At 46.1% G+C, this 112023-nt stretch carries 125 protein-coding genes, 4 pseudogenes and 2 riboswitches (2 of these 131 only partly in view); of the genes and pseudogenes, 21 read left to right on the top strand and 108 right to left on the bottom strand.

The genetic code is table 11. The features are described 5' to 3' along the window. From ndk to NSQ39_RS07680, 16 genes are all read right to left on the bottom strand, one after another. On the bottom strand, window positions 1-135 hold the 5' portion of the coding sequence (gene ndk, locus NSQ39_RS07755; RefSeq protein ID WP_175077222.1) for a nucleoside-diphosphate kinase. 315 nt of this gene lie to the left of the window's left edge; only the first 135 of its 450 coding nucleotides appear in the window; its start codon is at window positions 133-135; the stop codon falls past the left edge of the window. Between the two features lie 126 nt (window positions 136-261). Continuing rightward, entirely contained in the window at window positions 262-1224 is a 963-nt protein-coding gene (gene hepT / locus NSQ39_RS07750) for a heptaprenyl diphosphate synthase component II (protein ID WP_046129874.1), read from the bottom strand. A gap of 29 nt (window positions 1225-1253) precedes the next feature. Beyond that, a complete protein-coding gene (locus NSQ39_RS07745) occupies window positions 1254-1952 on the bottom strand; it encodes a demethylmenaquinone methyltransferase (RefSeq protein WP_046129873.1) in 699 nt (232 codons plus the stop codon). A 5-nt stretch (window positions 1953-1957) separates the two neighbouring features. Next, complete coding sequence (locus NSQ39_RS07740) at window positions 1958-2734, bottom strand: heptaprenyl diphosphate synthase component 1 (RefSeq protein ID WP_175077190.1); 777 nt, start codon at window positions 2732-2734, stop codon at window positions 1958-1960. A gap of 138 nt (window positions 2735-2872) precedes the next feature. Next, on the bottom strand, window positions 2873-3103 hold the full coding sequence (gene mtrB / locus NSQ39_RS07735) for a trp RNA-binding attenuation protein MtrB (RefSeq protein ID WP_046129871.1): 231 nt from the start codon (window positions 3101-3103) through the stop codon (window positions 2873-2875). A 23-nt stretch (window positions 3104-3126) separates the two neighbouring features. Beyond that, window positions 3127-3699 carry a GTP cyclohydrolase I FolE gene (gene folE, locus NSQ39_RS07730; RefSeq protein ID WP_046129870.1) on the bottom strand — a complete coding sequence of 191 codons (573 nt, stop codon included), beginning with the start codon at window positions 3697-3699 and terminating at the stop codon, window positions 3127-3129. 202 nt (window positions 3700-3901) lie between these two features. Beyond that, window positions 3902-4180 carry a non-specific DNA-binding protein Hbs gene (hbs, locus tag NSQ39_RS07725; RefSeq protein ID WP_003183006.1) on the bottom strand — a complete coding sequence of 93 codons (279 nt, stop codon included), beginning with the start codon at window positions 4178-4180 and terminating at the stop codon, window positions 3902-3904. Window positions 4181-4562: 382 nt separating this feature from the next. Continuing rightward, on the bottom strand, window positions 4563-6041 hold the full coding sequence (gene spoIVA / locus NSQ39_RS07720; RefSeq protein WP_046129869.1) for a stage IV sporulation protein A: 1479 nt from the start codon (window positions 6039-6041) through the stop codon (window positions 4563-4565). Window positions 6042-6226: 185 nt separating this feature from the next. Then, on the bottom strand, window positions 6227-6943 hold the full coding sequence (locus tag NSQ39_RS07715) for a hypothetical protein (protein ID WP_046129868.1): 717 nt from the start codon (window positions 6941-6943) through the stop codon (window positions 6227-6229). Between the two features lie 20 nt (window positions 6944-6963). After that, window positions 6964-7155 carry a DUF2768 domain-containing protein gene (locus NSQ39_RS07710; RefSeq protein WP_202049443.1) on the bottom strand — a complete coding sequence of 64 codons (192 nt, stop codon included), beginning with the start codon at window positions 7153-7155 and terminating at the stop codon, window positions 6964-6966. Between the two features lie 139 nt (window positions 7156-7294). Then, window positions 7295-8850 (bottom strand): IS3 family transposase gene (locus NSQ39_RS07705; RefSeq protein WP_231947364.1). Its coding sequence is split into 2 segments (ribosomal slippage): window positions 7295-8193 and window positions 8193-8850, totalling 1557 coding nucleotides; the frame shifts between segments, so codons are not numbered across the junction. A gap of 313 nt (window positions 8851-9163) precedes the next feature. Then, window positions 9164-10204: an NAD(P)H-dependent glycerol-3-phosphate dehydrogenase gene (locus NSQ39_RS07700; protein ID WP_046129866.1), complete on the bottom strand. Its 1041-nt coding sequence runs from the start codon at window positions 10202-10204 to the stop codon at window positions 9164-9166. A gap of 14 nt (window positions 10205-10218) precedes the next feature. Next, the gene (gene der / locus NSQ39_RS07695; protein WP_046129865.1) at window positions 10219-11529 is read right to left on the bottom strand and encodes a ribosome biogenesis GTPase Der; all 1311 of its coding nucleotides are present in this window, start codon (window positions 11527-11529) and stop codon (window positions 10219-10221) included. Window positions 11530-11661: 132 nt separating this feature from the next. Continuing rightward, window positions 11662-11862: a capping complex subunit for YIEGIA gene (locus NSQ39_RS07690; RefSeq protein WP_046129864.1), complete on the bottom strand. Its 201-nt coding sequence runs from the start codon at window positions 11860-11862 to the stop codon at window positions 11662-11664. Beyond that, window positions 11859-12758, bottom strand: coding sequence for a YIEGIA family protein (locus tag NSQ39_RS07685; protein ID WP_046129863.1), 900 nt, complete (start codon window positions 12756-12758; stop codon window positions 11859-11861). The genes NSQ39_RS07690 and NSQ39_RS07685 overlap by 4 nt, the downstream gene beginning before the upstream one ends. Continuing rightward, window positions 12755-13357, bottom strand: coding sequence for a YphA family membrane protein (locus NSQ39_RS07680; RefSeq protein ID WP_046129862.1), 603 nt, complete (start codon window positions 13355-13357; stop codon window positions 12755-12757). The genes NSQ39_RS07685 and NSQ39_RS07680 overlap by 4 nt, the downstream gene beginning before the upstream one ends. Window positions 13358-13443: 86 nt before the next feature. Here NSQ39_RS07680 and NSQ39_RS07675 point away from each other — a divergent pair. After that, a pseudogene (locus NSQ39_RS07675) lies at window positions 13444-13572 on the top strand (YpzI family protein); the annotation flags it as partial. 166 nt (window positions 13573-13738) lie between these two features. Here NSQ39_RS07675 and fni read toward each other — a convergent pair. The 17 genes from fni to NSQ39_RS07590 form a co-directional block, all read right to left on the bottom strand. Further along, window positions 13739-14788: a type 2 isopentenyl-diphosphate Delta-isomerase gene (fni, locus tag NSQ39_RS07670; protein WP_175077311.1), complete on the bottom strand. Its 1050-nt coding sequence runs from the start codon at window positions 14786-14788 to the stop codon at window positions 13739-13741. 13 nt (window positions 14789-14801) lie between these two features. Continuing rightward, entirely contained in the window at window positions 14802-15947 is a 1146-nt protein-coding gene (gene rpsA, locus NSQ39_RS07665) for a 30S ribosomal protein S1 (RefSeq protein ID WP_046129861.1), read from the bottom strand. Window positions 15948-16166: 219 nt separating this feature from the next. Beyond that, window positions 16167-16847 carry a (d)CMP kinase gene (gene cmk / locus NSQ39_RS07660; protein WP_175077310.1) on the bottom strand — a complete coding sequence of 227 codons (681 nt, stop codon included), beginning with the start codon at window positions 16845-16847 and terminating at the stop codon, window positions 16167-16169. A gap of 79 nt (window positions 16848-16926) precedes the next feature. Further along, on the bottom strand, window positions 16927-17103 hold the full coding sequence (locus NSQ39_RS07655; protein ID WP_096891849.1) for a YpfB family protein: 177 nt from the start codon (window positions 17101-17103) through the stop codon (window positions 16927-16929). Between the two features lie 127 nt (window positions 17104-17230). Further along, the gene (gene ypeB, locus NSQ39_RS07650) at window positions 17231-18583 is read right to left on the bottom strand and encodes a germination protein YpeB (RefSeq protein ID WP_046129859.1); all 1353 of its coding nucleotides are present in this window, start codon (window positions 18581-18583) and stop codon (window positions 17231-17233) included. 16 nt (window positions 18584-18599) lie between these two features. Beyond that, on the bottom strand, window positions 18600-19556 hold the full coding sequence (gene sleB / locus NSQ39_RS07645) for a spore cortex-lytic enzyme (protein WP_048352915.1): 957 nt from the start codon (window positions 19554-19556) through the stop codon (window positions 18600-18602). Between the two features lie 145 nt (window positions 19557-19701). After that, window positions 19702-20370, bottom strand: a complete 669-nt coding sequence (prsW, locus tag NSQ39_RS07640) for a glutamic-type intramembrane protease PrsW (protein WP_175077309.1) — start codon at window positions 20368-20370, stop codon at window positions 19702-19704. Between the two features lie 77 nt (window positions 20371-20447). Next, window positions 20448-21416, bottom strand: coding sequence for an asparaginase (locus NSQ39_RS07635; protein ID WP_175077308.1), 969 nt, complete (start codon window positions 21414-21416; stop codon window positions 20448-20450). 85 nt (window positions 21417-21501) lie between these two features. Further along, on the bottom strand, window positions 21502-22470 hold the full coding sequence (locus tag NSQ39_RS07630) for a YpdA family putative bacillithiol disulfide reductase (protein WP_048352952.1): 969 nt from the start codon (window positions 22468-22470) through the stop codon (window positions 21502-21504). Between the two features lie 90 nt (window positions 22471-22560). Further along, on the bottom strand, window positions 22561-23835 hold the full coding sequence (gene gudB, locus NSQ39_RS07625) for an NAD-specific glutamate dehydrogenase (protein WP_046129855.1): 1275 nt from the start codon (window positions 23833-23835) through the stop codon (window positions 22561-22563). A 192-nt stretch (window positions 23836-24027) separates the two neighbouring features. After that, window positions 24028-24612, bottom strand: a complete 585-nt coding sequence (locus NSQ39_RS07620; protein WP_046129854.1) for a genetic competence negative regulator — start codon at window positions 24610-24612, stop codon at window positions 24028-24030. A gap of 153 nt (window positions 24613-24765) precedes the next feature. Then, window positions 24766-25557, bottom strand: coding sequence for a metallophosphoesterase (locus NSQ39_RS07615; RefSeq protein WP_046129853.1), 792 nt, complete (start codon window positions 25555-25557; stop codon window positions 24766-24768). An 89-nt stretch (window positions 25558-25646) separates the two neighbouring features. Continuing rightward, the gene (locus tag NSQ39_RS07610) at window positions 25647-26036 is read right to left on the bottom strand and encodes a YpbF family protein (RefSeq protein ID WP_046129919.1); all 390 of its coding nucleotides are present in this window, start codon (window positions 26034-26036) and stop codon (window positions 25647-25649) included. Window positions 26037-26160: 124 nt separating this feature from the next. Beyond that, window positions 26161-26916 (bottom strand): LysM peptidoglycan-binding domain-containing protein, encoded by a 756-nt coding sequence (locus NSQ39_RS07605; RefSeq protein ID WP_046129852.1) that lies wholly within the window; start codon window positions 26914-26916, stop codon window positions 26161-26163. Continuing rightward, window positions 26858-27502 (bottom strand): CPBP family intramembrane glutamic endopeptidase, encoded by a 645-nt coding sequence (locus NSQ39_RS07600; protein ID WP_046129851.1) that lies wholly within the window; start codon window positions 27500-27502, stop codon window positions 26858-26860. The genes NSQ39_RS07605 and NSQ39_RS07600 overlap by 59 nt, the downstream gene beginning before the upstream one ends. Then, window positions 27496-28992 (bottom strand): RecQ family ATP-dependent DNA helicase, encoded by a 1497-nt coding sequence (locus NSQ39_RS07595; protein ID WP_046129850.1) that lies wholly within the window; start codon window positions 28990-28992, stop codon window positions 27496-27498. Before NSQ39_RS07595 ends, NSQ39_RS07600 begins: the two co-directional genes overlap by 7 nt. Continuing rightward, window positions 28985-30043: a helix-turn-helix domain-containing protein gene (locus NSQ39_RS07590; protein WP_046129849.1), complete on the bottom strand. Its 1059-nt coding sequence runs from the start codon at window positions 30041-30043 to the stop codon at window positions 28985-28987. Before NSQ39_RS07590 ends, NSQ39_RS07595 begins: the two co-directional genes overlap by 8 nt. Window positions 30044-30309: 266 nt before the next feature. Here NSQ39_RS07590 and NSQ39_RS07585 point away from each other — a divergent pair, with 266 nt between their 5' ends. Beyond that, window positions 30310-30558: a ferredoxin gene (locus tag NSQ39_RS07585; protein WP_046129848.1), complete on the top strand. Its 249-nt coding sequence runs from the start codon at window positions 30310-30312 to the stop codon at window positions 30556-30558. A gap of 83 nt (window positions 30559-30641) precedes the next feature. Here NSQ39_RS07585 and NSQ39_RS07580 read toward each other — a convergent pair whose 3' ends face one another. Next, on the bottom strand, window positions 30642-31226 hold the full coding sequence (locus NSQ39_RS07580) for an ECF transporter S component (RefSeq protein ID WP_046129847.1): 585 nt from the start codon (window positions 31224-31226) through the stop codon (window positions 30642-30644). Window positions 31227-31378: 152 nt separating this feature from the next. After that, window positions 31379-31512, bottom strand: a riboswitch (FMN riboswitch). 235 nt (window positions 31513-31747) lie between these two features. Between NSQ39_RS07580 and serA the strand changes: the two genes are divergently transcribed. Next, on the top strand, window positions 31748-33325 hold the full coding sequence (serA, locus tag NSQ39_RS07575; RefSeq protein ID WP_046129846.1) for a phosphoglycerate dehydrogenase: 1578 nt from the start codon (window positions 31748-31750) through the stop codon (window positions 33323-33325). A gap of 39 nt (window positions 33326-33364) precedes the next feature. Here serA and NSQ39_RS07570 read toward each other — a convergent pair whose 3' ends face one another. From NSQ39_RS07570 to NSQ39_RS07495, 16 genes and pseudogenes are all read right to left on the bottom strand, one after another. After that, window positions 33365-34186: a M23 family metallopeptidase gene (locus NSQ39_RS07570; RefSeq protein ID WP_046129845.1), complete on the bottom strand. Its 822-nt coding sequence runs from the start codon at window positions 34184-34186 to the stop codon at window positions 33365-33367. 131 nt (window positions 34187-34317) lie between these two features. After that, window positions 34318-35442 (bottom strand): hypothetical protein, encoded by a 1125-nt coding sequence (locus NSQ39_RS07565; RefSeq protein WP_046129844.1) that lies wholly within the window; start codon window positions 35440-35442, stop codon window positions 34318-34320. Continuing rightward, the gene (sigX, locus tag NSQ39_RS07560; protein WP_046129843.1) at window positions 35378-35962 is read right to left on the bottom strand and encodes an RNA polymerase sigma factor SigX; all 585 of its coding nucleotides are present in this window, start codon (window positions 35960-35962) and stop codon (window positions 35378-35380) included. The genes NSQ39_RS07565 and sigX overlap by 65 nt, the downstream gene beginning before the upstream one ends. A gap of 279 nt (window positions 35963-36241) precedes the next feature. Continuing rightward, window positions 36242-36483, bottom strand: a pseudogene (locus NSQ39_RS07555) (LytR family transcriptional regulator); the annotation flags it as partial. A gap of 548 nt (window positions 36484-37031) precedes the next feature. Then, entirely contained in the window at window positions 37032-38813 is a 1782-nt protein-coding gene (locus NSQ39_RS07550; protein ID WP_046129842.1) for an ATP-binding protein, read from the bottom strand. Then, on the bottom strand, window positions 38810-39532 hold the full coding sequence (locus NSQ39_RS07545) for a response regulator transcription factor (protein ID WP_046129841.1): 723 nt from the start codon (window positions 39530-39532) through the stop codon (window positions 38810-38812). The genes NSQ39_RS07550 and NSQ39_RS07545 overlap by 4 nt, the downstream gene beginning before the upstream one ends. Window positions 39533-39677: 145 nt before the next feature. After that, the gene (gene ccsB / locus NSQ39_RS07540) at window positions 39678-40853 is read right to left on the bottom strand and encodes a c-type cytochrome biogenesis protein CcsB (RefSeq protein WP_175077303.1); all 1176 of its coding nucleotides are present in this window, start codon (window positions 40851-40853) and stop codon (window positions 39678-39680) included. Window positions 40854-40865: 12 nt separating this feature from the next. After that, entirely contained in the window at window positions 40866-42506 is a 1641-nt protein-coding gene (gene resB, locus NSQ39_RS07535) for a cytochrome c biogenesis protein ResB (RefSeq protein WP_175077302.1), read from the bottom strand. Further along, window positions 42506-43042 (bottom strand): thiol-disulfide oxidoreductase ResA, encoded by a 537-nt coding sequence (gene resA / locus NSQ39_RS07530; RefSeq protein ID WP_175077314.1) that lies wholly within the window; start codon window positions 43040-43042, stop codon window positions 42506-42508. Before resA ends, resB begins: the two co-directional genes overlap by 1 nt. An 85-nt stretch (window positions 43043-43127) precedes the next feature. Further along, on the bottom strand, window positions 43128-43862 hold the full coding sequence (gene rluB, locus NSQ39_RS07525) for a 23S rRNA pseudouridine(2605) synthase RluB (RefSeq protein ID WP_175077301.1): 735 nt from the start codon (window positions 43860-43862) through the stop codon (window positions 43128-43130). A 162-nt stretch (window positions 43863-44024) separates the two neighbouring features. Beyond that, window positions 44025-44561, bottom strand: coding sequence for a spore maturation protein (locus NSQ39_RS07520; protein ID WP_046129836.1), 537 nt, complete (start codon window positions 44559-44561; stop codon window positions 44025-44027). 4 nt (window positions 44562-44565) lie between these two features. After that, window positions 44566-45153 (bottom strand): nucleoside recognition domain-containing protein, encoded by a 588-nt coding sequence (locus tag NSQ39_RS07515; protein ID WP_046129835.1) that lies wholly within the window; start codon window positions 45151-45153, stop codon window positions 44566-44568. Further along, a complete protein-coding gene (locus NSQ39_RS07510; RefSeq protein WP_216899603.1) occupies window positions 45141-46292 on the bottom strand; it encodes a D-alanyl-D-alanine carboxypeptidase family protein in 1152 nt (383 codons plus the stop codon). The genes NSQ39_RS07515 and NSQ39_RS07510 overlap by 13 nt, the downstream gene beginning before the upstream one ends. Window positions 46293-46405: 113 nt before the next feature. Further along, a complete protein-coding gene (locus NSQ39_RS07505; protein WP_341014436.1) occupies window positions 46406-46894 on the bottom strand; it encodes a YpuI family protein in 489 nt (162 codons plus the stop codon). A gap of 102 nt (window positions 46895-46996) precedes the next feature. Continuing rightward, window positions 46997-47590, bottom strand: a complete 594-nt coding sequence (gene scpB, locus NSQ39_RS07500; RefSeq protein ID WP_046129832.1) for an SMC-Scp complex subunit ScpB — start codon at window positions 47588-47590, stop codon at window positions 46997-46999. Beyond that, window positions 47580-48341 carry a segregation/condensation protein A gene (locus tag NSQ39_RS07495; RefSeq protein WP_175077313.1) on the bottom strand — a complete coding sequence of 254 codons (762 nt, stop codon included), beginning with the start codon at window positions 48339-48341 and terminating at the stop codon, window positions 47580-47582. Before NSQ39_RS07495 ends, scpB begins: the two co-directional genes overlap by 11 nt. Before the next feature lie 355 nt (window positions 48342-48696). Between NSQ39_RS07495 and NSQ39_RS07490 the strand changes: the two genes are divergently transcribed. Beyond that, entirely contained in the window at window positions 48697-49221 is a 525-nt protein-coding gene (locus tag NSQ39_RS07490) for a DUF309 domain-containing protein (RefSeq protein ID WP_175077298.1), read from the top strand. A 14-nt stretch (window positions 49222-49235) separates the two neighbouring features. Here the strand turns inward: NSQ39_RS07490 and NSQ39_RS07485 are convergent, their stop codons facing one another. The 6 genes from NSQ39_RS07485 to NSQ39_RS07460 form a co-directional block, all read right to left on the bottom strand. Next, window positions 49236-49610, bottom strand: a complete 375-nt coding sequence (locus NSQ39_RS07485; protein ID WP_046129829.1) for a GNAT family N-acetyltransferase — start codon at window positions 49608-49610, stop codon at window positions 49236-49238. A gap of 102 nt (window positions 49611-49712) precedes the next feature. After that, complete coding sequence (gene ribH, locus NSQ39_RS07480) at window positions 49713-50177, bottom strand: 6,7-dimethyl-8-ribityllumazine synthase (protein ID WP_046129828.1); 465 nt, start codon at window positions 50175-50177, stop codon at window positions 49713-49715. 34 nt (window positions 50178-50211) lie between these two features. Continuing rightward, window positions 50212-51408: a bifunctional 3,4-dihydroxy-2-butanone-4-phosphate synthase/GTP cyclohydrolase II gene (locus NSQ39_RS07475; protein WP_046129827.1), complete on the bottom strand. Its 1197-nt coding sequence runs from the start codon at window positions 51406-51408 to the stop codon at window positions 50212-50214. A 19-nt stretch (window positions 51409-51427) separates the two neighbouring features. Then, complete coding sequence (ribE, locus tag NSQ39_RS07470; RefSeq protein WP_175077297.1) at window positions 51428-52075, bottom strand: riboflavin synthase; 648 nt, start codon at window positions 52073-52075, stop codon at window positions 51428-51430. Window positions 52076-52086: 11 nt separating this feature from the next. Further along, window positions 52087-53175, bottom strand: coding sequence for a bifunctional diaminohydroxyphosphoribosylaminopyrimidine deaminase/5-amino-6-(5-phosphoribosylamino)uracil reductase RibD (gene ribD / locus NSQ39_RS07465; RefSeq protein ID WP_046129825.1), 1089 nt, complete (start codon window positions 53173-53175; stop codon window positions 52087-52089). A gap of 117 nt (window positions 53176-53292) precedes the next feature. Continuing rightward, a riboswitch (FMN riboswitch) is annotated at window positions 53293-53442 on the bottom strand. A 101-nt stretch (window positions 53443-53543) separates the two neighbouring features. Further along, on the bottom strand, window positions 53544-53888 hold the full coding sequence (locus NSQ39_RS07460; protein ID WP_046129824.1) for a hypothetical protein: 345 nt from the start codon (window positions 53886-53888) through the stop codon (window positions 53544-53546). 596 nt (window positions 53889-54484) lie between these two features. Between NSQ39_RS07460 and NSQ39_RS07455 the strand changes: the two genes are divergently transcribed. Together NSQ39_RS07455 and NSQ39_RS07450 are read left to right on the top strand one after the other, a co-directional pair. Further along, the gene (locus NSQ39_RS07455) at window positions 54485-54781 is read left to right on the top strand and encodes a transposase (RefSeq protein WP_046129823.1); all 297 of its coding nucleotides are present in this window, start codon (window positions 54485-54487) and stop codon (window positions 54779-54781) included. 8 nt (window positions 54782-54789) lie between these two features. After that, a complete protein-coding gene (locus NSQ39_RS07450) occupies window positions 54790-55671 on the top strand; it encodes an IS3 family transposase (protein ID WP_341014431.1) in 882 nt (293 codons plus the stop codon). 56 nt (window positions 55672-55727) lie between these two features. Here NSQ39_RS07450 and NSQ39_RS07445 read toward each other — a convergent pair whose 3' ends face one another. The 4 genes and pseudogenes from NSQ39_RS07445 to NSQ39_RS07430 form a co-directional block, all read right to left on the bottom strand. Further along, entirely contained in the window at window positions 55728-56165 is a 438-nt protein-coding gene (locus tag NSQ39_RS07445; protein ID WP_128748174.1) for an Hsp20/alpha crystallin family protein, read from the bottom strand. A 131-nt stretch (window positions 56166-56296) separates the two neighbouring features. Next, on the bottom strand, window positions 56297-56545 hold the full coding sequence (locus NSQ39_RS07440) for a hypothetical protein (RefSeq protein WP_175077071.1): 249 nt from the start codon (window positions 56543-56545) through the stop codon (window positions 56297-56299). Beyond that, a pseudogene (locus NSQ39_RS07435) lies at window positions 56535-57664 on the bottom strand (response regulator aspartate phosphatase). The gene NSQ39_RS07440 and the pseudogene NSQ39_RS07435 overlap by 11 nt, the downstream one beginning before the upstream one ends. A 236-nt stretch (window positions 57665-57900) precedes the next feature. After that, entirely contained in the window at window positions 57901-58338 is a 438-nt protein-coding gene (locus NSQ39_RS07430) for a peptidylprolyl isomerase (protein WP_046129819.1), read from the bottom strand. A gap of 328 nt (window positions 58339-58666) precedes the next feature. On the opposite strand from NSQ39_RS07430, the gene NSQ39_RS07425 reads away from it, so the two are divergent. Next, window positions 58667-59515, top strand: coding sequence for a DUF1002 domain-containing protein (locus NSQ39_RS07425; protein ID WP_373688040.1), 849 nt, complete (start codon window positions 58667-58669; stop codon window positions 59513-59515). A gap of 54 nt (window positions 59516-59569) precedes the next feature. Here the strand turns inward: NSQ39_RS07425 and NSQ39_RS07420 are convergent, their stop codons facing one another. From NSQ39_RS07420 to NSQ39_RS07410, 3 genes are all read right to left on the bottom strand, one after another. After that, window positions 59570-60373: a poly-gamma-glutamate hydrolase family protein gene (locus NSQ39_RS07420; protein WP_175077070.1), complete on the bottom strand. Its 804-nt coding sequence runs from the start codon at window positions 60371-60373 to the stop codon at window positions 59570-59572. Between the two features lie 167 nt (window positions 60374-60540). Then, window positions 60541-61971 (bottom strand): sensor histidine kinase, encoded by a 1431-nt coding sequence (locus NSQ39_RS07415; protein WP_175077069.1) that lies wholly within the window; start codon window positions 61969-61971, stop codon window positions 60541-60543. After that, on the bottom strand, window positions 61971-62651 hold the full coding sequence (locus NSQ39_RS07410) for a response regulator transcription factor (RefSeq protein ID WP_175077068.1): 681 nt from the start codon (window positions 62649-62651) through the stop codon (window positions 61971-61973). The genes NSQ39_RS07415 and NSQ39_RS07410 overlap by 1 nt, the downstream gene beginning before the upstream one ends. A 211-nt stretch (window positions 62652-62862) precedes the next feature. Here NSQ39_RS07410 and NSQ39_RS07405 point away from each other — a divergent pair, with 211 nt between their 5' ends. Beyond that, complete coding sequence (locus tag NSQ39_RS07405) at window positions 62863-63771, top strand: PepSY domain-containing protein (protein ID WP_175077067.1); 909 nt, start codon at window positions 62863-62865, stop codon at window positions 63769-63771. Window positions 63772-63905: 134 nt separating this feature from the next. Here NSQ39_RS07405 and lysA read toward each other — a convergent pair whose 3' ends face one another. Beyond that, window positions 63906-65228, bottom strand: a complete 1323-nt coding sequence (gene lysA / locus NSQ39_RS07400; protein WP_175077066.1) for a diaminopimelate decarboxylase — start codon at window positions 65226-65228, stop codon at window positions 63906-63908. A gap of 362 nt (window positions 65229-65590) precedes the next feature. Between lysA and NSQ39_RS07395 the strand changes: the two genes are divergently transcribed. Then, the gene (locus tag NSQ39_RS07395; protein ID WP_175077065.1) at window positions 65591-65908 is read left to right on the top strand and encodes a hypothetical protein; all 318 of its coding nucleotides are present in this window, start codon (window positions 65591-65593) and stop codon (window positions 65906-65908) included. A 39-nt stretch (window positions 65909-65947) separates the two neighbouring features. Here NSQ39_RS07395 and NSQ39_RS07390 read toward each other — a convergent pair whose 3' ends face one another. The 19 genes from NSQ39_RS07390 to NSQ39_RS07300 form a co-directional block, all read right to left on the bottom strand. Beyond that, window positions 65948-67417, bottom strand: a complete 1470-nt coding sequence (locus NSQ39_RS07390) for a spore germination protein (protein ID WP_046129811.1) — start codon at window positions 67415-67417, stop codon at window positions 65948-65950. Beyond that, complete coding sequence (locus NSQ39_RS07385) at window positions 67377-67979, bottom strand: stage V sporulation protein AE (protein WP_216899498.1); 603 nt, start codon at window positions 67977-67979, stop codon at window positions 67377-67379. The genes NSQ39_RS07390 and NSQ39_RS07385 overlap by 41 nt, the downstream gene beginning before the upstream one ends. Window positions 67980-67985: 6 nt before the next feature. Beyond that, window positions 67986-68336 (bottom strand): stage V sporulation protein AE, encoded by a 351-nt coding sequence (spoVAE, locus tag NSQ39_RS07380; protein WP_175077063.1) that lies wholly within the window; start codon window positions 68334-68336, stop codon window positions 67986-67988. Beyond that, a complete protein-coding gene (gene spoVAD / locus NSQ39_RS07375) occupies window positions 68336-69355 on the bottom strand; it encodes a stage V sporulation protein AD (protein ID WP_046129808.1) in 1020 nt (339 codons plus the stop codon). The genes spoVAE and spoVAD overlap by 1 nt, the downstream gene beginning before the upstream one ends. Before the next feature lie 12 nt (window positions 69356-69367). Further along, the gene (gene spoVAC / locus NSQ39_RS07370) at window positions 69368-69817 is read right to left on the bottom strand and encodes a stage V sporulation protein AC (protein ID WP_046129807.1); all 450 of its coding nucleotides are present in this window, start codon (window positions 69815-69817) and stop codon (window positions 69368-69370) included. Between the two features lie 13 nt (window positions 69818-69830). After that, window positions 69831-70256 carry a stage V sporulation protein AB gene (locus NSQ39_RS07365; protein ID WP_175077062.1) on the bottom strand — a complete coding sequence of 142 codons (426 nt, stop codon included), beginning with the start codon at window positions 70254-70256 and terminating at the stop codon, window positions 69831-69833. Continuing rightward, window positions 70246-70866 (bottom strand): stage V sporulation protein AA, encoded by a 621-nt coding sequence (locus NSQ39_RS07360; RefSeq protein WP_046129805.1) that lies wholly within the window; start codon window positions 70864-70866, stop codon window positions 70246-70248. The genes NSQ39_RS07365 and NSQ39_RS07360 overlap by 11 nt, the downstream gene beginning before the upstream one ends. Window positions 70867-71008: 142 nt before the next feature. Continuing rightward, window positions 71009-71773, bottom strand: coding sequence for an RNA polymerase sporulation sigma factor SigF (sigF, locus tag NSQ39_RS07355; RefSeq protein ID WP_046129804.1), 765 nt, complete (start codon window positions 71771-71773; stop codon window positions 71009-71011). 12 nt (window positions 71774-71785) lie between these two features. Next, the gene (gene spoIIAB, locus NSQ39_RS07350; RefSeq protein ID WP_046129803.1) at window positions 71786-72226 is read right to left on the bottom strand and encodes an anti-sigma F factor; all 441 of its coding nucleotides are present in this window, start codon (window positions 72224-72226) and stop codon (window positions 71786-71788) included. Continuing rightward, a complete protein-coding gene (gene spoIIAA, locus NSQ39_RS07345; RefSeq protein ID WP_046129802.1) occupies window positions 72223-72576 on the bottom strand; it encodes an anti-sigma F factor antagonist in 354 nt (117 codons plus the stop codon). Before spoIIAA ends, spoIIAB begins: the two co-directional genes overlap by 4 nt. A 93-nt stretch (window positions 72577-72669) precedes the next feature. Continuing rightward, complete coding sequence (locus NSQ39_RS07340; RefSeq protein ID WP_175077061.1) at window positions 72670-73842, bottom strand: D-alanyl-D-alanine carboxypeptidase family protein; 1173 nt, start codon at window positions 73840-73842, stop codon at window positions 72670-72672. 148 nt (window positions 73843-73990) lie between these two features. Next, window positions 73991-74806: a purine-nucleoside phosphorylase gene (locus NSQ39_RS07335; protein WP_202049420.1), complete on the bottom strand. Its 816-nt coding sequence runs from the start codon at window positions 74804-74806 to the stop codon at window positions 73991-73993. Window positions 74807-74826: 20 nt separating this feature from the next. Beyond that, window positions 74827-76011: a phosphopentomutase gene (gene deoB, locus NSQ39_RS07330; protein ID WP_046129800.1), complete on the bottom strand. Its 1185-nt coding sequence runs from the start codon at window positions 76009-76011 to the stop codon at window positions 74827-74829. 188 nt (window positions 76012-76199) lie between these two features. Then, complete coding sequence (xerD, locus tag NSQ39_RS07325) at window positions 76200-77090, bottom strand: site-specific tyrosine recombinase XerD (protein WP_046129799.1); 891 nt, start codon at window positions 77088-77090, stop codon at window positions 76200-76202. Window positions 77091-77096: 6 nt separating this feature from the next. Further along, window positions 77097-77321 carry a YqzK family protein gene (locus tag NSQ39_RS07320; RefSeq protein WP_046129798.1) on the bottom strand — a complete coding sequence of 75 codons (225 nt, stop codon included), beginning with the start codon at window positions 77319-77321 and terminating at the stop codon, window positions 77097-77099. Window positions 77322-77445: 124 nt separating this feature from the next. Next, window positions 77446-77895: a ferric iron uptake transcriptional regulator gene (fur, locus tag NSQ39_RS07315; RefSeq protein WP_048352871.1), complete on the bottom strand. Its 450-nt coding sequence runs from the start codon at window positions 77893-77895 to the stop codon at window positions 77446-77448. Window positions 77896-78013: 118 nt separating this feature from the next. After that, a complete protein-coding gene (spoIIM, locus tag NSQ39_RS07310) occupies window positions 78014-78670 on the bottom strand; it encodes a stage II sporulation protein M (protein ID WP_046129796.1) in 657 nt (218 codons plus the stop codon). A 131-nt stretch (window positions 78671-78801) separates the two neighbouring features. Then, window positions 78802-80112 carry a PTS sugar transporter subunit IIC gene (locus NSQ39_RS07305; RefSeq protein ID WP_236809848.1) on the bottom strand — a complete coding sequence of 437 codons (1311 nt, stop codon included), beginning with the start codon at window positions 80110-80112 and terminating at the stop codon, window positions 78802-78804. A 27-nt stretch (window positions 80113-80139) separates the two neighbouring features. Continuing rightward, window positions 80140-80439, bottom strand: coding sequence for a PTS sugar transporter subunit IIB (locus tag NSQ39_RS07300; protein WP_046129916.1), 300 nt, complete (start codon window positions 80437-80439; stop codon window positions 80140-80142). Window positions 80440-80699: 260 nt separating this feature from the next. On the opposite strand from NSQ39_RS07300, the gene NSQ39_RS07295 reads away from it, so the two are divergent. After that, a complete protein-coding gene (locus tag NSQ39_RS07295) occupies window positions 80700-82145 on the top strand; it encodes an NCS1 family nucleobase:cation symporter-1 (protein ID WP_175077058.1) in 1446 nt (481 codons plus the stop codon). A gap of 92 nt (window positions 82146-82237) precedes the next feature. Then, a complete protein-coding gene (locus NSQ39_RS07290; protein ID WP_175077057.1) occupies window positions 82238-82798 on the top strand; it encodes a GNAT family N-acetyltransferase in 561 nt (186 codons plus the stop codon). Between the two features lie 54 nt (window positions 82799-82852). Here the strand turns inward: NSQ39_RS07290 and NSQ39_RS07285 are convergent, their stop codons facing one another. The 4 genes from NSQ39_RS07285 to NSQ39_RS07270 form a co-directional block, all read right to left on the bottom strand. Continuing rightward, a complete protein-coding gene (locus NSQ39_RS07285; RefSeq protein WP_175077056.1) occupies window positions 82853-83659 on the bottom strand; it encodes a TylF/MycF family methyltransferase in 807 nt (268 codons plus the stop codon). Between the two features lie 93 nt (window positions 83660-83752). Continuing rightward, entirely contained in the window at window positions 83753-84217 is a 465-nt protein-coding gene (locus NSQ39_RS07280; protein WP_175077055.1) for a GNAT family N-acetyltransferase, read from the bottom strand. 4 nt (window positions 84218-84221) lie between these two features. Further along, entirely contained in the window at window positions 84222-85388 is a 1167-nt protein-coding gene (locus NSQ39_RS07275) for a TIGR00375 family protein (RefSeq protein WP_335497548.1), read from the bottom strand. Then, a complete protein-coding gene (locus tag NSQ39_RS07270) occupies window positions 85385-85942 on the bottom strand; it encodes an NUDIX hydrolase (protein ID WP_099047111.1) in 558 nt (185 codons plus the stop codon). Before NSQ39_RS07270 ends, NSQ39_RS07275 begins: the two co-directional genes overlap by 4 nt. A 76-nt stretch (window positions 85943-86018) precedes the next feature. Between NSQ39_RS07270 and mciZ the strand changes: the two genes are divergently transcribed. The 4 genes from mciZ to NSQ39_RS07250 all read left to right on the top strand — a co-directional run bounded on the left by mciZ (window position 86019) and on the right by NSQ39_RS07250 (window position 88190). Further along, window positions 86019-86141, top strand: a complete 123-nt coding sequence (gene mciZ / locus NSQ39_RS07265; protein WP_046129790.1) for a Z-ring formation inhibitor MciZ — start codon at window positions 86019-86021, stop codon at window positions 86139-86141. Between the two features lie 89 nt (window positions 86142-86230). Beyond that, the gene (locus NSQ39_RS07260; RefSeq protein WP_046129789.1) at window positions 86231-86827 is read left to right on the top strand and encodes a TetR/AcrR family transcriptional regulator; all 597 of its coding nucleotides are present in this window, start codon (window positions 86231-86233) and stop codon (window positions 86825-86827) included. Window positions 86828-86833: 6 nt separating this feature from the next. After that, the gene (locus tag NSQ39_RS07255; protein ID WP_099047057.1) at window positions 86834-87187 is read left to right on the top strand and encodes a DoxX family protein; all 354 of its coding nucleotides are present in this window, start codon (window positions 86834-86836) and stop codon (window positions 87185-87187) included. An 82-nt stretch (window positions 87188-87269) separates the two neighbouring features. Next, window positions 87270-88190 carry an aldo/keto reductase gene (locus tag NSQ39_RS07250; protein WP_046129788.1) on the top strand — a complete coding sequence of 307 codons (921 nt, stop codon included), beginning with the start codon at window positions 87270-87272 and terminating at the stop codon, window positions 88188-88190. A 399-nt stretch (window positions 88191-88589) separates the two neighbouring features. Here the strand turns inward: NSQ39_RS07250 and NSQ39_RS07245 are convergent, their stop codons facing one another. Then, window positions 88590-89882 (bottom strand): MFS transporter, encoded by a 1293-nt coding sequence (locus NSQ39_RS07245; RefSeq protein WP_341014430.1) that lies wholly within the window; start codon window positions 89880-89882, stop codon window positions 88590-88592. Window positions 89883-89996: 114 nt separating this feature from the next. Next, window positions 89997-91385, bottom strand: a complete 1389-nt coding sequence (locus NSQ39_RS07240; RefSeq protein WP_046129786.1) for an aminotransferase-like domain-containing protein — start codon at window positions 91383-91385, stop codon at window positions 89997-89999. Between the two features lie 342 nt (window positions 91386-91727). Here NSQ39_RS07240 and NSQ39_RS07235 point away from each other — a divergent pair, with 342 nt between their 5' ends. After that, a complete protein-coding gene (locus NSQ39_RS07235) occupies window positions 91728-93134 on the top strand; it encodes a right-handed parallel beta-helix repeat-containing protein (protein WP_065894573.1) in 1407 nt (468 codons plus the stop codon). A 111-nt stretch (window positions 93135-93245) separates the two neighbouring features. Here the strand turns inward: NSQ39_RS07235 and NSQ39_RS07230 are convergent, their stop codons facing one another. Next, window positions 93246-93494, bottom strand: coding sequence for a YqkE family protein (locus NSQ39_RS07230; RefSeq protein ID WP_046129784.1), 249 nt, complete (start codon window positions 93492-93494; stop codon window positions 93246-93248). A gap of 149 nt (window positions 93495-93643) precedes the next feature. Here NSQ39_RS07230 and NSQ39_RS07225 point away from each other — a divergent pair, with 149 nt between their 5' ends. Further along, window positions 93644-94573 carry an alpha/beta hydrolase gene (locus NSQ39_RS07225; RefSeq protein ID WP_046129783.1) on the top strand — a complete coding sequence of 310 codons (930 nt, stop codon included), beginning with the start codon at window positions 93644-93646 and terminating at the stop codon, window positions 94571-94573. Between the two features lie 23 nt (window positions 94574-94596). Here NSQ39_RS07225 and NSQ39_RS07220 read toward each other — a convergent pair whose 3' ends face one another. Together NSQ39_RS07220 and NSQ39_RS07215 are read right to left on the bottom strand one after the other, a co-directional pair. Further along, window positions 94597-94836 (bottom strand): DUF2552 family protein, encoded by a 240-nt coding sequence (locus NSQ39_RS07220; RefSeq protein WP_046129782.1) that lies wholly within the window; start codon window positions 94834-94836, stop codon window positions 94597-94599. A 13-nt stretch (window positions 94837-94849) separates the two neighbouring features. Then, window positions 94850-95173 carry an iron-sulfur cluster biosynthesis family protein gene (locus NSQ39_RS07215; RefSeq protein WP_046129913.1) on the bottom strand — a complete coding sequence of 108 codons (324 nt, stop codon included), beginning with the start codon at window positions 95171-95173 and terminating at the stop codon, window positions 94850-94852. Between the two features lie 113 nt (window positions 95174-95286). On the opposite strand from NSQ39_RS07215, the gene NSQ39_RS07210 reads away from it, so the two are divergent. Further along, window positions 95287-95484 carry a CDGSH iron-sulfur domain-containing protein gene (locus tag NSQ39_RS07210; protein WP_046129781.1) on the top strand — a complete coding sequence of 66 codons (198 nt, stop codon included), beginning with the start codon at window positions 95287-95289 and terminating at the stop codon, window positions 95482-95484. A gap of 15 nt (window positions 95485-95499) precedes the next feature. On the opposite strand, the pseudogene NSQ39_RS07205 reads toward NSQ39_RS07210, so the two are convergent. From NSQ39_RS07205 to bla, 3 genes and pseudogenes are all read right to left on the bottom strand, one after another. After that, a pseudogene (locus tag NSQ39_RS07205) lies at window positions 95500-96457 on the bottom strand (GNAT family N-acetyltransferase). A 21-nt stretch (window positions 96458-96478) separates the two neighbouring features. Next, complete coding sequence (locus NSQ39_RS07200) at window positions 96479-96949, bottom strand: GNAT family N-acetyltransferase (RefSeq protein WP_046129780.1); 471 nt, start codon at window positions 96947-96949, stop codon at window positions 96479-96481. Window positions 96950-96997: 48 nt separating this feature from the next. Continuing rightward, entirely contained in the window at window positions 96998-97888 is an 891-nt protein-coding gene (gene bla, locus NSQ39_RS07195) for a class A beta-lactamase (protein WP_341014429.1), read from the bottom strand. 433 nt (window positions 97889-98321) lie between these two features. Here bla and NSQ39_RS07190 point away from each other — a divergent pair, with 433 nt between their 5' ends. Next, window positions 98322-98921 (top strand): esterase/lipase family protein, encoded by a 600-nt coding sequence (locus NSQ39_RS07190; RefSeq protein ID WP_341014428.1) that lies wholly within the window; start codon window positions 98322-98324, stop codon window positions 98919-98921. A gap of 195 nt (window positions 98922-99116) precedes the next feature. On the opposite strand, the gene NSQ39_RS07185 is transcribed toward NSQ39_RS07190, so the two are convergent. The 5 genes from NSQ39_RS07185 to NSQ39_RS07165 form a co-directional block, all read right to left on the bottom strand. Continuing rightward, window positions 99117-99329: a hypothetical protein gene (locus NSQ39_RS07185; protein ID WP_046129778.1), complete on the bottom strand. Its 213-nt coding sequence runs from the start codon at window positions 99327-99329 to the stop codon at window positions 99117-99119. A 539-nt stretch (window positions 99330-99868) separates the two neighbouring features. Then, the gene (locus NSQ39_RS07180; protein WP_175077050.1) at window positions 99869-100507 is read right to left on the bottom strand and encodes a FusB/FusC family EF-G-binding protein; all 639 of its coding nucleotides are present in this window, start codon (window positions 100505-100507) and stop codon (window positions 99869-99871) included. A gap of 204 nt (window positions 100508-100711) precedes the next feature. Next, window positions 100712-101050 (bottom strand): YolD-like family protein, encoded by a 339-nt coding sequence (locus NSQ39_RS07175; protein ID WP_175077049.1) that lies wholly within the window; start codon window positions 101048-101050, stop codon window positions 100712-100714. 15 nt (window positions 101051-101065) lie between these two features. Then, window positions 101066-102328 (bottom strand): Y-family DNA polymerase, encoded by a 1263-nt coding sequence (locus NSQ39_RS07170; protein WP_175077048.1) that lies wholly within the window; start codon window positions 102326-102328, stop codon window positions 101066-101068. Window positions 102329-102691: 363 nt separating this feature from the next. Beyond that, on the bottom strand, window positions 102692-103519 hold the full coding sequence (locus tag NSQ39_RS07165) for an alpha/beta hydrolase (protein ID WP_046132407.1): 828 nt from the start codon (window positions 103517-103519) through the stop codon (window positions 102692-102694). A gap of 369 nt (window positions 103520-103888) precedes the next feature. Between NSQ39_RS07165 and NSQ39_RS07160 the strand changes: the two genes are divergently transcribed. Both NSQ39_RS07160 and NSQ39_RS07155 read left to right on the top strand, forming a co-directional pair. Continuing rightward, window positions 103889-104098, top strand: coding sequence for a YqzH family protein (locus NSQ39_RS07160; protein WP_046132408.1), 210 nt, complete (start codon window positions 103889-103891; stop codon window positions 104096-104098). A gap of 130 nt (window positions 104099-104228) precedes the next feature. Beyond that, the gene (locus NSQ39_RS07155) at window positions 104229-105461 is read left to right on the top strand and encodes an MDR family MFS transporter (protein ID WP_175077047.1); all 1233 of its coding nucleotides are present in this window, start codon (window positions 104229-104231) and stop codon (window positions 105459-105461) included. Between the two features lie 23 nt (window positions 105462-105484). On the opposite strand, the gene NSQ39_RS07150 is transcribed toward NSQ39_RS07155, so the two are convergent. The 8 genes from NSQ39_RS07150 to bcrA form a co-directional block, all read right to left on the bottom strand. After that, entirely contained in the window at window positions 105485-105871 is a 387-nt protein-coding gene (locus NSQ39_RS07150) for a VOC family protein (RefSeq protein ID WP_175077046.1), read from the bottom strand. A 29-nt stretch (window positions 105872-105900) separates the two neighbouring features. After that, complete coding sequence (gene coaA, locus NSQ39_RS07145; RefSeq protein ID WP_216899503.1) at window positions 105901-106860, bottom strand: type I pantothenate kinase; 960 nt, start codon at window positions 106858-106860, stop codon at window positions 105901-105903. Window positions 106861-107037: 177 nt separating this feature from the next. After that, on the bottom strand, window positions 107038-108003 hold the full coding sequence (locus NSQ39_RS07140) for an ABC transporter permease (protein WP_175077044.1): 966 nt from the start codon (window positions 108001-108003) through the stop codon (window positions 107038-107040). Next, complete coding sequence (locus NSQ39_RS07135; RefSeq protein ID WP_175077043.1) at window positions 107981-108643, bottom strand: ATP-binding cassette domain-containing protein; 663 nt, start codon at window positions 108641-108643, stop codon at window positions 107981-107983. The genes NSQ39_RS07140 and NSQ39_RS07135 overlap by 23 nt, the downstream gene beginning before the upstream one ends. Window positions 108644-108752: 109 nt before the next feature. Beyond that, window positions 108753-109241: a hypothetical protein gene (locus tag NSQ39_RS07130; RefSeq protein ID WP_046132413.1), complete on the bottom strand. Its 489-nt coding sequence runs from the start codon at window positions 109239-109241 to the stop codon at window positions 108753-108755. A gap of 559 nt (window positions 109242-109800) precedes the next feature. Continuing rightward, window positions 109801-110412, bottom strand: a complete 612-nt coding sequence (locus NSQ39_RS07125) for an undecaprenyl-diphosphatase (RefSeq protein WP_175077042.1) — start codon at window positions 110410-110412, stop codon at window positions 109801-109803. A gap of 161 nt (window positions 110413-110573) precedes the next feature. Continuing rightward, window positions 110574-111308, bottom strand: coding sequence for an ABC transporter permease (locus tag NSQ39_RS07120; protein ID WP_046132415.1), 735 nt, complete (start codon window positions 111306-111308; stop codon window positions 110574-110576). After that, window positions 111301-112023: the 3' portion of a bacitracin resistance ABC transporter ATP-binding subunit BcrA gene (gene bcrA / locus NSQ39_RS07115; protein WP_175077041.1), read on the bottom strand. 198 nt of this gene lie beyond the right edge of the window; only the last 723 of its 921 coding nucleotides appear in the window; its start codon lies beyond the right edge, outside the window; the stop codon is at window positions 111301-111303. The genes NSQ39_RS07120 and bcrA overlap by 8 nt, the downstream gene beginning before the upstream one ends.

Below are 112023 nucleotides of genomic sequence, written 5' to 3'. Positions count from 1 at the left end.
CGTCTCTTCTGAGACTTTCATCAGTTTGGCTCCGATCAATTGTAAGCCCTTTCGTTCAAATCTAGACAAAATGTCGCCGATCAGTTGGCGCTGAACGCCATCGGGTTTAACCATCACAAAGGTTTTTTCCATAATCGATTCTCCACCCCACTGTTATGTATAGGCTTTCAATACTACAACGGAAATATAACATTTTTCAAAAAATTAATCAATAAAGGGCGGAGAATATTCATACTTTTTACTTATTTTTCAGATCGGCGTTTAGAATTTTCGCTTTCCGATATATTTCGCAATTTGGCCGAGCGCCGTCCTTGCGCGGTTTTTCGGAAGCGTTTCGAGCAGGCGGAACGCTTTGTTCAAATACATTTCGCTGACTTTGAACGATTGTTCAATGGCATCGGTTTTTTTCAGCTCCTTGATCAGCGGCTTGATTTGTTCAGGCGTCGTTTCGCTGTTGACCAGCATGAGGCGCGCTTTCAGTTCGGGGGATTTCAGCGCATACAGCACGGGAAGCGTCACGTTCCCCTGCAGCAGATCCCCTCCGACCGGCTTGCCGAGCTCTTTTTCGCTTGACGTAAAATCGAGGATGTCGTCGATGATCTGGTACGACATTCCGACGTAATAGCCAAACCAGTAAAGCGTTTTGTGAATGTGTTCACCCGCTCCGGCGGCGATGGCTCCGAGCTGGCAGCTCGCCGCGATCAAAAGCGCGGTTTTCCGCTTAATCCGTCTTAAATACGTTCTCAGGTTTTGCTCCATATTATATTTATCTTTAATTTGTTCGATTTCTCCAAGACAAACTTCAACAAGCGCCTTCGACAAAATTTCGTGGGCTTTCGGCTCGTTTATTCTGGTCATCGATTCAAGCGAACGGGCAAATAAATAATCGCCTGTATACATCGCAATTCGATTGTCCCATTTTGCCTTAATCGTCGGCTTTCCCCTTCTGAGTTCGGCATCGTCGATGACATCATCATGGACGAGCGATGCCATGTGCATTAATTCCAATGAAACTGCGACATTTTTAATTTTGTTGATGTCGTATTCCCCGAACATGCCGCTCAGCAGGACAAAAACCGGCCTGATCCGTTTCCCCCCGGCCTGCAGCAAATGCAGGCTCGCTTCACTCAGCAAAGGGTAGTCGGAGTGTACGGTCTTTTCCAGCTCTTTTTCTATTAAATCAATATCCTCATTCAAAAAAGAATATAACGTTGTCAATTTCATATCGATTCACCCGAGTATTCCTGTAGTCATCATCGCTTCCAACCGACATGTGTAGCTGCTACACCGCCTGTGAACGGATGATATTGAACATTTTCTAACCCAGCCTTTTCAAATAAAGCGGCAAGCTCTTTCATGCCCGGAAATTCCCTGGCGGATTCCTGCAGCCAGGAATACTCTTTGAAACTTTTGGCAAAGAGCTTTCCGAATGCAGGCATGATAAACCGGAAATATAAATAGTAAAGCTGCTTGAAACCGATCATTTCCGGCTGGGATGTTTCAAGGCACACAACCTGGCCTCCGGGTTTCACCACGCGCGTCATCTCTTTTAATACGGTTAAATAGTCAGGGACATTGCGGAGCCCGAATCCGATGGTGACATAGTCGAACGTATTGTCTGCAAAAGGCAGCTCCATTGCATTGCCGTGGATCAATTCGATCTGGCTGTAGCTCTCTGTCTTTTGCTCTGCAATCGTCAGCATATTTTTGCTGAAGTCAAGGCCTTTGACCTCGCCCGACTTTCCGGCGGCCTCCGCGAGGGCGATCGTCCAGTCCCCGGTTCCGCAGCACACATCCAGCGCCTTTGCCCCTTCATGGACATTCATGATCTGCATCGTTTTGTCGCGCCATTTTTTATGCTGCCTAAAGCTGATCACGGAATTCATCCGGTCATAGTTTTTGTAGATTTTTTCAAAAACGCTGTGCACGCGCTGTTCTTTTGACTGCTCCATGAATGTTACCCTTCTTCCACTTTCTGATGATAGGCCGGTTTTCCGGATTTAATGGCTTCAAGCCGCTCCAAGAGCCATTTTTGAACGTCGGGCCGTTTGATGGGGCACCGGCTGATTTGAAGCTTTGCCTTTTCATAAGCTGCGACAGTCAATTGTTCGCATGAAGCCTGATCTTCCGGAAATTCCTCTTTTAAAATCGTCTCCAGCAAACGCGAATCCGTCCCTTTTTCTTCGGCGGCAAGCCGCTTATATACAAGAAAATCATTGGCTGCGGTCTTCCAGTGAGGCAAATAAAAGTGGTCGGCAAGATGATGAAAAAGTGCAGCTTCCACAATGCTGACGCTTTTTTCCAGGCTGGCTAAATCTTTTGCGGAATGATCATACAGCCTGATTTTGTGTTCGTTGATTTCTTTGATGGCCGCTGCCAGCGTCCGGATCATATAAATGTCCTTCATACCCGAAAGGAGGGAATAGTACATCCCGCTGAAATAATCCCCGGCCAAAACCGTCAGCTGACGGTTTTTATAGTCGTCCTGCTTTATCGAAGCTGCGGTCGTGACTTCATCATGGGTATCAAGGGCTGTTTGAACAAGCATCGCCGTTAAAATGTAATTTTCCTTGTCAACCTCTTTTACATCTGTTTCATCAAACAGAGCATAAAAAAGAAGCAGCTTATCCTCATCAACCTTTGGAGCGGTTAAATGCTTGGCTAAGTAAGGATGTGAAAGCTTTTTATTCAGCTCGATTTTCAAATGAGATAAACGTCCGTAGATGTCTTGCAAAGATATCACCCTTGTCCCAAAATTCGCAGTTTTTCTCTTGATTGCTTATGTAACTTTTTTAAGCGGAGAAAATTTAATTATATCATAATATGATGAAAATGAACGGCATATGCCTATCGGGAGCGGATAACGGCCGAACTATTTTCTGGATTCGCTCTTCATTTCGCCGTAAGCCGATTGAATGACGGCTTCCCCGCGGACTTTTATGGCTGAGGTATGCTCTGTAAACTGGCAGATCATCACTTCACCCTTGTCAAGTTTTTCGGAATGATGAAACCTCGTATCCGTGCCTCTTGTCAGACCGATCACGTTTACGCCGTCCTCGACGGCTTTTATCACGACAAAATCATTCGTTTGATTATTGATCATGTTCATCGCACACCTTTTCATTTTTAATCATGATGCTTAATAAGCTCCAGCACTTCGGAGCGGGCGGCTACGTCTTCCCTGAACGTTCCTCTTACAGCTGAAGTGACCGTTTTAGACCCCGGCTTTTTAACACCGCGCATCGTCATGCACATATGCTCCGCTTCTACGACCACCATCACGCCGTGCGGTGACAGCGATTCGACAATGCTGTCCGCAATCGTCGACGTAATCCGTTCCTGCAGCTGCGGACGCTTGGCAACCGCTTCGACGGCTCTCGCCAGCTTGCTGAGGCCCGTCACCTTTCCGCCCTTCGGAATATATGCGACATGCGCTTTTCCGTAAAAAGGGACGAGGTGATGCTCACACATTGAATAAAAAGGAATGTCTTTGACGAGAACAAGCTCTTCATGGTCTTCGCCAAACACCGTTTTGAAATGCTCTTTCGGGTCTTCGTTCAGGCCTGCGAACACTTCCGCGTACATTTTTGCGACCCGTTTCGGGGTGTCAAGAAGACCTTCGCGGTTTGGATCTTCTCCGATAGCTTCCAATATTTGACGAACAGCTTGTTCGATCTTTTCTTTGTTGATTTCGCTCATGTTTATATCCTCCAGAAACGCATACATTTAATTCAGATTCTAGCACACATCAGCTTAGAAAAGCAAAATGAAAGGCTTTAACCGCCGAAATGAGTACCGCCTGAAATATGCTTTTAAATATGAAAAGCCCCTTCTAAAAGGGGCTTTCCTGTGAAGAAATAATACGGTATGTATAACGCGCAAAACACGACCTATACATACATTATTTTCCTGCTACAGCGTCTTTAAGCGCTTTACCTGGTTTGAAAGCAGGTACTTTGCTTGCAGGGATTTCGATTTCTTCACCAGTTTGAGGGTTGCGACCTTTACGAGCTGAGCGCTCACGCACCTCAAAGTTACCAAAACCGATCAATTGAATTTTTTCACCGTTTTTAAGTGCATCTAAAATTGTATCAAAAACAGAATCAACTGCTTTAGTAGCATCTTTTTTAGATAGTTCGCTTGCTTCTGCAACCGCATTGATTAGTTCTGTCTTGTTCATGCCTTTCACCTCCTCCCAAAAGGTATCAATCAATAGATTATCATCATTTCTTCACAGTTCAACCTGTTTCTATACCTGTTTGAACAGAAATTTCAAATAAATATAGAAAAGGCGATTTACGGCTTTCGGCGAAAATCTTACGTTCAGAGGAACGATTGTCCAATAAAGTGAAGATTTTCTGTATGTAGATTAACACATATGATAAGCCATATCAAGCATTTTAAAGCTATGATCCCTTATTCGTCAAGGTTTAAGCACAATCATACGAACAAATATTCCTATTTTTCCTTTTTTCATCATTTTCTTGACTAAATTTCCAGCCGCCTATCCGTCCTTTTTCAAGCCAAAAAAAGACCTCCCGTATGATAAGAGGCCTTCCTGTTTATAAGATGATCGCAATCAAGCCGCCCGAGCCTTCATTGATGATTCGTTCGAGCGTCTCCTTCAGCTTGTATCTTGCGTTTTCCGGCATGAGGGACAGCTTCGCCTGAATGCCTTCTCTGACGATGGAGCTCAAGCTTCTTCCGAAAATGTCAGAATTCCAGATCGACAGCGGATCGTCTTCAAAGTCCTGCATTAAATACCTGACGAGCTCTTCGCTTTGCTTCTCCGTTCCGATGATCGGCGCGAATTCGCTTTCGACATCGACTTTAATCATATGAATCGAAGGCGCTACCGCTTTGAGCCTTACTCCGAATCTCGATCCCTGCCTGATGATTTCCGGCTCGTCAAGGCTCATGTCGGTCAATGCCGGTGCAGCGATTCCATAGCCGGTTTGCTTCACCATTTTCAAAGCATCGGACACCTGGTCATATTCCGTCTTCGCATGGGCGAAATCCTGCATCAGCTGCAAAAGATGGTCTTTCCCCCTGATTTCGACGCCGACGACTTCCCTTAAAATTTCATCGTACAAATAGTCCGGAGCGTATAAATCGATCTCTGCGATCCCCTGCCCCATCTCAATGCCGGCGAGGCTCGCCCGCTCGATAAAATCGAATTCGCTGAAGTGGCCGACGACGCGGTCGACGTCTCTTAATCTTTTAATATCTTTGACGGTTTCTTTCACGGAATCCTGATAGTTTTCGCGCAGCCAGTGATTTTCCTTCAGCACCATAACCCAGCTCGGCAGATTGACATTGACTTCGAGAACCGGGAATTCGTAAAGGGCTTCTCTCAGAACGCTTAAAACATCCGCTTCTCTCATGCTTTCCACGCTCATCGCAAGGACGGGGATGTCATACTTTTCCGTCAGTTCGCGTCTGAGCGCTTCGGTTTCCGGATGATACGGGCGGACCGAATTGATAACCATGATAAACGGTTTTCCGACTTCTTTTAGCTCATCGATCACCCTTTCTTCAGCTTCGATGTAATCCTGCCTCGGAATCTCTCCGATGGTGCCGTCGGTCGTAATGACCACACCGATTGTCGAATGCTCCTGAATTACTTTTCTCGTGCCGATTTCGGCCGCTTCGTGGAACGGAATCGGCTCCTCGTACCAAGGCGTGTTGATCATCCTCGGTCCGTTCTCGTCTTCATATCCTTTTGCGCCAGGGACCGTGTAGCCGACACAGTCAACAAGTCTTATATTCACATCGAGTCCGTCACTGACATGAACTGACATCGCCTGATTGGGAACAAACTTCGGTTCTGTTGTCATGATGGTTTTGCCAGCGGCGCTTTGGGGGAGCTCATCTTGCGCGCGCGCCCGGTCTGCTTCATTGTTGATATTCGGGAGCACCACTAGCTCCATAAATTTTTTAATAAACGTAGATTTTCCTGTGCGGACAGCTCCTACGACACCTAAGTATATATCGCCTCCTGTTCGTTCAGCGATATCCTTGAAAATATCGACCTTTTCCAAGTGATCCCCTCCCGGACTTCCAATCCTTTTCAATTTTTCACTTCTTCATCATTCAAAAACAGGACACTACATTGTATGACGTTGTCCTATTTCAATATGACAGCTCAGGGAAATTTTTTCGGCAGGCATGAAAAAACCTTTCTCCTTATTGTATGCAATGGAGAAAGGTTCATGACTAATTCATTCTACTGCAAAAAAACCGGCTCATTCTTGTCATTTACTGTATATTTCACTGAAAACGCAGGTACAAAGGGGCTTTCTTTCCAGATCAGGTCCTGGATCTCCTCGCCCGGCTTGACGGTCTTCCCTGATTTTTCGATCAGTTTGGCTAAATCCACTCGGTAATCCACTTGGATGTCGCCATTTTGATCGACGAGAAGAGGAAGGGAGGTGCCCGTTAATGGACTGGTGACCGAAGGCGCGTCCTTCAGCCCCAGTTTTTTATAATCAAGCATAAATAAATGTTCGGCTACGACTTTTTGATAGGGAGGATACCGGTGCTGTTCTTTGTACATGTCGACCCGGAGCTTCAGGTCGCGGATTGCTTCGGACATTTTGACGTCTATGAGCTTCACAGTCGGGTTGTGTTCCACGTCTACGAGAACATACAAATATTCCCCTCCGTTTTCGTAGGAAGTGCCCGGCGGTTCAGCCAAATAGCGCGGAGACAGCCTGTTAAAATCGATAGGGTATTTTTGATAGATTGGAACTGACATATCTCTCGTTTTAATCGGGAGAAGCCCTCCTGTCGCCTTTCTGAACTCATCTACCGCCGCCTGCACCTCGCTCAGCTGCTGTTCATAGGGGACGCTGTTTTGCGCCTTTCTTTCTTCAGGGTATAAACACCCGCTTAACAATATTGCTGTGAATATAAATGCGAGCAATGCGTTTATTTTTTTCATATGGATCTTCCTTTTAAGCATTAGTCATTGACAGGGCCGCTGAAGACAACGATAAAGACGATGACGCCGGATATGAGCATGCAGGTATACGCCAGGAACGAAGCGGCGATTTTCAAAAAACGGTTTTTAAATTTATACCTGCTGATGTAAATGGCGATCACCGCTAAGAACATCAGGCCCATCGATCCCAGGGCAAACCACATTTTTAACATGCCGACACTCACGCGAATAGCCCTCCTTCTCTATCATTCTCTTGCGATGTAAGCGTTATATTTCATTTTATATAAGAAAAACCAGAAGTTCAACTGATCTGCACCCTGTCAAGTAGACAGTGGAAATAACTAAAACACACTAGACGGCTTTAGCCCTGTATTCCACTGGGCTGAGGCCGTTTAGTTTTTCTTGTAGACGATCGTGGTTGTAAAAGTGGATATATTCATCAATTGCGCTTTGAAGTGCCTCAAATGTCTCGTACGAATTCCGTCTGTATTTCTCGCATTTTAATTTCCCCCAAAACGACTCAATGGGGCCGTTATCAATACAGCGGCCGACGCGGGACATACTCTGTGTCATATTTGCGTTTTCAATCATCCTTCTAAACTGGTGGGACGTGTATTGAAAACCTCTGTCGCTGTGAAGGAGAGGACGTGCGTTTGGGGCTGCCTCAAGCGCTTGGTTCAAGGTTTTAAACACAAGGGCGTTATTATTGGATTTCCCCAGCACATAAGACACGACCATTCCCTCATGAAGATCTAAAATGGCACTGAGGTACGCTTTCCGATGGCCGTATTTTAGCTCTGTCACATCAGTCACCCATTTTTGATTTGGTTTGTCCGCTTTAAACTCTCGATTCAGGATATTTTCGGACACATGTTGAGGCGTCGCTTTGCCGTAACGTTTTTTCTTCCGCCGAATGACACACTCCAGCTTGGCAATTTTCATCAGCCGATAGATGCGCTTATGATTGAGGCGCTCTTTAAAGCGGCGGTTCATGTTTAAGGTCATTCTGCGGTATCCGTAGATACCGCCAATTTGTTCGTGAAGTAGCGCCATTTTGGCGATAATCTTTTCATTCTGTTTTTCTCTCGCTGAAGGTACTCGGCTCCTCCATTTGTAATACCCCTGGCGCGAAACTTCGGCAATCTCACATAACATTTGGACAGAAAAGCCTTCTTTTCGATTCAGCTCTAAAATGGCGAGATATCGATCTTCGTACCGAACCTGACTTAGAACCGCCTCCTTTTGATCTCTTCCAACTTTTTTAAGAACGCATTCTCTGCGCGCAAACGCTCATTTTCCTGTTCCAGCCGTTTGTTTTCCCGTTGAATTTTTTCTTCAGGTGTCAGTTCTTCTTCGGTTTTGCGTTTCCCTCGGTTGTCTTTTAAGGCCTCTTCTCCGCCTTCTTGATACTTTTTCACCCATTGATACACCTGTTGGTAGGAGACTTGATGAATCTCCATTGATCTGGCGTAGTCCTTTCCATGAGCTAGACAATCCTTCGCAATCTCAATCCGTTCTTCCAATGAAACGTTCTTCCGTTTGGTCATCAAACGATTCCTTCCTCTCCCGCTGTCTTTTAACGTTTTATGACCATTATAAAGCTCAACCCACTTCATGAGTACGGATTTACTGGAAATCTTATATTTTCTCGAGATTTCTCTTTGAGAGTAGCGTCCGGATAAGAAGTCTTTCACGGCATTGTATTTTAATTCTGCGGGATAGAACTTATGGCGCTTTGAACGTTCCAAACTCTCCACACCCGCCATATCATGCGATGTTCTCCATTCACGAATCGTTTCGGCATGAATGCCATATTTTTCTGCGATCTCCTTCACCGAATTATTGCCCTGATCACATTCTGATAGAATATTCAATTTTTCTTCTTTTGAAAACCATTTTCCAGCCATGAAAAAACTCCCCCAAGGCAAACAGATTTTTTTATTTCATCTGTCTACCTTTAGGGGAGCATATCAAACAGCTTTTCCAATTTTTGAAGCGCAACAAAAACCGCAAAAAAAAAAAGCCTGAAGCAAAGAGGGGGACTTTGCTTCAGGCTTGATAATGATGACTATATAACCCAAATGATAAGATACAGCTCTTCCAGACTTCGATTCTATTTTATGCAAGCCTTCGGACAAATGTATCCTCTCTTGCCCAGGTCTCCAAAATGTTTCAGTTTTTAAAACAAACTGCAGGAGAGCGGAAAATATGGTGTGCCGGTCATTTCATTTGGTTTTCGAATGTATTCACAAGATCTTCCATCTCGTGGGTTTTGACTCTTGCCATTAATGATTCGACAGCAGTCTCAACTTTTTTGCCGTCAAACAAAACCTTATGCAAGGCTTCTGTAATCGGCATATTGACATGATACTTCTTTGCAAGCTGATATGCCGCCTTTGTTGTGCGTACCCCCTCAACGACCATCCCCATTTCATTCAGAACTTCTTCAAGTTTGAAGCCTTTACCCAGCATATTACCGGCGCGCCAATTTCGTGAATGGACACTCGTGCAGGTGACGATCAGGTCTCCGATTCCCGTAAGTCCGGAAAACGTTAGCGGATTTCCGCCCATTTTCGTGCCTAAACGGGCAATTTCGGCCAGTCCTCTCGTAATCAACGCGGCTTTCGCATTATCACCGTACCCGAGGCCGTCTGCGATTCCCGCGGCAAGGGCAATGACGTTTTTTAATGCGCCGCCGATCTCAACGCCGATGATATCCGGATTTGTATAAACGCGAAAATTCTGATTCATAAACATATCCTGTACCGCCTGGGCAGATTCAAGGCATTTCTTCGCCGAAACGGTTACAGTTGTCGGGTGTCTCAATCCGACTTCTTCGGCATGGCTCGGGCCGGAAAGGACGACGATATCCTCCCTCATGTCCTCAGGGATTTCCTCTTCCATCATCTCCGAAATTCTCAGCAGCGTATCAGGCTCGATGCCTTTTGATACATGGACGAAAATTGCCTTTTGTTTGATAAAAGGAATCGCCTTTTTTAGAACTTCGCGGATCGCTTTCGTCGGAACGGCGACGATGATCGTTTTCACATCGGTCAATGCCGTTTGCAAGTCCGTCGTTCCGCAAACCTTTTCAGGCAGTTTGACGCCTGGCAGGTAGTCTTTGTTTTCATGCTGTTCATTGATTTGCCGTATCAGTTCTTCGCGATGCCCCCATACGCACACATCGTACTGGTTGTCCGCCAAAACGAGCGCCAATGCTGTTCCCCAGCTTCCGGCCCCTAGCATTGCTACTTTAGTCATTTCATTACACCTCTTTATTTTCTTGCTCTTGCAAAAATCTTGATGGGTGTTCCTTCAAAACCGAATGCGTCCCGTATCCGGTTTTCCAAAAACCGTTCATAAGAAAAGTGCATAAGCTCCGGATCATTGACAAAAACGACAAAAGTCGGAGGCTTGACCGACACTTGGGTCGCATAATAAATCTTTAGGCGCTGCCCGTTGTGGGTCGGCGTCGGATTCATGGCGACCGCATCCATAATAATATCATTAAGGATGTTGGTTTGCACCCTCATCGCGTGGTTTTCGCTTGCCGTGACGATGGCGGGCATCAATGTATGGATCCGCTTTTTGGTCAATGCGGACATGAACAAAACAGGCGCATAGTCTAAAAATTGAAAATGTTCCCTTACATTTTGTTCAAATTCCTTCATCGTACGCTCGTCTTTTTCCACAGCGTCCCATTTGTTTACAACGATAACGACGGCTTTCCCGGCTTCGTGGGCATAGCCGGCAATCCGCTTATCCTGCTCAATAATGCCTTCCTCGCCATCCAAGACGACAGCTACGACGTCTGAACGGTCGATCGCCTTTAACGCCCTGAGAACGCTGTATTTTTCTGTTGACTCATATACCTTTCCTTTTTTCCTCATTCCGGCGGTGTCCACGATGACGAATTCGCGCTGATTGTACGTAAATTTCGTGTCAACGGCGTCCCGCGTCGTTCCGGCAATATTGCTTACGATGACGCGCTCTTCCCCAAGCATGGCGTTGACAAGCGACGATTTGCCGACGTTCGGCCGTCCGATCAGGCAAAATTGAATCACTTCATCATCGTATTTCGTCTCAGGCAAGTTTTTAAAATGCTCGCTGACAGCGTCAAGCAAATCGCCGAGACCGAGACCGTGCGTACCGGAAATCGGATACGGCTCGCCAAAGCCGAGCGAGTAAAAATCGTAAATGTTCGCTCTCATTTCCGGGTTATCGACTTTATTGACCGCCAGAACGACCGGTTTTTTTGTCCGGTATAAAATCTTGGCCACCTCCTCATCGGCCGCCGTGACACCCTCGCGTCCGTTTGTCATAAAAATAATCACATCGGCTTCCTCGATGGCGATTTCAGCCTGGTGGCGAATCTGCGCCAAAAACGGCTCATCTCCGACTTCGATTCCGCCGGTATCAATCAGATTAAAGTCATGGTTCAGCCATTCGGCCGAGCTGTATATCCGATCCCGGGTCACACCGGGTGTATCTTCCACAATCGAAATTCTTTCACCCGCAATCCTGTTAAAGATTGTGGACTTCCCAACATTGGGCCTTCCAACTATGGCTACGACAGGTTTTCCCATAGTACCCTTCCTTTCAAGTCTCTTCAAAGCATTCTTTTCAATATTCATCGTGAAGAAAGAAACCCTTCTTTTCTTATACAGAAGGGCTTAACTCATATATTATATCAATTTCTAAAGAGATCACAACTCTAATTAAAAATGTTTCACAATCAAAAAGAGGTCATCTCCTATCCCGTGAGCGATTCCGTCTAGAATGGCTTCGAGATTTTTGGCATACTTGTTCATTTCTTCGGCATCATCGCAATAAAACACGGCTGTTCCGCCAATGACGCGGTCCTTCCTTGTCGTGACGACCGCCAAAATATAGTTTTGAAGTGAAATCGAATCGCTCATCGGATCACCTTACCATGCTTTTCTTTTATAAACTCCATCGGGAGGCGTATCGCGTTTTCCAGCGTCGGAACGTCCCCGATCACCCTGATGGCCGTCTTTTTATCCTTAATGGCAGGAAGAACGAAAATCGCAACCCGTCCGTCATTTAAATCCCTTTTTGCCAAAGGCGTAAGGGACGGCTCGCCTGAATCGCGGTACACCCCGAGCACATTTGACACATCAAACAAGATAGCCTGCCGCTGTCCGAGATTTGCGAGGGTGACGGCTGAATTAAAATTTTTCGGTTTCAGGACAAAGCCCATTCCGTGCTCCAAAATGAGCTTTTGCTTTTCGGGAATCCCGATGTTCATAATGTAAATATCGTCTACATAAAGCCCCTGGCCGTCAAAGTGCAACGGTTTATGTTCAATGTCTGCAATATGCTTAATAAAACTTCCTGACATCAAGATTCGGCCGATGATAATACAGATGAGCGCCGTCCCAAGCCCGGCCCATACGGATTTAAAAAGGATGTATGCCAAAGTCGTCAGAAGCGATGTAAAAATGACGATGTAATTCCTGCTTTCAAAAGCGATCGCAATCCCTTCTATGTACGTGCTCCCTCTTGATACAAGCTCATAGCCGTCGAGCTGTGTCAAGGTTTCCCTTTCCATATTGCGGACATCCCGGAATTGGGTCGCAGCCAGCGTCAAAAACGTAATGGCTGTATAATCCGATTTTAAAATGGACGGAATGATGACCGCTCCGATTGCAGCAGCGATCATCGCCTGGGCAATATGTATCGTTTTCCCGTGAAGATAAGTCGGATATTGGCGGTAATCCGTCCTCAGCATATACACTCTGACGACAATCCCGGCGATAATACCGAGGATGATCGGATAGGTAAATTGACTCATGACATTTTTGTTGCTCCTTTGTTCAATCGCTTCCATTTTTGGTGAATCTGATGGACGAGACGTTCGTACTGGGAGACGCCGTAAAGCAAAACAATGCCCGCCGAACACATTGAAAGCCACGAATATCCTCCGACAACCATGCCATCATAAAGCTTCCTGATGATGAGCGAATACAGCAGCTCTCCCTGGCACATTCCGAGCACAAACAGCGCCAGGCGGTTCACGAAGCTTTTTTCAAATGCCGCGGTCATGATCACAAACAGGATGATGATCAGCCACTCAGGCTTTAGGATAAACCAAACAGGATCATATAATGCAAAAAGAAACAAAAATCCGTAAGCAAACACCATTGAAAGATGCAAAAGCAAGCACCTCATGTTTTTATGGATCGCCGCATACCCGCCGAGCATATAAGCACCGGCGTAAAACAGCAAATAGGCGGCATTAAAAAACAAGACGAGTCGCACCTGATACATACTTAAAATGATGTTGAGCAAAATAAATGCCGAGGTAAAAAAACGGGTTTTGTTTTTCTCAAGAATAAAAGTGGTCAAAACCCACAAAAACCACATCGACCAATAATAATAGAATTCTTCCATCATTTCATCCTCCATGTTTAGTATGGGGGGATGAAAGACATTTTAAACATCGATAAGGAGGGTCATACGTTGGGAAAAGACAGGCAGGAAAAGACAGGCAGGAAAAGAAATTGAAGAAACAAAGGCGCACCGAATCTGACCGCGATCAGTCCATCAGCCATAATGGGGCTACCTCCCTTGAAAGTGCAGAAGAAGCGCGCAGGCGAAATCCATAAACGGCCGACGTCCTAAAGATAAACCGCCTGGGCAAAAAGGTTTGATCCGCCCGTGATGACGGGCAGATTCCTTATGGGGTTCCGATAAACAAAAAAACTCCTCCGTACGCTGCTTTGCCTCTTGTCAGCGCATGGAGGAGTTTTACAATGTCTCACGGTACACGGCTTAACGCATGCTGTAGGTTGAAGGGTCGACTCCCCTTGCTTTCAGCCAATGATACGTATCCCCTTTTAAAACGAGAGGGGATTTTTTTAGCTCTTCTATCGTTCGGCAGCCCAATACCGTCATGATTCTTTTGAGATCCTTTATGAGGCCGGCGATTTCTTTAACTAAAGCATCCTCGCCGGACGATGTCAGCACTTTAAGGAAATATCCGGCCATTCCGGCCGCCGAAGCTCCTAAGGCGATCGATTTTGCAAGGTCAAGGGCGTTTTGGATTCCTCCTGAGGCGATCACCGCCCGGTTCTGAAAAGCGGAACTCACCTCTGCAATGCTGGCAGCCGTTGATATGCCCCATTGGTTAAAAAAATCAACCGCTTTATCCCTGCGCAAATTTTCGATTTCAGAAAAATTCGTTCCGCCGTAGCCGCCGACATCAACCGCAGCAGCCCCCGCCTCAAACAGCTTGGCAGCTGTTTCCCTGCTCATCCCGAATCCGACTTCCTTTACAGAAACGGGGACGCCGACAGTGCTGCAAATCTCCTCAATTCGGCGCAGTCGTCCGGAAAAGCTGCGGTCACCTTCCGGCATCACGATTTCCTGAATGACATTGAGATGAATCTGAAGCATGTCTGCTTCGATCATATCTACTGCTCTTTGCGCCTGTTCTACCGTCGCTTCGCTTCCTAAATTAGCGAAAACGAGGCCCTTCTGGTTTTCCTTTCTGACAACCTCATAAGAAGGCCGTTCGCCGGGGTCTTTCAAAGCGGACATTTGCGATCCGACAGCAACCGGTATGTTCGTTTCTGCAGCGGCTCTAGCCAGCGCTCTGTTGATCTCAAGCGTAGTCTGTCCTCCTCCGCCTGTCATCGCATTGATAAAAATAGGCGAACTTAAGAACAGTTCGCCTATTTTTGTTGCAGTATCAATTTGTGACAATGCCGTTTCCGGAAGGCTGACGTGAACAAACGTGATATCATCGAACCCTGTCAGGCGCTTTTGTCCCGTGGACAGGGCGTGTTCAATGTGTGCTTTTTTTCTCTCTGCTCGCGTCACCATCATCACCAATTTATTTTAGTTTATTCAGCTTATCTCCGAAAATTTCTCCGAGCTGGAAGCCTGAAGACTCTTCCTTCGCCTGGTATTGGCGGTAGTCTTCCTGCTCTGTCTTATCGTTTTCTTCGAGCTCTTTCATGCTTAAAGAAATCCGCTCTTCTGCTTCATTGACGTCAAGAACTTTGACTTTCACGTCTTGACCCTCTTCAAGCACTTCGTGAGGCGTTCCGATGTGTTTATTTGAAATTTGGGAAATATGAACGAGTCCTTCAACGCCAGGAAGCACTTCTACGAATGCCCCGAAGCTTACCAAGCGCTGAACTTTTCCGTCAAGAATGTCTCCCGGCTTCACTTTTTCACCGATATTGGCCCATGGTCCGGGAAGCGTTTCTTTAATGGACAGCGAAATCCGTTCGTTGTCGCGGTCGACGGAGAGCACTTTCACTTTTACTTCCTGTCCTTCTTCAACGACGTCTGACGGCTTTTCAACATGGGAATGTGAAAGCTGGGAAATATGAACAAGTCCGTCAATGCCGCCGATGTCAACGAAAGCACCGAAGTCTGTCAGGCGCTGAACCTTTCCTTCAAGAACCTGCCCTGCTTCAAGCGTTTGCAGGAATTCCTGTTTCTTTTCTGACTGTTCTTTTTCAACAACCGCACGGTGTGACAAAATCACGCGGTTTTTATCTCTGTCAAGCTCAACGACGATCAGCGAAAGGGTCTTTCCTTTATAATCCGTAAAGTCTTCCACAAAATGCGCTTCGACAAGTGATGCAGGAATAAACCCGCGCACGCCTATATCAACGACAAGACCGCCTTTGACGACGTCTTTTACTTCGGCTTCAAAAACTTCTTTTGACTCAAACTTTTTCTCTAGGTCTTCCCAAGCGCGGTCTGCATCAACAGCACGTTTAGATAAAATCAAAGCGTCGTCTTCCACTTTTGTTACCTTTAATTCAAGCTCATCGTCTACCTTGACGACATCTGATGCTTTTTCAACATGAAGACTTGATAATTCACTGATTGGAATAATGCCGGTTTGTTTGCAGTTGGGAATGTCAACGTCAACATGCTTGTCCTCAACTTTTGTCACAATTCCCTTCACCACATCTCCAACCTCTGGTACTTGAACATCAATTTGATTCATTTCCTCTGTCATTTCAATAACCTCCTTGGTCCAAACCTGCACAGCTTTTGTAAAACGGTTATACCGAACTGAATGTCACATCAATCCGGACAGCCGAATATGTATTAAAGAACCATTCAAAAATGGATATTTTGAATGTTCTATAAAATGATTTATTATTACTAACTTCTAATAAAAGCATGTGTTTGTCAAGTCAAAACATGCGGACAAAAAATAATTTGCCCGATTTTTTTATTTTTGAGCCTTTTTGTCTACAATTTGCAGGATTTTCCCGGCCACTTCATCGATGGACAATGAAGTCGTGTCGATTTCGAGCGCGTCATCCGCTTTTTTCAGCGGGGAAATCTCCCGCTCGGAATCAAGTTTATCGCGCCGCCGGATCTCCTCTGCAAGCGTTTCATAATTCACATTGTACCCCTTTTTGACGTTTTCTTCAAAGCGGCGTTTTGCCCGTTCTTCGACTGATGCCAGCAGGAAAATTTTCACCTCTGCATCAGGGAGGACGTGGGTTCCGATATCACGGCCGTCCATGACGACTCCGCCTTTTTCGGCAAGCTGCTGCTGCCTTTTCGTCATCTCTTCGCGGATTCCTCTGTGCTTGGCGACAATGGAAACCTGGTTGCTGACTTCGTCCATCCGGATCGCTTCAGTTACATCCTCGCCCGCAATATATACCTTCTGCGCCCCATCTTCGGAAACCGTAAGATCGATTGCCGATTTTTGGAGCAGCTCTGTCAAGGCTGCCTCATCATTCAGATCCACGCCTTTTTGCAGCGCCAAATACGTAATGGCCCGGTACATGGCGCCGGTGTCGATGTAAACATAAGACTTTTTGCGGGCCACGATTTTTGCCACGGTGCTTTTTCCGGCTGCGGCTGGACCGTCGATTGCGATACATAATTTCTTTTCCATAATTCCTCTCCTTGCTCTCTGGTACTCCTTATAGGATTGTATCATGTTCTAAGCGAAAAAGGGGAGATTTTCATACGATTTACGGCTTAAATGTCTCGATCCATTCGCCGATATTCGTTTTATTTACGCCTTCATACTGCACAACCTTCGACAAATACGGTTCAGCCTGTGAAAAATGAAAAAGAAGCTGTACGGATAATAGAACAACGCCTTGAACGATGAGCAGTTTTAATAATAAACGCTCAAATGTTTTCATAGAATTCCTCCATCGAATATCGCAGGGCCGTTAACGGGCCTCCATACCTTCAGTATGGAAATGTTCAGGGCTAATTATTCCGAATGCCAAAAAGGAAAAGGCACCTGACCGCCTTTTCCTTTCGTTTTTACAAACTTTTATATATCGGTTCTACATTTTTCATCTTTTCGATTTTTTCTTCAGTGCCGTCATTCGCATTGAGGAACATGCGGAATGTGTCGTTTTCGATCGTCCCGAGAAATTCGTAGCACAGGACTTCCTGGGAAGCTTCATTTGTAATCAGGGCAAGGCGCGTTTCCTGAACCTTTACATTCGAATTCAGCTTCGCTTTCGCTTTTTCCGGCGTTAATTTCGGTTTCGGAAGATTCCTTTTTCTGTGGGCAGTCAGAAAATCCTTCGCGGAAAAACCGACGATTTCCCCGTCGTCGAGTGCGACCTTCATGCGGATGCTGTCAGGATAGAGCCACACGCCGTTTTGAACGGGAACGAATGAAAAAACGCCGACACCGTCGTATTGCGAGCTTTCATCCATTTTGAGATCGCGTGTCTCATAGCCGTTCTTTTTCAAAAATTGAAGCGCGCGGTTTGATGCATCGTTCAAACTGATTTTTTGATCTTTGATTTTTTTGTTTTGAATCAGGTAAACAGGATATCCGCCTTTTGCGGTGATGTCCATATAAATATCGGATTTTTGGTCGGGATCCTGCATGCTGACCGTGTAGACGTCCTTGTTCGTCCTCTTGCCGCTTTTCGCTACTTTAATGTTATAGTTTTTATCCGGTGCAAACTTTTGCGCAATCTTTTTCGCCTCGGCTTGGGTTATTTTATTCCCTTTTAAATGGTTGTACCCTTGTTCTTCTTTTTTCACGTTTGTCATCGTTGCCGGGCCAAAATCGGATTCTGAGAACCCGTTTGCGGTTTTTTCCACCGTTTTGAAGCCGTCAATAATCGTGTTGTCGCTTTGTTTTTGGCCTGATGCAAGCGCAAGCTCAACGTCCATCCACCTCAAATTATTGCCCATGATCTTATGCTGGACACTGCGCAGTTCGTCCTGGATATCTTTCGATTTTTCATAAAGCTTGTTTAAAGATGCGTATTCTTTTTTATTCAGCGGCTCTTTATCAAGGTCGCGTACCGCTGTTTTATAGCTGAAATCCCCTACGCTCGCCAAAAAATCTTCCGTTTTGTTAAACGGCATTAATGTAAGGGGAAGCTGGCTGACGTTGTTGTGCGCTTCAGACGTCGTTCTCCAGACTTCCGCCAATGCAGGGGAAAGGGTTTTTTTGCTGTTCATGGCAAGCGTGCTGCCGATTTGATCGTGGAGCTTGTCCACCTGATACGTTAAATCGTGGAATGCCCGCTGATAATTGTTTTCGGCATGTAACAGAACAGCGTCTTTCTCCTGGTGTTCTTTATAGCCCCAGTAGCTCGTTCCGACGATGGCGACTCCTAAAATGGCGATTAAAATTCCTCTGATCATTTATAACACCTCGCTTTTATTCACAGAAAATGTGTTTGCCTATCCGTTTAATTTGCGGTCTTCCCCATATCCACGGACTTGTGGCCGTGTCAGGGTTGAAATAGTATAAGGCATTTTCTGAAGGGTCCCATCCATTGATGGCATCCAACACGGCTTTTTTCGCGGTTTTATCCGGCGTCATATAGATCTGTCCGTCGGCTACGGAAGTGAAGGCAAGCGGCTCGAAAATAACGCCCGCAACCGAATCCGGGAAAATCGGACTGTTGATCCTGTTTAAAATAACAGCCGCAACCGCAACCTGGCCGTCGTACGGCTCACCGCGGGCCTCGCCGTAAACCGCCTTTGCCAACAGGTTGATGTCATTGCTTGAAAAACCCCCCGGCATATTGGCCGCAGCGGCATCGTATTTTTTCGGAGCCGCCTGTTTTTTCTGCTGCTTTGGCGCTGCCTGCTTCGGCGCCGGTGCCGCCTGCTTCTGCTGCTGTTTTTGCGCCGCATACTGCTTCGGCGCCGCCTGCTGGCGCTGTCTGGCCTCCGCTCTTTTTCTCGCCTGCTGCTGCACCTCTTTCGAAGGCTTCGTCTGGTATTTCAGCGGAATGCTACCGTAATGCGTAAACTTATTCCCTTTTCTAATCTGTTCATGCACATAAGCGCTGTAGTATTTTGTCGTATTGACTAAATGTTGTTTTGTTTTCGGTCCGACAAGACCGTCTGTTTCCTTTAATCCAAACCGGTCCTGAAAATTCCGGACAGCCCAGTAAGTCGCCCATCCGTACACACCGTCGATTTTGCCATTATAATAGCCGTTATATTGAAGCCTTGCCTGAAGTTCGATCACATCATCCCCTGTCGCCCCCCGCTGTATAACCTGTTCAGTAAAGGCGGAGCTTTTTTGACTGAATGGAAGTGAAAGACTTACTGCCATCATCGTACAAAAAATGACATTCAAACAAAAAGAACCTTTCGACTTCATGTTTAAGCCTCCTCCAGCATTTTTGTATCCATATCTTTTGTAGAGAGGCAGATTTTATACACGCTTTCCTTTCTGTTTCAGCACCATTAAAATCTGGTGATACTGTTTGTTTTGCAAAATAAAAAAGCCGCCTCTATCAGGCGGCTTAGAGATCGAGCGGACGCTCTCCGACATTGACGGAACGTGCTTTTTTTGCTTTTCTGAGGCCGAACCACCAGAGAAACGCCATAAAGGGAAGCATAAAATAAATCCAATTTCTGAGGGCCAGCAGGATGTAGTCATAGAGACCGTGAAGCGCGGCAGGTATAAAAAGCGACAGACAAAGCCACTCGGCCTGCTTCTTCCTTTTTGAAAAACGGGCTTTGCCGATATAAAAGCCCATAATAACGCCGAATAAGGCATGGCTTGATACAGGAAGCAGCGCTCGCATGAACGCGTGTTCGACGCCGTTTCCGATTAAGTACAGAATGTTTTCCAATGTGGCAAACCCGAGCGAAAGGCTTGTCCCGTACATGATTCCATCATAATGTTCATCAAAATTGGCATGCTGGTAGACGCTGAACATGAGCAAAAACCATTTTAAAAATTCTTCCAAAAATCCGGAAGATAAAAATGAAATAACAAAATTGCTCTCAGAAATGTTTTCTTTTTCCAAAACATACTGGATAAACATCGTCGGAAAGACGAGCAAAACCCCTACTATAAAAAGGCGTACGACCATATGAATAGGCTCTGTTTCGTACTTTTCCTTTAAGTAGAAATACATCAGCAATGCGATTCCGGGAGCGACGCCTGCGGAGATAATTCCGAACATGAGAAACCTCTTTCCTTTTCTTCTCATTCTATCCTACCATGATTCACAATGTTTTGAAATCGATAAGGATTCAGCGGCTAATAACAAAACCTGTCTTTAATGCCGCTGTCATAGCTGGCCAAAAGAACCGCCAATTTTATTCTCGCTTTTTTGCTATCGTAATCTTTTCCGAGAATGACGCCTTTTTTCACCAGATCATAGCTGCTGCCGACATAGTCGTATGTCGTATAGACTTCTCCTTCCTCCGCGCTCGTCGTGATCACGATATGAATGCCCTTGTTTAAAGCAGCCTCTATATCAGCCACCATTTCCGGGGTGACCTGTCCCCTTCCGACGCCTTCAAGGACGATTCCGGCAGCACCTTCTTGAGCGGCAGCGCGTATGAATTTCCCGTCCGCGTCAAGATAGCTTTTCACGATGTCGACGACAGGGAGAGGTTTTTTTAGACGATGGACGTCCCGCCTTAGCGGTTTCTGATAGACGTACACTTTGTCATTGTCAATGATCCCAAAGTATCCGAATCCGAATACGTCGAAGCCTTGAAGGTTTGACGCATGAACCTTTTTGACATAGCGCGCATTGAAAATCCGTTCATTGAAAACGACAATCGTTCCGGCTCCTTTTATATCCTGACTGCATGCCGTATAAACAGCATGCCTGATATTCGTATATGCGTCGCTGCCCTGCTCTTCCGGCGGGCGCTGCGAGCCGGTGACGACGACCGGACGGTCATCGCTGATCGTTAAATCGAGAAAGTAGGCGGTTTCTTCAAGCGAGTCCGTTCCGTGCGTGACGACGGCTCCGTCATACGTTTCGTCTTCGAAAGCCTTTTCTATCGTGCTTTTCAGCTTCAGCAGGTCGTGAAATGTAATGTGCATGCTCGGAAGCTGCAATGCCGGATATACGTCAACTTGTACATCTTCCGGAAGCTTGCAGATCCGGGCCAGCTCCGTCCCGCTTATGGCGCCTGCCGCAAGCCTCCCGCTTTCGGTTTTCCGGCTTGCGATCGTTCCGCCTGTCGTAATAAGAGCGACTTTATGTTTCATCTTCGGATGCCCCTTTGCGTCAAAATCTGTGCTGCTGCAAAAAAAGAGAGAGCACATCTAAATATAGAATATGCTCTCTTCCTTTTTATATCCGTTTGGCGATTTCTGCGGCGATCAGACCGCCGTGGAAGCGCCCGTTTTCGATAAAAATTTCGTTTGCATTGTTTCCGGCAGCGATGACGCCGGCGATGAAAATGCCTTTTTCATTCGTTTCCATCGTTTCTTCGTTGAAAAACGGACGGCCTGATTCCGCATCAATCTGAATCCCCATTTTCTTTAGAAAACTGTGATCCGGATGATAGCCCGTCATCGCAAACACAAAATCGTTTTTAATGGTGATTTCTTCTTTTGAATCAATGGTAAAAGTCAGCTGATCCTCTGTAATTTCCTTGACGGCCGCGCGAAACTCCATCCGTATTTTCCCGTGATTGACAAGGGATACGAATTCGGGAAGAATCCACGGCTTTATGCTTGAGGAGTATTCCGTTCCCCTGTATAAAACGGTCACGCGCGCACCGGCTTTGACCAGCTCCATTGCCGCGTCAACGCTTGAATTTTTTCCGCCGATGACTGCAACGTCTTTATCAAAATAAGGATGAGCTTCTTTAAAATAATGAAAAACCTTAGGCAGATCTTCACCCGGCACGTTCATATAGTTCGGGTTATCGTAGTATCCCGTCGCCACGATGCAAAACGAGGCCAAATACGCATCCTTCGACGTCTCGACTAAAAACCGGTTATCTTCCGTTTTTGTTACGGAATGAACTTTTTCGAAAGCATTGACTCTTATATTTTTCCGTTTGGCAACTTCCCTGTAATAGGACAGGGCCTGATTTCTGACCGGTTTGCGGTTTTCGGTAATAAATGCAACATCTCCGATCTCCAGCTTTTCGCTGGAGCTGAAAAAGGTTTGATGCGTAGGATAACGGTAAATGCTGTCCACAATATTTCCCTTTTCAATAACGAGGGGCTCTATTCCGATTTGCTGCATCGCGATGGCCGCTGAAAGCCCGCAGGGGCCCCCGCCGATAATGATCACTTTTTCTTCTTTCATGTTCCGTTCAACTCCTGTCATGTCCGGCAAATCAAAAAAATCTCCTATTTTATGATAGGAGATTTTTTGCGTTGTTGCAAATGGTTGGGCTTAGATCCAGCCTCTGAATCGGGATGCCTCCGCCATTTTGCGGACGCCCACCATGTAGGCGGCAAGCCTCATGTCGATTCTGCGGTTTTGCGCCATTTCGTAAATGTTGTTAAACGATTTGACCATCATTTTTTCCAGTCTTTCTTCGACTTCTTCCTCAGTCCAGTAGAAGCCCTGATTGTTCTGTACCCATTCGAAGTAGGATACCGTTACACCGCCGGCGCTTGCCAGCACATCCGGAACGAGGAGAATACCGCGGTCAGAAAGAATTTGCGTCGCTTCAAGAGTCGTCGGGCCGTTGGCGGCTTCCACGACGATTTTCGCTTTTATGTTATGCGCGTTTTCTTCTGTAATCTGGTTTTCGATCGCGGCCGGCACCAAAATGTCACAATCAAGTTCAAGCAGCTCCTGATTTGTAATCGTGTCATTGAAGAGCTTTGTGACGGTTCCGAAGCTGTCGCGGCGGTCCAACAAATAATCGATGTCAAGACCCTCAGGGTCATATAAGCCGCCGTATGCATCAGAAATGCCGACAACTTTTGCACCTGCGTCATGCATGAATTTCGCAAGATAGCTTCCCGCATTTCCGAACCCCTGCACAACGACAGAAGCCCCTTTAATATCGATGTTTTTCTTTTTCGCCGCTTCTTTAATACAAATCGTAACCCCTTTTGCTGTCGCAGATTCTCTGCCGTGAGAACCACCTAAAACGAGCGGTTTTCCGGTAATGAAACCCGGAGAATTGAATTCGTCGATTCTTGAATATTCGTCCATCATCCATGCCATAATTTGAGAATTGGTAAATACATCGGGAGCCGGCACGTCTTTTGTCGGTCCGACAATTTGGCTGATCGCCCTGACGTAGCCTCTGCTTAAACGTTCAAGTTCAGGAAAGGACATATCCCGCGGATCACAGATGATCCCGCCCTTTCCGCCTCCATATGGAAGGTCAATGATCCCGCATTTCAGACTCATCCAAATAGAAAGCGCTTTAACTTCTTTTTCAGTGACTCCCGGATGAAAGCGGATGCCTCCTTTTGTCGGTCCTACTGCATCATTGTGCTGCGCACGGTACCCCGTAAAAATTTTCACTGATCCATCATCCATGCGAACCGGAATTTTAACCGTTAAAAAACGAATCGGTTCTTTTAATAATTCATACACTTCTTCTGGATACCCCAATTTTTCAAGCGCCTTATGTATCACCGTTTGCGTTGATTTTAAAACATCGTGTGCATTTTCCTCAGTATGACCGGTGTTTTGATCGGCTACCATGATAAGTTAACCTCCTAAAGTCTTTCTGGCATGTTGTCCTTTCAGAGAATAGTATACACCCTTGCACTAATCATGCAAAGGACAAACAGCCCGTTTTCATAAAAAATATTCGAGAAAAATCATTTTTGTACATTCTTATTTTCGACAAAAAAAACTGCTGTTTAACACAGCAGCACATCTTTTGACATCCAATTATTTAAAGTACGTCTGAATGGTCTGAACGGCGTTGTTGTCCATGATTTTCTTCCCGTACTCCTGAAGTCTGTAGATCGTTAAGGTCGTCGGATTACCGTACTCGGCCAAAATCGAGATCACGCCGTCAACGGAATGGGAATCGAAATCATCGAGGCTCAAAAAATACCGGCCTTCATAATGATAGACCGTCCCGCCCTGGATTCCGATCCTGTCGAGATTTTTGGACAGCTCAATCAGATGTTCAAACGTTTGAAATTCATATATAATGTCAACACTTTCGCCAAGCTTGACCTGCATTTCTATATAATCCTCATCATACTCATTATCGTCTTCATCCGCTTCCTGGTTTTTCGTGACAATGATGACCATTCCTTGTGCTTGAAGAGAATACACTTCAACAGCAATTGGGCCATTTGCTTCAAACCCGAGCTCTGTATTCGCTTCGTTCATCATGTCTTTAAACAGCTGCTGAACTTTAAATGAGTCTTTCCAAAGGTCTTCTTTAGTCAGCCCCCGGTCTGTCAGATCGTCAAGTGTCAGAAAGATTTTAATCTTATTATAATTTAGACGCTCAAGCCGCATAACGTTCCCTCCTGCCTCTTCTTGCACACATCATTTATCTTATTATATGGAGATGATGAGTTATAGGTTCTTAATTTTGATACCAGTTTACACCGTGTTTCAGCGGAAGACAAGCACTATGCCGTCTTTTCGGAAAAAAAGCCGATCAGGCGCCTATCCGCAACCGTCTGTCTGCACTGGAGCCAGTTTGATAAGATGTGTTTCCGGCCTAGCTCCGAGCCTCAAAGGAAGCCTTGTCGTTCCATAGCCGTTGCTGATCAGATAGCGGGTCCTATGAATCGTTCCCGTCCCGCCTTCTTTATATAGTCCGAATCGGCCGATGCGAATCTGGCCTCCGTGCGTATGGCCGCTGAGTATGATGTCAATCCGGTCCTCCTCATGTATTTGATGGTGTATTCCAGGATTGTGTGACACTAAAAGAGTCGGAGCGCCGGGATGAATATTCCGCACCGCCTCCGGCAAGTCGGCAAATCCGATCCTGAGGTCATCCACGCCGCAAACATTCACGATCTGCCCGCGGTGGTTGAAAACAGCCGATTCATTGCGCAAAGCGGTCACACCGTATGTTTTGAACAGGCGAACAAGCCTTGCCTGATTGATCTCGTAATCGTTGTTTCCCCACACAAAAAACGTTTTTCCCAAACTTGTCAGCCTTTTGATATTTTCTTCAATCCTCGCGAACGGAACGCCCCGCTCTGCCAGATCTCCTCCAATCACGACGAGATGAACGCCGTGCTCCTTCACCTTTTGAATGATTTCCCTGCTGACCGTGCGTCTGTGGATGTCAGAAATAAAAAAGACGTTAAGCGGATCTTTTCCGCGCAAGCGCCCGAGCGAAAAACCTGCGTGCATTACACGGTCTTCTTTGGCGATGGCTGACATTTTCCAGATCAAAGCGGATAAGCAGACGAAAACAACGGAAATGAAACTGACGAAAAAGATCATATGAATACCCCATTCTTGTTTTCTTTCTTATATAAGACGCCTGATAAAAAAAGACGTTTCTCTTCACAAAAGAAAACGTCAGCCCTTTTTTATTTGCTTTCAAAATACAAATTGATATCATAGTGCTGTTTCATCACTTTAAAGACCGTTTCCCTCGATTTCCATTCCTCGGGCTGGGGCCATAAATCGGTGCTTTTCTGAATAATCTCACACCTCAGTTTATGAAAATCCCCTTCCGCTTTCTCTTCCTTCTTTTTAAAATAATGTGCCGTACTGTATGCGAAAGCGGCAGCCAATATCCAAAACAGGTAAATGGAATCGTTCAGCAATTCGGCAAGGATGCCGTTTCGGCCAAGCCCTTTTCCAACTGCGAACAGGCAGAACGATACGGCGCAAACCGCGGCTGCCACGAGCCACTTAAGCGATTGCTTTCGATAGTTTTCATACTTTTCTTTTCTTTTGATTAAGCCGCGGAGCATTTGCTTTGTAGGTTCATCGGTAAAACGGTCCAGCTGATCAAGCGCGCTTCCCACATTCCTCACACCTTGTCCGATTTGTTTGTACAATATATATGAACGGGTCGGCGCATTCATGCAGGGGGCCTTAATAAAAAGGAATTTTCAGCACCTGTCCCGCATACACGTTATTGCCGGACAACTGATTATAACTGCGGATTTTTTCCTCGCCCGACCGGTCTTTATAATATTTCATGGAGATTCTGTAAAGGGTCTCCTTTTCTCCAACGGTATGCTGAATCACCTTTTTCGGTTCGGGCGCCTTTTGAACCGGCGCTTTTACGACATTTTTCTTTTCTATTGCGGTCTTCTCCCCGGCTTTTTTCTCTGCTGCAGCAGGTTTATGAACTTTTTTTTCTACTTTTGACGGCTTGTCCTCAGTTTTTTTCTCGTCTTTTGGCCGCTCTTCAGCCGCTTCTTTTTTTGGCTGGTCATCAGCTTTTCCCTCTGTTTGATCAGCCTTTTCCTCCTGAAGAGCGGCGGCTTGATCTGTTGAGTCCGCCAGTTGATCAGCCGCCTGGTCATCTAGAAAGCTTGTATCTTTCGATTTTTCATAAAATACATCGTCATATTGGTCAGGATTCGTATCGCTTTGATTCATCATGTACATGAACACCAGGAAGACGATGATTGGAATGAATAAAAATATGACTGCAAGCGAGGTAAATAAAGGATTCCTTTGTTTATTCTTTTTTTTCCCGTTTTTCTTTTTTTCACGATAAGACTGTCTGGAGGGGAGCTCTTCTTCGGGGAATTGCGGCTCTTCTTGCGCTTTTAGGGCAAGTTCAGCCTGAGCCTTTTCCCGCTCCATCTTCTTTCTCTCTATCCTCGACATCTCCGCCATGTAATCTCCTCCTTACGTGTTGAAAACGAATCTGAAACGCACTTGCAGCATCGATCAGGAAATGCGCCGTGACAGGGACGAATAAATTATCCGTCTTTAAAAAACTGATCCCGAGCAAAAAGCTGATCAGAACAACCATGACAAAGAGCAGCCATTTTCGCAAATAACGAAAATGCAAAAGCGCAAAAATGATGCTTGCCGCCCAAATGCCGAGATGAGTCTGGACGATCCCTCTGAACAATATTTCTTCAGTGAACGCGATGAAAAGGGTGAGCACGACAATATGAAAGTATGAACGGCTTCGAAAAAGCTTTTGATTTATCCCTTCATCGTCATACATATGCTCGGGAACCCATTTCATCACTGCAAGGTCAACGGCAATGACGAAAACAGCAAGCGGCACGCCGAAAGTGAGAATTCTGATGTCGCGTACGTTCCACAGCGAGAAAAAATCATTGATATCATCGAACAAAAAGACGCCCGTCAAGACCGCCGTACAAAGCATCAGAAGCTGGGAAAAATAAAGCTGCCTCAACATTTCCCTGTCTGACAGCCGGCTGATGATTTCTGTCTGCTTTTTCAGCATATCCGATCACGGCTGGCAGCAAATATCGTATCCAATTCCTCTTCCCATGCTGTTAGTTGGTTCATAAATGGATGATCTCCTTTAGTTTCATAATCTTCAAGATTTAATCCGCAGTGCGTGCAGCATGCCGTGTTACCGCTTTTTCCGGCGCTTAAGGTTTCATTAAAATAAGAAAGCAGCCCTTCCCGAAAGCACCCTTTGCTTTCTGTGATCTGCGCGAAGCCTGCCATTTTGTTTAGTTTTTGCTGTCTTCTAAAGTCCATTTCCTGATAAATAAGCTCTCTCGCCTTATTCCCCAAATGGCGAAATTTGAAAAACAAATGGGAGAAATGCCGGGCCTGTGTTTCCGTTAAGCCGGATTGCTCAAGGCTTTCCCTTGCGCCGCGTTCGTCCCGGACATCGGCAAGTTTTTCGTATAAAAAGTCGATTGTCTGTCTGGTGAGAGCTTCTGTCTGAATGAGCTGTTCCTGGATTCCCCTATCTCCCGGAGCCTTCAGCAGGATGCTGACGCTCTGTTTCCCATCCCGGCCCGCGCGCCCGATTTCCTGCATGTATGCTTCGATCGTTTGCGGAAGGTTGACATGGATCACATATCTGACATCAGGCTTATCAACTCCCATGCCAAACGCGTTTGTGCAGCAGACGATGTCAAGCTGATTGCGGATAAACTGCTGCTGAATCAGCATTCTGTCGCCAGCGTCCATTCCGCCGTGGTAAAACTCCGTTCTCATCCTCGTCTCTTCGGCGATCTTTCCGGCCAGTTCTTCGGCCCATTTTCTTGTCGGACAATAGACGAGGCCGGGGCCTTGAAGCTTGCGGACAAGTTCAATCAGCCTTTCGTTTTTTCCGGCGGTATCCTGGACCTCCTCGAGATGAAGGGCGATGTTCGGCCGATCGACCGAATGAATGAGATAGCGGACTTCGTTCAGCCCGAGCATGCGCGAGATGTCCTTTAACGTCTCTTCTGTCGCCGTCGCTGTAAGCGCCAGTGTGACGGGGCTATCAAGCTTTTTTTTGATGTCTCCGAGCTTCGAATAATCAGGCCTGAAATCATGCCCCCACTGCGAGATACAGTGGGCTTCGTCGACGACGAAAAGGCTGATTTTCATCGTTTGCAGCCGCCTTACCATCTGCTCAGACTGGAGAGCTTCCGGCGATATATAAAGAAATTTAAGCCTGTGGAGCTGTTTTAAAATGTATTCTTTTTCCTGATGGGTTAAGGCGCTGTTATAGGCAGCCGCCCTTTTCTCTCCCCGCATTTTCAATTGCTGCACCTGATCTTCCATTAAAGAAAGGAGAGGGGAAACGATCAACACCGTTCCGTCCGTCAATAGCCCGGGAAGCTGGTAGCACAGCGATTTTCCTCCCCCGGTCGGAAGCATCGCAACCGTATCCTGCCCTTCAAGCACGCTTTTCACGATTTCTTCCTGTCCTTTTTTAAAAGAGGTGTAGCCGAAATGGCGGCGGAGAGCCTCATGAAGCTTATCCATGCCGCGTCACCGTTTTCGACAGGGCGAGACGGATTTTAAAATAGCTGTATCTGCCCCCGAGCCCTTCTTTAATTTGCCTGATTTTATTCGTTTGATTGCGTTTTGCATAATCTGCAATGATTCTTTGTTCCTCTTCCGGCACGTATGTTTCAATTGAAAAAGCCGGATCGTGAATCGCGATTTCGACGATGTGATCCTCGATCGTTGCCGTTTTTAATTTTCGGATTTCCGCGATCCGCTCAATCGATTTTCCTTCTTTGATGAGAAACAGCGTTTTCCTTGTCGACTGCGTGAGCCCGTCTTTAAATGGTATGTCTTTGATCAGCGTTTCAAAAAGCGGGCTTTCACCCTTTTGAACGGATTGAATAAAATAGTGCAGAACATCCCAAAACAGAGCATATATGTACCATTCATCCTCACGCATCTTTTCCGCAAGCTGTTTACACGTAAAGCCGATCTTGGCAGCCGATGTCAGGGAATGTACAAAGACGGCGGCCTGCCGGTCGTCATCTAACGCTGACAGCTTTTCCTTCAATTCCGTATGAAAATGCGCTGCCAACTCATCGGCATTCCGGTTTCTTAAGTACCGCCTGACCCAATTTTGAATCTGGTAATCTTTTGTGATCGGCAAATAAAACCGCTCCCGATACCGTCTGTTTGACAGCACTTGAATCAAAAGGGACATCCTTTGCCACATGATATTTGCAGCCGCCTGATAATAGGCGCCGTGAAAATGCCGGGGCCAGGGATGGATGCGGAAGCAGCGTTCCAGTTCCTTTTCTCCTCTTTCAGTGACGGCAAAAGCGCCCGTCTCGTGTTTTTCGGTAATGAAAGATTCCCGCAGCAATTTTTGAAAACTGCCATTCAACCGATCTCGGGAAAGGGACGTACAAAAGCCGAAATACTTTGAGACGGCAAATAAACCGGCGTCCTGAATCGTCTGTGATGACCTTTTCCCTTTTAATAAATGATATACGGCGCTCGGCGACCGTTCTCCCCGCATTGATGTGAGAATGTCCAGCACAACGGCGTCAAAAAAATGAACCGACATAGCATCACCTACATTCTTTTAGGACAACATTCGATATTTTCTTCTTATTATTTTAACAGATTTTGCAGAGAAATCGACGTTTAAAGTCATCTAAAAGGGGCATGTTAGCAGTAGAACCCTTGTGTGATAAGCATTCTCAATATTTTTAAGTTGAAATGTAGGATTAACACCATTACAATAAGGAATGGGAATAGGTTTCATATCGGACCGATAGAGGGTTAAAACCATTTGTTCCAACGAAGAACCATCTGGGAGGTTTTTTATTTATGCCAAAATATACAATTGTAGACAAAGATACGTGTATCGCATGCGGCGCTTGCGGTGCAGCGGCTCCTGATATTTATGACTATGATGATGAAGGAATCGCGTATGTCACGCTCGATGACAACCAAGGCGTCGTAGAAGTGCCTGATGTCCTGGAAGAAGACATGATGGACGCATTTGAAGGCTGTCCTACTGACTCGATTAAAGTTGCGGATGAGCCGTTTGAAGGCGACCCGCTGAAGCACGAATAGAAAAAGCAATATCCGGCGAGAGTGTCTCCGGCCGGATATGTTCATGAAAAAGCCCGGCGAATGCCGGGCTTTTGTTGTATTAATTAATGCTGTCTTGCCACCTGTACATTTTCTTTCAGCCAAGGTCTCAGCTGAAGGAAAATCGGTGTGGACACCAATGTCACGACAAGGCCTTTAATGAGATTAAACGGCAGAATGCCTGCTATAATCGTCGTTTTCAGTGCGCCCCCTGATAATGCTGGAGCATGTAAGAACCAAGTGTATGCAGGGATAAACAGAACATAATTCAAGATGCTCATCAGGGCGGCCATTAAAACCGTACCCAGAACAAGAGCAGCTGCAAACCCTTTGGCAGAGTTCGTTTTTTTCAGCATAAAAGCGGCCGGCAGTATAAACAGCGTTCCGGCGACAAAGTTCGCTGTCTGATCGATCGGTACGCCTGATGCGCTTCCCGCAATGAAGTAGTTCAGCACGTTTTTAATCGCCTCAACGGCAATTCCGGCGCCAGGGCCGTATAATATGACAGCAAGCAATGCCGGGATATCGCTGAAATCGATTTTTAAATACGGATACGCCCCCAAAATCGGAAAGCTCAGCATCATTAATACGAATGCAATACTGCTCAGCATACTGATGGACACTAGACGTCTTACTCTGTTGTGCTTCATTTGTCTCTTTCTCCTTTTCGATCACATCTCACGAAAAGAGGAATGGTTCTAGCCCCCGTCCACAAACAAAAAACCCGCTTTTTGCAAAAGCGGGGCCGTTTACAGACAGGTCAAATAAACGTTTCGAAATATGTATTTCAAAACGCAGGAACCTCCATCTTCTCCCATCCAGACTATACTGTCGGCTTCGGAATCTCACCGAATCCTGCCTCATAAAGGCTCGCGGGCTTAGAGCAAAAAACTCATCACCGCCGGTAGGGAATTTCACCCTGCCCCGAAGATTGATCATATTAAATTTTATTTTCGATATTATTATAGTGTAGTTGTGAAGAAATGTACAGATGAAAGCTCAAGTCTCTTTCATCAGCAGAATGCATTACCCGCACACCGTCTAAAATCCGCACATTCACACTTTTTTCATTTTTAATTTTCGTCTTTTACACTTGAAACTCATTGACACCATTCTCGTAATATGGTAAATTATCAGATATTTATGACGTTTATTTAGGAGGAAATCTTACATGTTTCGAGTATTGGTCTCAGATAAAATGTCAAGCGATGGACTTGCACCATTAATGGAAGCAGATTTTATTGAAATTGTTCAAAAAAATGTCGCGGAAGCGGAAGACGAGCTGCATACTTTTGATGCTCTTCTGGTAAGAAGCGCAACAAAGGTAACGGAAGAGCTGTTTAAAAAGATGACCTCATTGAAAATCGTCGCGAGAGCGGGAGTAGGCGTTGACAACATTGACATTGACGAAGCGACGAAGCACGGCGTAATTGTGGTGAACGCGCCAAACGGAAACACCATCTCAACGGCGGAACATACATTTGCAATGTTCTCTGCACTAATGAGGCATATTCCGCAGGCGAACATCTCCGTCAAATCGCGCGAATGGAACCGTTCAGCTTTTGTCGGGTCAGAGCTTTACGGAAAAACGCTCGGCATCGTCGGAATGGGACGGATCGGAAGCGAAATTGCGAGCCGCGCCAAAGCGTTCGGAATGACGGTCCACGTATATGATCCGTTTCTGACCCAGGAAAGAGCGGACAAACTCGGAGTCAATGCCAACAGCTTTGAAGAGGTGCTCGCCTGCGCGGATATCATCACAGTTCACACACCGCTGACGAAAGAAACGAAAGGCCTCTTAAACAAGGAAACGATCGCAAAAACGAAAAAAGGCGTCCGTCTCGTCAACTGCGCAAGAGGCGGGATCATCGATGAAGCGGCCCTTCTTGAAGCGCTTGAAAGCGGCCATGTCAGAGGGGCGGCGCTTGACGTTTTTGAAGTCGAGCCTCCTGTGGATTCCAAATTGATCGATCACCCGAACGTGATTGCCACTCCGCATCTGGGAGCTTCGACAAAAGAAGCCCAGCTGAATGTAGCGGCGCAAGTATCGGAAGAAGTTCTGCAGTATGCGCAAGGAAACCCTGTAATGTCAGCGATCAACCTTCCGGCCATGACAAAGGACTCTTTCCAAAAGATCCAGCCGTACCATCAATTTGCCAATACGATCGGAAACCTTGTATCCCAATGCATGAATGAGCCTGTGAAAGATGTGGCCATCCATTATGAAGGATCCATTGCAAAGCTAGAAACATCATTTATTACAAAAAGCCTTTTGGCCGGATTCCTGAAACCGCGCGTTGCTGCAACGGTCAATGAGGTCAACGCCGGAACCGTCGCGAAAGAGCGCGGCATCAGCTTCAGCGAAAAGATTTCTTCCAATGAATCCGGTTATGAAAATTGCATTTCAGTGAAAGTAACAGGCGATCGTTCGACGTTTGCTTTAACTGCAACGTACATTCCGCACTTTGGCGGACGCATCGTCGCTTTAAACGGATTTGATATCGATTTCTATCCAAACGGTCACCTTGTCTACATTCATCATCAGGATAAGCCGGGGATGATCGGTCATGTCGGCCGGATTCTCGGCGATCATAACATCAATATTGCGACAATGCAGGTGGGACGGAAAGAAAAAGGCGGCGAAGCGATCATGATGCTTTCATTCGACCGCCATCTTGAAGACGATATTTTAAACGAACTGAAAAACATCGACGATATCGTTTCGGTTAAGGTCATCGACCTGCCGTAGCAGCCGGCGGAGCCCTGAAGCAATCAGGGTTCCGTTTTTTTACGACGAACGGTCCACCCTGATAAGGAGCGGCTGCTGCGGGTAGATGGTCTCCCCTTTCAGTCCGTTCCACTCTTGAATTGCTCCGGCGGTCACGCCCATTTTTTCGGCAATGCGGTAAAGCGTATCACCTTTTTGAACAATATAAGTGCGCTGCTTTTCCCGGCTTTCGTCGAGACGCAACGTCTGACCGGCGTAAATATTCGGGTTTGCAAGGCCGTTCATCTCCATCATTTTCTCGACGGATAACCCGTTTTCCCGGCTGATCTTCCATAGCGTGTCCCCTTTACGAACGGTGATCTCGCTTTTTGTCTCAGCGCTTCCTTTATTTACATGAACCGAACTCGGACGGAACGCCTCCTCGCTGTATACGGTCAGCGGGTTAATCGCGTTTTTCTTATTCTCAGTCCAAGCGCCTTGATGGATTTCAAAGTGAAGATGCGTTCCCGTCGATATTCCGGTATTTCCGATGATTCCGATTTCCTCTCCTTTTTTCACGCGGTCACCTTTTTTCTTTAGCCGTTTGTTCAAATGGGCATAGACGGTTTCATACCCGTTGTCATGTTTGATGAAAATGACTTGGCCGTATGAGTTCGATGCATACGATTTACTTACGGTTCCATCTGCGGCAGCTACCACCATTTCTCCCTCAGGAGCCGCGATGTCGAGTCCCTTGTGTTTGCCGCCCCTTGTGCCGAACTTATCCGTTATTTCCCCTTTAATCGGTTCGGTCCAACTGCTTTTAGTTGCCGATGCAGACGGAACCGCGATGCAAGGCCATGTGATCAGTAATACGCAAAATAGGTATCTGAACGGTTTCAAGTGTTCTGAATCCTCCTCTGATGGTGCCGGCTGTTTTAGCTTTCTTTTACGACAGCTTAGTATAATTCCAAATGACGGTATTTTATACATTTTATTCATCAAAAAAGAGACTCCTCATCAGAGTCTCTTTTTCAGCCTTTTATCGTAATCGGGTTCGGCGCGTACGGAACGGGAATCGATTTTGTCAAATCATAGCTGCCGATCTTATCGGTGTTCGCATTCGTAAATTTTACTTTTGTATAGCCGAAATCTTTTGCCGTCAGGAGCAGGCCTTCCAGCATTAAAATATCATCGGATTGATTTTGAATGTCCGCAGACGGTGAAAAACGAATGATCAGCTCTTTTCCGTTTTCTTCAACAGCCTGAATCGCACGGTCGCCCGATAAAATGGATTTGATATGAGAGCCGCTTTCTCCGTGCTGCATCTGGCTGATCGCTTCATTTATACTTTGATACGATTCGCGTGACGGCACAAGAAACTGCTCACCGTCAGAATCTTCATATAGGAAATAGCCCCTTTTGGTCTTCTGCTCGATTGACAGATCCATAAGAAGTCCGTATGAATCAATAGTAACGCCCGGTTCGCCGTTTGAGACAAACTGAACAGTGTCGCAGGAACCCCATTTAAAGGTTTCATTAATCACTTCTTTCATCAGCTCGAAATCGTCCGTGGAGATTCCGGAAATGTCCTTATTCACTTGCAGGGTGACCGAGTGGCTTTCCGTTTGCTCACTGAATGTCACATGTTGAAAATAAGATGTGTCCAATGGCTCAAACTGATCGGCATCAAGCCGGGCGTATTCGTTGAGCGCGTCTTCAACCGTCTTCATGCCGGCTTTTTTCCTAATGCTGACCGGCACGACGACCGACTTCGAATCATCGGGAAATGCAAAGGTGATATAGTTGTCTTTTTGATCGCTTGGAACGACATATGTATTTGCGGGTTCAGACCGGTCGGCAGCCGTCTTCGTTTCCTTATGCTTAGCTTCCACTTTGCTTTGGCTGCCGGAAGCAATGTCAGGATTTTCACCGTTTTGCTTTGTCTGGTCAACCAATTGAGGAGTTATCAGCATAAGAAGAAAGAGAACGCAAACTGATGCAGCAAATGCCCCGAACCGTTTTTTTGAGGGAGTTTTTTTCGGCTGTGCGTGAAGCAGCTTTTGATAGATTTGATACGGTGAACGATCATCCTTAACCGTTGGAAGTTGGCTTAGTAACATCTTTAGCCGTTCTTCGTTCCATTCTGACTTCTTCATTCCTTTGCTCCTCCTTCAAAAGCTCCATCTGTTTGCGAAGTACCTTCAGACCGCGATGCTGAGTCGTTTTCACCTTGCTTTCAGAAAAATGTAAAGCTTGGGCTGTTTCTGCAATCGAATACCCTTGAATAAACCGAAGCACGATGACAGATCGTTGATCCAATGTACATTTATCAAGCGCTTTAAAGATTTCATTAAGATTTTCATTCTGCATCAAAATGTCCTCAGGCAAGGGTTGCCGGTCTTTTACATCCTGCTTCTCCCAGTCAAACGTCCCCATGATCCGCTGGCGGATCGTCTGCTGTTTTCTGAACCAATCGATGGCGACATGCCTTGCGATTGAAAGAAGCCATGTTTTTTCGCTGCTTCTGCCTTCAAATGTTTCATACGAATGCAGAACGCGGATATAGACTTCCTGGACTAAATCTTCAGCCTGGCTTTTGTCTTTTACCATATAAAATAAAAACTGAAATAAATCTTGGTGATATGTATCATATATTTTCTGAAAGGTTTCTTCCACTTGAAACCCCTCCGTTCAATTTATTGTCGTTTGTCAATCATAAAAAGTTACATTACAACTATTACAACTATATTACGAAAATATGAAAATGGGAAGGGAATTTCCCTAAAGTTAAACTAAAATTTAACTATACCACATTATAAAAGCACCTGCTCTAAATGAACAGGTGCCAACGATTACAACCGCCCTTCAATTAGGCTTTTGTTCTTGCGGACGGCGTTGTTGATCTTGACAGCAAATAAGGTTAATTCTTCCTGAGATTGACTGATTTTCATCGTGCTATGATTTTAAGTTCAATTGCCGGCGAAGCTTTTTCGAGATCTCCTTTCTCTTTTCGTCGGTTACAACATGGAACCATAAGCCATCAATTTTTTTATCTTCACCTTCAATTTCGAATTGTTTAATATCCTTAGCAGCTTCTTTATAAGAGCTTTGATATCGATCATGTTGTCCAGCGTCAAGTTCGTTTTTACGTTTTTTTCTAATGCAGTTAAAATCTCTTAATAGTTTGTTAATCCCTTATGAAGGCAGGGCAATCGGTTCATCATCTTCAATAAGCAGTATTCTGATTTTATCCACAAAAAATCATCATTCCCTGTCTCATGCTTTATATTTATCTAGATATCTCTTATGTATATATTACAGCTCATTACTCAACAATTTAAATTTGTTAGATATTTATTATTTTAGTTTCATGACCGTCTTCACTATGATAAATTCATTAGTGACCCCACCGGCATATGTTTTTGCTTCGTTTATCCGAACAATTCTCCAAGTACTTTCCTATATTCTTTCCGCCGGAAACTGTTGGACATCTACGGTCTCTGCAACAATTCCCCTGCATTCAGTATTGCTAGATTAAATGTTTTTCCGCCCGAGTTAACAAACAGGCATTTATGCTTTTGATGACTAACATGCTGCTTCCTGGTTCTAACTCTCAACCTAGGTTCTATACGTCCATTATGGGGAAGTTACTTTTCCATCAAATTGCATGGTTTGCTTCCGAATGACTGAGCACCTGTTCTGGATGAACAGGTGCTCTCTGTTTCTTATGGAACAATATTCTTCGTCAAATTTGGCCAGCATCTTTCTTTTTTCTTGGAATGTAGAACGTAAATGCCGTGCCTTCGTTCAGCTTGCTGTGGACGGTGATCGAACCGTTATGGGCATCGACAATATTTTTGACGATGGCAAGTCCGAGGCCTGTTCCGCCTTTTCCTCTCGTTCTCGCTTTATCCGCTTTATAAAAACGCTCGAAAATAAACGGCAGATCTTCCTCGGGAATGCCGCTGCCCGAGTCTTTCACGGCGACTTTCAAGCCGCTTTCGACGGATTGGACATCAACGTGGACGTTCCCGTTTGGATTGGTGTGACGGATGGCGTTATCAATTAAATTGGTCAGCACCTGCTCCATTTTATCCGGATCAAACATGAATTTGGCTTCGTGCAAATCCAGGTGATGGGTAAGGCTGATCTCTTTTTCTGCGGCTACGCCGTAAAACTTTCTGAACACCCTTTCGAAAAACTCCCGGAGATCCACGTTTTCAACGTTTAATGAAATATGCCCTGCTTCCATTCTTGCGAGGTCGAGCAGATCGTTGACAAGCCTCCCCATCCTCAGCGATTCGTCATAAATGACCTGGGCAATTTCCTTTTTCTCTTCCTCGGAACTCGCAATATCATCGACGATCGCTTCGCTGTATCCTTGGAGCATTGAGATCGGCGTCCTCAATTCGTGGCTGACGTTGGCGATAAAGTCTTTTCTCAGCTTATCGAGCCGCCTTTCCTCGGTCATGTCCCGCAGAACGGCAACCGCTCCGCGCACATGGGACTGATTGTAGAGCGGGCTCATTAACAGCACCCACGTTCTTCCCTGCAGCGTCATTTCGATCATTTGCTCTTTTTCCGTGCTGACGGTGTTTTGGAACAGCTCCCGCGCTTCAGGAGGAAGTTCATCCCCCTCCTTTACATTCATGTGCTGCTCATAATACCATGCCTGCAAAAACCGTTCGGCAGGAGGGTTTGTAACAAGGATCGTTCCGTCGATGTTGATGGTGATGACCCCGTCAGCCATACTGCTTAAAATATTTGACAATTGTTCTTTTTCCTGATTCAAAGCCGTAATGTGGAATTTAAGCTGACGTCCCATCTGGTTAAAAGCGATGGCCAGTTCCCCGATTTCATCCTGTGTTAAGATCGGGATTTTCGTATCAAATTTTCCTTTTGCCAGGTCCTGAGCGCCTTCCCGCATTTTTCTGAGCGGATAGGTGACCCGGCTTGACAGGAAGAAAGCGAAGAACGTCGTTAACACGATGGCGATCGCAGCGGCAAAGAGAACATATCTTGTCGTATGTTCTGTCGTATCCTTGACCGCGAGAAGCGACTGGGAAAGAAACACCATCCCTTCACCCTTCCCTTTTCCATAAGGCACGCCGACGATCAGCTGGTCGTTCTTCTGGTTTTTCAAGGACAGCCTTTTTTGCACCTTTTCATGATTGGCGAGCGCGCGGCTTAAATCAGGGTCGCCTTTGATCTCCTTCAGCGTAATGGAAGACAGCTTTTTATCCTGATTCGGCGAATACCAATATTCGTTCTCGTTTTTAATGATGGCGATCGCTGTCATCTCGTCAGCAAGCTCCCAGGTGATCGATCTGGCGACTTTCTGATCGTCATGGTTTTCAATAATGACAGCCACTTTGTTGGCGAGCTTCGTCAAATCCGCCTCGGCTTCCTGGACATGATAGTTTTCGATAAATTCAAGCAGAAAAAAGGTTAAAATAATCAGAACTAATGAGACTAAGAGAAGGATGGTAAACCATAGTTTACCAACGACGCTTTTCCAAAACTTCATTCGTTTCCGACCTCAAATTTGTAACCGACACCCCAGACCGTCACGATTTTTTTGGCCGCTTTCGGAGAGACTTTGTTCAGCTTTTCACGTAAACGTTTGACATGAGTATCTACCGTTCTTAAATCCCCGAAAAACTCGTACTGCCAAACTTCCTTCAGCAGCTTTTCCCGATCGTATACTTTGTCAGGCGTTTTCGCCAAAAAGTAGAGAAGCTCGTATTCCTTAGGCGTCAGGCTGACTTCGGTTCCGTCCGCCATGACCCGGTGGGCGTCATGATCAATTGACAGATGGTTAAAAACAAGCACATTTTTTGCCGTCGTATCCGTATTGAGATAAGAGGTTTGCGATGATCTCCTAAGAAGCGCTTTAACCCTCAGCACGACTTCCCGCGGGCTGAACGGTTTCACGATATAGTCATCCGTTCCGACTTCAAAGCCCTGCACCCGGTTGGCTTCTTCCCCTTTCGCCGTCAGCATGATGATCGGCGTTGCTTTTTTATCGCGAATTTGACGGCATACTTCAATGCCGTCCGTACCCGGCATCATCAAATCAAGCAAGATCAAGTCGTAATGCTGGCCAAGAGCTTTATCGATGGCTTCATCTCCGTTCTCGGCTTCTTCAATTTTGTAGTTTTCCCTTTCGAGATACATTTTTAATAGACGTCTGATTCTTGCCTCATCATCTACTACTAATATTTTTGTCTCTTTTGTCTGTTCCATCGGTAAACCTCCCGAAATTGAATCTTCTTACATTCATTTTAGTAGAAAAGCTGCTGTAATCCAAGTGAGATTTGCTTTCCAACGTTTGAACGCCTAAAAATACCGGAGGTTCAAGGATGATCCCGAACCTCCTTAACACGAGGGATCATGCGTAGGAATGCAGACCTGCGATCACCAGGTTTACAAAAATAAGATTAAACATAATGATGGCAAAACCGATGACAGCGAGCCAGGCTGATTTTTCTCCGTGCCATCCTCTTGAAAGCCTGAGATGCAGATAGGCGGCATAAAACAGAAAGGTAATGAGCGCCCATACTTCCTTCGGGTCCCAGCCCCAGAATCTGGTCCAGGCAATCTGCGCCCAAATCATCGCAAAAATGAGCGCGCCCAACGTGAAAACCGGAAAGCCGATCGATACCGACCGATAGCCGATTTCATCGACGAGATCAAGGTTGACGTTTTTCACCAGCGGCTGAAGGAGCGCGCTGATCCGTTTTCTCGCGATCAGTCTGATGGCGCCGTAAAGCAAGATTCCTACAGCAAACGACCAGAGGACGGTATTTAATTTCCTGCCGGAAAATATCGGCGGAACATTGACGATCGGCTCCATTTTCCCCTCTGTCAACAGCTCGCCTTTGTTCGGTCCGATAAGCGGCGGAAGCTCATAGACCATCGTTTCTTCTACATTCTCTTTGTTTATCCACTTAAACTTTGCCTCATAGCCGCCGATTCTGAATGCACTTGTCACAAGGATAAACGCCAGGGTGGCAACAAGCATAAACATTACGAATTCGAGCCAGAACGTTTTTCTGCCGGGATTCGACTGATCCACATGCTTGAGCAGAAAAATGACGCTTGCGACAAAACTGACCGCAAGAATCGCCTGACCAAGCGCTGCCGTCGTTACGTGAATGTACAGCCACCTGCTTTGCAAGGACGGAATCAGCGGTGTAATATCGGTCGGGAACATGCTGGCGTATGCGATTAAAAGCAGCACGACAGGGAGCGTAAACAACCCTAAAGCTGATAACTTGTAAATAAAATAGATGATGATGAACGCCAAAACGAGCATCATGCTGAAAGCTGTTGTAAATTCAAAGAGGTTGCTGACCGGCGCATGACCGGACACGATCCATCTCGCGATAAAATAACCGAGTTGGCATACAAATCCTGAGATCGTAATCAAGACGGCGATCGACGCCCATCGATTCTTTTTTTTCGGCGCGGATGTTTTGCTTCTGATCGAGCCCCCAAAAAAGAAGACCGCAGCCAGATACAAAAGAAATGCCGCGTACAATAAATTCCCGCTGAGCTCTGCCATGAAAACCCCTCCCTATGCTGGCCGTTTATTTTCTTCTTTGAACAGTTCTTTTTGATCAGCCGGTTCGGATATTCCCGTATCGGCCAGTACGGCCTGCAGATCTTTTTTCAGTCCGTACCAGTTTTTGTTCGTGTGGCCGGCGACGAGCACATCCCCGTCTATCGAACGCAGCCAAATCCGCCTGTGGTGCCAGTACATTCCTTGAATGACCCCGATCATAAAGATTGCGCCGCCGACCATCAATACCCACAGCGTCAAATCTTTTCTGACCGTCAGACCCGACAGGTTCTTTGTTTCTACATGGTCAAATTTCATTTTATATTTGTTGTCTTTAGATCCTTCTATCGTCTCCTGAATCGCCACAAAGCTTTTCTCCCCGCCGGGCTTGTCAGGAGCGCTGATCTGGAAAACAAAAGCCGGATTGTTCGGGTTTCTCGTTTTTGTGCTCGGCTCTCCGTCTTTATTGAAATAAAAGTCCGGAAGATAGCTTGCCAGATGCACTTTGTAACCGTTGCCAAGATCATAGTCCTGCTTCGGTTCGAACAGATCGATTGACACCTTCCCGAACGATTTCCCCGTGTCTTTTTCGATCAGCTGAAACACCATTTTGCTAAGCTCGCCTTCTTTGTAGGTGAGCTGATAAAGTGCATAAGAACCGAATTTCAGCGGCTCATTGACTTTGATTTTGCCGTTTTTCACCTTTTTTAACTTTGGCGATTCGCCGGGCAGACTGCTGTCTTTTCTTTCATACAGCTCGACATCGGTTTGATACGATTTGGCGACCATCCCGTCTCCCGCTTTGTTGATAGCCTCTGAAAATACCTTTTTCTCATTTTCGCTGTTGTACATTTCCTTCGTAAACTTGTTGCTTTTCAAATAATACTGCCCGTCTGTTCCAGGGATCGGAGCGGTTTCCCCTTCTCTGATCCAGAGATTTTCGTCGACGTACATGCCCGGAACAAAGCGGAGCATGACGCCGATGAGGAAAATGATCAGCCCGATATGATTGACGTATGGCCCCCATCTCGAAAAGCGGCCTTTTTCGGCAAACAGATTGCCGTTTTCCTCTTTTACCCGGTAGCGCTTTTTTTTCAATTTCTCGATGATGTCCGTTCTGACTTTTTCGGAAAGCTCCGTTTCCGTCCGGCTGAACAGCCTCTGTCTCTCCATAAAGTTCGGGTTTCGGGTGACCCCCTGATTTTTCAGGGCCCTGTATAACGGGACAACCCGGTCAAGGCTGCAGATGACCAATGATACGCCGATTGAGGCGACCAGAATAATAAACCACCAGGAACCGTATAGATTATGAAATCCTAGAGTATAATAGATTTGTCCAATCAGTCCGTATTGTTCCTTATAATATGTATCAGCCTGCGCTCCCGGCGGCAAAAATATCTCCTGCGGAAAAATCGTTCCGAAAGCCGATGCCGTCAAGGTAATGACGATCAGCCAGACGCCTACCTTTACAGAGGAAAAGAAGTTCCAGATTTTATCGACGATCGTTTTGTTATACGTTTGTGAACGTCTCGCGCTCCCGTCATACCGCATGTCCAGCAATTTTGCATCCTGCTTTTGCAGCGGCTTTCCGCACGATTCGCACAAAACGGTCCCAAGCGGATTCACATGCCCGCACTCGCATTTGATTTCTTTCATCATGAAGACCTCTCAGGTTTTATCATATTCATATAATCATGGATCATGCTCTCTGTCATAGTGCCTGTCACAACCTTTAGGATCTTTCCGTCCGGATTGATCAAAAATGTAGTCGGAAGCGGCGTGACATCATAAGCATCCAAAACCTGCCTGTCTTTATCAAGGACGACCGGAAAATTGACCCCGTATTCGTTCATAAAGTTACGGACGGCCAGATTTGATTCCCCGACGTTTACTGCGACGATTTCAACCCCTTGATCTTTGAACTCCTTATATTGGTTCGCCATATATGGAAATTCCTTTTTGCACGGCTCACACCATGTTCCCCAGAAGTTTAAAAACACCCCTTTGCCTTTGAGATCACTCAGTTTCAGACGGTTGCCGTTAACATCCTCAAGCGAAAAGTTGGGAGCCTTCTCTCCTGCCGCTACGCTCTCTTTATCATCGAATACAGCGCTGTATAGCGTATAGCCAAGCGCAGCCAGCAGCACAAGAAGGATGACTGTCCGAATGTAAAAACGCTTTTTTTTCATAATCCGCCCCCTCATTTAGACACTCAGTACTATTATAGCACCTCTAAACTGACACACATTTTTCCTTTTTTGAAGGTTGTGTGAAAATTTAGAAAGCGTGTTTCCCGTGCTCCGCCATTGCTCTGAGCCGTTTCACTTCATGAGGCGTCAGCTCTCTCTTTTCTCCCGTTTTTAAGCCTTGCAGGTTTAAAAAAGCATATTCTTCCCTTTTCAGCTTCAGCACTTCATGGCCGATCGCATCAAACATCCTGCGGACTTGGCGGTTTCGCCCCTCATGAATCGTGATCTGGACGATGCTTGTCTGTTTTTTCTTGTCGATGGACAGCAGCTTGACCTTTGCAGGAGCGGTTTTGCCTTCTTCAAGCCGGATGCCGCGCTCCAGTTTTTTTAAGTGTTCTTTTTCGGGAATTCCTTTTAGTTTTGCCACATACGTTTTATCGATCTCATATTTCGGATGCATGAGCTTGTTGGCGAATTCGCCGTCATTTGTTAAAAGGAGCAGTCCGCTCGTATCATAATCAAGACGCCCGATCGGATAGATGCGCTGCGGGATCTCTTGAAAAAAGTCGGTTACCACTTTCCGGCCTTTATCATCTTTGACCGCTGAAATCACGCCTCTCGGCTTATAAAAGAGAAAATAAACGGGTTCTTCGCTTTCCAGCTGGATTCCGTTCACTTCAATGCGGTCTGAGCTTGTCACTTTGGTGCCGAGCTCTCTGACCGTTTTGCCATTGACGGTCACTCTTCCTTCTTTTATCAGCTCTTCCGCTTTTCTTCTCGACGCAATTCCGGCGTGAGCGATTACTTTTTGAAGTCGTTCCATATCTTTCACCTCATGTATTATCTTACTTTTTTCCAAACGAACAAACAAGCATGCCTTTTGTGCAGGCAGCATGTCTTAAAAAGCACAGCTTCCGCACTTAAATGTATCCTTTCTTACGCAAAAAGTAAAACGGTTTTAACAAAGAAAAAAAAGCGCCCTTTTTCAGGCGCTTCCAAACAGTAGCGTCACGATGATGATGGATGCGATGATCCCCGCTAAATCGGCAAGCAGTCCCACCTTTAAAGCATCCCCCATTTTTTTGATTCCAACCGCTCCGAAATAGACGGTCAGGACGTATAGGGTCGTATCCGTCGATCCCTGCATCACGGAAGCAAGCCGGCCGATAAAAGAGTCCGGTCCGTGGACAGCGATTAAATCGGTCGTCATGCCAAGAGCGGCCGTCCCCGATATCGGCCGGATCAAAGCAAGCGGCACGACCTCCGTCGGAATTCCGATGGCTGAAAAAACGGGCTTTAAGAGATCCATAAAAAAATCGAGCGCTCCGGAAGCCCGGAAGACCGTGATCGCAACAAGCATTCCGACCAGGTACGGGATGATGGAAAACGCGATTTGGATTCCTTCTTTTCCCCCTTCGACAAAGGCCTCATACGTCGGGACTTTTTTCCACGTGCCATATAAAAGAATCGAGGCGATGATAAACGGAATAAGGGCTAAAGAAAGCCAATTGATGAACTCCAAATGCTCACCCCTTTTTGTTTCTTCGATAATAAAAATACCTGTCGATGATGATGGCGAAGATTCCTGAAATGAGCGTGGCTAAAATCGTCGGACCGACGATATCTGTCGGCGCTTTTGCGTCATACGTCATTCTTACGGCGATCACCGTCGTCGGAATGAGGGTGATGCTTGAAGTATTCACCGCTAAAAACGTAATCATCGAGCGGCTTGCCTCAGACCGGTTTTGGTTCAGCGATTTCATCTGTTCCATCGCTTTAATGCCGAGCGGCGTCGCCGCGTTTCCCAACCCGAAAAAATTGGCCATTAAATTCGATAAAATGTACCCCATCGCCGGATGATCCGGGGGAATCTCCGGAAACAGCTTCGAGATGAACGGCCGGCACATGCGGCTGAATTTTTCGAGAAGCCCCGCTTGTTCGGCTATTTTCATCAGCCCCAGCCAAAATACCAAGACGCTCATCAGTCCGATCGCGATCGTGACCGCCTCTTTAGCACCTTTGAAGACGGCCTCATTGACTTCCTGAACCGTTCCGTTTATAAGCGCGAAAACAAGGCCGATAACGGTTAAAGCTACCCAGATTATATTGACCATGACGGACCGCCCGCGACTTTTTTAAATACGGATTGAAAGGTTTCCATAAACGATTTTTTCGGTTTTTTGTTCCGCTCGTTTTCGTAATAAACCGGCAGTTTTGCGATCGTTTCTCCGCCCAGCTTCACATTCATTTCGCCGACGATGTCCGGAATCGCCCGTTTGTCTTTCCGCCACTTCTTTTTCGGCTCAAGAAGCTTTGTCTCGATCTTCACGTCTTCTTTTTCATCATCATTCAACAAATATGTAACATCCCTTTTAATGAATGCTTTCGTTCCGTAAAACGTATCCTTCAGTTCGGGGATGTCGCCTTTTTTGGCGAGTACATAGGTTTTATAATGATCGTGCACATAGTTGAACATCGCGATGTGATCGTTCCAATCGTCCGGTGCGTTTATCGTGACGGCGATCAGATCTGTTCCGTCTTTGGATGAGGTTGATACGAGCGTCCGTTTCGCAAGCTTTGTATAGCCCGTCTTGCCTCCGGTGCTGTACCGGTAAAGACCGGTCAGGAGCTTATTTTTGTTTTTCCAGATGCCTTGCATCGTTTCCGCTTTATACCGTTTCGTGCCTGCGATCTTCCGATACGTCTTATTCGTCATCGCGTATTTCGTTAAAAGCGCCATATCGTAAGCGGTTGAATAATGATCTTTATGGTCATCAAGTCCGTGCGGGTTATGAAAAACGGTGTTTTCCATGCCGAGGTCTGCCGCTTTTTGATTCATCATATAGACGAAACCTTCCAGGCTTCCGCCGATATGCTCGGCGATCGCAACGGCCGCATCGTTTCCGGACCTCAGCATCAAACCGTATACGAGGTCTTTGAGCTTTACCTTTTGCCCGCTTGTTAAATAGATGGAAGACCCTTCAGTCCGGACCGCTCTGTCACTGACCGTTACCGTCTCCTCCATTTTTCCCGACTCTATCGCTAAAATGGCTGTCATGATTTTCGTGATGCTGGCAATGCGCCGTTTTGTATGCTCATCCTTTGCAAATAGCACCCTTCCGGAGTTCCCGTCGATGATAATCGCGCTTTTTGCGCTGACATCGATGAAGGGCTCTGCTTTACTGTTTTGATGCGAAGAGAAAAAAAGAGAAAACGTGATGAACACTGCTGCAGCTCGTTTTAGAAAGCGCATTTTCTCACGTCCTTGCCTGTGGTTTGTACAAGTTTATGCGCTTGTCTTACAGTTATGAACATCAATTGTCCGATTTCCGCAAAAAAACTCCCCCGCAAAGGGAGAGTTTCTTTTTATCTGGATTGAACCATTTTCATCCGATAGTCCGTCCCGTAGTATTCCAATTCTTCTCTCATCGATTGATATCCGGTTTCAAGAGAAGCCATCAAATTCTTTAATGAGACTGGTGCCGGTTCGCGAAAGCGAATGGCGTTTTTCCCCGTATACGCTGCTCTAGAGTCTTCGTACCACGTATCTTTTTTCGGCGTAAAAAATTCTTCTATGCATCGATGATAAATCTGATAGAGCATCCTTTCGGCAGCAGCATCCTGAAAAGGCTCCTGCTGCAGCCTGATGCGGCAGGCCTCAAGCCCTTCTTCACAGTAAACCGAAAGCCTCCTTAAATTGCTGAGGATCTCGCGGTAATAATCACCTCGCCCCGGCTCTTCCTTTTCCAATGATGCGAGCGTTGTATCATTTAAAAATGCGCTCAACGCCTGAACGGCCTGTGATAAAAATTTTTGCGCCTGTTCGGTTTGGGCTCTTGCCATTGAATGTTCCATTGTTGTCGGCAACCTTCCCCTCATTGCTTTGTTACAATCGTATTCAAATAAACATAAAAAATACGATAATATATATTATCATACTTCGGACATAACGTGAATCTATTTTATATCTTCAAACGTTTGATTGAAATTCTCAAAAAACAAATCGGCTTCTTCCTGAACCCCGTCTTCTTCGACGTTTTCAGGCAGAGGTGGAAGCTCCTCGATCGCTTTTAAGCCAAACTGCTCAAGAAACGTCTCGGTCGTTCCGTATAAAATCGCCCGGCCGGGACCATCCGCACGTCCGACTTCGCACAAAAGCGCTTTTGCGACAAGACTTTGAAGAATCCGTTCTGATTTGACTCCTCTGATGTCTTCTATTTCGGCTCGTGTAATCGGCTGTTTGTAGGAAACGATCGCCAGCACCTCGAGGGCTGCCTGGGAAAGTCCTTTTGACGGGGCTTCGATCAATTTTTTTAAATAGACGGCAAAGTCTTTTTTTGTTGAAAGCATGTACGTATCTGCGTATTCGACAAGCTCTATGCCTCTGTCTTCTTTTTCGTAGCTTTCTTTGACGTCCAGCATGATATCCCGAAGTTCGGTTTCATCAACCTCCAACACGGACAGCAGCTGTTTTTTGGTGAGTCCCTCGTCTCCCGCCGCATACAGCAAAGCTTCAACGATAGCCTTCCAATTCACGATATCAAGCGTCATGAATCGCTTCACTCCCTGTTATGTAAATATCGGAAAAATTGCGTTCCTGTTCAATAATGATCAGCTGATTTTTCATCAGCTCCAAAATCGCTAAAAATGTCACCACCAAATGCTGTTTTTGTTCGAAAGGGAACAATTCCATAAAGTGCATTCTTTTCCCCGACGATTTCAAGCATTCGACAATCTGGGTCATCCGTTCTTCGATCGGAATCTCCTGCCTGGAAATTCTCGTTTCCGAAGGACGGCTGATTTTTTTTCGGTTCAGCACCTTTTGAAACGCGCCGAGCATGTCGTATACCGTAACAGAGAGCTTCTGTTCGCTTAATTTGACTTCCTTGGCGTATTCGCTTAAATCGCTCGGAGGTTTGGCAAACGATTTTTGCCTCTCCTCTTCGCGCTCTTTTAAAGTCTGTGCAGCGCTTTTATATTTTCTATACTCTATCAATTTTTCGATTAATTCGTCTCTCGGATCCTCTTCTTCTTCCAGCATCATCTCTTCATCAAACAGTTCCTCCTCCTGTTTCGGGAGAAGCATCCGGCTTTTAATGCTGAGAAGAGTGGCGGCCATCACCAAATACTCGCTTGCCACGTCAAGCTCAAGCTCGCGCATCGTGTGCACATATAATAAATATTGCTCGGTTATCTTCGCAACAGGTATGTCATATATGTCGATTTCGAGCCGGTTGATTAAGTGCAAAAGCAAATCTAAAGGTCCTTCAAACGCCTCGATCTTCACCTGATATTCCATGATCATTTCTCACCATTTTCAAATCGCTTCTAAGCCGGCTTCAAACTGGCTACCCTTAAGTATAAATTACGCGTCTGCATGAAGTCCAATATAATTTAAGAAACGACGGCTTCTGTCTATACAGATTGAGATAAACACACATAGAATAACCGTGTAAAATCGTTGATGGAATAGGAGAAAACAGCACGGGAGCCAACGCCTGCGGCGGAGGATTCGCTTTGATTGTCATTCTGTTGGAGCGTCTGGATCTGTTAATTCCGTTCGCTCATGCTTTTCATCTGCCGGGGTGCAGGCGTGATTTTTCCTCCGTCTCTTCTCTGTGATACACTTGAATGGAAGGGTAAAAGGAGGATGTCAGATGTATCCTGAAAGCTATATCGATTACTTAACCGAGTTTCATGGCGCGAGGGATTATTTTGAGTGCCATGAAATTTTGGAGGAGCATTGGAAAAAGGATCCTCCGGGAAAACGGAAAATATATTGGGTCGGCTTGATTCAGCTTGCCGTCGCCCTCTATCATCAGCGGAGAAACAATTTCACAGGAGCGGAGAGGCTGATGGCAAACAGCCTCCGTATTCTTGAAGCCGAAAAAGCTGCAGTCGAGTCTCTCGGCTTAGATCATGAGCGCTTGGTCAGCCTTCTGCGGGAGACTCTTCAGCATATAGAAGCACGTTCGCCTTACGAAAGCATCATGCTCCCCATCACAGATGAAGCGCTGATCGAAGCCTGCCTGAGAGAGTGCGGGCGGAAATCCTATCATTGGGGGCAAAACAGCCGAATGACGGATGATTTCCTAATTCATAAACACAGGCTGAGAGACCGGACAGAAGTGTTTGCTGAAAGGGAGAAGGAAATCGCACGGCGAAAAAAGAGCAGAGGCTAATGAATCGCCTCTGCTCATTTGTTGTATGTGATGTCTTCATTTTCGTGATCCTGACAGCGTTTAAAGAATCCTTTTGTTAATTCATTCGGAACCAGCGGTTTAGGTTCAAACATTTGTGAAAGGGCGGAAACCATCTTTTTGCCGATTCCTTGGTGACGGTGAGACGGATTGACACTGATATGCTTGATTTCAACTTCTTCATCTTTTTTTTCAACCCCTACACAGCCGACAATGTCCTCGTCTTCCTTCCAGAGGAACAGCTGTCTGTCAGTGTCCGTTTCATAGTCTTTCATTGTCTGCTGAAGCTGCTTGACGTCCTTCTCATTCGGCATGAACGAAAGGAGACCCATCGCAATCTTTTCGAATGACTTTTTATAACGAATTAACATAAATACCCCTCAATATATCAAAATGTGGATCTTAACGAAGGCTGGTCGCTTCACATCACATTATAAACATTTTTATAACCTTTTTAAACTCTTTTTCGGGAATTAATGAAGCGACCGGGTCAGGTTCGCCATCTCAATCGCCGCTGCGGCGGCTTCGGCGCCCTTGTTTCCGGCTTTTGTTCCAGCCCGTTCAACAGCCTGTTCGATCGTATCTGTCGTCAGCACGCCGAAGATCACCGGAACGCCCGTTGACATGCTGCTCTGCGCAATTCCCTTTGCCGCTTCGTTGCACACATAATCATAATGACTTGTCGCACCTCTGATCACCGTTCCAAGCGTGATCACGGCGTCGTACTTTTTCGTTTCAGCCATTTTTTTTGCGATCAATGGAATCTCAAATGCGCCGGGAACCCAAGCAACATCAATGTCCTCTGATTTAACCCCGTGTCTTATCAGCGTATCTTCCGCCCCGCTTAACAGTTTGCTCGTAATAAAATCATTGAATCTTGAAACAACGATACCGATTTTCAAATCTGTTCCAATTACATGGCCTTCAATTTTATTCATATGAATCCCGTCCTTTTTTGTGAATGTTTTTATATTAAAAATGAAGCAAATGCCCTAATTTTGTTTTTTTCGTTTTCAAATAGTTTTCGTTATCTTTCTTCATTTCCATCTGCAACGGTATTCTGTCAGCAATCGTCAAGCCGTATCCTTCAAGCCCTGCGATTTTTCTCGGGTTGTTCGTCAAAAGCTTCATGTTTTTCACGCCGAGATCCCTCAGAATTTGGGCGCCGATTCCGTAATTTCTTAAATCGGGCAGAAAACCGAGCTGTTCGTTCGCCTGGACCGTGTCGTATCCTTCTTCCTGAAGCTTGTACGCCTTCAGCTTATTGATCAGGCCGATGCCTCGCCCTTCCTGTCTTAAGTAAACGAGCACGCCGCGCCCTTCCTTTTCAATTTGCGAAAGCGCTGCGGCAAGCTGCGGACCGCAGTCACAGCGGTGCGAACCGAACACATCGCCTGTCAGGCACTCTGAATGAACGCGGACTGTCACCGGCTCATCGTCAAACGGGACATCGCCTTTTACAAGGGCGATATGCTCTTTTTGATCGATGTCGTTCGTGTAGCCGAACACCTTGAACGTCCCGAAATCGGACGGAAGCGTAATGCTTACTTCGCGGTTGATCAGCGTTCCCCTGCTATAGCGGTACTTGATTAAATCTTTAATCGTAATCATTTTCAAGCCGTGCTGATCGGCGATTTTTTTCAATTCGGGAACCCTTGCCATCGTCCCGTCTTCATTCATGATTTCACAAATGACGCCTGCCGGTACGGAACCGCATGCCTCGGCAAGGTCGACCGCTGCTTCCGTGTGCCCCGCTCTTTTTAATACCCCGCCTTTTTTCGCAATCAGCGGGAAGATATGGCCGGGTCTTTTAAAATCTTCGGGACGCCCGTGTCTGTCGATAAGGGCTTTTACGGTCAATGACCGTTCCTGGGCGCTGATTCCCGTCTTTGTATCGCGGTGATCGACGCTGACCGTAAAAGCGGTGTGGTGGGAGTCGGTATTCTCGTCCACCATCGGATGCAGATCGAGCCTTGAAGCGATCTCTTCATTGAGCGGCGCACAGATCAACCCTCTGCCGCAAGTCGCCATAAAGTTGATTACCTCCGGTGTCGCGTATTCAGCCAGCGCGACGAAATCGCCTTCATTCTCTCTGTCTTCATCATCGACGACGATGATGACTTTACCCTGTTTCAGATCGTGTATGGCCTCATCAATTGTATGAAACATAAGCCGCTCCTCCTTTCGTTTAAAACCCGTTTTCCTTTAAAAACGTTTCGGTGATTGTTTTCGTCTGTTTTTCTTCATTTGTCCGATGGAGAAACCGGTAGATGTATTTGCCGATCATGTCGCACTCAACATTGACGATGCTCCCGACCTTTTTTTCGGAAAAAATCGTTTCGTCGAGCGTATGCGGAATGAGCGAAACCGTAACCTCATCGTCCGTTAATCCGAATATCGTCAAACTTACGCCGTCAACTGCGATTGAGCCTTTCAAAACGAGCATTTTGGCAAGCGCGGGGTCCAGTTTTAAATCATAGTATATGGAGTTTTCCGCTTTTTCTATCCTTACGATGGAAGCTGTGCCGTCAACATGCCCAGACACCATATGCCCGCCGAAGCGGCCGTTTGCCGCCATGGCTCTTTCAAGATTGACGGAGCTTCCGATTTTTAAAGCGCCGAGCGATGTTGCTTTCAGCGTTTCAAGCATGACATCTGCTGTGAACTGATCTTTTTTGTAGCCGGTGACGGTCAGGCAGACTCCGTTGACCGCAATGCTGTCACCAAGCTTGACATCCTCGGTCACCTTCCTCGATGCAATGACTAAAGACATGGCGTTTCCGATCTTTCTCATGTCTTTGATGGTTCCGATTTCTTCAATGATGCCTGTAAACATGGGTCACCACCCTATTCTGTTAAAGGTTTTGCCGAAAGTTTCAAATCCCGGCCGATTTTGGTTATGGATGTGAATCGTAATAAGGGGACATCTTTCATCGATTGAAAGCCTTCACCGGAGATGGCGCTGGGAGAAGAGAGCCCTCCGATTAATTTCGGGGCAAGATAGAAGATGATTTCTTGATAAAGCCTTTCTTTGACAAAGCTTGCGTGAACGGTTGATCCTCCTTCGACATACACCGACGTGATGCCGTTTTCCGCCAGGTGCAAAAGCACATCGCGCACGGAAATCGTCTCCGTGTCCAGCACAGTGACCCGAACGCCTTTGTCTTCCAGAGACCGGACGGTTTCGGGATCGGCATTGGCGCCTGCATAAATCCAAGTAGGCGCTGCTTTGTCATGAATGACTTTCGCTGCAGGCGGGATCGTCAAATTCGTGTCAAGGATTACACGGACCGGCTGATGTGCCGTACCGGGCAGGCGGCATGTCAGACTCGGGTCATCCGCTTTGATGGTGCCTACGCCGACTAAAATGCTTTGATGATTTTTCCGGTACGCGTGTGCATCCAGCCTGGCTTCTTCTGAGGTGATCCATTTGCTGTCACCGGTGGCCGTGGCTGTTTTGCCGTCGAGGCTAACCGCGGCTTTCAGGGTGACATACGGCATTCCCGTCCGCATAAAATGCATGAATTTTTCATTCAACTCTTCCGCCTGTTCTTTGAGAACGCCTGTTGTGACTTCGATCCCCGCTTCTTTAAGCATGCTGATTCCCCTTCCCGATACAAGGGGATTCGGGTCTTCGGCTGCAACAACTGCTCTCTTCAAACCTGAGCGAATAATCAGCTCAGCGCAAGGCGGCGTTTTCCCGTAATGGCTGCACGGTTCAAGCGTGACGTATATCACCGCTCCCTCGGCATGCCGGCCCGCCATTTGAATGGCATGCACCTCGGCATGCGCTTCACCGTATTTTAAATGGGCGCCCATTCCGACGATCTGTCCGTCTTTGACGACGACCGCTCCGACCAGCGGATTTGCGCGCGTCTGGCCCTCGCCCTGCTTTGCAAGCTCTAATGCGAGATTCATATAGTGCTCATCCGTCATCGTATTCCCTCCCTTCTTTTTAGCTTTACACAAAAAACCCCGGAATATTCGTTCCGGGGTCTGATTTTCATGCATGAGAAATAAAACTATGCGGTACAGTTTTTTTACATAGTTTTCTTCATCCTTCTCCCATCCAGACTTTCACTGTCGGCTTCAGCTTTTCACTGAATCCACCGCCTGCATGTAAGCAAAAGCGGGTCACGGGCTCTAAAGCGTCATCGCTTTACTACCGCCGGTCGGGATTTCCACCCAGCCCCGAAGGATACAATCGATATTTTCTTGTCCTTATGCGTATTATAGCCACAGAAAATTCAAATTGCAATGAAAACAGCTCTGCAAAATAAAAACTCCCCTTGCGGCAAGGGGAGTTAATTTGTGACTTTGACGACTCTGATCAACCCGTCGATTCTGTTGGCATTGCTGAAGTAAGCCTTTACTTTGTCTCCTTCTTTAATGTCGGACAGATTTTGATCAAGATTTTTCGAATTGAAGATAATTTTTGTGCCGTTATCCGAAATTCCTTGATACTCCGTTCCATCGATCTTAGTGATTTTATATTCGTAAACGGTATAGTTTTTTTCTTCAGACGAAACCGTTTGGCTGAGCGCCGTCGAAACATCTTTCATGCTTCCGTTTTTTAAATAATAAAAGCCTCCTGCCAGGACAGCCGCCAAAATAAGCAGGATTGTAAGCTTGACTCTTATTTTCCCCATGGTCAAAACCTCCAGAACACGTTCTGAACTATCTATATGTTTTTCCCCTTCAATTGATGAAATCAAAACATATTCGTTTCAGACGGAAAAATACGTAGTTTTTAAGTATAACGCAAAATGAAGCCGAATCGTTTCATTTTCCCTCGAAATACTCCTAATAACCTACGAATATACATTCTGTTTTCAGGGGCGCATGGTGAAACAAGATGAAAATCACGACAAAAAGACGATATAATTTCCAATCAAATAACGAAAATAAACGGCTTAATTCCCGCTGTGTATAGAACAGTTCCTTTTTTGAAGACTGCCGGCAATCTTTTCAAGATCTTTTCTTATTCATCAGAAACGGCCTCCTTTTCCCGGCATCTAAATATGTCAAAAGACCTAGTGATTTAATCGAAACCAAAAACCTGTATCGTTTCTCACTTTTCGTTTTGATCTATACATACACATCATACGGTTTCTTCTAACAATATACGAGTGTTTCGGTTATTTGTTTCAAAAAATAAAAAAGATCCCTGACTTTGATATGATCCCCTCATAGTAGACAGAAAAAAGAAAGGATATTAATCTGTCTACTATGGAGGGGATTTTTTATGGGAGAAATCATGAAAACATACGATGTGACTTTCAAGAAAAAAGCAGTCGATTTACACATGAAAGATGGGATGGGTTTCAAGACGGTTGCTAAAGAATTAGGAATATCTAAATCAATGGTAGCTCGTTGGGTGAAGTATTATGAGGCCGAGGGAATGAAGGGATTGGAAGAAAAACGAGGAAAAGCAACAGGATCTGGCAAGGGCAGACCAAAAAAACGACTTGAAGATCCTGAATCTAAAATCAAACGCCTTGAAGCAGAGGTGGAAATGCTAAAAAAGCTCTTAAAGATGTAAAAGGGGGAATGGATGGGGTACCAACACGCAAGAAGTTTGAAGTTATCAAAGAAATGTCTGCGGGGAATAGTTCTATTCAATTATTATGTCAGATAGCTAGAGTATCTAAAAGTGGTTATTACAAGTGGCTAAAAAGACAAAAAACGCCTTCTGAAAAGCAGTTAAAGGACGAGAGTATGAAAAAAAGAATCATGGAGTGTCATAAAAAACATAGGGGGATTTACGGATACCGGAGAGTACAGATATGGTTGAAAAAAACATATGGATTACATATTAACCACAAACGTATTCAACGCCTTATGAATAAATTGGGGATCCGGGCAGTCATCCGAAAGAAGAAACCATATTACGGAAAGAAGGAAGCATATGTCATGTCAGACAACCATCTGAACAGAGATTTTACGGCTTCCGCGCCTAATCAAAAATGGGTAACGGATATTACCTATTTAATGTTTAACGGTCAAAAACTGTATTTGTCCGCCATTAAAGACTTGTACAATAATGAAATTGTTGCTTACCAAGTCAGTCGAAGGAATGATTTGAAGCTTGTGGTAGACACCCTTAAGAAGGCAAAGAAAAAACGGAATGTAAAGGGAGTTCTCCTGCATAGCGATCAGGGGTTCCAATATACATCCCGCTTATATAACAACCTAATTAAAAAATATCAGATGAAAGCCAGTATGTCCAGAAAAGGTAACTGCTGGGACAATGCATGTATGGAAAATTTCTTTAGCCACTTTAAAACGGAATGCATTTACTTATATTCGTTCAAAACAGCTGAAGCAGTTAAGGACGCTGTATGTAAATACATTCGTTTCTACAACCATCAACGGTTCCAAAAGAAATTAAACAACCTGAGCCCCTGTCAATACAGGACTCAGGCTGCCTAGTACCTTTTTAAAAGCTGTCTACTTGACAGGGGTCACTCCACTTGAGGGACCTCATCTTAATGAAATTCGACATCTATTCTTTTTTTCTGCTCCTTCATGTCTTTCGGCATTCGTACTTCCAGCACCCCGTTTTTATAGGACGCTTTGATTCCTTCAGTCGAAACCGGCCCCGGAAGTGTGACCGACCTGTGAAAACGTCCGACAAACCGTTCTTTCCTGTGGATGTTTTCCTCTTTTACTTCGTTTGATCTGTTTACTGAGCCGCTGATATGCAGCATATTGTTTTCGACATCAATATGAACATCTTCCTTGCTTTCGAGTCCGGGAATGTCGCAGGAAGCTACGATTTCACTTTCGGTTTCGTGCACGTCTACCCGAATTTCTCCAAAGCCGTGTTCCCCTCCGAAAGTCGCCGGAAAATCCGCAAAAACCCGATCAAATTCCCTTCTGACGCTATTCAAATGTTTAAATGGATCATAAGGTACTAATGGCATTTTCTTTCCTCCTTGATCTTATAGTAACTTTATGATGTTCTCATTCTTCATGAATTATTCATGTCATAACTGAAAGCAAAAAAGCAGTGCTCCGCCTGCGAAGCACTGCCGTTTTTTCCTCTCAAATGCCTTTATGTCATATTTCTTTCTGCGGTATGAATCGGTGCAGATGGTTTTGATGTTACGTTTCTTTCCGCTGTTTGAACCGGGGCGGATGGTTTCGATGTTACGTTTCTTTCTGCGATTTGAACCGGGGATGTATTAGATGTCACATTTCTTTCTGCCGTGCTCACATCTTCTGTCTTTGCCGGTAGCGCAAGACTTGTTAAAGACAATCCAATGACTGAAGCAGCGGCGGTTAACAACAGCTTAGACTTCATACGACCAGTCCCCTTTTTTGATTTGTTTGCGGGCGTTGAATACGATTTGATAGAAATAAACCGAATCGCTCAAGAGCCCAATTTCATTATAGTATTCAGCCGCTTCTAAAGCCAGGTCTTCTATGTCTGGATACATTTTTCTTGACTCTAGCAGCTGAAAAGTCTCCGATAGTGAATCCATGCCGTCTTCATTTATATATAAAGCTTGTAAGAAATGATATTTTGATATATATATCGCATCATTTGATTGTTGAGCGATTTTAAAGCCTTCTTTAAAAATATCATGAGCCTGTTCGTTTTGCTTTAGCTTAAAATACGCAAGGGCAAGACTGAAACATGCTTTTGTGAGAGTATCAGAAGTCTCTTCCTTATAAATCACAACAGCCTTGTGAAAGTATTCAGCTGCTTGATCTGCTTTCCCCATCTTGTAATAGCAATTCCCCAAATTGTAAAAGGTATGTCCTTCTAAAATCCGCTGGCTTTCTTCCCGGGCAAGCTTCAGGGCATTTTCAAGATGCGGCAATGCTTTTTCGCTCGACTCCAAATCGTCGTAGTTCCCGGCAATCACAAATTCACACTGAATTCTCCGCACCTTGTAAGTCTCATGCGCCGATACGTTTCAATGGCCTGGAGCGCATAGTTCATTGACACATGGCTTTGCTTCATATGATAAAAGATTTCAGCCATTTTAAAATGAAATTCCGCTCTCTCGATTTCGTCTTCCACATGACGGAGCTTCTTTTCTGCACGCCTGTAAAAAGAGCTCGCTTTAATATAGTCATGATTATTATATTCGTACATCCCTCTGAAAAAGTTAAAATAATATTCAAGCAAGCCATTCAGCTTGCCTTGTTTATCTTCGATATCTTTTAATATTTCAGAAAAATCAGGCGGAACTTTTTCTTCTTCCAGAGGTCTAATATAGTCAAGCATGATTCTATGTCTGAATTCCATTAAGGCGTAATACAATAATAAATCCTGATCTTCTTCCATACGGAATATGTCGCGCTCAATTTCTGCCTTGAGCATTTCCGCGTCCGTTACATTGAATTTGCGTATCGCATTATACCAATCATTGATTTTAACCCCTACTGACGCCGATGGAATTTTTACAGCCAATCCTTCCGCCCCTTTCCTTTAGCAAGTTGACGTTCTTTATGCAGCGCATCGATGAATATATTTTACATAAAGGGACATTTTTTTACAATTGTTTTTTGATAAGAATTGTTTTTATTTGCGTGGCTGATCAAAATCGATTCGGAGAGGGTGGCAGCCTAATTTGTCAAAGCAACTTGAGAATCCGCCGTTCATCAGCAAAAAAAAAACAGCCCGCAACCTGCGGACTGTTTCTTACCTTATGCATCAAATACTTCGACTTTTTCCATTCCTTGCCCCTGCTCCATTGAAGTGACCGCTTCAAAGCCGGAGGTGACTTTTCCGAAAACGGTGTGAACGCCGTTTAAGTGAGGCTGCGGTTCGTGCACGATAAAGAATTGGCTGCCGCCCGTATCTTTTCCGGCATGTGCCATAGAGAGAGAACCGGCTTCGTGTTTATGGGGATTCCCTTCTGTTTCGCATTTGATCGTATAGCCCGGTCCGCCTGTTCCGTTACCGTACGGGCAGCCGCCTTGGCTGACGAAGCCCGGGATGACCCGGTGGAATTTCAGGCCGTCATAGAAGCCCTCGTTCGCAAGTTTTTCAAAGTTGGCGACAGTGCCTGGCGCTGCCTCCGGATATAATTCAAACTCGATTTTTTTGCCGTTTGTTAATTGTATGTATCCTTTTTTAGCCATCATGATTCTCTCCTTTCGTTTTCACAAGGCTCATTATAGCATAGAAGGGAATCACTGAGCCAACTTCAAAAGGAACATAAAGTGCTTATATGATTTTGCGAGCAAAACCAGGACTCTCAATCTATTAAAAAGGCAAATTTTAATTGAAACCTCCCGCTCTTTTCATCCGTCTATATTGACGGAACGAATCGCGAATATAGGTATCGTTCCGGCAGGCTTCTCCCCAAAACGAACAGCAATCTTCTGCCTGAAGCCTGCATTTTTAAGGAGGGCATACAGCTTGAAAAAATCAATACTTGGAATTTGCACAGCATTGTTTCTGCTTATTATGCCGCAGATCAGTTATGCTGACTCCGCAGTTGGAGACGTGATCATTACACTCGGTAAAGACTTGTCAGCTCAAGACAGACAAAAAGTGCTGAACGAAATGAATGCGCCTGAAAATGCGACAATTATTGAGGTGACGAATGCTGAGGAGCATAAATATTTAGGAGATTATATACCAAAAGCAGATATCGGAACGAGAGCGATTTCTTCTTCATCGATTACAGTCGCAAAAGAAGGCAGCGGTTTGGAAGTCAAAACAAACAATATCAGCAAGATTACGGATGAAATGTATTTAAACGCGCTGATGACGGCCGGAGTCAAGGATGCAAAAGTCTACGTGACCGCTCCGTTTAAAGTATCCGGAACGGCTGCGCTGACCGGGTTAATGAAAGCTTATGAGACATCATCTGATCAAAAAATTCCGGACGACGTCAAAAAGGTCGCCAATGAAGAGCTTGTCACCACGTCCAAGCTCGGCCAAAAAATCGGCGATGAAAACGCATCAGCGTTAATGGCTAAAGTCAAAGAAGATATCGCGAAAAACGGCGTCCCGCAATCCCAGGACGAATTGGAGAAAAAGATTGATCAGGCCGCTTCCGAATTAAACGTAACACTGACGAACGACCAAAAGCAGTCGCTTATCTCTTTATTCGACAATATGAAAAACATCAAAATTGACTGGAATCAGGTTGGAGACCAGCTCGACAAAGCGAAAGACAAAATTGCAAACTTCATCAACTCTGATGAAGGCAAAAACTTCATTCAAAAAGTGATCGATTTCTTTGTCTCCCTCTGGAACGCGATCGTTTCCATATTTACCGGAGGCGGAACAACAGAATCAAACGGGTAATGAACACGGAAAACACCTCCTTTCATAAGGGGGTGTTTTCTTCATTGGCGGGCGTCAGGCATGAAGGGGTTCGTAATTGTCCTCGATAAAACGCGACAGAACCTCTGTAAACCGGTAAAAGTCCTCATTTTGCGTCAAGGCTCTGTCCTTTAACGTAAACGTATCAAACAGAGACTTTCGAAAACCTGTGCTCATTTCGAGCTGAATGCTTAAACCTGTTATCGATTTGTTGGCAATATTATCTGGGCTCGTTCCCGCATATTTGTCGCCTGGCTCAAGCATTTCGGCGGCAAAGCCTGCTTGATGCAATTCATCAACCAATTTGCTCATTTTATTGCGGTCTGTGCCGCCCACTTTGATATTGCGGTCTTCAGCATAGTATCCGTGAAGCGACAAAATATACTGATGCCCGGCGGCCATCTCAAGCGCCGCCGGTTCATCAAAATGGGTACTCGTAATATGCAGGCTTGAATTCCCCGATAATTTCAATCCTTCAAACAAATACATGGAATACTTGCGCGAGAGTTCATTTGCAATTTCGCTTGTTCCAGGCTCGATTCCGCCGCCGTGAATGGCCATGATCAGCATTGTGCTGCCTGCTTGCTTTGTCGCGATTCGGTATACTGAAGGATCTTCATTTTGTTTTAATTCCTCGAAATTTGCATATTTATCGTCGGAGAGCACAGTCGGCCCTCCCTCATGAGCCAGTGCAAAAGACGGGATCAAAATCACAGAAGAAATTAAGAAAATATTCACAAAACTGTTTATTGCTGTAAATAGGTTTGCTGTGTTACAATCAACACATTGCTTCAGGCATTGGAGCATGCGGCGGGATAGGGATACTTTGGTCGGTTCCATCTACCCCGCCTCTCCTTCGGAATGCACAGCATTTTGCTTCTTTTGAATCATAAGCTGAACCATCTCCTTTGTTAAATTTTTGTTAAATTCCCAATATTATATACAATTATCCTGTATGCTGTTCTATACAGAACCTGTTCTTTTTTCATAAAAAAACACTTCCTAAGTCAGGAAGTGCTGTTTTCTTTCGGCATACGGATTTGAAAAACCGTTCTCTTTCCCGGTTTGCTCTTCACTTCTATCGATCCTTGATGAGCGTCAACGATCGATTTTGTGATTGCAAGCCCGAGGCCTGCTCCTCCGTATTTTCGCGAACGCGATGCTTCAGCTCTGTAGAACCTTTCAAACAAGTGCGGGAGATGTTTTTCCTCAATTCCCGTTCCGTTATCCTCAACCGCAAGCACCAGGTTTTGATCTTCGCTCTTTAGCGTCAGTTTGATGAAGCCCTTCTCCGGATCCGTATGCTGGACGGCGTTTTGGCAAAGATTAAGGATGACCTGTTTCATTTTATCTTTGTCAAATACAGCTTCACCTTCGGTTTCTATGGAAAATTCCAGTTTTCTGTCTTTTACAAGCAGCCTGAGCTGGGATTCCATGCTGGAAATGACCGAGGCAAGGGATCCTTTCTCCATATGGAAACCCGGAAGCCGGTCGAGTTTGGCGAGGAAGAGCAAATCCTGAACGAGATGATTGGCCCGTTTGGATTCTTCAAACATGCTTTTTAACGCGCGTTCAACTTGCTCAGGCTTTGTCACCGCACCGCGAAGCATAATTTCCAGGAATCCATGTATCGACGTAAGGGGCGTACGCAGTTCGTGTGAAGCATCTGAAACAAAGCGGCGCATCTGTTCTTTCGCCTCTTTTTCGACTCTGAACGACGTTTCGATTCTTTCCAGCATGCCATTGAAAGAATTGGCCAGGTCATGAATTTCGTGCTGGTTTTTGTAAAGTGGCAATCGTCTGTTTAAATTGCCGGCATTGATTTCTCCCATCAGGTCGACAATGGTTGATAAAGGCTTAAGCGTATGCTTAATGATCGGATAAAAAGTGAACACTCCCAATAGAAGAGCGGAAATTGAAATAATCGTAAAAAACACCATTTGCTGAAAAATCCCCTCTTTCATCGGATCCGTTTCTGTGCTCATTTGCACGATGCCTTCGAGCTTTCCTTTTAATATGATCGGCTGAAGCACGACAAGCTCTTCATTTCCGTTACGATTTTCTGCGATTGTAAAATGCGGATTATAGTTTCTATTGATAACCTCTTGATACTCCCGTGTTAAGACAGGGGGCGAGCCTGAGTGCATGTCTTCCGATAGAACGGTCAGTTCTCCGTCCTGTTTGATAAAAGCGATGGTTACACCGGGATAAAACATGCTGAAATCCTTTGGACTTTGGGCGCTCTTAACCCAGAAATCAGCGCTGACAGAGCTGATGAGCCCCTGAATGCTCATCGATTTGTTATCATACGCTGACTTTTTCACAAAAACGTATTGAATCGTCCCGATTAAAATGAGCAGCAGGCTGAGCATGCATAAGGAACGGAACAGCAGCTGAAAACGCAGCGTCTGAAACCGAAAAATCTTCCGCTTTTTCATCAGATGTCCAACCTGTAGCCCGCTCCGCGAATCGTGCGAATTAAAGCGTGTTCTTTATCTTTCAGCTTTTCTCTTAATGAACGGACATAGACTTCAACAATGTTTTCCTCGCCGTAAAAATCGTAGCCCCATACTTTGTCCAATATTCTCGCCTTGCTCAAGACAATCCCATGGTTAAAAATGAGAAATTTCAGCAGTTCGTATTCGGTTGCAGAAAGCTTCAGCACTTCCTCGTGGAAGCGGATTTCCTTGCGGCTGTCGTCAATTCGAAAGGGGCCGATCGCCACCTCTTCCAATAAATGAGGAAAATGATTGCGGATTCTTGCACGGATCCGGGCAAGCAGCTCCTCAAAGCTGAATGGCTTCACCATATAATCATCCGCCCCTTCGGTCAGCGCTTTTACCCGGTTGTCAACCTCCTCTTTTGCCGTCAACATAATAACGGCGGTATTCCCCATTTTTTTTAACATTCTGGATACTTCAAATCCATCCATTCCCGGCATCATGACATCAAGTACTGCCACATGAGGCTGAAACGATTTCGCCAAGTTGATCCCTTTCATGCCGTCTTTTGCCGACATCACTTCGAATCCTTCGTTTTCAAGCCCCAATGTCAAAAATTCAATGATCGCCTGTTCATCATCGACAAGCAAAATCTTGATGCCTTCAAGTTTATTCATTCGTTTTCTCTCCTTCATGGGCATAAATCTATGCTTCATTTTTTGTCTATCTACTTCCTATTATTCGCTCCTATCTTGAAATGAGCTGAATATCTCCTGAAAAATAACTGAATTCAGCAATTTTTCAGCTAATCCTCATGCGGCTTTCAGCTTGAGCCTGTACAATCGGTTTTGTTGGCAGGCCAACAGTACATCTAAAGGAGGAATCACCATGAATCATGTAACAAAAGTTTTATCAGGAGCTGCTTTAGGGACAATCATTTCACTCAGTTCATTAACGTCAGCTCATGCCGCCGTTGTTCAGCAAAGCGATACACATTCAAAAATCGAAGTGAAAGCGGAGCAGGTGTCCGTCTCAAAAGCAACGGCGCAAAAAACGGCTTTGAAAAAGTGCAAAGGAACGGTCACTTCCACTAAACTGCAGAAAGAAGGAACAGTGTACGTCTACACGATCACCATTCTCGGGGAAGACGGCAATGCGCATACTGTCAAAGTAAGCGGCGAAAGCGGCAAAGTCGTCAAACAGCAAATCCAAAAGAAGCAGGTCGCCATTACGAAAACGAAAGCTCATTCTATCGCTTTAAAGAAATATAAAGGGACTGTTACATCTTCTAAGCTGAAAAAAGAAAACGGGGTTTATGTTTACATCGTCAGCATCCACGGACAAGACGGCAATGTGCATACTGTAAAAATAAACAGTGAGAGCGGCAAAGTCGTCAAACAAGAAACACAGAAAAAACAAGTCTCCATTACGAAAGAGAAAGCTCATTCTGTCGCATTAAAGAAATGCAAAGGAATCGTAACATCTTCTAAGCTGAAAAAAGAAAACGGAGTTTATGTTTATATCGTCAACATCCTCGGACAAGACGGCAATGCGCATACTGTAAAAGTAAACTGTAAGAGCGGCAAAGCGGTGAATCATGTCATACAGAAAAAGCAAGCTGCTATTACAAAAGAGAAGGCTCAATCTGTCGCGTTAAAAACGTGTAAAGGCACAGTTACATCATCCGAGCTGAAAAAAGAAAGCGGCCGGTATATTTATATCATTAAGATTGAAGATCATAAGCAAAAAGAACATACAGTAAAAGTGAATGCAACAAGCGGAACAGTTTGTTCATAAATAAAATCCTTGCTGCCCGAGACTACTGATCTCGGCAGCTTTTTTATATGAAAAAAAGAGTTCCAGCACCGCAAAAAACGGCCATCATAAAAAAGCTTGCAGGGAACAGTCCCCTGCAAGCTTTTGTGATCTTACTACGATTGTTTCACTTTGGATTTCAGCGGCAAATCAAGTTTGACCAAATCCTCATATGACTCCCGCTGAATGACAAGCTGCGCTTCGCCGTCTTCGACAAACACGACGGCCGGGCGCGGGATGCGGTTGTAGTTGTTGGCCATGCTGTAGCCGTAAGCGCCTGTACAGAATACGGCCAGAACGTCGCCGTCTTTTGCTCTTGGAATTTGCAAATCCCATATGAGCATATCGCCGCTTTCACAGCATTTCCCCGCTATAGATACCGTATCATCGCAGGCAGCATCCATTCTGTTCGCCAGCGCTGCTTCGTACTTGGCTTCGTAAAGCGCCGGTCTGATATTGTCGCTCATGCCCCCGTCGACCGCCACATATTTGCGAATGCCGGGCACTTGTTTTTGCGAACCGATCGTATAAAGCGTCGTTCCGGCATCCCCGACAAGCGATCTGCCGGGTTCAATCCAGATTTCCGGCATGTCAAAGCCGAAATGCTCGGCGTTTGCTTTGACCGCTTCAATGATTTTTTTGACATAATGATCTGCTGCGAGCGGTTCGTCCTCTTTTGTATAGCGGATGCCGAAGCCGCCCCCGAGGTTCAGCACCTTCGGAGTATAAGAATAGTCGTCTCTCCACTCCGCAAGCTTTTCAAAAATTTTGTCGGCCGCAAGAACAAATCCCGCGGTATCAAAAATTTGCGAACCGATGTGGCAGTGCACGCCGAGCAAATGGAAAGCAGGTGACTGAAGAACCCGCTCAATCGCTTGTTCCACCTGTCCGTTATGCAGGTCAAAGCCGAATTTCGAATCTTCCTGCCCCGTCGTAATATAATCGTGCGTATGCGCCTCGACACCGGGGGTGATTCTGAGCAAAACGTCCACAGTTTGTCCCGCATGCTTACAGAGCTCCTCCGTGATCGAAATCTCATGGAAATTATCCAGCACAATGCAGCCGATTTTATGGTCAAGCGCCATCTGCAGTTCTTCCGGACTTTTGTTGTTTCCATGAAAATGAATCCGTTCTGGAGGGAACCCCGCTTTGATCGCTGTAAAAAGCTCCCCCCCTGATACAACGTCCAATGACAGCCCCTCTTCTTCGGCCAGCTGAATCATCGCAACCGAAGAGAACGCTTTGCTTGCATATGCGACTTGCGCCTTCAAATCGGCATCCCTGAAGGCTTCCTGGAACTTTCTGGCGCGTTCCCGTATTAAAGCGACGTCATATACGTAAAGGGGAGTTCCATATCTTTCTGCCAATGATAGAACATCGACACCTCCGATTTCGAGATGTCCGTTTTCATTTTGTCTGCTTGTACCGTGTAAAAACAATTGTCATTCCCTCTTTCTCTATCTACAAAAGTGGAAGGGACAGTCCGGATCACTGCCCGATACATCTTTTTCGCTTAATGTATTGCAATTTCTTATTGTGTATTATAACATTTCGTCCAAAAATCTAAACCATCATTTTGTTCAAATTTTCTTAATTTACATTTGTCAGTGAATCTGCAGTCAACCTCTATTTTTTATAGCATAACAGAAAACCGCAATTGATAGAAATAGGCATCAGCAACATTCCTGCACATGAAAAAATAAAAGCGGCTTACCTGGGGCTTTGCCTATACGGCTGGGCATTAACCTGCATATATACATAATAATAAAGCCAAGAAAAACGATGAAAAGAGGGTTTTCGCATGTATCAAGATTTTTATCCTTATACACCTTCTGATGTTACGGACCATTCTTATGATGCCGGCGCGTATGACTATAGAATTTATGAGCCGTTCGAAGGGCAAATCATTACGGCTCCGGCGGATACAAGATACTGGCGCAGAGGAACTGAAGTTTTCCTGCATTCATCAGCCATTGACCCGTACGGCCGGGAAATGCTGTATATCGCCTATCCCGTCAGAAGGCCGAACAATGTATGCAGCTTGCGCGCCGTTGCCATATCGGCTAATGAATACAGAGGAATGCAGCCTTACACGCAGAGATACGGTTATCACCCGTAAACAAGAAAAAGAGGCTTGATAAGCCTCGAAAGAGCCGACTCACTGTCTGACCCTGTTTTTCGGATGAACGATGCTCGGTCTGATTTTGGCTCCCGGAACAGAAGTACGCACGAGAACGTTCCAAAACGCTTTGCCGTTAAACGGGAGAAACGGCCAAAGATACGGCGTCTCCAAAGAACGGATCGAGACCATGATAATCGTTAAGATCGTAAAGCCTATGACAAACCCTTCCACTTTAAACAGCGCCACCAATATGAGCATAAAAAGCTTCACCATTTTGTTCGCCAAGCTTAGCTCATAGCTTGGTGTCGTATATGTCCCGATGGCAGACAGCGAGACGTATAAAATGACTTCAGGAGAAAACAGGCCGACATTGATCGCGATATCCCCGATTAAGACGGCGGCGATCAAACCCATGGCTGTCGAAAGCGGCGTCGGCGTATGGATGGCTGCCATTCTTAAAAATTCGACCCCGAGATCAGCTAAAAAAATCTGCATAATAATCGGGATGTGGGAATCCTTATTTAAGCCGATATATTTTAAATTATCGGGCAAAAGCGATTGATCGATGACAAACAGCAGCCACAGCGGCAGCAAAAAAGTCGATACAAATATGCCGAAGAAGCGCACCCATCTTAAAAACGTTCCAACCGCCGGCGTTTGCCTGTATTCCTCAGCATGCTGGACATGGTGAAACAGCGTGGTCGGCGTAATGATGACGCTCGGTGACGTGTCAACAATAATAATGATATGCCCTTCTAAAATGTGGCTTGCAGCGACATCGGCTCTTTCCGTATACCTGACGAGAGGAAAAGGGTTGAAGCCCTGCCCGACGATGAATTCTTCAACCGATTTGTCAGACATCGGCAAACCGTCGACTTGCACATTTTCGATTTCTTTTTTTAATACGTTGACAAGGTCCGGGTCTGCCACATCTTCCAGATAGCAAAGGCAAATATCGGTTTTTGAGCGTTCCCCGATATGGAGCATTTTATACCTGAGCCGTTCGTCCCTGATTCTCCTTCTGATCAAGGCTGTGTTGACGATAATGCTTTCGACGAGTCCGTCTCTTGCTCCGCGTACGACTCTTTCTGTGTCAGGCTCTTCCGGCGTCCTTCCGGGATAGCTTCTGACATCGACGATAAAAGCAAAGCCCGCATCCTCGACGATGATGGCGACCAATCCTGACAGTACTTGATCGACTGCTTCATCAAGCGTTTTCGCTTTTGATACCTGTTGGTTCAGCAGCCTGTTTTCAACGATTTCTTCTGCTTCGCCTGATTCTTTTTCCGAATCGTTCAAATGAACCAGTTCCCTCAGCAGGTGAATGATGTACTGCGTATCACACAATCCGTTTACATAGTAAATCTGGATTTCCCGGTCGAGGACAAACACCTTCCTGACTCCGAGGTCAAAGCTTTCCCCCATCCCGACCCGCTGTTTGAAAAATGACTCATTCTTAGAAGGATCATGGAATACTCTTGTCTTCTCTTTTTCTTGTGCACTCATCATACCCGCTCCTTTCTAAAATGAGCTCGACCGCCTTCATTGTGATCGGCGACCCTTTTTTTACATCGTCTTTCCTGCCCATTTTTCCGATATCGCCGATTCCGACGACGATAGGAACATCAAGCTGGTCAAGGCAGTAGACCGTATCTCCGCTCATCCGTTTGACGTCAAATTCTCTGACTCCGTACTTGTCAACTCCAAACTCTGTCAGCTCCCCTTCAGCATCAATCGACACATCTACTTTTGTCCACTCCGCGTAGTGGGTTTTCGAAGCGACAGCGATGACGCCGAGCACCTCAATATCAGGATGTGCAGCCACATACTTCATCGCCGTCTCTCCAGGCCCCTCCCCTTGGAGGCCGGAATCGTCAAACATTACGAACACGGGATCATGCGGTGTTTCAAGAATCATCGATACGAGCTCGGGACCCGTTTTCACGCTCGGGTTTCCCATCGACTGGGAAATCGAGCGGCCGCCGATCTGCCTTGCCGCATATTCAATCGATTTTGCAGCATAGATATCGCCGTCTGTTACCAAAATGACTTTGCGTTTTGCTGTCATTGTTCCTTATCCTTTCGGTTTAAAAATCACAGCCACGAGAAAAGCGAATAAAATGGCGGCAGATATACCGGCGGACGTCAGCTCAAATATCCCCATTCCGATTCCGATAAAACCGTGCTCTTTAGCCTGGTGCATCGCGCCGTGCAACAGGGAATGCCCGAAGCTGACGATCGGCACGGTCGCCCCCGCCCCGGCAAACTCGATGAGCCGGTCATAAATGCCGAATCCGTCCAGGATCGCTCCTGCTACGACAAAGGTTGACATAACATGCGCCGGTGTCATTTTGCATACATCGAGCAGAAGCTGTCCGACTACGCAAATCAAGCCGCCGACGATAAACGCGATGATGTATTCCATTACGCGTTCCCCCCTTCGGCCCGTTCGAATACGACGCCGTGCGCGATGCACGGAATCGATTCCTTCTGCTGAACAACGGTCGGGCTCAGGAGTGCACCCGTGGCCACGACAAGCACCCTGTTTAATCTTCCCGCTTCAATTTCTTTAAAAATATGGGCGAAGGTGACGACAGCCGAGCAGGCGCATCCGCTTCCTCCTGCAAACACCTGCTGATCGGGCGTATAGATCATCAGCCCGCAGTCATTGTGCTTAGTGCCGACACGAATCCCTTCTTCTTTTAACAGATCCCTTACAATCGGGCTTCCGACACCGGAAAGATCGCCGGTAAGGATCAAATCATAGTCATCCGGCGTACGCCCGAGATCTTCGAGATGCTGTTTGATCGTATCGGCGGCAGCGGGTGCCATCGCTGATCCCATGTCCTGTGAATCTGTGATACCAAAATCGATGACCTTTCCGATGGTCGCGCTCGTGATTTTGATCCCGCCCGGATTTTGGCTGAGCACCACCGCTCCGCTTCCTGTTACGGTAGAGGTTGAAGTGCCGGGCTTTTGCCCGCCGTATTCCGTCGGGTAGCGAAATTGCCGTTCAGCCGTTGCATTGTGGCTGCTCGTCGCGGCAAGGGCCCGTTTTGCAAAGCCGCCGTCAATCAGCGCCGAACCGAGCGCAATCGCTTCCATTGAAGTGGAGCAAGCCCCAAATAAACAAAGAAACGGAAGCTTCAAATGCCTTGCCACAAAGTTGGCGGTCACATTTTGGTTGAGCAGGTCCCCTGCCAAAAAGATGTCGATGTCATCTTTTTTCAGGTTTTGTTTAGTCAATGCTGATTCGATTGCATCCTCCATCAGCTTGCGCTCGGCCATTTCCCAATTTTTTTGATTGCAGTGCATGTCATCGTATGTCTGATCAAATAAATGTCCTAAAGGTCCCTGCTTTTCCTTTGGACCGACCGCTGTGCCGCTTGAATTGACAAACAGCGGGTTTTGGAACACCCATGTTTGTTTTCCCGTTGTTTTCATGACATCTTCCTCCTAAAACAGCTTGTCAAAAGCGTAGCGGATAATTCCGACAATATACGCTGCGACAACGCCGAAGACGATCACGTTTCCGGCGAGTTTAAACATGTTTGTGCCGACGCCGAGGACATATCCTTCGCTTTTATGCTCAAGCGCCGCGCTCGCCATGCTGTTGGCAAATCCCGTCACCGGAACGGCCGAACCGGCGCCGGCGAACTGCCCGATTCTGTCGTAAACCCCGAGCCCTGTTAACAGGGCAGATATTAAAATAAGCGTGGCGACCGTCGGATTTCCCGCTGTTTTTTCATCAAAATGAAAAACGGCCATGTAAAAGTTTTGGAACGCCTGGCCGATCATGCAGATCAGCCCGCCGACGAGAAACGCTTTTAAACAGTTCAGCACATAAGGCGGAGTGGGCTGATACGTTTTCACTTTAGACTGATAATTATCTTTTAAGCTTGACATGAACATCCTCCTTTTATGACAAATGAACAAAGATCAGCCATTGAAATAAAGATCCGATAATCTTTCCGAAGACAATGGCCATCAATAAAATTAAAATCCTGTCCCCCATGCCGATCCGTTTGACCAAAATCGGCAGCACGTTCAGCACTTCCGTAAGAGCGGCCGCAAGCATTCCGATAAACAAGCCCGCGAAGAGGCCGATCGGAATCATGAACCATTTCGATAAAAAAAATCGGTTCATATTAAGCGACTCCCATCCTCCAAAAACGGCGCCGACAATGACGGCCCATTCGTATGCCTGGATATACGCTCTCGTTTTTGTCAGCTGCATCAGCCTCGGAATGATGCCCAGCACCGTGAGAAAAGCGACAAAACCGGAACCTACTGCTACACCTCCCGCAAGACCGAGAAAGATGATCATTATGGCGCTAATGATCATGGATATCCTTTGTCGTTTCTTTATTTTCATGCATGGCCACATATTGGTCCAAATCGAGCTGATATTTGAACATCTCCACTTCAAGGGGGCTGGGCTCTTCGTTGAATCGTTTTTTAAATAAGTGGTTAAAAAACAAAATCATCCCGAGGCCCAGGCCAATGCTGTACGGAACCTGCAAAAGGTAGGGGTAGCGGTTTTCTTTTCCCGTTATCATTTCATAAAGCCGGATGTGCACTTCCCTCATGCTGACATCTTCATGAAAATTCATCACGGTAAGACCCGCACCGACGAACAAAAGCAGCCAGACAGCGATGAAAAGCACGGGAGACAGGCCCCGTTTTGGATATTGAACCTCCACGATGGTTTCGGCACCGCCGACGGTTTGGACATCAAGGTCTGGAAACGATTTATGTATGGCTTCAATCACCTTCATCATGTCCAATACCACCAAGTTTTGATCCGATTTGCTCACCTTGTATATAGGCAGCTGTTCAAGCTTTTTTTTGCAGCGCCGGTCGCCCGCCACCTGTGCGATATCTCCGAGCCTGATCAATTCATCCGGATCGGCCACTAGACGGTGGCGGAGCCTGATAAAAACTTGACGTTCCATCTGGGTCACTTCCTATATGATGGTTATAGTTGTAGTATGAGGTTCATCTCATTTATCATTCAGCACCGAATGAATGACCATAAATTACCACACTAAAAAAGCCGGCCCATCGCGGGGGCCGGCTTGTATCCGGGATGCCTGTTTAGCTGTCGTTGTGATCCATCTGGTTTTTGATTTGCTTTAAGATTTTTTTCTCAAGCCTGGATACCTGAACCTGGGAGATGCCGAGGCGGTCGGCAACTTCTGATTGCGTCTTGTCCTTGTAATACCTTAAGTAGACGATCAGCTTTTCCCTTTCGTCCAGGTCTTTGATCGCTTCTTTCAAAGCGATTTTATCGAACCATTTGTCCTCCGATTGGTCGGCGATCTGGTCGAGAAGCGTAATCGGGTCTCCGTCGTTTTCATATACTGTTTCATGAATGGACGAAGGCGAACGGACGGCTTCCTGGGCCAGTACGACCTCCTCGGAAGAGATTCCGAGATGTTCGGCGATTTCCTGAACGGTCGGAATTCGTCCGTTCGTCTTGGAGAGCTCGTCTTTCGCCCTCCTGATTTTGTTGCCGAGCTCCTTCAGCGAGCGGCTCACCTTAACCGTTCCGTCATCTCTGATGAACCTTTGAATTTCGCCTATGATCATCGGGACGGCATAGGTGGAGAACCGGACATCATAGGAAAGGTCGAATTTGTCAACCGATTTCAAAAGACCGATACAGCCGATTTGAAAGAGGTCATCAGGCTCATACCCTCTGTTCAAAAAACGCTGAACGACGGACCAAACAAGACGCATGTTTTTTTCTATGAGGAGGTCTCTTGCTCTTTGATCGCCGTTCTGGCTGTTTTTAATCAGTTCTTTTACCTCATGGTCTTTAAGCTGGGTATTCAGTTCTTTTTTAACCTCCACATCCATAACAAATCTCCCTTAATTGCAAAGCGCTTTGCTTTTCGATAAGTGCTTTGTTAAGTGTATTGTGGTGCCCATTTCAGGCGAGGAATCGATCGTGATATCGTCCATGAAGTTCTCCATGATCGTAAAGCCCATCCCCGATCTTTCGAGTTCCGGCTTCGTCGTGAACAGCGGCTGGCGAGCTTCTTCAAGATCCGTGATCCCGATTCCTTCATCGCGGATCGTCAAATAGACGATATGGTCTTCCAGCGTGACAGAGATATACACGGTTCCTTCGCCTGAGTTTTCGTATCCGTGGATGATCGCGTTTGTGACCGCTTCTGATACAACCGTTTTAATTTCGGTTAGTTCATCCATCGTCGGATCAAGCTGGGCGATAAAAGCAGCGACCGTTACCCGTGCAAACGATTCATTTTGGCTGAGCGCTGTAAACTGGATGTTCATCTCATTTTTCATGATGCCACCCCCAGTGTTTGAAGCGCATGCTGTTCGGATTGCTCAAGGCGGATGATTTTAAACAGCCCTGACATATCGAATAATCGCTTGACGGCCGGGGAAATCGCGCAGACGATCATTTCTCCGCCCAGCTGCTGAATTTCCTTATACCGGCCCAGCACGACGCCGAGCCCTGAGCTGTCCATAAATGAAAGTTCTTCAAGATTTAAGACGATATGACGAATGTCGTATCGTTCCATATGTTCGCTCACCTGGTTTCGCAAGGTTTCCGCTGTATGGTGGTCGAGTTCACCTGTCAACCGAATACAAAGCACGGATTCTTTGACGTTAAAATCGATTCCGAGGCTCATCCTCATTCCTCCTTGATATAAATCGGATAATGAGTGTTTCGATTCAGGCTTTCTAAATTCCTTCACCATGACAAAACTAGTGACCGTTCGGCATTATTCATCCCACTTCGTCCAGTTTGTCATCGTCCGCTTAAACAATGTCCACATTCCCGCTTTGTCCATGTCTTTTTCAGCGACAAGCGGGCTTTCATGCAGCACCTTTCCATCCTTTTTCAGCACGAGCGTCCCGAGCTCTGTCCCTTTTTTGACAGGAGCCTGGATATCCGTTTTCTTTTTGATTTCCTTCTTGACGGCTTTGATGTTTTCGCCTTTTTTCGTCAAAAGGGAAATCGGTTCTGAAGTAACGAGATTTATTTTCTGCTCGCTGCCCTTATTGACCTTTAATTCGGATATGACTTCATTCCGCTTGTACATTGGATGGGTTTCGTATTGGCTGAACGCATAATCGAGCATTTTGGTGATCTGCGCATTTCGCTCTTTCGGGGTACTGGCGCCGAAGACGACGGCGATCACACGCATATTTCCTTTTTTCGCGGAGGCCGTCAAACAGTACTTCGCTTCATTTGTGAATCCCGTTTTAACTCCGTCGACTCCCGGATAAAATTTGATCAGCCTGTTTGTATTGACAAGCCAAAACTTTTTATCGGTGTTTTTCCTTAAATAATCCTCGTACGTTCCTGTAAATTTCGTGACTTGATCGTATTTCAACAGCTCTTTCGCCATGACGGCCATGTCGTAGGCTGTGCTGTAATGGCCTTCTTTAGGAAGTCCTGTCGTATTTTTAAAAGACGTGTCCTTGAGGCCGAGCTCTGCGGCCTTTTCGTTCATCCTTTTTACAAATTCCTCTTCAGATCCGGCGATATGCTCTGCCATCGCAACAGAGGCATCGTTTCCGGAACCGATGGCGATGCCTTTCAGCATATCTTCGACAGTCATCTCTTCGCCGGGTTCAAGAAAGATCTGCGAACCTCCCATCGATGCGGCATATTCGCTCGTTCTCACCTTATCTTTCATTTTAATTTTTCCTTCATCAAGAGCTTCCATGATCAAAAGCATGGTCATCACCTTTGTCATGCTGGCCGGAGGAAGCTTTTCATGGCTGTTTTTGTCATACATGATCTTTCCGGTGTCCCGCTCGATCAAAACGGCGGATTTCGCTTCATGGGCAAGCTCCGATGTTTTCGTATTGCTTTTTTCCGCAAATGCGGCCGGCGCTGTCATAAGAATTATCGTAAAAATCATCAATGTGGATAAATGACGTTTCATCACCCAGACCTCCATTTCGTAATCCTCTCTATTTTTTCCAATAGAGGTGGATTTATACGGATGATTGGTAAAAATTTCTCCCCATACAAAAAAGCCAATACATGTCCTGGCTTCGGACATGTATTGGCTTTCATACGTGTACCTTATGTTACGCTATCTCGCCGATTTTCGCGACTGCGGCTTTGATGAGGCGCAAAAAGTCTGATTTTACTTTTTCGGTTACTTCCATGACTTCGTCATGAGACAGCGGCTGGTCCAAAATTCCGGCTGCCGCATTTGAAATGCAGGATATGCCGAGCACGCGGAGGCCGGAATGCCTTGCCACGATAACTTCCGGAACGGTTGACATTCCGACGGCATCAGAACCGATCGTTCTGAGGAAACGAACCTCGGCAGGCGTTTCATATGACGGACCGGAAACCGCGGTGTATACGCCTTCCTGAACCGGAATGTTCAGTTCTTCGGCCGTTTGCTTTGCCATGCGGCGAAGCTCTTTGTCATAAGCTTGCGACATATCCGGGAATCTGACGCCGAGCGCTGAATCATTCGGACCGATCAGCGGGTTTGTTCCCATATAGTTGATGTGATCGGAGATGATCATTAAGTCGCCCGGACGGAACGATTCATTGACACCGCCAGCGGCGTTCGTCACGATCAGCGTGCCGATGCCCAGCTCCTTCATGACCCTTACCGGGAACGTGACTTTATCGAGTTGATAGCCTTCATAAAAATGAAAGCGCCCTTGCATCGCAACGACCGGCACACCTTTCAGCGCGCCGATGACGAGCTGCCCTGCGTGTCCTTCAACCGTAGAAACCGGAAAATCCGGAATATCCTCATATTTGATCCGGACGGCATCTTCAATTTCATCGGCAAGCACGCCGAGTCCCGATCCCAATATCAGACCGACTGCCGGTTCGTGTTTTGCCTTGCTTTTAATATATTGAGCAGCGTTTGAAATCATCTGTTTCACGTCGTATCCTCCTATTTAAGCAGGGATAAAAAGCTTTTTCCGTACTTAGGCATTTTCGTTTTGAAATTGTCGGCGATCGTTGCCCCGATATCCGCAAACGTATCAGCGAGCGGAAGCTCTGCCGCGTTTTCGTTCTTTTTGCTGTATACAAGCAGCGGAACATATTCCCTCGTATGGTCCGTGCCATGGTGAATCGGATCGTTCCCATGATCGGCGGTGATAATCAATAGATCGTCTTCACGCATCTTTTCAAATACTTCCGGAAGGCGCGCATCGAACTCTTCAAGCGCTTTTCCGTATCCTTCAGGATCGCGGCGGTGTCCGAACAGCGCGTCAAAGTCGACGAGGTTGACGAAACTGATGCCGGTGAAATCCTGGCCGAGCGTCTGAATCAGCTTATCCATCCCGTCCATATTCGACTTGGTTCTGAGCGCTTCCGTGATTCCCTCGCCGTCATAAATATCTGAGATTTTGCCGATCGCAATGACGTCAAAACCGTCATCCTTCATTTCATTCATCACCGTTCTGTCAAACGGCTTCAGCGCATAGTCATGGCGGTTCGGCGTCCGCTTAAACTCGCCGGGCTTTCCGACGAACGGACGGGCGATAACGCGGCCGACCATATATTTTTCGTCAAGCGTCAGCTCGCGTGCGATTTCGCAGATATGATAAAGCTCTTCAAGCGGAACGACTTCCTCGTGAGCGGCGATCTGCAGAACGGAATCAGCAGAGGTATATACGATTAAGGCCCCCGTTTCCATATGTTCGGCGCCCAGTTCGTCCAAAATCGCCGTCCCTGAAGCCGGCTTGTTTCCGATTACTTTTCTTCCGGACCTTTTTTCAAGTTCCTGGATCAATTCGTCCGGAAAACCGTCGGGGAATACCCGGAACGGTTTATCTATGTACAGCCCCATGATTTCCCAATGACCGGTCATCGTATCCTTTCCGTTTGAGGCTTCCTTCATTTTTCCGTAGTAGGCGAGCGGTTGTTCAGCCCGCGGCACTCCTTTGATCTGGCGGATGTTGCTCAGCCCGAGCTTTGCCATGTTCGGCAGGCTGATGCCTCCCATGTGTTCGGCGATGTGGCCTAAGGTATCCGCCCCTTTGTCGTTGAATTTTTCAGCGTCCGGTGCCTCGCCGATTCCGACGGAGTCCATGACGATTAAAAAAACGCGGTTATATTGATATGCAGGCATTCTGACGGCCTCCTTCTTTCTTATGATCTTTAAGCTGACCTGTTTTCGCATGCTAGAAATAAATGCCGCTGTTAGTCAAGTATAAACCGTTTACACAACGGTTGACAACACGAACGGAAATAGTGAGAAACTTCCCGCAATTTTTGAAGTTTCAGGCAAATGAAAAACCGCGCTTCGCCTTTTTGGGGCTATGCACGGGGATGATATTGCTTATAGACGTCTTTCAGCCTTGTCTTTGTCACATGGGTATAAATCTGCGTCGTCGAAATGTCGGCATGTCCGAGCATTTCCTGGACGGCCCGCAAATCCGCTCCGTTTTCAAGCAGATGCGTCGCAAACGAATGCCTTAGCGTATGAGGGGTGAGTTCCTTCTGAATCCCTGCTTCCAAAGCGATTTTCTTTAAGTTTTTCCAAAATCCCTGCCGGCTCATCTGTCTGCCGTGATGGTTCAGAAACAGGGCGTCTTCCGTGTTTTTCTTAAGAAGTTTTCCCCTTGCCTTTTCGAGGTATTCCCCGATCGCATGCGAAGCCGTTTCGCCGAGCGGGACAATCCGCTCTTTTCTTCCTTTTCCGAAGCAGCGGATGAATCCCATTGCCAAATGCACATCGGCAAGCTTCAATTCGATCATCTCGCTGACGCGGATTCCCGTCGCATAAAGCAATTCCAGCATCGCTTTGTCACGATAGCCGAACGGAGTCGAAAGCTTCGGAGTCTCAAGAAGGGTTTCCACTTCCTGCAATGACAGCACCTTCGGCAGCGTCCGCTCCGTTTTTTGCGATTCGATGTGAACGGACGGATCCTGCGCCGTCACTTTTTCTCTCAGCAAAAACTGATGAAATGCCCGGATGGAAGCCAGGTGTCTGGCGATCGTCCTTCCGGATTTTCCGGAGTCTTTCAAATGCTTTAAAAACTGGATGATATGCAGCCTTGTCACTTCGTTGAGGGAGCCCAAGCCCTCTTTTTCTTCCAAAAAGGCGGCATAGCTGTTCAAATCCCGTTCATAGCTCACGACCGTATTATGGGAAAGCCCCCGTTCTACCACGGCATAGTGGATAAAATCTTTAATATGAACTTTCACGTTATCCTACTCCCCGTTTAAATAAAAAAAGATTAACCGGTTAAACCAGCCGTCCCGTTCGTCCCCGTCCATCGAGGCGACCTTGAGGGCGGCTCCTTCGGGTTTATCGTACCGATGATAGTTTTCATACTCTGAATTTATCCATATCATAGCATAATAAAACAAGACGGTAAAACCGGTAAACAGCACAAACACCTTGATCATGTCAGCGGCCGTTTTCAGCATTTTCATTCCTTTTCAGGTCCCTTCTATCGATTCGATTACTAAAACATATGCCAAATGAGACAAGTTTTATACGTATGAATCAAAAAAGAACCCGTTCGGGAAAGATTGAAAGGGTTCTCGCACATCCGGTTTACTCGGCTTCTTTTTGCTGACAGTCGTGGCAAATTCCGTGAAAGGTCAGCCTGTGATCTTTTATTTTAAATTTCCAATCCTTTTCAATGATGTCTTCAACGTCCTCAAGCAAATCTTCTTCGATTTCAACGACTGACCCGCATTCCATGCAGACAAGATGATGGTGGAAGTGGGCCGCTCCTTCCTTGCGAAGGTCATACCTTGACACGCCGTCGCCAAAGTTGATTTTATCCACTACTTTTAATTCGGTTAACAATTCAAGAGTTCGATATACTGTCGCAAGACCAATTTCAGGAGATTTCTCTTTTACGAGGAGGTATACATCTTCTGCGCTTAAATGGTCTTCCTCATTTTCAAGCAGCACCCTTACAGTAGCCTCGCGCTGAGGGGTGAGTTTGTAGCTGGAAGAATGCAATTGTTTTTTGATTCGATCAATACGTGTTTCCATTGACTTTCCCTCCTACGCCGCATTACCTAGCTTATTATAACAAAACGAGCGCGGAGAGCCAACTATAATTATTATAAATTGATAAACAAAATGAATATTTTTTAATAATGATTATAAATTAATTCGATTTGACCTGAATAAAATCGATCACCTTCTCCATTAACAGCGGCGAAAGGAAGGCTTCAAGAAAAGACGATATAACCGACATGACAAGAATCAAAACGAGTACGAAAGCATATCTGCCAAACCAGTGAACAGGCGCTTCCGTAAGGCTCCTTTTCACAAACAGCTGTCTGATAAGCCTCATGGAAAATGCGATGGCGCATGTGCCCATGATCAAGTATGCCGGGATCAGGAGAAGATTTTGCGGGAGCACGGAGACAAACGACAGGAAAAAACCGTTGATCCCCATTTGATTCACTAAAAAACCGACCGTAAAACCGACAACGATCCCTTTTAAAAAGACCATGATAAATATGACGGGCAGGCCGATGACCGAGATTCCGAGAATCCACATCAATCCAAGATACTTCATATTATGAAGAAGGCTCTGCAAAAACATGTCTTTCGAGCTTGCCGCTTTTCCTTGTGAGAGTTGTCCAAAAAATTGGTTCAAATAATAAAACAAATCTTCCTTTTGGCTGATCGTCATGCTGTTGACAATAACCGCACCGAAAATCACACCCATTAAAAATAATACGGAGACGAATAAATAGATCGACAAATGGTCTTTCATATGCTGAAATATAAGCTCTTTCATCGAGTGCTTCCGCATGTATCTTCCTCCCAGACGCGCTTTTGATTTTAATAGATTGTATGAGAGAAAAGAGAGCAGCATGACTTTTTTATATAAAAAAGGAAGGCAAAAAAGCGTCTGCCTTCCCAAAACCGTTTTCAGATGTTCGCTTACCCGCCGCCGTCGGTTTTCACCGTCTTATTAGCGGCCATTACAAACGGCAGGTAAATGATCGTTGAAATGGCTAGGCAGAGAAATCCGACGGCAAGCGCAGCCCAGTTCCCGCCCGTTCCGAGAAACGGAATCAGCGGTCCCGGGGTCGTCCACGGAACGGAATAGGCGATCGGCGGAATGATCTTAAAACTAATAAACAAATACCCGACTGACGTATTGACGGCCGGCACGATGATGAACGGAATCATAAAAATCGGATTTAACACAACCGGCAGGCCGAAAATGACGGGTTCATTAATATTGAACAGCCCCGGGCCGATCGAAAGCTTGCCGATGTCTTTATAATCCTTTCGCTTTGAAGCGATAAAGATCGCAATCAAAAGGCCGAGCGTCATCCCGGAGCCGCCGTAGTTGGCAAACGCATCATTCAGCGCCCATGTCGCCGGAAACGGAGCGTCCCATGCAGATCCTGTTTTCGCTGCAAAAGCAAGATTTTCGAGATTTGCTTCAGCAAAAATCGTTTCTCTGATCGCCGCAATCGTATTCGGTCCATGAATGCCGAAGAGCCACAGAAAATTGGCGACTATGCCGAGAAAAACAACCGTGAAAATGTTGGTCCCCATATCCCGTAAAGGCGCCTGCAGCAATGTATATACGAGTTCATGAAGCCCGTTTTTCGCAACGGACGTAAGAGCGAAGCTTACGATCGCAAAACCGATTGTGATGAAAATTATCGGAAACAGCACTTTAAACGTTCTGGCGACCGCCGGAGGCACCTGCGGAGGCATATGAATTTGCAGGCGCTTCGAATTGGCGAGCCTGCTGAATGCTTCGCCGACGATGATGCCGATGATTAAAGCGACGAACAGCCCTTGGGCGCCAAGCCATTTCATCGTTAAAAGGCTTTCATTGTCAATGAGCCGATACGGCGGATAGATGATAAAGTAGCATGACACTGCCGTCAGCCCCGAAAGAAGCTCATCGGCTTGCAATGAAATGGCGAGATTGCGTGCGACAAGGAATACGACAAAAACGGACATGATGTCAAGCGATCCCCGCAGAACAGGCGTAAAAACCGTCTGGTAATCGGCTAAATTCGGAAACAATTTGTCGAGAAATAAAATGTTGGCGATAAAACCGTCCGGAGACAAAATCGCAAAATTGAGCAACGTGATGATTGAGCCTGCCATGATAATCGGAAAACATAAAATAAAGGCGTCTCTGATCGCACAAATGTGCCGCTGTGAATTCAGCCTGGCCGCAATCGGAACCAAGAATCGCTCAACGGTTCGTTCAAATTTCTCCATAAATCCGCTCAAAATGACCCCCTCCTTTTATTTGATCAGCTGCAAAGCTTTCTCCAGTACAGCTTCGCCATTCATGGTTCCATAGTCCCTCATATCGATCACGGCTACGGGAACGTCCCCGGCCATTGATTCAACCTGAGATTTTTGATAGCGGACCTGCGGGCCCAACAGAACGATGTCGGCTTCGGCGGCCATCGTCCCGGCTTCTGCAACGGGCAGTGCCGTAATCTCAATTTCCTCTTCGAGCTGCTCAGCATGCTGTTTCATTCTGTTGACTAAGAGGCTTGTGGACATGCCTGCTGCGCAGACCAATAAGATTTTTTTCATTTGCAATCGATCCCTCCTTTTGTTTTACCGGGCGCCCGATATGGGAAACGCTTTCATTTCTCTTTCGGGAACTTGTAACCTGGTCTTTTATCCTATGATCAAAAGGGGCGGCTGTTTCTTGCAAAGCAAAAAATTTTTCGGACACCTTCTGATGATTTTTGGACAGCCTCTATAAACGCTCCCGGAAAAATTGTTCAGTTTATCCGATGTCATTCTAAGGTGACTGCGTTATATTTCATAGAAATATGTAGAACAGGGGGATGACAATGAACAAGGAAAACGCGCTAAGCAACAAAGATTTATTGCCGTTAGAGCCACAAGAACGAACATGGAAAGCCGTCAATTTCGCGTCGATTTGGATGGGCTGCATCCATAACATTCCGACATATGCCACGGTGGGCGGTTTAATTTCGATCGGGCTGTCTCCATGGCAGGTATTGGGGATTATTGCCGTGGCCTCTCTCGTCCTCTATGCCGCCCTTGCCCTGAACGGCCACGCAGGTGCAAAGTACGGCGTGCCTTTCCCCGTATTGATCAGATCTTCTTTCGGCATTTACGGCGCGAATATTCCCGCGCTGCTCCGCGGTTTTGTAGCCATTATGTGGTTCGGCATTCAAGCGTTTGCCGGAAGTACGGCGATTAACATCCTAATGCTGAATATATGGGGCGGCTGGAAAGACATAGGCGGAGATTGGAATCTGTTGGGACTTCATCTGTCAGGGCTTATGTCATTTATTTTCTTTTGGGGGATTCATCTGCTTGTGCTGCATCATGGAATGGAATCGATCAAAAAATTTGAAGTTTGGGCAGGACCACTGGTCTACCTCGTATTCGGAGGCATGGTTTGGTGGGCGGTCGATATTGCGGGCGGGCTCGGCCCCATTTATTCGCAGCCTGGAAAATTCGAATTAATATGGCCTTTCCTCGCCGGGGTGACGGGAATTATCGGAATTTGGGCGACGCTGATATTGAATATTCCCGATTTTACAAGATTCGCAACCTCCCAAAAAGAACAGATCAAGGGGCAGTTTTTCGGCTTGCCCGGAACGTTTGTGCTATTCGCATTCGCCAGCATTACAGTAACCTCGGGTTCACAGGTCGCCTTCGGAAAACCGCTGTGGGATGTCGTCGATATTCTGGCCCATTTTGACAATCCGTATGTCATCGCCCTTTCCGTCATTACGCTTTGCATCGCGGCGGTTTCGGTGAATGTGGCGGCAAACATCGTCTCTCCCGCCTATGATTTGGCCAATTTTTTACCAAAGTATATCGATTTTAAGCGGGGCAGCTATATCACCGCCGCTTTGGCCCTGTTTACGTTTCCGTGGAAGCTGATGGAAAACGAAGCAAGCGTGTTCTCGTTTCTCGGCACCATAGGCGGTATTTTGGGTCCTGTCGCGGGTGTAATGATTGCCGATTATTTCGTGATTCGAAAATGCACGATCCACGTCGACGAGCTGTATTCCGCAAGCGGGCGGTATATGTATTACAAAGGCTACAACTACCGGGCTTTCGCCGCTGTCGCGCTCGGGGCGTTTATGTCTTTAATCGGGAGCTGTATTCCCACGTTAAAGCCGTTCTACGATATATCCTGGTTCACGGGGGTAATTCTTGCATTTGGAACATATATCATCCTAATGCGCCTTCACCCGCCTCTGGCGGTGCACACCGAAACGGCCGAATACGCTGTCGGCGGCAAGATGTAAACATGCGGCTGCGGGACGAGCTCTCCGTTTTGAATTTACTTTTTTATATGTTTATAGGATAATAGGCGAAAATCAATACGGAGGGATCCCTTGTGAATCCTATTTTGCTCGATTTTCCGGACTGCTTTCAAACCGGGCGTCTGCTTGTCAGAGCGCCGAAGGCCGGTGACGGCAAAGCCGTTTGCGACGCGATCCGAACGTCTTTAGCTGAGCTTAAACCGTGGATGCCGTTTGCAAGAGAGGAACCGAAAGAAGACGAAGTCGAAATCAACATCAGGCGTGCCCAGGCTGATTTTATTTTGCGCAAAGACTTGAGGATGCACATTTTTCATAGGGAAACAGGCCGATTTGTCGGAAGCACAGGGCTTCACCGCATGAACTGGGAAGCCCGGAGGTTTGAGATCGGCTACTGGTGCAGCACCGCACAGGCGGGACAAGGATACATGACAGAAGCGATTCAGGGACTCATTGATTTTGCCCGTCGCCATCTCGGGGCAAAGCGGCTGGAAATATGCTGCGACAGCCTCAATCTGAAAAGCAGAAAAATGGCTGAGCGCCTCGGTTTCGAGCTTGAGGCCGTGCTGCGGAGCGATGACCTGTCGAACGACCGAAGCGAATACAGAGATACGTGTTTATATGCGGCCGTATTCTAAATCATCTTCAATATAAAAAAGGCTCGACTTTTTGTTGAGCCTCTTGTCGTTTGATTATGGTTTTCGCCAATATACCGAATAAGGATCGATGGAAACGAGGATCGATTCATCCAGGCCTTGTTCTTTAAGGAAATCGAGCACGGCAGCATGGCAGCCCTTTAGAGAGAAATCATCGATGATGACGAAACCGCCCTTTGATACTTTTCCGTACAAATTGGCCAAACTGTCCATTGTCGATTCATACATATCGCCGTCCAGCCGTAAAATGGCGAGCCGCTCAATAGGCGCCTCAGGCAGCGTATCTTTAAACCAGCCTTTCAAAAACTGAACGTTTTCATCAAGCAGATCGTATTTTTCAAAGTTGCGTCTTACTTCCTCCAGCGATACCCTTAAAAAATCAACCTCATGATGGCGGTCCCCCGTATCCTGGGGATATTTTTCGATATCCGGCGCCGGCAGGCCTTCGAACGAATCGGCCACCCATACCGTACGGCCGTCTTCTCCATGAACTTTTAAAAAGCCTTTCATAAAAATGCAGGCTCCGCCCCGCCATACGCCTGTTTCAATAAAGTCTCCCGCTATGTTTTCTTGTAAAACCGTCTCCATGCACATTTGCAAGTGATTCATCCGCACCCGGCCGATCATGCTGTGTGCAATCGGCGGCCAATCTGTTCCCGTTCTCCGCAATTCCGGATTTGGGACGACGCAGCGTACGATTTTCAAATCGTTTAACCCGGTTTCTTTTTGCAGCGATTCGGGGACAGGCACACCTGTCGGAATATATCGTTCATGCTCCTGCCAAATTTCGAATAAGACCGTTTTTTTTAACAGTTCGAGATACATTTGCTTTGCCTGGTCCATTCCATTTATGCCCCCTCGTGTTCAACATGTTCTTAACATGTTATGCCAGGGGCAAAAAACGCGTTCTGATGACGTCATCCAAAATACGGAAAATCATTGTTGCCTTGAGGTGCCGGAAAAGCTTTTGACCATGTCAACGTGAGGGATGCCGTCTTCCAGATAGACTTCCGATACTTCCTTAAACCCGAACGACCCGTAGAATGAACGCAAATAGTCCTGACCTTTAATTTTGACCGCTTTTTCTTTCCATTCGTTTTCCAAAAAGCTGAGGGCTTTGTCCAGAAGGGCCTTTGCATGGCCTTTTCCCCTGTCCCGGCTGCGGACGATGACGCGGCCGATCGATGCTTCATCATAAACCTCGCCGCTCCGAAACAGTCTGCAATAAGCCAAAATCGCGCTTCCTTCGGTCAGATACAAGTGATGCGCCTTTTGATCCATATCATCAAGCTCGTGGTAAGGACAGTCTTGCTCGACGATAAAAACGTCGATTCGGAGCTTTACGATTTGATACAGCTCTTCTTTCGACAATTCCTCAAACGATTTCAGTTTCCAGTCCATCTCGCTATCCCCTTTTTACTTTTCCGTAGGTTCCGCCGCCTCCGGCCTCAAGCTCCATGTCTCCCTTTCTCGCTTTGATCAGAAGCTTGGCCGTCTGCGGACGCAGCATGCCGAGAAGATCGTCTTCGGCCACATGATGAAGAATATTCATCTCGGTTCCGAAGGCCTCCTTCAGCTTCTCGATCGTTTTCGGACCGATGCCGGGAATCATCTGAAGCGGCACCTGGTGGATGTACGGCGGCCGCTTGACCGGGCTTTCGTCCTGATCATAAAGCTCCTCAAGGCGCGTTTTGACTCCTTTTGTAAATTTTGCGCTGCCGCACCCTTTGCACGCCTTCTCATCCGCCTCTTTCAGAAGGCCGCAAGATTCGCAGGTGGTTTGGTAATATTTTCCGAGCTCAGGATTCATCCCGTAGTTTGCGGCAACTGAGCGGCCCTCTTCGCCCTTTAACGCGAGCGAAAATTCTTTAAAACTCGCGTGCTTCATCAGCAGCTTGTTGTACTCCCTGCCGATTTTTCCGAGCGAATGGGCATCTGAATTGGTCAGGAAACAATAGGCGTTCAGCTCTGATACGTGCGACGCCATGTGCGTATCGCTGCTCAGCCCGAGCTCGACCGCATCAATCAGACATTCATCAAATACCTCTTTCAGAGACGACTTGACTCCTTTTCCGTACAAACTTTTATGGGGGGTAAAAATATGGGCGGGGATGAATAAGCCGCCGAGTTCTTTTACCGTTTGCTGAAGGCGGAGCCCTGTCTCATAGATGCGCTGTGAGCTGAGATGAATGTTCGTCACTCTTTTTGAAAGCCATTCGGAAAAGCGCTTCATTTTTTCGATCGTCGGCATGAATGCCAAAACGTGAATCGGACCGCGGCACTTCTCGTCATAAATCTCAATTTCCGCCCCGCAAAGCAGCACGGTTTCTTTATATTGGATGCCGCCGTCGGCAAGTTCGGCATAACGGCCGCTTGCCACCCCTTTTTCGATTTCGGCCAGCACTTCCGGCGAGTGGCAGTCAATAATGCCGATCAGCCCCATTCCTTTATGTTCGCTTGCTTCTATCAAAATCTCGTCAAGGGTAAGCGATCTGGCCGCCGTGATTTTAACCGGCCGGCCTGATTCGGTCTGCCCGATATGAATATGCATGTCTGCGAATATTTCTTTCATTTCTTCGCCTGCAGCGCTTCGCGCAGCTCTAAATACTGAATGGCATAAGCCGTTTTCGCATCGTAAATATCCCGGCTTTCCACAAGCTTCCGCGCGTCGGCAAGCGGCACCTCCATCACTTCGACAAATTCGTCTTCGTCAAGCTCCCGTTTTTCTTCAAGACGGGTCAGCTGTTCGGCAAAATACAGATGGACCAATTCGTCCGCAAACCCGGGAGATGTATAAAAAGCAGTGATTTTCTCTAGTTTCGCCGCCGTGTATCCCGTTTCTTCCTCAAGCTCTCTGAGGGCGGTATATTCAGGCTTTTCGCCTTTTTCGAGCTTCCCGGCGGGGATTTCAACAATCGTCCGTTCGAGCGCTTTTCTGTACTGTTTGACGAAGATGATGTTTCCGTCATCCGTCAGCGCCAAAACTGCCACGGCCCCCGGATGCTTTACGATTTCCCGCTTGCCCGTTTTGCCGTTCGGCAGTTCGACATCTTCAAGATAAAGATCGATTACCTTGCCTGAAAAAAGCTTTTCTTTTGAAATGGTTGTTTCCTCTAAATGTTTCAGTTTGATCATCTCCTACGTTCTGTTGCTGCTCTTTATCCCATACATTTTATCATACACCATCAAGGGAGGTGGCGCCATGAAGGTCTATCGCCTGCCGAACGGAATCGTGATGTCCGGAAAAGCGTGGGAAATCCGCGCCAAACTGAAGGAATACGGCCGGTTTTATCGATATGTGAAGGATTGGGTCATTTCCCCTTAGGCCGGGCTTTGACAAACATTTGGGCGATATGAAATCATACTCGTGAGTAACATTACTTGCGAGTATTATTTTTTTGGGGGGATTCTATTTTGAAATCCGGAAAAGGACGCAAAGGACAGGAGAGCCGGAAACGTTTGCTTAAAGCAGCCGCGAATGAATTTTCGCTTCACGGATTTCACGACACCAAGGTCAGTACAATTGTGAAAAGAGCCGGACTGACGCAGCCCTCCTTCTATCTTTATTTTCAAAGTAAAGATGCCATCTTCGGGGAGTTAATAACCGACTTCCACTCTCATTTGAAAAAGCTGACAAAGTCATTCCGCCTGGAACAAGGAATAAACCAAGAAGATGTGTCACAACGGGTTTTGACTGCGGTGGAAACCGTTTTCGCGTTCCTTGCTGCAGACCCGGATTTAACCCGGATCGGCTTTTTTCTCAATCCAGACGCTAAAAAGGTGAAGAGCGATTTGGCGATGGCTTTGAAAGAGAACTTGGAAGCGGAACAACAGCTCGGCTACTTTCGCCCCGAGCTGGACATGGAAACGGTTGCCGAATGTTTGATCGGCATGATTGAACATCTGACAGATTCTTATTTGCTTCCCGGGACGAGAGATCCGGCAAGTCTTGCAATGCAGGTTGTCGATCTTTTGATGCAAGGAATGCGGCCTGGGCAAGCTTCAGAGTGAGGTAAAGTGATACCGATTGTGATGAAAGCCTGTTTGGCAGCTTTTATGTTCACCGGAGGCGTGATAAAGATTTTGCATGTCCCCTTTCAAGTAGAACATTGGCGCCATTATCAATACCCATTATGGTTTCTTACGGTTACCGGCTGTCTCGAAATCGCCGGGGCGCTTATAATGGCATGGGGAATATGGAACCCGAATTTAGCTGTCGCAGCAGGGATATTGTTCTTCTTGCTTATGATGGGAGCGATCCATGCGCACATTTTCCGGGCCCGTCAATCTGTTTTCACGGCGATTCCTGCGGCGATTTGTTCCATTGCCTCCGTCATCATCGTGTTGCTTGAGCTGAATGCAGGCTTTTAACGATTGTTTCAAGTGCCGATTAGTTGAAAACTTCGCTCCTTTATATTACGTTCAGGTAGAAGGAAGAAAGGAGTGAAGCGCGATGAAAAAACGGACGCTTGGACAATCTGATTTAAAAGTGAGCGAAGTCGGCCTCGGCTGTATGTCTCTCGGCACGGAAAAACAGCGCGCCTTATCCATTTTGGATGAAGCGCTTGAGCTTGGCATCAATTATTTGGATACTGCCGATTTATACGATTTTGGGCTTAACGAAGAAATCGTCGGGGAAGCCATCAAGTCGAGGCGCAAAGACGTCATCCTCGCCACAAAAGCGGGAAACCGCTGGAAGGAAGGAAAGCCGGGCTGGTTTTGGGACCCTTCAAAAGCTTACATAAAGGAAGCGGTCAAACGCAGCTTAAAGCGTCTGCAAACGGATTACATCGACCTTTATCAGCTTCACGGGGGAACGATCGAAGACAATATCGATGAAACGATCGAAGCCTTCGAAGAATTAAAAGAGGAAGGCGTCATCCGTTATTATGGAATCTCTTCTATACGCCCGAATGTCATTAAGGAATATGTCAAAAAATCAAGCATCATCACCGTCATGATGCAGTACAGCTTATTGGACCGCCGCCCTGAGGAATGGCTTCCTATCCTTGAAGAAAACGGAATCAGCGTGATTGCAAGAGGACCGCTGGCTAAAGGACTCCTCACGGAAAAGCCCGTCTCCGAGGCAAACGCCGATATAAAGAGTAACGGCTATTTATCCTATTCGTATGAGGAGCTTGTCAAAACAAAAGCGGATATAGAAAAAACGGCGCCGGATCTGACCGCGACCGAAACCGCCATGAAATATATCCTCGCCCAGCCCGCTGTCGGCGCGGTGATCCCCGGGGCTAGCAAACTCGAACAGCTGAGGGAAAACGTCAAAGCCGCAAGTGCTCGCCCGCTGACGGAGCAGGAAATCAAAGCGCTTCGTTTTTACACGAAACGCGATGTGTATACGGCCCACCGCGAATAACAAACGGAAAGCACCGTCTCCCCTATAGACGGTGCTTATGCTTTCATTCGCAATCGGGATTTCCCTGTTGATGTTGGCGGCCCTCGTCATGAGTGGGATCGCATTGTTCGTAAACGGCACCATATATTTCTTTCATCATTCGTTGCCGCATTTTGAATCGGCGCGCTTCGTAACTATGCCTTCAATCTCATTCTTCCCGATCTCATCTGAAGTTATCTCTAACATAGCCGAGGACACCATCAACTATCCTAATGTAAGGATGACCTATTTTAGGCCGGCGAAGCGAAAAAGGCGCATACTAATCAGATGAGAACGTCTTCGGGACTGAAAGCGTTCCGTCATGGCTTCGCCGGGCGCCACACGGATCAAGGACGGTGAGTTTTCCTTCTACAATCCGGCTTATTTTTTACCTCCACGAGACCATATCACCACTGGAATTAGCAATAAGGACAAAATCCCTCCAGTAAAGGATAATGTCAGATAGCTTGAACCTGCCACAATCATTCCAGACAATGCTCCGCCAGCAGCTCCTGACAGCGCAATCAAAACATCCACTGTACCTTGAGTTTTAGCCCGTGTGGCAGTTTCAGTTGAATCAACAATAAGAGCGGTCCCGCTTATCAAACCAAAATTCCATCCCAATCCAAGTAAAGAAAGAGCAATTACGAGAAGGACCATAGAATCTCCTGGTGCAAATGCTGCTGTTAAACCTGCCAGAAGCAACGTAGTTCCAGAAGCAACAGCCATCGCTGTACGCCCCAGCTTATCAACAAGGACACCTGTAACCAGTGAAGGAAGATACATGGCGCCTATGTGAAAACCAATAACTAGACCTACTGCACCCAAGCCATGTCCATGATGCCTCATATGAACCGGTGTCATTGTCATAATAGCCACCATTACAATTTGAGTAAGAACCATAATCGTTGCACCGACGATTATGCCTCTTTTGTTTGCTGTATGTTCAGTTGTTGCTGAATGTCGTTTACCGCTGGGTTCTTGGCTGGTCGCTTCTATAGATCTTGCTATAACCAATGGATCTGGACGAAGCATGATGAAAAGGACAACACCTGCCAGGATATATGCTGCTGCTAAAATGAAAGGACCGGCAAGTGATGGAACACCAATAGAAAGAGCGAAATTACCCATCACATTGACTAAATTCGGACCTGCAACTGCACCAAATGTTGTAAACACCATCGTAATACTAACAGCAGTCGCCCGCTGTTTAGGATTTGCCAAGTCCGTACCTGCATAACGAGCTTGTAAATTTGTCGCTGTTCCTGCACCATAAATAAGCAATGAAGCAAATAACAGAAAAACACTGTTTATTAGTGCTGCAATGATGACTCCTATTGCTCCAAGACCGCCAATCATAAAACCGGCTGATAGACCTGTTCGACGGCCATAACGTTGAGAAAGTCTCCCAACAAATAATGCAGCTCCTGCCGACCCTAAAGTAAATAAAGCAGAAGGTACACCGGCAAATGCATCTGTACCAAGCATTTGCTGTGCAATAAGGGCACCGACAGTAACGCCAGCTGCTAATCCTGCACCGCCAAAAATTTGCGAAATACTTACAATGAATAATGTACGCTTGTATAACGTTTTTTGTTTTTCAGGAGAACGAATGTAGCTTTGTAACGAAGCTGTTTGGAAGTCTAATGATTTTACACTATCCTTTTGTAACATATTCTGACCCGCCTTTCGAAAACCTATTTCTATATCTAATCCTCCAACTTGATTTGGATCATCGTAACACGCGCAAAAAAACCATACAATAATATAATTGTATGGCAAACAATATTAGGTAAGATCGTTTAGCAAACGTGTAAGGATCATTAATCCCCGCTCCAGCTCTTCGAGCGTTTTTGGTGCGCATACAGAAACCCTTACAGCCCTTTCCGGACGACTATTTCCAACCACAAAGCGTTCAGCCGCATACACTTGCACTCCATGTTGTGCAGCTAATTTTTCAAATTCAGCACCTGTCATTTTACCTGGCAACAACAGCCAGCGAAAGATGCCCGTTTCAACACCTAAACATGTATATTCCGCAAAATATCGATTTACGATTTGGTTTCTGCGAATGGTTTGTTCCCGATGACCTTCAATTAAGACTTCAAATTGATTCGATACAATCGTACGTGCTGTAAGTTCTGATAACAGCGGGGAAACTGTTATATTTAAATTATAAAGCGCCTTCGAAATGGGTTCTTTAAATTGACCCGGCACTGCCACATAGGCTAGCCTCAACCCCGGTGCTAATGATTTAGATAAACTTGCAATATGGATAACCTGTTCCGGCGCAAATGATGCAAGTGCTGGAAGCGGATTTTTGCCCAGAAGATGGTACGATGCATCTTCAATAACAAACAGATTGTATTTCTTTGCAATGTCTGCAATCATCCTTCGATTCTCAACAGACATAAAGGAAGCTGTCGGATTATGATAATCCGGGATCAAATAAATGCCTTTAATATTTTCATTTTTACACGCATATTCAAGTGACTCCGGACTCATTTCATCATTCTCTGATTTTATCGGTACGATTTGCACACTAAGCATTGCTGCAACGGTTTTTAAGCCGGGGTACGTATGATGGTCAACACCAATGCGGTCTCCAGGCTTACAAAGACTCGCCAATGTAGCAGCAATCGCATTTTGCCCCCCGTTTGCAAATAAAATGCGGTCAACGGCTGTTTCAAACCCACCCCTTCGGATTAACTTTACAGCTGCATCCTTTTGCCAAAGGCTTTCGCCTGCCCGGCCATAACTAAACCATTTTTCATAATCAGTCTCTTGCACCATACTTTTTAGTTGGAGTAGCAGCGGCTCGTAAGAAGCATTATCTGGTAGTGTTGCTCCCATTTCAATTAAATGCTTCGGCTTTGTATCTTCAAGTAAATACGCATTCGATAACGCATCATACGATACAAAGGTGCCGCTTCCGACAGTTGCACTTAGCAAGCCCTTTAACTCGCAAACTTTAAACGCTTTCGAAATGGTACTTACATTTAAATCCAAATAATCGGCCAGTTCTCGCTGTGGAGGAAGTTTTGTTCCAGGTAATAAAACTCCGTCTAATATATCCTGTTCCAATTTCCCTGCAAGTGCTTTATAAATGGGCTTTTCAGTTTTATCAATCGATGGCTTCCAGCTCATCGGATAGTTTTCAAAAGAATTAAACGGCATGATATGCATCCTTTTTCACTCAATTATATGATTGTGTCGTTTATAAAACAATTTAACTTTCATATTTTATGCCTTTAGCTAATGTCAGAGTAGCGATTCTTTTGACTTTAATTTTTCGAAAACAGCTAAGCTGAGGCGTTCGGCTTGTTTCCTCCCCTCCTTCAAAACACGTTGGGATTCATCTTCGGATATGAGCGGGTTCATCAAAAGCGATATGCAGCATCAATTGACCAAGCTTGGATGGCACCGCGGCATTCTTTCGCATTTTTGCGATGGTTTTCCATATATGGATCATTTATAATTGTGCTGGCAATCTATTTTAAATAGAAAGGAGAACTGAGTTTGAGAGTATGGTATTTTATTTTGTCGGCAGGCATTTTAACTTGCATTATCATCGCCGCGGCTTTCGATAAGACACAGGCGAATGAAGAAGAACCGGCAAACTGCTTATATGTTTCTCCAAATGGAAATGATCAAAATGAAGGAACGAAAGAAAAGCCGTTCCGTACATTGGCGCATGCCGCAAAAGAAGCTGTTGCCGGCACAACCGTGCTGATTCGGGAAGGTACGTACAAAGAAACGCTTGACATAAAGCACAGCGGTACAGAGGGAAAACCTATTACGTTCCGCAACTATCAGAATGAACAGGCCGTGATTAAGGGAGACTTTGTTACGGGCGCGAAATACGAAACACCGTTAGTTCGCGTTCACAATAAACATTACGTTACAATCAGCGGTCTGACGATTCAGGATCTTTCTGTTTCATCTGAAGAAGCAACCGCCATGGGAATTTACGTTTCAGGCTCAAGCAGTCATATTACCATTAAGAACAACCATATCCGGGATATTAAGACAACGGCGGATGAAGGCAATGCCCACGGAATTGCAGTCTATGGAACCGGCAGTATGAAAGACATCAGCATCCAAGGCAATACGGTTGAAAAACTGACGCTCGGAGCGAGTGAAGCAGTAGTCCTGAACGGAAACATCGACGGTTTCACGATCAGCGGCAATGTGGTCCGTGACAATAACAACATCGGTATTGATCTTATCGGCTATGAAGGAACTGCGGATCAAAACGATTATGCGCGAAACGGCGTCATCGAAAATAATACGGTTTACCGCAACTCAACTTACGGAAATCCTGCTTATGGAGATGATTACTCAGCGGGCGGAATATATGTCGATGGAGGAAAAAGCATTGAAATTAAGAACAATACCGTTTACGAAAACGATCTCGGTATTGAAGCAACGTCTGAACATAAAGGGAAATACGCCGAGGATATTCACATAACCGGCAACAAGGTGTATCAGAACGCTTATACCGGCATTTCAATCGGCGGATATGACAAAAACCGTGGAGGCACCGTCAATTCTGTCATCGCCCGCAATATTGTTTACCGTAATGACACCAAAGGGCTGTATGGCGGGCAGCTGCTGCTTCAGCACGATACAAAAAACAACAAAATTGAAAAGAATATCGTAACGGCCGGCGATTCGCGATTATTTATCGTAAACGAATTTTCGACAAATGAAGGAAATACGGTCAACCATAACGTTTATCATAAAGAAGCTGGAGAAGACGGATTATGGATGTGGAAAAAGAAGGAGTACGACTCATTTTCCTCATATCAAAAGACAACCGGCAATGATCTTGGCTCTATTTATGCCGATCCGATGTATCGCGACGAAGAGTCTTATGATTTTACGTTAGATCCGGATTCACCGGCTCGATCCGTCATTGAGTAAAGCACATGTTGTAAAAAACAGCGTTCTATTCCGGTTAACGGAGAACGCTGTTTTTTCTTTACACCAATTGATCGAAAAGCTCCAACGCCGCGACAAGGCCGGCCTGGTGTTTTACTTATACTGCCTCCAGTCGAGCGCGCTCTCATTCAGCAGCTCCTCGAAGCTCTTGTTTTTCTCCTTTTCTTTCCGCTGCTTGATGAGGCGTTCCCTCTCACTCGCTTGTCTCTTTTCGCCTTCTTCCTTTAGCTCTGTTTTCATTTGCTGAAGCTTTTGCTTTAAATCATCGGCGAGCGCGTCCTTCAGCTGCTGTTTATCTGATGTTTCATGTTTTTTCTTTCCCACGCCATTCCCTCCGTTCATCCGGTTTGTGATGTTAGTGTATCAGGAAGAAACGGATTTTCTCAAGCAGAACACTTGTACATCAGCGCCTAAAGCTTGGGCATTTTCACTTTTGATGTGCTAAGATAGACGACAGAAGCTTCATTTTAAGGAAAGGAAGTAAACCAGGGATGTTCATTTGGCTTGCTGCTCTCGGAGCGGTGCTGCTATTTCTTGCTGCACTCGGAATATTTTTTACGAATCAGATCATGTATATTAAAAAACGGACCGATCAATTCATTATCGAGCGGGAAACGGCGGAAGGACATTATGCCGAAGAGGCGTTTCAAGCCCTTCCGAAAGAAGAGGTTACCCTTTCCTCACCATTCGGCTACGAGATTAAAGGGTACTATGTCCATCCGAACAAGACGAAGCATACCGTCATTATTTGCCATGGGGTGACCATGAATCTTTTGAATTCGGTTAAATATATGAATCTGTTTTTGGAACTCGGCTGGAACGCCCTTATCTACGACCACAGAAGACACGGGATGAGCGGCGGGAAAACGACGAGCTATGGTTATTATGAAAAAGAAGATTTAAAAACGGTCGTCAATTGGCTGAGGAAACGGAATGGAGATGAGGCCGTCATCGGCATTCACGGCGAATCAATGGGTGCCGTGACAACGCTTCTGTACGCGGGAATGGCCGATGCCCGCGCCGATTTTTATGTGGCTGACTGCCCGTTTGCCACGTTTGAAGACCAGCTGATTTACCGGCTGAAGGAAGATTTCCGCCTTCCGGGGTTTATCTTGCCGCTTGCCGACGTCTTTTTGAAATTCCGGGACGGCTATCGCATCAAAGATGTCTCTCCTATGGCCGTCATCGACCGGGTCGAAAAGCCCGTTTTATTCATCCACAGCAAAGACGACGATTATATACCGGCACAGTCAAGCGAATTGCTCTATGAGAAAAAAAGAGGAAAGAAAAAGCTGTACATCGCGGAAAAAGGCGCACATGCGATGAGTTATTCACAAAACCGGGACGACTACAAACAAACGGTGCGGGAATTTCTTCAGGAAGCGGCACCGGACGCGTATAAAAAAGGCGAACTGGGATAGCAAGCCCGTTCGCCTTTCCTGCGCTACAAAACATCCGTAATGTCGCTCATATTCTCGCCGATCCAGGAAATGGCCGACTCAAGCTTGTCGAATTCCTTCGTTTCAAACGTCATTTCATCCTGGAGAAGCCACACATCCTTCTGGACGGTTTCCGTTCCTCCGATCGACCAATGAAGAAGGCTGTACGGATGATTCTGGTGAAGAAACGACACCCACGTTTTGTTTTGAGCGGTTTGTTTTAACGATTTCATCTTTTGATTCAAAAAAAACGCCACCCTATTTCACTAATATGCCCATTCTCGGAGAAAGCACCTGTGCCGGACTTTTCAGCATCAGCGTTCCCGCTTTCTCATGATAATCGATCGTCATCGCATCATCAAAGAAAACTTTTTGCGACGACTGGATATACACCGGAACGCCGTTTGTCTCCAAAAGCTCGCATTCCCCTGTCAATTCATCCGTCAGCCAAATGACGGGAACCCCGTTGACTGCGCACCCGCAGCCATCGATGTCATAGCGGAGCTGAATTTTTTTATCGGGATTAGCCGCTTTGGCTCGATGAATGGCTTGTTTCGCCTGTTCAGTTATATGAAGCTGCATGATATCATATCCTTCTTTTGTTTCATTTACGGACATTGTACCACATGATCCGCCAAACACGCATCGTTTCTATTCTTTTATCATACATATGAAGAGATTCGGAGGTGGGATCTATGTCTGAAAAAGTGCAGATCAAAGTAATGGACAACGGCGGATTTCGGGTCATCGGAGATGTGGAACTGATCGATATGGAAGGAAATCCATTCCCTAAAAAAACGCCGTTTTCTCTTTGCAGATGCGGAAAATCGCTGAAGATGCCTTACTGCGACGGAAGCCATAAAGGAGCATTCGACTCCTGTGTAAGGGCCTAAAAAGCCGGAAGGACATCATGTGTCCTCTCCGGCTTTGCCCCACCATAAAGCCAACCGCTCAGTCTCTTTTACCCATTCGTTTTTGCCTTTTATGTAGCCTTCGATCTGAAGCGGGAACCTTTTCGCGAGCTTCTTTTTCAGTTCCGCATACTCTTTCGCCCGCTCCGGATGGGCTATGAGGTAATCGCGGAAAAGCAGGTGCCTCTTAATATCCGGATGCCCGGCTTCATACAGATGGACGTGGTGCGTACGCCGGCGGCCGCCTTTTTGAAAATATCTTCTCCCCGGAAGGCCGTTTTCTCCTTTCGGCGTATAGCCCATCGTTTTCATGCCTCGCGGCGGCGCCGAGATCCTTTACTTCAAGCAGGATATCGATGACAGGCTTTGCGCTCATTCCCGGAATGGACGTGCTGCCGATATGGTGGACATGGAGGGCTTCATCCCGGAAAAGCGCTTCGAGCCGCTGTTTTTCTTCTAAAAATTCGCTCTTCCACTCCTCCCGGTATGAAACAACTTCGACCTTCCGCGGCGCCTGCAGGATCAATGTTGAGAGAACGGCGCCTTTTTCAGGTTCAAATTGGCCGATTTCAGAAAATCCCAATTTTTGATACAAGGCTTTTGCCGGTTCATTGCGTGCGCCCGTCGTTACCTCAAACACATCCGCTTCCTTATCAAGCAAAAACTGCAAAAGCGCCGTTCCAATGCCTTTTCGGACATGATCAGGGTGGACGGCCAGCCGGCAAATCGTCAGCACTTGCGGCGTCTCTCTATAAGAAGCGAGCCCCGCCAATTCGCCGCCTTCAAACCAGCCGACGAACGTTTCGCCTGAATCCATGACATCTCCGGCCGTCTCGTTCAGCTGGGGAATGCCCTTAAATTGAATGATGTCCGCTTCCCTTTCATAAGCAGGCCTTTGAATGTTTACAATGAGGCGTGCCATATGCGGATCTGTATGATCTAATAATCGAATCATCGAGATTCCTCTCCCTTTTATTCACAGCTCTTTGACAAACAGCACACGATCTTCATTTGGTCCGTCGTAATTCGAAAACACGCGGACGCCGTCTGTTGTTTTATCCCCTTTTTCGATCGAGAACCCCATTTTCCGATGATACGCGATCGATACTTTGTTGACGGGCGAGGTGATGCAGCGGACCGTCTTGCAGCCCGCCTCCTTCGCTTTTCGATAGAAGGCTTCATAAAGCTGTTTGCCGACCTGGACTTTTCTGTAATCGGGATGCACGCCGACAAAATGAATATACGATTCCGCAGGGTTGGACTGCGATAAAAAGCCGATGAGGAAACCTAGCAGCTCCCCGTCTTTCTCAGCGATAAAACTCGTATTTTGAAAATGTTCAAAAAATAGCCTCGGCAGCTTATCTTTCATCTGCCTCCCGCCCCACCAATCGTTAATGACCGGGACGATTCTTTCATAATCCGGCGCTTCGGCATGACGAATCATCATCTCCTCCAAACTCCCCTCTATCAAATCATTTGAACGCCTCGCACATTCCTACTTAAGGACTTTAATTACTTCCTTTGCCACCTCGGCAATAAGCTTGTCGTTATAATCGGCGTCCTTTTTGTCGCGGCTTGATAGTACCGCGAGCACAATCGGGTCTCCTTTCGGCGGCCAAATGACAGCAATGTCATTTCGCGTACCGTATGACCCCGCTCCTGTTTTATCCGCTACTTCCCATCCTTTCGGCACTCCCGCGCGGATTAATGCATCGCCGGTGGTGTTTCTTTTAAGCCAATCTACTAACATCTCGCGCTTCTCCTTCGGGAGAGCATCTCCGATTGTGAATGCCTGAAGGCTTTTAGCGAGCGCTTTTGGTGTGCTCGTATCATGTGTTTCTCCCGGCTTCACTTCGTTCAGATCCGGTTCTATTCGCTCCGGGTTGGTCACGTTGTCGCCAATTTCCCTGAGCGACTGTTTAAACCCGCTTGGTCCGCCGATCTGCTTCAGTATGAGATTCCCGGCGGTATTGTCGCTGTACCTGATGGAAGCATCGCAAAGCTCTTTCAGGGTCATTCCTGTATCAACATGCTTCTCTGTAATCGGATTATAATTGACAAGATCATCACGGGTATAGGTGATTCTTTGATTCAGATCGGCTATTGACTTTTTCTTCAGCAGTGCTCCTACAGCTAAAGCTTTATGAGTAGATGCATATGCAAAACGCTCATCTGCCCGGTAAGCTACCGTTTTGTTTGTACCGGTGTCCAGCGCAAAGACTCCTAATCTTGCATCATATTGATCTTCAAGCCGGGAAAATCGATCTGACTGTTGATCGCTTTGTTTAGGCTGTGCAGAGTGGGCGCTGTCATTTGAACACCCCGCAAGCGCTGCGCATGTGAAAAGCAGTGAAATTGCGATTTTTTTTAAAAACTGTGTTTTCATTTAACATGCAACCTCTTTCTAAAAAAAAGTTTTTTTCTTTAACGGCTTATCTTTCGTTTGCCATCCTCCCGCCCATCGTGAATGGCCGGTGCGATTCTCTCATCATGAGAAGCTTCTCCTACATCCCCTCCCCGGAAATAGATGGTATCTGTTTTATTATACCGTTTTTTCCTCTCCATTTGCCATTTCAGCACAGCACCGGTTTAATAGGATAAAGTTCTTAGATCTTATTCAATAGAACATCTTTTTCCTCATTTATCCAAAAATCTCCGAACTCCTTTTTTGGTCAGGTCTCGCCAGGCTCATAAGCAAAAAGGCGTTTCATATATTACTCTTTTTTCGGGTAGAAAAATAGATAGATTTACACTTCGTTTTCATATTTTCCTTTTATAGAATTGTCGTTGTGAATTTATTACATCCAGGAGGAGAAACAATGCGTCGCTATCGATTTTTGTCCATTCTATTCATTTGCATGCTGTCCGCCGTTTCCATGTTTGCCGTTCATACTTCCAAAGCTTCAGCCGAATCCCGCAACCCCGTCGTCATGGTTCACGGAATCGGCGGCGGCGCTTATAACTTCATGGGGATTAAAACGTATTTAGAGTCACAGGGCTGGTCTCGCAAGAATCTTTATGCTATCGATTTTTTAGACAAAACCGGAAACAACAGGAATAACGCGCCGAAGTTGTCGGAGTATGTAAAAAACGTATTAAACGAAACGGGAGCCGAGAAAGTGGACATTGTCGCCCACAGCATGGGCGGAGCCAACACACTTTATTATATTAAAAACTTGGGCGGCGGTGACAAAGTAGAGCATGTCGTCACATTGGGAGGGGCAAACCGTTTGGTCACAAATTCCGCTCCCAGCGGCACCAAATTTACTTCGATTTACAGCACGAGCGATTTCATCGTCTTAAACAGCCTGTCTAAATTGGATGGCGCTGAAAACATCCAAATTTCCGGTCTAAGCCATGTCGGCCTTTTATTCAGCAGCAAAGTCGATGCTTTGATCAAAGAAGGGCTTACCGATTGAGGAAGCCAAAAAAGACAAAAACCTTGGGGGATAAGCCTCTCCAAGGTTTCGCTTTATAATCAGGCTGCCGGATTGAACGTCTGCATTCGTGAAAAGGAGCCTGTCTCCCTGTTCATTTCGCTCCGGAAATAAAAAGGACTCTAAATAAACGCATATAAAATCGTTCATTCAGCGTCCGAGAGACCCGGATATATTTTATTCTACGATAATTTCAAAGACTCTTTGCTCAAGATTGTATTTGGCATCCTGAAAGGAAAACTTATAGTCATCTGCATCGGCATCAGGTGAAAGCCAAGCTCCGTATTTTCTGATGGTCTGCACAATATTTTCAATCTCAGCGGGAGTGAAATCTCCTATATCCGTGCCTTCGCTTTCAGCAGTGTGGCGTATTTTGACTGTAATCAGCATCACTAATGACCCCTTTCACTTGCTGTTTCAGCATCTTATGAACAGTATATTTTTTTCCTGTGCAAATCGTGCCGCTAACCCCTTTGTTTCACATTATTCGGGCTTTCTTTTTTGCAGACCTATTTTATTTGGAAAAGCTGTTTTGCAACATGAAAATGTGCAGTTATACCGTCCCCTATACCCTTTTCTGAAAAATTGTTGCAACGGGCGGATTATTTGTGGCGACATCCGTAACACACACAGCAAAACGCTTGATTATGCCTATTGTTTTCCTATTATGCCTTTCTTCCTGCCCCTTGGGACATAGCTGTTTCCTGTTTGCGAAAAGCTTTAACATTTTCCTGCCTCGCCGCTGACATTGTCCATGAGGTTTTGGCCGCCACCGTCTTTCTAAGCCCGCTTTTTTTAATGCTGTCCACGAGCTGCGGACGGCCTCAGCCTCGGCCGTTTCCTTGCTGACCCGCCGGCTCTTCGGAGAGCGGACGGTAAAGGCTGAATTATAAACAACCCGGCTCGAATTTCCAGCCGGGTTGTTTACGTTAATATTTCGTTACTTGTGCGACGAATTTGTTCAGATGATCCAGCGTCATCATGTTTTGGTTGCATTTTTCACTGTCATAGCAAATGTAATTGCCTCTGTCCGTATAGGCTTCTTTGCTGCTTTTCACCCGGGCCATGAACAGTCCGAGCTCTTCGATCCCGTTACATATCGAGCAGACTCCTTTTTTATTGCTGGATCTGATGGTGCCGTGTATTCCTGTCAGTTTTCCGTCGATATCGACAATCATGTATTTCCTGCCTGAGCCTGCATCATTCCATCCCAAGTAGGAATACCTCCTGAAATCAATCTCCCCAAAATCGGGAGTCTTTAACTTTTTCACTTTAGAAAACAGCTTTTTGGCCTTTTCTGCCGTTACCCGCTGAAATGGAATCACATGATGCTCTAATTCAGCTGAAAATCTCGCGGCTCCGGCGCTGTCCTTCACCTCAACTATCTTGCCAAGCAAAGCTTTTTGGTCATTGCTGAGCTCAGGAAACAGATGTAATACTTGGCCTAAAGCATTGGATTTCAAAGCATCAAGCACGTTTCCGTCCTTGATGTTCGCATGTCCTTGGACAAGACTGTCCGTTTGAAACATAATAAAATGATATTGATCATTTCTAATAAAAGGGGTCATTTCTGCCAGCTCCTTATTTATATCTATTTTGAAATAAGGTGCAAAGCCGGATGATCAGAAATGATACCTTACAATCAGGCGATTTGTTTAACGTTCCGCCTCATGCAAAGTATCGCCTTTCAAGATAACAGGCTTTGCATGAGACGCTGCAGCTGGCAAATGAATGTCATTTACCATTTTATCCACCTCCGAATACTGATTTCATTATACACGGAAATCATATTCAATCTCAATCATGTCATCCATCTTTAAAATGCGTATTTCATCCGTATGGCTTACGATGCGCAGCTCCCGTTTAAGGGCGTCAACATAGTGGATGCGGCCGGCAAGCGTTGTGACCTCCCCCTGCCGGTAATAGGCAAATCGCAAAGGTGCATTTTCCGCCATCGCTTCACAAATGATTTCATTGAATTCTTCATATTTTTGTTCATCCAAAACCGGCTTTTCCACTTTATCAAGACTATCGTAATATTCTTTAAGCAATTCAACGTGTTCCGGTAGCATCATAGACACCCATTTGATATTGCCTCTGTCTTTCAGCATACATCATTCTCCTTTCTATGCCTGATGTCCGCCGACAAGCTTTGACCGCAGACGGGCGGTTCCGGCGTTCGTATAGGAAACGGCGCGCAGAAGCGCAGCTGAGCCATACCGTTCCCTGATGCCGTCCATGACGTACCCGAGCGTCCGCTTTTTTTCCTGATCCGGACGAAAAAGATCGAGCTGGATCAGATTGTCATCCTGAATATTGGAAAGGGAAACGGAAATTTTCCGAACCGTTTTCCCTTCATAAAAGCGGTCAAACAATGCAAGGCATGTGTGATACAGGTCGAGCGTGACATTTGAAGGGCTTTCCATCGTTTTCGAACGGTAAAATCCCCCGCCAAACTCATCACGGCTGTATTCAATCCCGAGGCTGACAGTCCGGCCCGCCTGCTGATGGTCACGGGCCCTTTTGGCGACCTCTTCACACATTTCAAGGATGACGTGCTTGACTTCATCCGGATCGGGGTAGTCCCTGAGCAAAATCTGGCTTTTCCCATAGCTGATCTGCCCGTTCATGATCGGTGATCCGATCGCTGAAAGATCGATGCCCCAAGCGTGGTAGTAAAGCTGGTTTCCCATGATTCCAAATGCTTTCTCAAGCCGTTTGAGATCATACTGCGCCAGCTGGCCGACCGTAAAAATCCCCATTCGGTTCAGCCTCTTTTCCAGTCTTGAACCGATTCCCCACATTTTCCGGAGGGGGGATAAGGGCCAAAGCTTCGTTTTCACGTCGTAATAATCCCATGCGGCGATTCCGCCTTCCGTTTTCTTCGCTTCAAGGTCAAGGCAGAGCTTTGCCAGCAGCATATTCGGACCGATTCCGACGGTGCAGGGCAGGCCAAACTCCCTTTTCATGTCGTCTTGGATTTTTTCGGCAATCGTCTGCGCGTCCCCCCACATGCTTTCAACGCCGTCCACTTGAATAAAGCTTTCATCGACGCTGTACGTATGGATGGCATCATGCGGCACATAGCGGCCAAACAGCCGGGTCAGCTCTGTTGAAACACGGACAAATACCGCCATTTTTGGATTGACCAGCTGAATGCGAGGATCGTCCGGAAGCTGGAACAGCCTCGTCCCCGTTTGAACGCCGAACTCTTTTTTTAGAGCCGGGGAAGCGGCCAGAACAACGCTCCCCTGCCTTTCTGTGTTCCCGACCACCGCCAGAAAACAAGTCATCGGATCAAGCCCGAGCAAAACGGCGGCACAGCTCGCATAAAAACTCCGCATATCAACGCATAAAATCGACCGCGCCGGATATTGACTGTAATCCATATCTGCATCCTCCCGCAAAAAAGAACTAACGTTCGCATATGTATTGTATGATTACTATACTGCGAATATACGTTCGATTCCAGGCGTAAATTTATCCAAAGAAAATCCTGGCTGAAAGCAGCAAAAAACACCTTCTTTGGAAAGAAGGTGTTATGCATGCTTCCATCGCAAGTCCCCCTTGAAAATAGGGTGATGGATTGAAAAATCAACTCCGCAACTGAACATAACGTGCAGTCCTAAAAACGTCTCCGTGCACTTCCGCTGCGGGTGCAGCAAGTGTCTGAAACCCTGCGGTTATCACTATAAGCCTTTGCGGCCCCGCGAACAGCGCTTGGGCCGGAGAACTCACCAGTCCTTTCAAGATCATTTATTTTTCTTCTCTAAAAACGCCATAACGGCTTTTGTCATATCCTGCGCTTCTTGCGGTGCATCCGGAGAGCCGAACATCTTATTTAAACCGCTGTGGGACAGATTCTTGACTTGATAAACAAAATCGGATCCTTTCGCTTTGTTTAAGGCTGCTGCAAATTGATAAACAGAAGGATCTGCCCAGCGCGTGACCAAATAAGCCGGCGGCAGGTTTTGATTGTTCATGTAGGTGAGCGGTGAAGCCTCTGTCCACACCTTTTCGTCAGGGCCAAACACCTTTTTGTAAGACGGGATCGCTTCGATAAATTGCTTGAGATTCAGAGGGCCGTCTAATATAACAATCGAATTGAGCGATGCCGGTTTTAGACCAACGCTGTTTAAATATTTTGCATCTGCGGCAATTAAGCCCGCCAAGTGGCCTCCTGCCGAATGCCCCATTATATTGATTTTCGATTGATCTATTTGATACTCATCTGCATGATCCTCAACCCATTTCACCGCCTTGGCGACATCATAGGCCATATCACCATACTGAACATCAGGATGAAGCCGATAGTTTACAGACACGAAAACATAGCCTTTTTCTGTGAAAAATGCCGGCTTTGAAGCAGCGTTGCTCTTGTCTCCGCCCGTCCATCCTCCCCCATGTATATAGATGAGAACAGGATGTTTTTCTTTCTTGGCCGTCTTCGGTGTATAAATATCCAGTGTTTGCTGTTCTGCTTTTGCATAATGAATATTCTTTGCATTCTCGTTTGCAATACATGCGAATAAGCCCGCACAAAGCGTGACTAATACTGCCCATTTAATGATTCGTCTCAAATCTAAAACACCTTTCTTCTTTAGAGCCTGCGATAGGCAAAATACGGACCATGTCCAAGATAAACGCGCGGTTAGAAAACTCCTGACACTCTTCTATAAAAGATGAGAAAACATGTTTGTGCTTTCTTCATAAAAAACAAATAGACCATCCCTTAAAGCCGCAACAAGTTCGGGGAATGGTCCTGCAGACCGGAATGTTACCGTATTCCGGCTCTTTTTCATTTTTGTGGTTGTGTTAACTCATTATACTATACGGGGAAAAAGAGCACAATTTATAACAAAGCTTAAATCTTCGGCGTAAACTCCCTTGAGCACGGCGGTTTTTCTTAGTAAGATAAAAGAAAACCGCTCCTAAAAGGAGAAAACAAAATGGAAGAGAAACTGATCGAAAAAATGCTGGGACAGGCGCTGCGGCAATACGGCCGAAATGTTGCGATCGATCCCTTGAGCCCCCACGAAAAGGAAATCCTGAAGCTCGCTTTGAAGGAAAGGCGGATCGAGGAGCCGGACGAGGGGCTGCATGCCCATATCGAAGATGTCATCTATGATTATGTTACAAACCAAGGCATGTTTTCATAAACTTGACGTGGCTTCCTTTCTGGCAGGGAAGCTTTTTTCATTCCCCTTATCTCCTGAATATCCTCTATTCATTACCGTTTGTTTCATGTATGATATACAATAAAACGATTGCAAGCGTGGGGAGTTCATCATGAAACCAAAATGGAAAGAGATCCACCCGCTCAGCTGGACCATCATTGTCGGAACGATTTTCGGGCGGATGGGAACCGCGATGAGCATTCCTTTTTTAGCAATTTATTTAACGCAGGTGAAGGGCGCTTCCGCAGGTTTTGCAGGAGCCGTTATTGCGGCAAGCTCCCTCGTCGGGATTGCCGCAAGCTTTTATGGAGGATATGTATCAGACCGGTTTGGCCGGAAAACGATCATGCTTTTGTCGATTTTCGGCTGGACGCTTGTGTTCGCGGGCTTTGCACTCGCCGACAACGTCTGGACTTTCTTTTTGATGAACGCCTTAAACGGATTGTGCCGCGCTCTCTTTGAGCCGACTTCAAGAGCGCTCCTCTCAGACGTATCCAAGCCTGAGACCCGCCTCTTCGTCTTCAACCTCAGATATACGGCCATCAACCTCGGCGTGGTGTTCGGACCGCTTTTAGGACTGTATCTCGGCTCTTCAAAAACGACGATGCCGTTTTTGATTGCGGGTTTGATTTATTTCGTCTACGCGGCGGTTTTGGCTGTTCAGTTTAAAAAACACACCGTGCCGGTGATTGAGACGAATAAGCGGATCAAGATGCGGGAGGCCTTCCACGTGACAAAAACGGACCGGGTGTTTTCGTTGACGCTGATCGGCTCGGTTCTTTGTTTGTTCGGCTACTCCCATTTCACATCGACGCTTGCGCAGTACATGTCGGCAAGCCCATTTATTGAAGGCGGAACTGAGATATTCGGGATGATGCTGACGCTGAACGCCGTTGCCGTGCTTGTAACGCAGTATCCGCTCATACATATCGCAAAGCGGTTTTCCCCCATTTTGTCATTGATGACAGGGAACGCGCTGATCACAGCAAGCCTCTTCAGCCTTTCGTTTTTTCATGATCTTTTGTCAATCGTCTTCATTGTTGTATTGTTCACAATAGGAGAAGTGCTGCTGTTTTCAATGCTGGATGTACTGGTTGATCAAATCGCGCCTCCGGAACTAAAAGGGACTTACTTCGGAGCGATGGGCTTTACCCAGCTCGGAAGCGTAATCGGGCCGTGGGCGGGCGGAATGCTGCTGGATGTGTTCGGGGCAGAAAAGCCTTTTTTCACCTTTTCCATCCTGTCGGTTGTGACCCTTTTCGGAATCCCTTTCCTCGCTGCAGCTTTCCGAAACGTCAAAAACGCAAAGTACGGAAAGCCTGCCGGAAAAACATTGCATCACTAAAGGAGGCTTTAAGACCTGCCGTGTTAGCAAGGCGCCACAAGCTCGACTTTGATGCGGTCCGGATCTTCCGTATACAGCGCATAATGTCCGCTGCCGCCGGCAAACGGATGTCTGTCTTCATAGAGCAGCTGATAGCCGCGTCGGATCAGCTGCTCTGTTATTTCATCGACCTGCTCCCTTGAGGCTGCCTGAAAGGCGAGATGGTTTAATCCGACCCGGCGTCTGTGGTAGCCCGCCTTTAAAAACTCTCCTTGAGCTTGAACGAATACGATGTAAGCGCCGTTTGCTTTCCAGCTGATCCCCCCTTCCCACCGCTGATAGACCTCATATCCGAGTTCTTCTAGAAACCACCCCCAAAAATGCTTGGATCTTTCTAAATCTGATACATACAGCTCAATATGGTGAATCATCGGCTTTCCCCCGCTTTCTCTTTAGACGCTTATACCCGTCTGACTAAAACCTTTTCGACTTTGTGACCCTCCCCTTTTTTCAAAATTAAATCCGAGCGGAATTTCGTAGGCAAAATGTTTTCATACAGGTTCGGGCGGTTAACGGTCTCCCAAATCGATTTCGCCATGTAATCGGCTTCTGTATCGGAAAGGTCTTTATATTTATAAAAATACGACGTCGGGTCTTGAAACGCCGTCTCCCTGAGCATGCGGAAACGCTCAAGATACCATTTGATAATAAGCTCTTCCTCGGCATCGACATAAATCGAAAAATCAAAAAAATCGGATACGAATACGCGCGGTTTTGTCCTGTCGTCTTCAATCGTCGGCGTTTGCAGCACGTTCACCCCTTCAATGATGACAACATCGGCCTGCTCGACCGTTTCAAAAACGCCTTCCATCCTGTCGTACGTTAAATGGGAATAGACCGGTGCTTTGACGGTTTCCTTTCCCGATTTTAAATCGTTTAAAAACTCGAGCAGCGCCTTGACATCATAGCTTTCGGGAAAGCCTTTCCTTGACATGATGTTCTTTTCGATCAGAACCGCATTCGGATACAGAAAACCGTCTGTTGTGATCAAGCTGACTTTCAGCCGTTCCTGTAAACGGGACAGCACGGTCTGAATAATCCGTGCCGTCGTGCTTTTTCCGACGGCCACGCTTCCGGCAATCCCGATGATAAACGGAATTTTAGCTGCGTGGGGATGATTCAAAAACCCGTTCACCCGGATATTCCGCTCATATTGGGAATTCCGGTGCAAGTAGAGCAGCCGTGCCAGCGGAACGTAAATCATTTCGACTTCTTCCAAAGACAGATAGTCGTTCAAACCTTCAAGTTCTTTCGCTTCCTCCTCCGTCATCTCGACTGTCATATGTCCGCCCAGATTCGCCCAGGCGCCGCGGGTATGACTCGTATATAGCGTTTGTAAATTCAAATCTTGATTCGCCACATTTCTCACCTGTCCCTCATATTCATACGCTGTTTAATTGAACATCTTATGACATCTGTTCTAGGCTGCCTTACTATTATATAGAATTTTCCGAATTTTTACGAGGGATCAAGTTTTTTTCAACCCGAAAAAAAAGCCGCCTTAAGCTGAGACGGCTGCCAATGAATTCTATTTCGATCATACAACATATTTGCTTTGCCTGTGTGCCGCATAATAGGCGACAACCGAAAACACGCCGAAAAACACGAGCAGAATCAACATGATCGGAATGATTTCCACTATCTCGGGCGTAAACAGTTTAAAACTGCCGTTGAAATCGAACACCGCATGCCCCAGATTGGCAAGCAGGTTTTTCAAATCGAATTTGCCCAGAACGGGAACGAGCAGGGTGTAAATGATATAAAGCAAAGCCGGCGTGATAAAGCTTCTGAACAATATCCCCAAATAAAATCCGATCGTTGCAAAAATAAAGCTCACTGCCAAAACGACGAACCATTGACTCAACATACTGCTCTTAGAAGGAACCGAAACCGCGAACTGATCGACCGGTATCGTTCTTGCCGCCAATGCATAAAAGAAGAGACCTGCCAAATAAGCCAAACATAAAACGGCCGCTGTTGTGACAAGCATAACGATGTAGACCGAACATTGTTTGGCGAGAAGAACCATCTTCCAGTCATATCTTGCCGCCTTCACCTTCACCGTCCGGAATCTGTTGTCATACGTCGAAATATAAATGGCGTAAAGGGTGAACGCCAAAGGCAAGGCAATAAAGCCCATCCACTCCATAGCCGCAACGACCGATTGTTTCGGCTGTATAAGATGAAGGGACAGGATGAGCTGCTCATAATCGTACCTTAAAATATTTTCGACGATCTCCCCGTCCCCATCTCCGCTCTTTAATGTCCCTTCCGTTACGTTAACTGGTGAATCCAACGCTTTTTTCACATCAATTCCGAGTTCCCGATATTCCGATTCCGTCTTCAAAAACTGCCGGTAGCTGCTTTCGGCAGTTTTATATTGAACATATATCATCCCTGAAGAAACGATGAGCAGCGGAATGACTAATATAAAAAATACTTTTGCATGATACTGGTAAGCAAGCTCCTTCTGTAAAATGCTATAAATATTCTTTATAAACATCGCCCAATCCCGCTCCATTCGTCTTAAAGTATTCCACATGCAAAGCCGAACCGTTTTTCAGCACAAATAACCGGTCGACGATTGAAGAATAAAATTCAAATTGGTGGCCCGCAGCCACAATAGTCATCTCGTTTGACCAGCTTTTGACGATCTCCTGAAGCTCCATCATCGAGCGGTAATCGAGCCCGTTGGATATTTCATCCAATAACAAGTACTCTGGTTTGTTTAAGGCGGCGATGATGAAGCTGAGCTTTTTCCTTTGCCCGTAGGAGTACGTCTTCACCTTCTTTTTCAGCATTGCATGGCCGAGAAACTTCGTTGCCGCCTGTTCCAGCTCTTCTTTTCCGACACGTTTGTTCAGCAGGATGCTGATATTTTGATATCCCGTCAGATTAAGATAAAACGGAGAGTCGTCATAAACGACGTGCACTTTATGGCGGATGGCGTCAAGAGGTTTATCATCATACAGGATTTCGCCTTTGAAAGGCTCGAGGCCGAGGAGGCATTTCAGCAAAGTCGTTTTTCCGGCGCCGTTTTCCCCCATCAGGAAGTTGACTTTATGTTTTTCGATATTCATATTGAGCCGGTCGAAAACCGTCTTGCTGCCATAAGCTTTCGTTAAATTTTTAATTTTGATCAATGTCAATAATCCTTTCTCTATACAGGATGTGATGTCAGCATTTTCAATTATACTACGCTGCCAAAATTTCCAAAATAGTCTTTTGGCAGCGTAGTATTCATTCGTCTATTTAATCGTTACCGTACTTTCCTTTTTTATTGACCCATCTTCTGTCCGTATAGGTGTTGCTTGTCAGCACGACGTCCCCCCATGGCGTGACGGTTCCGATGCTGTGCGTTTTTTTGGCTCTCCATTTATGAAGGCCTGAAGACTTATAATACCTTGTAATCCCTTTCGCTTTCACGATGTTCGGAAACACGTAGCCGACATCCTGCGAGCCGTTGCTGCTCGAAATTTTTTTGCCGTTGTAATACCATTCGATATAATCTTTGGACCAGGCCAGAAAACTGCCCCTTTTAATCGTCAGCCTTTTCCCCGCATAAGCGGAAAAGCCGCTCTGGATGTTCACTTGCTCGGGAAGCGACTGCACATATTCCGTTTTTGCTTCAAGCAGCGCTTTCTGTTCTTCTGTCAGCTGAGTGCTTTCTGATGCAGCGGCAAATGAAGACGGAATCAATAGCGCTGCTGACAAAGACAACCCTAAAATCGCTTTTTTCATTCGATATCCCTCCGTATTCTAATATTTTATGTACCTCTAAGCTGACATCCAAAAAACTATCCCGAACACAGCAACGGTCCCGAGGTCGCACATTCTTAGTTTAATTGATAAAAAACTAGATTCGCTGCAAATCAGACCATTTTATCATTGACTAATGGAAATTATCACCTCCAACCACAATTAATAATATAACATATTTTCCCTTTACTATCAAAATAGTTTATTCCTTTTTTTTACATCACTCCCTCAAAAATTATTATTTTTACATGAATTTATTCTTAAGCAAAAAGAGAAAGAGGCTTAAAAGCCTCTTTCTCTTTTTGTGTATTCTTTCTTGTACCGGAACTTCCATTCCCCCTTTAAAACATTGCCGCCTCTCTTCAAAACAAATTCGCCACGCGCACCATTGAAAAATGAAGGACATGCATATTTGGCAGGATGTTTTCGCGATTTTTCTTTTATTCGCAAACCGGCTGATATGTAGATCTCCCTGGATACACTAAGGCGGAGGATTCGCAAGATGAATCCCCCGCCCTGAAAAAAGGAAAAGCCATTATTGTTAAAAGTTTTTCGATTTATCGCCTGATTTGCCTTTTGAAGGAAAGATGCGCTGCTCCCACTTTTCGTACAAGGCGAGCAACCGGTTGATGAACGACAGTTTTGGCACTGTAAAGAATACAAACAGAGCCGAGAAAATTCCCAAGATCGCTCCGACCGCAACATCAAATGGATAGTGAACGCCTGACCAAATGCGGGAAATGCCTACGGCGAAGGCGAGAACAAGCCACAGCCATCCTGTTTTTTTGTGAAACAGGAAGAATAAAAATCCGATTGAAAAAAATAAAATCGTATGGTCGCTCGGAAACGAATTATCAATTTCATGCTCGATCAGCTTATTGACATGGGGAAGTTCTGCAAAAGGCTGATAGTTGGAATAAAGCGAGCCTGCGATTTTTCCGAGAACTTCAGCAAACGCGAAGGAGATCACTGCATAAATGACCATCAATCTGTTTTTTGTTGTTCTGGTAAACCAATATACTAACAAACCCAGCGCTAGAAAATACATCATATATTCGGCCAGAAAATAAACGGCCGGATTGAACATCGAATACTCTTTCCCCAAATTATTAATGGCGCGAAAAGCGTCAATATTTAACTCCGAAAAAAACATCCTAACATCTCCTTTTTCATACTTTTATTGAAAAATATTACATCAAAACCCTGAAAAAGGCTATTCTCTCCTTTTAAAGCAGCGCAGGTAACATTCGGTCAATATGTAGATCCGGGTGTGAGGGAAATTTGCAGCTTACCTGCAAATTCCTCAACAAGGGATCAATGAATATCGATTTTTTTAAAATAAGCAATTGTTGCGACTAATCCAAGAACCGTTGCAGCGGCAACGCTCATAAAAGAATATTCCGGCGGATATTCGGGGAAGAACGTATCTGAAGCTATCACCCATACCGCAGACCAGGGGAATAGAGCGCTGTATTCCGTGCCATAAACCATTATGCTCACCATTGTAATAATGATTGTAAAGATAATCGTCGGGACGTAATTCTTAAACAGAAGCGTGACAAAAATAATTGGAGTGACCAAGAAAAAGAGAAGCATCCCGCCTATGAAAAATTGTTTAAACCCTTCCATCAAAACACCTGAACTCAAGGCTTCAAATTGTCCGATCAGGCCGAATAAAAAGGTGAGCACCCAAGCGATTAACGTCAGCATCATGATCCAGATCAGGAGCAAAAGCAATTTGCTGATAATCAGACTGATTCTTGAAACGGGAATGGTCAACAAATTTTTCAGCGTGCTTTCGGCATACTCCCTGTTGAATAAATACGACGTAATCACCCCATATAAGGGAACGCCGATCAACAATATAATATACAGATTCGTATCGGAAAAAGTATCGCTGAACCGGATCGGCACGTCAGGGTATTTCGCTTTCTTGGCTAAAGATGATATAAAACAGATAAAAGGGGCGGCTGCAGCTCCCAAGATGCTGACTAAAAACATCTGCGAACGTTTAAGCTTCAACAGTTCCGTATATAACAAATTAACCAATCGTCCCGCCCCCTATCAATTTCACGAAATAGTCCTCGAGACTGTCTTCGCTCATCGTAATCTTTAATACGTCAATGCCGTTTTCAACAAACATTTTGTTAAGCCTCCCCTGTTGCCCCAGGTGGGAATATACGCGGATAATTCCGTCCTGGCCGGCTTCATAATCGTGAATGTCAAAATGCTGTTCCATCAGAACGGCCGCTTTGTTTTGATCGGATAATTGGAACTCGAGATATTTACGGTTTCTTTCCCTAAGATGGTCAAACGGAAGTTCTTCAAGCAGCCTTCCTTCATGAATGATCCCGACATGATCGACGAGCTGTTCGATTTCAGACAAAATGTGGCTTGATATAAAGATCGTGATATTTCGTTCTCTGGCCAGAGAACGGATGAGTCTTCTCATTTCCTTGATGCCGATAGGGTCCAGGCCGTTTGTCGGTTCATCCAAAATCAACAGCTCCGGATAATGAAGCAGAGCTCTCGCAATCCCCAATCTTTGTTTCATTCCCAGGGAATACTTGCCGACAAGCTTTTTCGTTTCATTTTGAAGGCCCACGATTTCGAGCACTTCATCGATCGCATTTTTTTTGTGAATGCCTATGATTTTCGTGTTAATCAAAAGGTTTTCTCTCGCGGTCAGATTTGCATAAAAACCGGGGACCTCTACAATGGAACCGATCCTCCTTAAAATTTCCTTTTTATTTTTGAAGAAGTG

The organism is Bacillus sp. FSL W8-0848, from assembly GCF_038007805.1.
GTDB classification, from domain to species: Bacteria; Bacillota; Bacilli; order Bacillales; family Bacillaceae; genus Bacillus; species Bacillus glycinifermentans.
This window is presented reverse-complemented; position numbering and strand designations above follow the sequence as displayed.

Excerpts from the sequence above, each read along its gene's own strand:
- deoB (WP_046129800.1), bottom strand. The coding sequence starts at position 76,011 with ATGCCTGCATATCAATATAACCGCGTTTTTTTAATCGTCATGGACTCC.
- NSQ39_RS07440 (WP_175077071.1), bottom strand. The coding sequence starts at position 56,545 with ATGAAGTCTAAGCTGTTGTTAACCGCCGCTGCTTCAGTCATTGGATTG.
- NSQ39_RS07445 (WP_128748174.1), bottom strand. The coding sequence starts at position 56,165 with ATGCCATTAGTACCTTATGATCCATTTAAACATTTGAATAGCGTCAGA.
- NSQ39_RS07630 (WP_048352952.1), bottom strand. The coding sequence starts at position 22,470 with ATGAAAGAAGAAAAAGTGATCATTATCGGCGGGGGCCCCTGCGGGCTT.
- NSQ39_RS07300 (WP_046129916.1), bottom strand. The coding sequence starts at position 80,439 with ATGAAAAAAATCTTATTGGTCTGCGCAGCAGGCATGTCCACAAGCCTC.
- cmk (WP_175077310.1), bottom strand. The coding sequence starts at position 16,847 with ATGGAAAAGAAATTATGTATCGCAATCGACGGTCCAGCCGCAGCCGGA.
- hepT (WP_046129874.1), bottom strand. The coding sequence starts at position 1,224 with ATGAAATTGACAACGTTATATTCTTTTTTGAATGAGGATATTGATTTA.
- NSQ39_RS07125 (WP_175077042.1), bottom strand. The coding sequence starts at position 110,412 with ATGTTTTTTTCGGAGTTAAATATTGACGCTTTTCGCGCCATTAATAAT.
- NSQ39_RS07505 (WP_341014436.1), bottom strand. The coding sequence starts at position 46,894 with ATGGAACATTCAATGGCAAGAGCCCAAACCGAACAGGCGCAAAAATTT.
- NSQ39_RS07580 (WP_046129847.1), bottom strand. The coding sequence starts at position 31,226 with ATGAAGCACAACAGAGTAAGACGTCTAGTGTCCATCAGTATGCTGAGC.
- NSQ39_RS07620 (WP_046129854.1), bottom strand. The coding sequence starts at position 24,612 with ATGCGGCTTGAGCGTCTAAATTATAATAAGATTAAAATCTTTCTGACA.
- NSQ39_RS07295 (WP_175077058.1), top strand. The coding sequence starts at position 80,700 with ATGACAATGAACAAGGAAAACGCGCTAAGCAACAAAGATTTATTGCCG.
- NSQ39_RS07360 (WP_046129805.1), bottom strand. The coding sequence starts at position 70,866 with ATGGAACGTCAAGTTTTTATCAGGCTCCGCCACCGTCTAGTGGCCGAT.
- NSQ39_RS07745 (WP_046129873.1), bottom strand. The coding sequence starts at position 1,952 with ATGGAGCAGTCAAAAGAACAGCGCGTGCACAGCGTTTTTGAAAAAATC.
- NSQ39_RS07280 (WP_175077055.1), bottom strand. The coding sequence starts at position 84,217 with ATGGACTGGAAACTGAAATCGTTTGAGGAATTGTCGAAAGAAGAGCTG.
- NSQ39_RS07565 (WP_046129844.1), bottom strand. The coding sequence starts at position 35,442 with ATGAAGAAGTCAGAATGGAACGAAGAACGGCTAAAGATGTTACTAAGC.
- fur (WP_048352871.1), bottom strand. The coding sequence starts at position 77,895 with ATGGAAACACGTATTGATCGAATCAAAAAACAATTGCATTCTTCCAGC.
- NSQ39_RS07460 (WP_046129824.1), bottom strand. The coding sequence starts at position 53,888 with ATGGGGAAAATAAGAGTCAAGCTTACAATCCTGCTTATTTTGGCGGCT.
- NSQ39_RS07490 (WP_175077298.1), top strand. The coding sequence starts at position 48,697 with ATGTATCCTGAAAGCTATATCGATTACTTAACCGAGTTTCATGGCGCG.
- sleB (WP_048352915.1), bottom strand. The coding sequence starts at position 19,556 with ATGAAGTCGAAAGGTTCTTTTTGTTTGAATGTCATTTTTTGTACGATG.
- NSQ39_RS07180 (WP_175077050.1), bottom strand. The coding sequence starts at position 100,507 with ATGACCCCTTTTATTAGAAATGATCAATATCATTTTATTATGTTTCAA.
- gudB (WP_046129855.1), bottom strand. The coding sequence starts at position 23,835 with ATGGTAGCCGATCAAAACACCGGTCATACTGAGGAAAATGCACACGAT.
- NSQ39_RS07210 (WP_046129781.1), top strand. The coding sequence starts at position 95,287 with ATGTCTGAAAAAGTGCAGATCAAAGTAATGGACAACGGCGGATTTCGG.
- spoIIAA (WP_046129802.1), bottom strand. The coding sequence starts at position 72,576 with ATGAGCCTCGGAATCGATTTTAACGTCAAAGAATCCGTGCTTTGTATT.
- NSQ39_RS07415 (WP_175077069.1), bottom strand. The coding sequence starts at position 61,971 with ATGAAAAAGCGGAAGATTTTTCGGTTTCAGACGCTGCGTTTTCAGCTG.
- NSQ39_RS07225 (WP_046129783.1), top strand. The coding sequence starts at position 93,644 with ATGTTCATTTGGCTTGCTGCTCTCGGAGCGGTGCTGCTATTTCTTGCT.
- NSQ39_RS07240 (WP_046129786.1), bottom strand. The coding sequence starts at position 91,385 with ATGCCGTTTAATTCTTTTGAAAACTATCCGATGAGCTGGAAGCCATCG.
- NSQ39_RS07635 (WP_175077308.1), bottom strand. The coding sequence starts at position 21,416 with ATGAAACATAAAGTCGCTCTTATTACGACAGGCGGAACGATCGCAAGC.
- NSQ39_RS07390 (WP_046129811.1), bottom strand. The coding sequence starts at position 67,417 with ATGAGTGCACAAGAAAAAGAGAAGACAAGAGTATTCCATGATCCTTCT.
- spoVAC (WP_046129807.1), bottom strand. The coding sequence starts at position 69,817 with ATGTCAAGCTTAAAAGATAATTATCAGTCTAAAGTGAAAACGTATCAG.
- NSQ39_RS07365 (WP_175077062.1), bottom strand. The coding sequence starts at position 70,256 with ATGATCATTAGCGCCATAATGATCATCTTTCTCGGTCTTGCGGGAGGT.
- NSQ39_RS07175 (WP_175077049.1), bottom strand. The coding sequence starts at position 101,050 with ATGCTGAAAGACAGAGGCAATATCAAATGGGTGTCTATGATGCTACCG.
- NSQ39_RS07160 (WP_046132408.1), top strand. The coding sequence starts at position 103,889 with ATGGAAGAGAAACTGATCGAAAAAATGCTGGGACAGGCGCTGCGGCAA.
- spoIIM (WP_046129796.1), bottom strand. The coding sequence starts at position 78,670 with ATGCGGAAGCACTCGATGAAAGAGCTTATATTTCAGCATATGAAAGAC.
- NSQ39_RS07250 (WP_046129788.1), top strand. The coding sequence starts at position 87,270 with ATGAAAAAACGGACGCTTGGACAATCTGATTTAAAAGTGAGCGAAGTC.
- mciZ (WP_046129790.1), top strand. The coding sequence starts at position 86,019 with ATGAAGGTCTATCGCCTGCCGAACGGAATCGTGATGTCCGGAAAAGCG.
- NSQ39_RS07455 (WP_046129823.1), top strand. The coding sequence starts at position 54,485 with ATGGGAGAAATCATGAAAACATACGATGTGACTTTCAAGAAAAAAGCA.
- NSQ39_RS07405 (WP_175077067.1), top strand. The coding sequence starts at position 62,863 with ATGAATCATGTAACAAAAGTTTTATCAGGAGCTGCTTTAGGGACAATC.
- NSQ39_RS07605 (WP_046129852.1), bottom strand. The coding sequence starts at position 26,916 with ATGGCGGAGATGTCGAGGATAGAGAGAAAGAAGATGGAGCGGGAAAAG.
- NSQ39_RS07515 (WP_046129835.1), bottom strand. The coding sequence starts at position 45,153 with ATGGTCAATATAATCTGGGTAGCTTTAACCGTTATCGGCCTTGTTTTC.
- NSQ39_RS07155 (WP_175077047.1), top strand. The coding sequence starts at position 104,229 with ATGAAACCAAAATGGAAAGAGATCCACCCGCTCAGCTGGACCATCATT.
- NSQ39_RS07510 (WP_216899603.1), bottom strand. The coding sequence starts at position 46,292 with ATGCGCTTTCTAAAACGAGCTGCAGCAGTGTTCATCACGTTTTCTCTT.
- NSQ39_RS07395 (WP_175077065.1), top strand. The coding sequence starts at position 65,591 with ATGTATCAAGATTTTTATCCTTATACACCTTCTGATGTTACGGACCAT.
- NSQ39_RS07420 (WP_175077070.1), bottom strand. The coding sequence starts at position 60,373 with ATGGAACCGACCAAAGTATCCCTATCCCGCCGCATGCTCCAATGCCTG.
- NSQ39_RS07545 (WP_046129841.1), bottom strand. The coding sequence starts at position 39,532 with ATGGAACAGACAAAAGAGACAAAAATATTAGTAGTAGATGATGAGGCA.
- NSQ39_RS07170 (WP_175077048.1), bottom strand. The coding sequence starts at position 102,328 with ATGGATTACAGTCAATATCCGGCGCGGTCGATTTTATGCGTTGATATG.
- NSQ39_RS07305 (WP_236809848.1), bottom strand. The coding sequence starts at position 80,112 with ATGGAGAAATTTGAACGAACCGTTGAGCGATTCTTGGTTCCGATTGCG.
- NSQ39_RS07130 (WP_046132413.1), bottom strand. The coding sequence starts at position 109,241 with ATGAAAAAAGCGATTTTAGGGTTGTCTTTGTCAGCAGCGCTATTGATT.
- NSQ39_RS07425 (WP_373688040.1), top strand. The coding sequence starts at position 58,667 with ATGCCGCAGATCAGTTATGCTGACTCCGCAGTTGGAGACGTGATCATT.
- NSQ39_RS07275 (WP_335497548.1), bottom strand. The coding sequence starts at position 85,388 with ATGAAAGAAATATTCGCAGACATGCATATTCATATCGGGCAGACCGAA.
- rluB (WP_175077301.1), bottom strand. The coding sequence starts at position 43,862 with ATGGAACGACTTCAAAAAGTAATCGCTCACGCCGGAATTGCGTCGAGA.
- ribD (WP_046129825.1), bottom strand. The coding sequence starts at position 53,175 with ATGACGGATGAGCACTATATGAATCTCGCATTAGAGCTTGCAAAGCAG.
- NSQ39_RS07200 (WP_046129780.1), bottom strand. The coding sequence starts at position 96,949 with ATGATGATTCGTCATGCCGAAGCGCCGGATTATGAAAGAATCGTCCCG.
- spoVAD (WP_046129808.1), bottom strand. The coding sequence starts at position 69,355 with ATGAAAACAACGGGAAAACAAACATGGGTGTTCCAAAACCCGCTGTTT.
- NSQ39_RS07655 (WP_096891849.1), bottom strand. The coding sequence starts at position 17,103 with ATGAAAACATTTGAGCGTTTATTATTAAAACTGCTCATCGTTCAAGGC.
- mtrB (WP_046129871.1), bottom strand. The coding sequence starts at position 3,103 with ATGATCAATAATCAAACGAATGATTTTGTCGTGATAAAAGCCGTCGAG.
- NSQ39_RS07335 (WP_202049420.1), bottom strand. The coding sequence starts at position 74,806 with ATGATTTCAAACGCTGCTCAATATATTAAAAGCAAGGCAAAACACGAA.
- NSQ39_RS07430 (WP_046129819.1), bottom strand. The coding sequence starts at position 58,338 with ATGGCTAAAAAAGGATACATACAATTAACAAACGGCAAAAAAATCGAG.
- NSQ39_RS07385 (WP_216899498.1), bottom strand. The coding sequence starts at position 67,979 with ATGACAGCAAAACGCAAAGTCATTTTGGTAACAGACGGCGATATCTAT.
- NSQ39_RS07600 (WP_046129851.1), bottom strand. The coding sequence starts at position 27,502 with ATGCTGAAAAAGCAGACAGAAATCATCAGCCGGCTGTCAGACAGGGAA.
- NSQ39_RS07190 (WP_341014428.1), top strand. The coding sequence starts at position 98,322 with ATGCGTCGCTATCGATTTTTGTCCATTCTATTCATTTGCATGCTGTCC.
- NSQ39_RS07410 (WP_175077068.1), bottom strand. The coding sequence starts at position 62,651 with ATGAATAAACTTGAAGGCATCAAGATTTTGCTTGTCGATGATGAACAG.
- NSQ39_RS07550 (WP_046129842.1), bottom strand. The coding sequence starts at position 38,813 with ATGAAGTTTTGGAAAAGCGTCGTTGGTAAACTATGGTTTACCATCCTT.
- NSQ39_RS07690 (WP_046129864.1), bottom strand. The coding sequence starts at position 11,862 with ATGAGCGATTCGATTTCACTTCAAAACTATATTTTGGCGGTCGTCACG.
- NSQ39_RS07485 (WP_046129829.1), bottom strand. The coding sequence starts at position 49,610 with ATGTTAATTCGTTATAAAAAGTCATTCGAAAAGATTGCGATGGGTCTC.
- NSQ39_RS07710 (WP_202049443.1), bottom strand. The coding sequence starts at position 7,155 with ATGTTAAAAATGTGGTTTGCCCTGGGATCGATGGGCCTGATGTTCTTA.
- serA (WP_046129846.1), top strand. The coding sequence starts at position 31,748 with ATGTTTCGAGTATTGGTCTCAGATAAAATGTCAAGCGATGGACTTGCA.
- NSQ39_RS07615 (WP_046129853.1), bottom strand. The coding sequence starts at position 25,557 with ATGATCTTTTTCGTCAGTTTCATTTCCGTTGTTTTCGTCTGCTTATCC.
- ccsB (WP_175077303.1), bottom strand. The coding sequence starts at position 40,853 with ATGGCAGAGCTCAGCGGGAATTTATTGTACGCGGCATTTCTTTTGTAT.
- ribH (WP_046129828.1), bottom strand. The coding sequence starts at position 50,177 with ATGAATAAAATTGAAGGCCATGTAATTGGAACAGATTTGAAAATCGGT.
- NSQ39_RS07475 (WP_046129827.1), bottom strand. The coding sequence starts at position 51,408 with ATGTTTCATACAATTGATGAGGCCATACACGATCTGAAACAGGGTAAA.
- NSQ39_RS07340 (WP_175077061.1), bottom strand. The coding sequence starts at position 73,842 with ATGAAACGTCATTTATCCACATTGATGATTTTTACGATAATTCTTATG.
- NSQ39_RS07140 (WP_175077044.1), bottom strand. The coding sequence starts at position 108,003 with ATGTTTATAAAGAATATTTATAGCATTTTACAGAAGGAGCTTGCTTAC.
- NSQ39_RS07700 (WP_046129866.1), bottom strand. The coding sequence starts at position 10,204 with ATGACTAAAGTAGCAATGCTAGGGGCCGGAAGCTGGGGAACAGCATTG.
- spoIIAB (WP_046129803.1), bottom strand. The coding sequence starts at position 72,226 with ATGAAAAATGAGATGAACATCCAGTTTACAGCGCTCAGCCAAAATGAA.
- NSQ39_RS07230 (WP_046129784.1), bottom strand. The coding sequence starts at position 93,494 with ATGAACGGAGGGAATGGCGTGGGAAAGAAAAAACATGAAACATCAGAT.
- NSQ39_RS07285 (WP_175077056.1), bottom strand. The coding sequence starts at position 83,659 with ATGGACCAGGCAAAGCAAATGTATCTCGAACTGTTAAAAAAAACGGTC.
- sigF (WP_046129804.1), bottom strand. The coding sequence starts at position 71,773 with ATGGATGTGGAGGTTAAAAAAGAACTGAATACCCAGCTTAAAGACCAT.
- NSQ39_RS07150 (WP_175077046.1), bottom strand. The coding sequence starts at position 105,871 with ATGATTCACCATATTGAGCTGTATGTATCAGATTTAGAAAGATCCAAG.
- NSQ39_RS07595 (WP_046129850.1), bottom strand. The coding sequence starts at position 28,992 with ATGGATAAGCTTCATGAGGCTCTCCGCCGCCATTTCGGCTACACCTCT.
- NSQ39_RS07585 (WP_046129848.1), top strand. The coding sequence starts at position 30,310 with ATGCCAAAATATACAATTGTAGACAAAGATACGTGTATCGCATGCGGC.
- NSQ39_RS07590 (WP_046129849.1), bottom strand. The coding sequence starts at position 30,043 with ATGTCGGTTCATTTTTTTGACGCCGTTGTGCTGGACATTCTCACATCA.
- NSQ39_RS07185 (WP_046129778.1), bottom strand. The coding sequence starts at position 99,329 with ATGCTGATTACAGTCAAAATACGCCACACTGCTGAAAGCGAAGGCACG.
- der (WP_046129865.1), bottom strand. The coding sequence starts at position 11,529 with ATGGGAAAACCTGTCGTAGCCATAGTTGGAAGGCCCAATGTTGGGAAG.
- prsW (WP_175077309.1), bottom strand. The coding sequence starts at position 20,370 with ATGTTCGGAATTATCTCCGCAGGCGTCGCTCCCGGAATCGCATTGCTG.
- resB (WP_175077302.1), bottom strand. The coding sequence starts at position 42,506 with ATGAAAGAAATCAAATGCGAGTGCGGGCATGTGAATCCGCTTGGGACC.
- NSQ39_RS07715 (WP_046129868.1), bottom strand. The coding sequence starts at position 6,943 with ATGAAAAAAATAAACGCATTGCTCGCATTTATATTCACAGCAATATTG.
- NSQ39_RS07680 (WP_046129862.1), bottom strand. The coding sequence starts at position 13,357 with ATGGAAGAATTCTATTATTATTGGTCGATGTGGTTTTTGTGGGTTTTG.
- NSQ39_RS07610 (WP_046129919.1), bottom strand. The coding sequence starts at position 26,036 with ATGCTCCGCGGCTTAATCAAAAGAAAAGAAAAGTATGAAAACTATCGA.
- NSQ39_RS07245 (WP_341014430.1), bottom strand. The coding sequence starts at position 89,882 with ATGTTACAAAAGGATAGTGTAAAATCATTAGACTTCCAAACAGCTTCG.
- folE (WP_046129870.1), bottom strand. The coding sequence starts at position 3,699 with ATGAGCGAAATCAACAAAGAAAAGATCGAACAAGCTGTTCGTCAAATA.
- spoVAE (WP_175077063.1), bottom strand. The coding sequence starts at position 68,336 with ATGGAATACATCATCGCGTTTATCGTCGGCGGCTTGATTTGCGTAGTC.
- ribE (WP_175077297.1), bottom strand. The coding sequence starts at position 52,075 with ATGTTTACAGGCATCATTGAAGAAATCGGAACCATCAAAGACATGAGA.
- NSQ39_RS07215 (WP_046129913.1), bottom strand. The coding sequence starts at position 95,173 with ATGCAGCTTCATATAACTGAACAGGCGAAACAAGCCATTCATCGAGCC.
- scpB (WP_046129832.1), bottom strand. The coding sequence starts at position 47,590 with ATGACGCTTGATATCGTGAATTGGAAGGCTATCGTTGAAGCTTTGCTG.
- hbs (WP_003183006.1), bottom strand. The coding sequence starts at position 4,180 with ATGAACAAGACAGAACTAATCAATGCGGTTGCAGAAGCAAGCGAACTA.
- bla (WP_341014429.1), bottom strand. The coding sequence starts at position 97,888 with ATGAAAACACAGTTTTTAAAAAAAATCGCAATTTCACTGCTTTTCACA.
- NSQ39_RS07685 (WP_046129863.1), bottom strand. The coding sequence starts at position 12,758 with ATGAGTCAATTTACCTATCCGATCATCCTCGGTATTATCGCCGGGATT.
- rpsA (WP_046129861.1), bottom strand. The coding sequence starts at position 15,947 with ATGACAGAGGAAATGAATCAAATTGATGTTCAAGTACCAGAGGTTGGA.
- NSQ39_RS07320 (WP_046129798.1), bottom strand. The coding sequence starts at position 77,321 with ATGAAAATGCTGAAAACGGCCGCTGACATGATCAAGGTGTTTGTGCTG.
- ypeB (WP_046129859.1), bottom strand. The coding sequence starts at position 18,583 with ATGATCAGAGGAATTTTAATCGCCATTTTAGGAGTCGCCATCGTCGGA.
- NSQ39_RS07450 (WP_341014431.1), top strand. The coding sequence starts at position 54,790 with ATGGATGGGGTACCAACACGCAAGAAGTTTGAAGTTATCAAAGAAATG.